Here is a 108,488-nt window from a genome sequence, read left to right as displayed (position 1 = left end):
CACGAATTGCTTGATTCAGTTGTTAAAGAGCGGTTGGTTAAGATCTTTCGTCTCAACCGAGGCGCGCATTCTACAGCAGCCTCTGTTGCTGTCAAGCGGTTATTTTCCGAAGTTTTCAAAGTTTCCTCTGCAACTTCAACCACTTGCGCTTCCGATCTCTCGTTAGCGGGAGGCGAATTCTACAGCGTTACTCGCTGCTGTCAACACCTCTTTTACACCGCTTTCGACCGAGAAGATCGAATCGTTAAAAGAGTCAAACAACCCTACTCTTTCAACTCCTTCTGGGCTTCGATGACCTGAAGCAACTCACTGCCGAAAACTGCGTAACTCTTTGTTTACCAAGGAGTTTTCCGTTTCGACTGCGCCGGAAGTGGGGCGAATTATAGACTTCCAGAATCTGCCGTCAACCCCTGATTTCAGATTTATTCGGATTTGAGCGTAATACGCGCAAATGCCTTCTTCCCCGCCTGGCAAATATGGGTCGCACCCAGTACGTATATAAAGGTGCGGTCGACAACCTCACCATCAATACGCACACCACCCGAACCCAGAAGATCCCGCGCAACAGCCGAGTTCTTCACCAACCCGGCTTTATTGAGGACGGCAGCGATCGGCATATCTTCGGCAGCAGTCAATTCGATCTCTGGAAGATCATCCGGCAACTCGCCTTCCTTCATACGGTTACCCGCTGCACGATGAGCATTGGCCGCAGCCTCTTCACCATGGAAACGTGCAACGATCTCTTCAGCCAGCTTGATCTTGATGTCGCGAGGGTTTGCACCTGCCTCAACATCAGCACGGAATGCATTGATTTCATCCATGGAACGGAAGCTGAGCAGTTCGAAGTAACGCCACATCAGCACATCCGGAATGGAAACCAGCTTGCCGTACATGACACCCGGCGCTTCCTGAATACCGACGTAGTTGCCCAAGGACTTGGACATCTTCTTCACACCATCCAGACCTTCGAGCAACGGCATTGTCAGAATGCACTGAGCCTCCTGACCATAACTACGCTGAAGCTCACGCCCCATCAGCAGATTGAACTTCTGATCGGTACCGCCCAGCTCGACATCCGCGCGCAAAGCGACCGAGTCATACCCTTGAACCAGCGGATAGAGGAACTCGTGAATAGCGATTGGCTGATTGGTCGTGTAGCGCTTATCGAAATCGTCGCGCTCGAGCATGCGAGCTACGGTGTACTGAGAGGTCAGGCGAATGAAGTCGGCCGGCCCCATCTGATCCATCCAGGTGGAGTTGAAAGCCACCTCGGTCTTGGCCGGATCAAGAATCTTGAAGACTTGAGTCTTGTAGGTCTCGGCATTCTCGAGAACCTGTTCACGGGTGAGCGGAGGACGCGTAGCGCTCTTGCCGCTCGGATCGCCGATCATCCCGGTGAAGTCACCTATAAGGAAGATGACCTGATGCCCTAGCTCCTGGAACTGGCGCAGCTTATTAATAAGCACGGTGTGACCCAGGTGCAAATCCGGCGCGGTCGGATCGAAGCCTGCCTTAATACGTAGCGGCTGGCCACGCTTGAGCTTTTCGATCAGCTCGGACTCGACCAACAGTTCTTCCGCACCACGTTTGATCAGCGCTAGCTGCTCTTCAACCGACTTCATAACAGACCCGCAAGGCTCGAATTCAAAGGGAACCAACCATACAAGATCGCGCGTCAAATACAAGTTTTGCCCGGCGCACGGACGCCAATCCACGGACAGAACGTTCGCGGACTTGCTTCAGAGATGATTTGGTTATATTTTATACAGTTATTTCATCTTCATCATGTCATTCATCTTTTCCAATTCATCTTTTTCAAAGTCAAAAATTACCTATGACCAAAGAATCGTCTAAAGCGCCGCCGCTTTACCCGAAGACCCACCTGCTCGCAGCAAGCGGCATCGCCGCCCTTCTGAGCCTGGCGCTTCTGGTATTCCCTTCCAGTGATGTTGAAGCCAAAAAGACGACATTGAGTCTTGAACTGGAAAGCCCTGCAGAACAACTGACACAAGATCAAGACGCTGCTGAAGCCGTCCAAGCCACAAATGAACCAGCCGCGTCCCCTTTCGCGCAGATCGAAAACAGCGCCGAGGAGACTCAGGAAACCGCCGAGACAGCATCTGCCCCCGCGCCCGCGCCTGTTGCACCTGCCGAACAAAAGAAGGCTCCAAACCACAGGGAAGTGATCGTCGCCAAAGGTGACACGCTCTCCACTCTGTTTGAGAAAGTCGGCCTTCCTGCCACTTCAGTGCATGAAGTGCTGGCCAGCGACAAGCAAGCCAAGCAGTTCAGCCAACTCAAACATGGCCAGAAACTCGAATTCGAATTGAGCCCCGATGGCCAGCTGACCAACCTGCGCAGTAAGGTCAACGACCTCGAAAGCATCTCCCTGACCAAGAACGACAAGGGTTATGCATTCAATCGCATTACCGCCAAACCCACCGTGCGCTCCGCCTACGCTCATGGCGTGATCAATAGCTCGCTCTCGCAGTCCGCTGCACGTGCCGGCTTGTCCCACAGCTTGACCATGGACATGGCCAGCGTGTTTGGCTACGACGTCGACTTCGCCCAGGATATTCGCCAGGGTGACGAGTTCGACGTGATCTACGAGCAGAAAGTCGTCAACGGCAAGGCTGTCGGCAATGGGCCGATCCTTTCCGCGCGCTTTACCAACCGCGGCAAAACCTATACCGCCGTGCGTTACACCAACAAACAAGGCAACAGCAGCTACTACACCGCTGATGGCAACAGCATGCGCAAGGCGTTCATCCGCACCCCGGTAGACTTCGCCCGCATCAGCTCCAAGTTTTCCATGGGTCGCAAGCACCCGATCCTGAACAAGATCCGCGCCCACAAAGGCGTCGACTATGCAGCGCCGCGTGGCACGCCGATCAAGGCTGCCGGTGACGGCAAAGTATTACTGGCCGGTCGCCGTGGCGGTTACGGCAACACTGTGATCATCCAGCACGGCAACACCTACCGTACGCTGTATGGCCACATGCAAGGCTTCGCCAAGGGCGTCAAAACTGGCGGTAGCGTCAAGCAAGGTCAGGTGATCGGTTATATCGGCACAACCGGCCTCTCCACCGGCCCGCACCTGCATTATGAGTTCCAGGTCAATGGCGTACACGTCGACCCACTGGGCCAGAAAGTGGCGATGGCCGATCCGATCTCCAAAGGCGAGCGCGCACGCTTCCTCGCGCAGAGCCAGCCATTGATGGCGCGAATGGACCAAGAAAAATCCACCATGCTGGCTTCGAAGCGCTAACCCATGGCGCTCTATATAGGCGTGATGTCCGGGACCAGCCTCGATGGCCTGGACATTGCGCTGATCGAGCTAGCCCCGGCGATCAAACTGATCGCCACGCATTACATCCCCATGCCCGAATCCCTGCGCGCCGAGCTGCTTGGCTTGTGCGCCAGCGGCCCGGACGAGATTGCCCGCTCGGCTATCGCTCAACAGAGCTGGGTGAAACTTGCGGCACAGGGTATTCACACGCTTCTTGCTCAACAAAACCTGAAACCCGCGGACATTCGTGCGATCGGCAGCCACGGCCAGACCATTCGCCACGAACCGGCGCGCGGGTTCACGGTACAGATCGGCAACCCCGCCCTGCTCACTGAGCTGACCGGTATCACCGTGGTCGGCGACTTCCGCAGTCGCGATGTTGCTGCTGGCGGTCAGGGAGCACCACTGGTACCAGCCTTTCACGAAGCCTTGTTTGAAGAGCGGGCCGGTAACCGAGCCGTGCTGAACGTCGGCGGCTTCAGCAATCTCAGCCTGATCGAGCCCGGTAAACCTGTAGCCGGTTTCGACTGTGGCCCGGGGAATGTTCTGCTGGATGCGTGGATACACCAGCAACGCGGCGACAACTTTGATCGTGACGGCCAATGGGCTGCCAGCGGCAAAGTCGAACCCTTGCTGTTGAAAGATCTGCTCAGCGATCCATTCTTTGCGACCAAGGGCCCCAAGAGCACCGGCCGAGAAGTGTTCAATCTTCCGTGGCTGACTCAACACCTGTCACAGTTGCCAACCTTCGCCACCGAAGACGTGCAGGCAACGCTGCTTGAGCTGACCGCACTGACCATCATCGAGTCCCTGCAAAGCGCCCAATCGGACACCCAGGAATTGCTGGTCTGCGGCGGCGGCGCGCACAACGCCACGCTGATGAACCGTTTGGCCGGTTTGCTACCGAACGCGAAAGTCAGCAGCACCGCAGCTTACGATGTAGATCCGGACTGGGTCGAAGCCATGGCCTTCGCGTGGCTGGCCCATTGCTGCCTGGAAGGCATCGCGGCCAATCGCCCGAGCGTCACCGGCGCCCGCGGCTTGCGCGTTCTCGGCGCCATCTACCCCGCCTGATTGTCCATGCCGAATTACGGACAGCAAAACGCCGCAAGGCTCTGAAGCCGCGCGGCGTTTAGTGAAGCGGTAAAGCGCGATCAGATCGAGAACGAAGAGCCGCAGCCACACGTGGTGCTGGCGTTCGGGTTCTTGATGACGAAGCGCGAACCTTCCAGACCTTCCTGATAATCCACCTCGGCACCTGCCAGGTACTGGAAGCTCATCGGGTCTACGACCAGACTCACACCTTCGCGCTCGACGATGGTGTCGTCATCGGCCACTTCTTCATCGAAGGTGAAGCCGTACTGAAAACCTGAACAACCGCCGCCCGTAACGAATACGCGCAGCTTCAAGCGATCATTCCCCTCTTCATCGACCAGGCTCTTCACCTTGTGCGCGGCACCGTGGGTGAATTGCAAAGCCGTGGGGGTGAAGGATTCGACGCTCATGCTGACTATCTCCCGGCGTTACGCCGCCATAATGCGTGATGACGCGCATTATCCGCTTCTCCTAGAAAAGCGGTCAACTATTGTTACGGTATATCAATAAACCCGATTACCGGTCTGGAATGCAAAAAGGCCCGTCAGACGGGCCTTTTTTCTGAACGGGCTAACGCTTTACGGCAGCATGCCCGCGTGGGACAGGCCCAGGCGCTCATCCAGCCCGAACAGGATGTTCAGGTTCTGCACCGCCTGACCCGACGCACCCTTGACCAGGTTGTCGATCACCGACAACACCACCACAAGGTCACCATCCTGAGGACGATGCACGGCAATACGGCAAACATTGGCACCGCGCACACTGCGGGTTTCCGGATGGCTGCCAGCCGGCATGACATCGACGAACGGTTCATCGGCATAGCGCTTTTCAAACAGCGCCTGCAGATCCACCGAACGATCCACGACGGTCGCGTAGAGCGTCGAGTGAATGCCGCGAATCATTGGCGTCAGGTGCGGAACGAAGGTCAGCCCAACGTCCTTGCCCGCTGCGCGACGCAGACCCTGGCGGATTTCCGGCAAGTGACGATGACCTTTGACGGCGTACGCCTTCATGCTTTCCGACGTCTCGGAGTACAGCGAACCTACAGAAGCGCCACGACCGGCACCGCTGACGCCAGATTTGCAGTCAGCGATCAAACGCGAAGTATCCGCCAGACCCGCTTCGAGCAATGGCAGGAAACCCAATTGCGTCGCGGTCGGATAGCAACCCGGCACGGCGATCAGGCGAGCCTGTTTGATCTGCTCGCGATTGACTTCCGGCAAGCCGTAGACCGCCTCTTCCAGCAATTCCGGTGCGCCGTGAGGCTGGCCGTACCACTTGGCCCACTCATCGGCGTCTTGCAGGCGGAAGTCCGCCGACAGGTCGATGACTTTGGTCCCGGCCGCCAACAACTCGCCGGCCAGGGCATGAGCAACACCGTGCGGCGTGGCGAAAAACACCACATCGCAGGCGCCAAGCGTCTTGATATCCGGAACGCTGAAAGCCAGTCCGTCGTAATGGCCGCGCAGGTTCGGGTACATATCAGCCACGGCCAGACCGGCCTCGGATCGGGAAGTGATCACTACCACTTCAGCTTGCGGATGCTGTGCCAACAGACGCAGCAGTTCGACACCGGTGTAACCCGTGCCGCCGACGATACCGACCTTGACCATAAACCTGCCCTCAACGAACCCACTGGAAAGCCGTCGATAATAGGGCCCGTATCGTCCTGCGACAACCGCCAAGGTGACGTGCGGAGCGTCAAGCCTCTACTATTCGGGCTACCGTGAACCTGGGAATAACTAAAAATGCTTTATCTGTGGCTCAAAGCGCTTCACATCGTCAGCATGGTCTGCTGGTTTGCCGGCCTTTTTTACTTGCCGCGACTGTTCGTCTATCACGCTCAAAGCGAAGACACCGTCAGCAAAGAACGTTTCAGCATCATGGAGCGCAAGTTGTACCGGGGCATCATGGGCCCGGCGATGATCGCCACCCTGATCTTCGGTATTGCACTGATCTACCTCAACCCCAGCATTTTCAGTCAAGGCGCGTGGATACACGCCAAGTTGACCCTGGTCGTCATTCTGATCGGCTACCACCATATGTGCGGCGCCCAGGTGAAACGTTTTGCCCGTGGCGAAAACACCCGCAGCCATGTCTTTTATCGCTGGTTCAATGAGGTGCCGGTTCTGATATTGCTGGCTATCGTAATTCTGGTCGTCGTTCGGCCGTTCTAACTCCAATAAGCTCAACTCACCGGGGTACTTCCAATGTCGCTGCCCGCTTTGCTCGAACAACGTTTGCGTCTACCTGTGGTGGCAGCGCCGATGTTCCTGATTTCCAATCCTCAGTTGGTACTCGCCTGCTGCCGCAATGGTGTGGTGGGTAGCTTCCCCGCGCTGAACCAGCGCGAGAGCAGCGGTTTCAAGGCCTGGCTGGAAGAGATCGAAGCAGGCCTGGCGACACTGGAGAACCCGGCGCCTTACGCGGTGAACCTGATCGTCCACAACAGCAACCCGCGGTTGCAAGCGGACCTTGCGATCTGCATCGAGCACAAAGTGCCGATCGTGATCACCAGCCTCGGCGCCGTGAAAGAACTGGTCGACGCAGTCCACAGCTATGGCGGCCTGGTGTTCCATGACGTGACGACTCGTCGGCATGCCGAGAAAGCCGCCGAGGCGGGTGTGGACGGTTTGATCGCCGTGGCCGCGGGCGCCGGTGGACACGCCGGTACCTGGAGCCCGTTCTCGTTGATTGCCGAGATCCGCCAGTTCTTCGACAAAACCTTGCTGCTGGCCGGCTGCCTGAACCATGGTCATGAGATTCTCGCCGCGCAATTGCTCGGTGCTGATTTGGCCTACTTCGGTACGCGATTTATCGGCACCACTGAAAGTCATGCGCCTGACGCCTACAAAGAAATGTTGCTGACTTCCAGAGCGGCGGACATCGTCCATACTCCAGCGGTGTCGGGCGTACCTGCGAGTTTCATGCGCCAAAGCCTGGAGGCTGCCGGTTTCGACATGGCGGCGCTGCAGGGCAAAGGTGAAGTGAACTTCGGCTCCAAACTCAAGCCGTTGAGCGATGAAGCCAAAGCCTGGAAAACCGTGTGGTCCGCAGGCCAGGGTGTCGGGGAAATCGATGACCTGCCGAGTGTCGATCAGTTGATCGCTCGCCTCGATGCCGAATACCGCAAAGCGCTGGAACTGGCGGCAGAGCTACCCAAGCGCTGGCCGCGCTGACAGGAAAACTTGGCCAGTCCTTCTCGGGCTGGCCTTACACTCAAGGCCTGTAACACTCCCTATTCAAGCACTCGCGACAAGGATGCCTCGCAATGAGCGACAACCGTTTCAAGATCGTATTCGACGGCGCTCTGCGACCAGGTGTCGACATCACCACCGCCAAGCTCAATCTCGCCGCCCTGTATAAAAGCGATGTAGCTGGCGTCGAACGACTGTTCAGCGGTCAGACGGTTACGCTCAAGCGCGACCTGTCACAAGCAGACGCGCAGACCTACCTTCAGGCGCTGATAAAAACCGGCATCGATGCCCGAATCGAGTCCGAGCCATCGATCGAGTTGAGCCGGTCTGATGTTCACCAGCATGTTCCCCCGAGCGCCCCGCTAACATCTGACCCGCAGTCACCGTACGCAACGCCGCGCGCTGCTGTCGGCGAAGCGTTACCGGAATTCGCCCCGCTCAAGGCGTTCAGTTTCGAGGGCCGGATCGGCCGCTTGCGTTTTCTGGCCTGGACGATGTCCCTGACGCTGGTGACGCTTGCCGTTGGCTCAGTGCTTGCCGTTTTCGGCTTGGCGCTTATCAGTACGGACTCGACCGCAGGCCTGATTCTCGGCGGCCTACTGGTTTTTATCCTCGTGGTAGCACTCGCGTTCGTCAGTATCCAGTTCAGCGTCCAGCGTCTGCACGACATCGGTTGGTCCGGCTGGCTCTGGCTGCTGAACCTTGTGCCATTCGTGGGCAGTTTCTTCCCGTTCGTCATCATGGTGGTGCCGGGCAACACCGTAGCCAATCAGTATGGTGCGCCACCTCCGCCCAACAGCACAGCGGTCAAGGTGTTGTCTTCACTGTGGATAGTGTTTATCGCCATCGTCGTGATCAGTGCGCTGGCCGGAGGCATCACAGCAATCCAGGAAGAGTACGAAAGCGCTGCCGAAACCAGCTATGAAAGTGGCTCCGTGACCACCGAGGAAGTCGAAGTAGAGCCAGCCGCCGAGGCTGAGGAGGCGCCAAATTCAGCTGACGATGCAGCCGAAGAAGCCCTGCCCCCTGTAGACTCTGCGAAAGAATGAACAGCGCTCCCCGCCCGTGACACCTGCGTCGCCGGCGCGGAGCTGTTGCGATGGAGAACTGCATGACCCGTTACGCTCTGATCACTGGCGCCTCCAGCGGCATCGGCCTGGCCATGGCCGAAGCGCTGGCCCGGCGCGGCCGCAGCCTGATTCTGGTGGCCCGACAACGTGATCAGCTGGAAAGTATTGCGATTGAACTGACTCAACGTTTTGGCGTGGAAGTGTTGTTCCGTGCCTGTGATCTGGGCGAGCCGTTGCGGCTGTCCGGATTTCTGCTGGAACTGGAAGAAGGTGACCGGCAGATCGATCTGCTGGTCAACTGCGCCGGCATCGGCACCTGCGGCCCTTTCCTGGCTCAGGACTGGATGACCGAGCAAGACCTGATCGAAGTGAACATCCTCGCCCTCACCCGTCTGTGCCACGCTATCGGCAACAGCATGGCGTTGCAGGGTGGCGGGCAAATTTTGAATGTCGCCTCGGTGGCGGCATTCCATCCCGGTCCGTGGATGAGCACGTACTACGCCAGCAAGGCTTATGTGCTGCACTTTTCCGAGGGCCTGCGTGTCGAGTTGAAGAAATGCGCGGTCAAGGTATCGGTGCTCTGCCCCGGCCCTACCCGCACCGCGTTTATGCGCACCGCTCAATTGGCCACCGACAAACTGCTCGACAGCAAAATGCTGATGAGCCCGGAGGAAGTCGCGCTCTATACCGTGCGGGCGCTGGAGAAAAATCGCGCCATTATCATTCCCGGCCGACGCAACCGCTGGCGCGCCTTCTTGCCGCGGCTCGGTTCGCGCTGGCTGACACGGACAATCGCAGGCATGGTCAACAAGGCCTGCTGCCCGCGCTGATCACCCTTCAAGGTAAAAGGCTGTGCTCAGGCACAACCCATGGTTACACTCGGGCCAGCCCAAACAACGGAGAAAACAGCTGTGGATACTCTGTTCACCAAGATCATCAACCGGGAAATCCCGGCGAAAATCATTTACGAGGACGACCAGGTTCTGGCCTTCCACGACATCGCCCCACAGGCACCGGTACATTTTCTGGTGATCCCGAAAAAAGCGGTGCGCACACTTAATGACCTGACCGAAGACGACAAGGCACTGGCCGGGCATATCCTGTTCACCGCCCAGCGTCTGGCTCTAGAACTGGGCTGTGACGAAGGTTTCCGGGTGGTCATGAACTGCAATCCATTGGGTGGGCAGACCGTTTATCACATTCACATGCATGTACTGGGTCAGCGCCAAATGCATTGGCCGCCGGGCTGATAGCAGTAAAACCTGTGGGGGGCGGGCAACCCTGCTCCCACAAGTACCTGCGTCGCAATGACCCAACGCAAACCTTCCCCGGTCGATTGGGTTAAACTGGCCGCCGAGATTCTTCCCGGAGGTCAGCATGACTACCCAACGTCACTACTCGCCGATTGACCGCCTTCTGCTGCAAGCCGATGCTGCGATGCGTACTTTGCTGCCCTTCAGTGGCCAGCCGTACCGTCCTTCGCCCGCTATCGTGCAGCCGGATGCGCAAATGAGCGATGAAGACACCCGGCACGTCGCCGGTCTGATGCGCATCAACCATACCGGTGAAGTCTGCGCCCAGGCGCTGTACCAGGGGCAGGCCCTCACGGCCAAGCTGCCGCAAGTGCGCGCCGCCATGGAACATGCTGCCGAAGAAGAAATCGATCATCTGGTCTGGTGCGAACAACGCATAAAACAGTTAGGCAGCCACACCAGCATTCTCAATCCGCTGTTCTACGGCATGTCGTTCGGGATTGGCGCGGTGGCCGGGTTGATCAGCGACAAAGTCAGCCTGGGTTTCGTTGCTGCCACTGAGCATCAGGTGTGCAAACACCTGAATGAACACCTTGAGCAGCTGCCTGCCGAGGACGAGAAGTCCCGGGCGATTCTTGAGCAGATGCGCATAGATGAAGAGCACCACGCCGAAAGCGCGCTGGAGGCTGGCGGCTTCCGCTTCCCGGCACCGGTGAAGTTCGGTATGAGTCTGATGGCTAAAGTGATGACCAAGAGTACTTACCGGATCTGACCTGTGGGGGCGAGCCTGCTCACGAAGGCAACACCTCGGCCTACAGACAGAACGCATTAAAAAAGGCGATTACTGCAAAGTAATCGCCTTTTTTGTGCTCGAAAATCTTAGCTGGGCATGTTGCTCAGAGGGCAGCTAGCTCGGTTGAATTGATCTCGTGATCGATTCAACCGAGCTCGATGATCTCGTAGTCGTGGGTAATCTCCACACCTGCTGCGCCGAGCATGATCGAAGCCGAGCAGTACTTCTCGGCGGACAGTTCGATGGCGCGTTTGACCTGGGCTTCTTTCAAGCCCCGGCCCTTGACCACGAAGTGCATGTGGATCTTGGTGAAAACCTTCGGGTCTTCCGTCGCGCGCTCGGCTTCGAGAAAAGCCTCGCAGCTTTCGACCACCTGACGGGACTTCTTGAGGATGCTGACCACATCGAAATTGCTGCAACCGCCAACACCCAGCAGGAGCATTTCCATCGGCCGGACACCCAGGTTGCGACCGCCGGACTCAGGCGGACCGTCCATGACCACAACATGGCCGCTGCCGGATTCGCCGAGGAACATGGCTTCGCCAGCCCATTGGATGCGTGCCTTCATCGCCAAGACTCCACTGTCTAAAAAAGGGTCGCCAGCTTAGCACAAGGCCCCGGAATGACAGCGCTTCGCCTTCCTAGGACATATCCATCTGCGGCGTAGGTAAATTCTCGAATATTGCAGGAAGTGTCTGTTAAGCTGGCGCCAATTCGATGGCGCATAGCCAGCCTGATGGCGAACAAAAGCGGCGACCAAAAAATCGTCAGATCGCGCTTCGAACTTCCGCCAGATCCTACAAAAAAATCACACACACCGTGCAGTCTTTTCGGGATACAACCATGGTTGCTATTGCCCCCCCCCCCAAAATCAAAAACCTCGACAAGCTGTTGATGCATTGCCAGCGCCGTCGCTATCTGGCCAAGAGCAACATCATTTGTGCCGGCGACCGCTCGGACACGCTGTTCTTCATCATCAAAGGTTCGGTCACCATCCTGATCGAGGATGACGACGGCCGTGAAATGATCATTGCCTACCTGAACTCCGGGGATTTTTTCGGCGAGTTGGGCCTGTTTGAACAAGCCGGCCTGGAACAGGAACGCAGCGCCTGGGTACGCGCAAAGATCGAATGTGAAGTCGCGGAAATCAGTTATGCGAAATTCCGCGAATTATCCCAGCAGGATCCAGACATTCTTTACGTGCTTAGCGGACAAATCGCACAGCGCCTGCGCAACACCACCCGCAAGGTCGGTGACCTGGCGTTTTTCGACGTGACCGGTCGCGTTGCCCGCTGCCTGCTGGAACTGTGCAAGCAGCCAGACGCCATGACTCATCCCGATGGCATGCAGATCAAAGTGACCCGCCAGGAAATCGGGCGGATTGTCGGTTGTTCACGTGAGATGGTCGGTCGAGTGCTCAAGGACCTGGAAGAACGCAACCTTGTGGACGTCAAAGGCAAGACCATGGTGGTGTTCGGCACGCGCTAAGCGTTGAACATCTGCGCCAGCATTTGCCGGTAGAGTGCATCAAGACGAGCCAGCGCATCTGGCACTGTGAACTTCTCATGCAGGGCGATGTGGCTCTCGGCACGAACCCGCTGCGCCAGGCCACAGGCTTCATTGAAGCGATTAACCGCCGCAACCATCGACTCACGCTCGTTATCCAGCAACAACGCCCCGTGCACCAAGCCTACCGGACGCGATCCACCCTTGCTCTGGCGCCAGCGCTGCGCCGTACCGACCATCTTGCGGCCGTCGAGGTTGACGTTGAAACGACCGTCGCAGAACGCACCGTCAATTTCGCCCAACGATGAAACGCCGCCCAGCTCATCAAGCAACTGACAAATCGGGTCGCAGAGTCGGCGGTAGGCGGTTTCGATGCGGTTTTGATCACCTTCGCTTCGGGGTGGTGCGTAGACCAGCGCGATGTTGATCGTTGATGCCGATTGCGGCACGGGTTCACCGCCGGTTTCGCGCAACAGCACTGGCCAATCGGCCGCAGCCGATACCTCGCACGCGGCCTCGAACCCAGGCAGACGATTCAACCGCCGCGGCATGACTAGCGCCCGATCGCTGGGCTGCCAGAACAGCAGACCAAACTCCGAATCACCGGTGCACACATGGGCGAGCAGATCCTGTTCAGCGAGCAGGCCGGCTTCGACGGTCAGAGCGATAGGTTGAGTCATGGACTATTCCGTAAGACATGAAGTCTTTGGGGGATTTGATGGCCTCTTCGCGAGCAAGCCCACTCCCACAGGGGGATCGGCTTGCTTGCGAAGAAGTGTTCAGTCCAGGGTCGAGCCGCTGACGGGAGTTCCACGCTCTGGAAAGAACAGACGCTGCAGTTCAGTGCCCGGGCTTTCGGCGCGCATGAACGCCTCGCCGACCAGGAACGCATACACATCGCTGATTTCCATCAGCTCCACATCGGCGCGATTGAGGATGCCACTCTCGGTAATCACCAAACGATCACGGGGGATGCGCGGCAATAGATCAAGCGTGGTTTCCAGACTGACGTCGAAAGTGTGCAGGTTGCGGTTATTGACGCCCACCAGCGGGGTGTCGAGGGTTTTCAAGGCCCGCTCCAACTCATCGCCGTCGTGAACCTCCACCAGCACATCGAGGCCGACACTTTTGGCCACGGCCGCCAGCTCGGCCATTTTCACGTCATCCAGTGCGGAGACGATCAACAGCACGCAATCGGCGCCCAGCGCACGGGCTTCGACGATCTGGTACGGATCAATCATGAAATCCTTACGGATCACTGGCAAACCGCACGCCGCACGAGCCTGTTGCAGATACGCATCAGCGCCCTGGAAATAATCGATATCGGTAAGCACCGACAGGCAAGTGGCGCCGCCCTTCTCGTAGCTCTTGGCGATGTCGGCAGGAACGAAGTTCTCGCGAATCACGCCTTTGCTCGGTGAAGCTTTCTTGATTTCCGCAATGACTGCAGGTTGTTTCTTCTTGGCCTGCTCGATCAATGCCTTGGCAAAACCACGGGGTGCATCGGCCGCCTTGGCCAGACTTTCCAGCTCGGCGAAGCTCACACGAGCGCGGCGCTCGGCGACTTCTTCGACTTTGCGGGCCAGAATGTTTTCCAGAACCGTCGGTACACTCATCCCTCATTCTCCACTTTGAATACCGCGGTAAAAGCACCCAACTCCTCAAGTTTTTCCCGAGCGAGGCCGGTGTGCAGCGCGTCGTGCGCCAGGGCGACGCCCTCTTTCAAACTGCTTGCCAGGTCGGCGGCGTACAACGCGGCGCCCGCATTGAGCATGATCATTTCCGCAGCCTTCTGACCGTTCTCGGTCTTGCGTTTGCCCAAGGCATCACGAATCAACTCAAGGGAAGCCACCGGACCGTCCACTGCCAAGCCGTGCAAACTTTGGCTTTTCATGCCCAGATCTTCTGGCTCGACCCAATACTCGGTGATCTGGTCGTTTTTCAATTCCGCGACAAAGGTGGGTGCCGCCAGACTGAATTCGTCCAGGCCATCCTTCGAGTGCACCACCAGCACGTGCTTGCTGCCCAGACGTTGCAAAACTTCGGCCAATGGCCGGCACAACGCCTGGCTGAACACGCCGACTACTTGATGCTTTACGCCGGCCGGATTCGTAAGCGGGCCGAGCATGTTGAACAGCGTACGCAGGCCAAGATCCTTGCGCGGGCCGGCGGCATACTTCATGGCACTGTGGTGGGTCTGGGCAAACATGAAACCGATGCCGACGTTGTCGATACAACGCGCTACTTGTACCGGCGTCAGGTTCAGGTAGATACCGGCCGCCTCCAGCAGATCGGCACTGCCGCTTTTGCCCGAGACCGCACGGTTACCGTGCTTGGCCACGGTGCAACCGGCCGCAGCAACCACGAACGAGGAAGCGGTCGATACGTTGAAAATATTGGCACCGTCACCGCCGGTACCGACCACATCGACAACGCCGTCGAGGGTCTTGAGTTCGACCTTGTCCGCCAGCTCGCGCATGACCGACACGGCGCCGACGATCTCGTCGATGCTTTCGCTCTTCATGCGCATGGCCATCATGAACGCGCCGATCTGTGCGTCCGTGCATTGCCCGGTCATGATTTCGCGCATCACATCGCGCATCTCATCGGTGCTGAGGTCGAGGTGATCGACGATACGGCTCAGGGCTGTCTTGATATTCATGAAAAGTCCTTAACGCGTGCCGCCGGTTTGTTTGAGGAAGTTGGCGAACAGTTCGTGGCCCTGTTCGGTGAGGATCGACTCAGGGTGAAACTGGACGCCCTCGATGTTCAGTGTCTTGTGGCGCAGGCCCATGATCTCGTCGACCGAACCGTCTTCAAGCTGGGTCCAGGCGGTCAGCTCCAGACAGTCGGGCAGAGTTTCGCGCTTGACGATCAATGAGTGATAGCGAGTAACCGTGAGCGGATGATTCAGGCCTTCGAAAACGCCTTTGTCCTCGTGGAAAACCGGGCTGGTCTTGCCGTGCATGACCTGACGGGCACGCACCACGTCACCGCCAAAGGCCTGGCCGATGGACTGATGGCCGAGGCAGACACCCAGAATCGGCAGTTTTCCACCGAAGTGCTTGATCACGTCAATCGAGACGCCAGCTTCATTCGGGGTGCAAGGACCGGGGGAAACGACGATCCGCTCAGGGTTGAGGGCTTCGATTTCGGCAATGGTGAGTTCATCGTTGCGCACAACTTTAACCTCGGAGCCAAGCTCGCCAAGGTACTGCACAACGTTGTAGGTAAAAGAGTCGTAGTTATCGATCATCAGCAACATGGCGTTATGAACCTCTTGAATTCACTGACTTTAATACAGCCTTCGAATGAGTTACCCGCAGCGTCCTGCGCTTTGTCAGTCGCCGGGATCGCGCAGCAAAGCGGTGTGTCTTACGGGTAAAGAAGGCAAAGCGGTAAAGATCCGGCCGGGCCGGCAGAAGGATTCAGGCGCGCCAACGCCAACGGGCGTGTGCCTTGATGACTTGATCCAGAAGTTTGCTGACGATCAACACGGGGAAGGTCTCATTTATACGTCTCGGCACAGTAACTTAGCTGGGCAGAGCGTGCAATATGGGGCGATCGAAGCGCTTGAAACAATTGACGGGTTCGCGCCGAATGGCAACAGGCTCTATAGTTTTTGGCACTGTCGTTTTGCTCACTAAAAAAATAACAAACGGATTTGCTCATGCTCAGACAGACATTGACTGTACCGCTTGCCGGTTGCTTGCTCGCCATGGCCTGCAGCCAGGCGATCGCGGCGCCCAACCCTTACTCGAACTTCATCGTCTTCGGTGACAGCCTCAACGATGCCGGGCAGTTTACCGACACGGGCGGCCCCGCCGGGGCCACCCTGCGCTTCACTAACCGGACCGGTCCGATCTATCTGGATGGCAGTGGCGAAGCCTATTCCGCCAACTCGACGCAACTGCTGGGTGGACGGCTCGGGTTTTCGCCGGACCAGACGGCCGCTTCAACCTCGGCGGCGCGTGCGAATCAGGGCCTGCCGGACGGGAACAACTGGGCTGTCGGCGGTTACCGCACAGACCAGATCCTCACCTCGATCACCACCGCATCTGCCACGGGTGAACGTACGCGTGCGGGCTATCTGCCGACGAACAACTTCAGCGCCGATCCGAATGCGTTGTATTACATCTCCGGGGGCGGGAACGATTTTCTTCAGGGACGTGTACAAAGCGGCGCTCAGGCGAATGCCGCTGCGGATCGACTGGCCAACAGCGTCCAGGTTCTGCAAACCGCCGGCGCCAGGTACATCATGGTCTGGTTGCTGCCCGACCTGGGGTTGACGCCCGCCATCAATGGCACGCCCCAGCAGACACCCACCTCACTACTGAGTTCTGCCTTCAACCGCCAACTGGTCACCCGTCTCGCGGGCATCGATGCCGAAATCATCCCGTTGAACATTCCGTTGCTGTTGCAGGAAACCTTCGCCGATCCGGCTCGATTCGGTTTTGCTACAGGCCAGAACCTGACGGCAACCTGTTTCAGCGGTAACAGTTGCACCGAAAACCCTACGTATGGCATCAACAGTGCCACCCCGGCCCCCAGCAAACTGATTTATTACGATGGGGTTCATCCGACCGAAGCCGCGCAAAAACTGATTTCCGATTACGCCTATTCCTTACTGGCTGCGCCTTGGGAGCTGACGTTGTTACCGGAAATGGCCCACGCTACCTTGCGTGCGCACCAGGATGAACTGCGCAGCCAATGGCAATCGGACTGGGAGAACTGGCAAGCGGTCGGCCAATGGCGCGCGATTGTCGCCGGTGGCGGACAGCATCTGGATGTCGATAGCCAAAGCAGCGGAGCCAGCGCCGACGGCGACGGTTACAACTTGAACATCGGCGGCAGCTATCGTCTCAATGACGCGTGGCGCGTCGGTGTGGCAGCGGGTTTCTATCGTCAGAACCTGGAAGCAGGCAGCAACGATTCGGACTACAAACTCAACAGCTACCTGGCCACTGCCTTCGCCCAGTTCCAGCAAAACCGTTGGTGGGCCGATGCCGCGTTGACCGGCGGCAAGCTGGATTACGACAACCTCAAACGCAAATTCGACCTGGGCGCCGGCGAAGGTGCGGAGAAAGGCGATACCGATGGCTATCTCTGGGCCTTCAGCACACGGGTTGGCTACGACATTGCACAACCGGGTAGCGAGTGGCACCTGTCACCGTTCGTCAGCGCCGATTACGCGAAAGTGGAAGTCGACGGTTACTCGGAAAACGACAACCGTTCCACGGCACTGACGTTTGATGACCAGAAGCGCGATTCAAAACGTTTGGGCATCGGCTTGCAGGGCAAATACCAGATCACTCCACAGACTCAAGTGTTCGGCGAATACGCGTATGAGCGTGAATACGAGGATGACACTCAGAAAGTAAACATCGCGCTCAACAGCCTGCCGTCCCTGGACTTCAAGCTGGACGGCTATACACCGCAAAGCCACTTGAATCGCGTGAGCCTGGGAGTCAGCCACAAGTTGACGGCCGATCTGGCGCTGCGTGGCGGGTACATGTTCCGCAAAGATGATGACTTTACCCAGCAAGGTGTGATGGTCGGGGTTGCGCTGGACTTCTGATCCGGCAAACAGCAGGCACAAAAAACGCGACGCCCTCACAGGCGCCGCGTTTTTTTATGCTGGTGAAATCTTTGTGGGAGCGAGCCTGCTCGCGAAAGCGGTGGGTCAGACAACATCAATGTTGGCTGTGCTGGCCTCTTCGCGAGCAGGCTCGCTCCCACAGGTTTTGCGTGAGCTCAGGCGTCCGGGGTTTGTTCGGCCAGAGCCACCGCACGGAACATCGCGCGGCGCTTGTTCAGGGTTTCTTCCCATTCCAGCGCCGGCACCGAGTCGGCAACAATGCCGCCACCGGCCTGCACATGCAGCTCGCCGTTCTTGATTACCGCGGTGCGGATCGCGATCGCGGTGTCCATGTTGCCGTTCCAGGCGAAGTAGCCGACGGCGCCGCCGTAGACACCACGCTTGACCGGTTCCAGTTCGTCGATGATTTCCATCGCGCGAATCTTCGGGGCGCCAGACAAGGTGCCCGCCGGCAGAATCGCCCGCAGTGCGTCCATCGCCGTCAGCCCGGCCTTCAGTTGACCGGTGACGTTGGACACGATGTGCATCACGTTGGAATAACGCTCGATCACCATTTTTTCAGTGAGTTTCACCGAACCGATTTCCGAGACCCGACCGGTGTCGTTACGACCCAGGTCGATCAGCATCAAGTGCTCGGCAATTTCCTTGTCGTCGGACAGCAGGTCTTTTTCCAGCGCCAGGTCGGCCTCTTCGTTGGCCCCGCGTGGGCGAGTGCCGGCGATCGGGCGCACGGTGATCAGGTTGTCTTCGACCCGCACCAGCACTTCCGGCGAACTGCCGACGACGTGGAAGTCACCGAAGTTGAAGAAGTACATGTAAGGCGTCGGGTTGAAGCAGCGCAGCGCCCGGTACAGATCGATCGGCGCAGCCTTGAAGTCGATCGACATGCGCTGGGACGGCACGACCTGCATGCAGTCACCGGCCAGGATGTATTCCTTGATGGTGTCGACGGCTTTTTCGTAATCGTTCTGGGTGAAACTGGAGCGGAATACCGGATCAGCCGATTGCTGCTTGCTGAAATCCAGGCCACGACGCGGGGTGATTGGCTGGCGGAGTTTTTCCAGCAGCGCTTCCAGCCGTGCCTGACCTTGCTCGAAGGCGTCTGCCTGCGACGGGTCGGCCAGAACAATCGCGTGCATCTTGCCGGCGAGGTTGTCGAACACCACCACCGCGTCGGAAACCATCAGCAGAATGTCCGGCACGCCCAACGGATCCGGGTTCGGGCACTTGCCCAGACGCTTCTCCACATACCGCACGCAGTCATAACCGAAGTAACCCACCAGCCCGCCATTGAAGCGCGGCAAGCCGGGGATGGTCGGCACGTTGTAGCGGGCTTTGAATGCTTCAACGAACGCCAGTGGGTCTTCGGCTTCGAGGCTTTCGATCTCGATGCCGTCGTGGGTCACGCTGACGTGATGGTCGTGAACCCGCAGCACGGTGCGGCACGGCAGGCCGATGATCGAGTAACGACCCCACTTCTCCCCGCCCTGCACCGATTCCAGCAGGTAGGTATTAGGTTCGTCAGCCAGTTTGAGGTAGATCGACAACGGTGTGTCGAAGTCGGCCAGGGTTTCGCAGGCGAGCGGGATACGGTTGTAGCCGGCAGCGGCCAAACGCAGGAATTCTTCGCGGATCATGGGGTAGCCTCGTGGCTTGAGGTGCTAACAGTCAGGTATGCAAACGCGCCGGTAGGCCGGCCAGGAACAAGTCAGGCGCGCCAACGCCAGCGGGCCAGGGCCTTGATGACTTTCATCCAGAGTTTGCGAGTGACCACCACGATGGCGTTTCCAGAAGGGGGTTGAGCAACGTCGGGCAACGTTATCTCAGCGGCCGGATCCAGGCAACCGCGAATTAGCATGCGCAGATCGTCGATCACCAGTGCCGGTGACTCTTCGGCAATCGGCCGGCCGTGATTGTAGCCGTAACTGAGCGCCACGCATTTAACGCCCGCCGCTTTCGCCGCCAGCACATCGCTGCGCGAATCGCCGATGAACAAGGATTGCGACGCCGGGATGTTGGTCATTTTCATCACGAAAAACAGCGCGGCCGGGTCGGGTTTTTTCTGTGGCAGGGTGTCGCCACCGATGATCAAGCGGAAATAACGACCGATCTTCATCTGATCCAGCAGCGGCGCAACGAAGCGTTCCGGCTTGTTGGTGATCAGCGCCATCTCGACACCCTGTTTGTGCAGCCATTTCAAGGTATCGCGTACGCCGGGGTAGACCACCGTCAGCTCATGGCTTTGGGCGTAGGCCTCCATGAAAATTTCCAGCGCACCTTCGGCCTCAGCGTCATCTACCGCCGAATGGTCGATGCCACCGGCCAACGCGCGACGAACCAACACCGGAGCGCCGTTGCCCACCCACTCACGCACCGATTCGATGCCGGCAGGTTTTCGCCCGAGTTTGAGCAGCATGTTATCCACAGCCGCTGCGAGGTCGGGGACCGAATCGACCAGAGTGCCATCCAGATCGAACATCACCAGCCGCGGCAGACGCCCCGGGAACAGCTGCTCAAAGCCACTCATGGGCGAGCCAGTGCCAGTTCGGAACGCATCTTTTCAATCACCTCTTGGTAATTCGGTGCATTGAAGATCGCCGAGCCGGCGACGAAGGTGTCGGCGCCAGCAGCGGCGATTTCACGAATGTTGTTCACGTTCACGCCGCCGTCGATTTCCAGGCGGATATCGCGGCCGGAAGCATCGATCAGCGCCCGCGCTTCACGCAGCTTGTCGAGGGTGCCGGGAATGAACTTCTGCCCGCCGAAGCCCGGGTTGACGCTCATCAACAGGATCATGTCGACCTTGTCCATGACGTACTTGAGCACGTCCAGCGGAGTCGCCGGGTTGAACACCAGACCCGACTTGCAGCCACCTTCGCGGATCAGTTGCAGGGAACGGTCGACGTGCTGCGTGGCTTCCGGGTGGAAGGTGATGTACGTCGCGCCAGCCTCGATGAAGTCGCCGACGATGCGGTCCACCGGGCTGACCATCAAGTGTGCGTCGATCGGCGCGGTCACGCCGTACTTGCGCAGGGCCGCGCACACCATCGGGCCGATGGTCAGGTTCGGCACGTAATGGTTATCCATGACATCGAAGTGCACGAAGTCGGCGCCAGCGGCCAGGACGTTGTCCACTTCTTCACCCAGGCGGGCGAAGTCGGCGGAGAGAATCGACGGAGCAATTACGAAGGGCTGCATGACGCACCTTTTTTGAGCAGAATCACGATGGCGCGCATTGTATACCGCATGCTTTGGCGCGCGCACTGTGACCGCGATGATCAGTACGCCGCTCGGTAAATCTTCTCGATATCGACGGCACTCAGTTTGCGCGGATTGTTGCGCATCAGGCGCTCAATCCCCGCGGCTTCCACGGCCATGGCCGGGATAGCATCTTCGGGAACACCAAAACTGCGCAGCCCCGGCGGGATTTCTACCGCTGCGCAAAGCGCGGTCATCGCCTCCACGGCTTTGTCGGCCGCTTCATTGGTGCTCAGATGAACGGTCTTCACCCCCATGGCTTCGGCAATATCCTGCATTCTCTCGACGCAAGCCATTTTGTTCCAGGTCATGACGTACGGCAGCAGCAAGGCATTACTGACCCCATGGGCAATGTTGAAACGGCCGCCCAGCGGATACGCCAGCGCATGCACCGCACCGACCCCGGCATTACCGAAGGCCATGCCGGCCATCAGGCTGGCGGTGGCCATGTCTTCGCGGGCCTGGAGGTTGGAGGGATTGGCGTAGGCCTTGGGCAACGCTTTGGCGATGAGTTTGATGGCGCCGATGGCCAATGCGTCGGTGATCGGCGAGGCATTCACCGACAGGTAGGATTCGATGGCGTGCACCAGTGCATCAACGCCACTGGCAGCGGTGACGCTGCGTGGGCAGGTCAGGGTCATTTGCGGACTGACGAGCGCCACGTCCGGTAATAGATAGTCGCTGACGATGCCTTTTTTTAGCTGCGCAACCTTATCGGAGAGAATCGCCACATTGGTGACTTCCGAGCCGGTACCGGCGGTGGTCGGGATGGCGATCAGTGGCGGGCCTTTGCGCGGCACCTGGTCAATGCCGAACAGATCCTCCAGCGCCCCGTGATAGCCGGCGTAGGCCGCGACACTTTTGGCGATGTCAATGGCACTGCCGCCGCCCAGGCCGATCAGTCCGTCGTGTCCGCCCTCGCGGTAGACCCGCATGCAGTCTTCGACGATGGCGATCTCCGGGTCTGGCAGCACGCGGTCGAAAATTTCGTAAGTTCGGTCGCCCAACTGCGCCAGCGCCAGCTCGACCGTGCCGGACTTGACCAGTGCGGCATCGGTGACGATCAGCGGGTTGTCGATGTCCAGGCGTGTCAGTTCAGCCGCCAGTTGCTCGATGGCATCTGCGCCGGTGATCAGTTTGTGAGCGATTTTGAAAGAGGAAAGACTCATGTGCGCAGCCTCTTATAGATAGGGGAGCTGGGCACAATAGTAGCTGGGGATTGGGGTTTGTCTGCTATTCAGGGCGTGAATGACCATACCCGTAGCCTACCGATCGTTCCCACTCTGCGTGGGAACGATCATTGCGGGTGGGTCAGACCTGGGCGGTACGCAGTTTCTCGCTGCGCCCACGCAGCCATTCCAGGGTCAGCAGCAGGATCACCGAGAAGGCAATCAGCAACGTCGCCGCCGCAGCGATGGTCGGGCTGAGGTTTTCGCGGATGCCGCTGAACATCTGCCGTGGCAGGGTCGCTTGTTCAGGGCCGGCGAGGAACAGCGTCACCACCACTTCATCGAACGAAGTCGCGAAGGCAAACAGCGCACCGGAAATCACCCCCGGCGCAATCAGCGGCAACGTCACCCGACGAAACGCCGTCAGCGGCGAAGCACCCAGGCTCGCAGCGGCACGCACCAGATTTTGGTTAAACCCCTGCAACGTCGCCGACACCGTGATGATCACAAATGGCACGCCCAACACCGCATGCACCACGATCAGCGAGAAGAAGCTGTTACCCAGCCCTAGTGGCGCGAAGAACAGGTAACTCGCCACCCCGATAATCACCACTGGCACTACCATCGGCGAAATCACCAACGCCATCACCAGCGGTTTGCCCGGAAAGTCGCCACGGGTCAGGCCGATCGCCGCCAGCGTACCGAAGATCATCGCCAACACAGTCGCCGCCGGAGCGACGATGATGCTGTTTTTCAATGCCCGCATCCATTCCGCCGAGGCGAAAAAGTCCTGATACCACTGCAGCGAAAAGCCTTGTAGCGGGTACACCAGGAAACTCCCGGAGTTGAACGACAGCGGAATGATCACCAGCACCGGCAGAATCAGGAACAACAGAATCAAGCCGCAGAGTATCCGCAAGCTGTAGAACCACGCCCGCTCGATGGGCGACATATAAGGACTCAGCATTTCGTTCCCCTTAGCTCAGGCGCAGGCGACTGGCGCCCACCAGCCAGTTGTAAATCAGATAAAGCACCACGGTCGCCAACAGCAGCAGCCCACCGAGTGCGGTCGCCATGCCCCAGTTGATACTGGTGTTGGTGTAGAAGGCGACGAAATAGCTGACCATCTGATCGTTCGGGCTGCCCAGCAAGGCCGGGGTGATGTAGTAGCCAATCGCGAGGATGAACACCAACAGGCAACCGGCGCCGACACCGGCATAGGTCTGCGGGAAGTACACCCGCCAAAAACTGGCGAACGGGTGGCAGCCGAGGGAAATCGCGGCGCGCATGTAGGTGGGTGAAATGCCTTTCATCACGCTGTAGATCGGCAGGATCATGAACGGCAGCAGGATGTGCACCATGGAGATGTAAACCCCGGTGCGGTTGAACACCAGCTCCAGCGGCTTATCGATGATGCCCATCGCCATCAGACCACTGTTGATCAGTCCGCCCGATTGCAGCAGCACGATCCACGCGGCGACGCGCACCAAAATCGACGTCCAGAACGGCAGCAGCACCAGAATCATCAGCAGGTTGCTTTGACGCGACGGCAAATTCGCCAACAGGTAGGCCAACGGATAAGCCAGCAGCAGGCAGATCGCGGTGATGACCAGCCCCATCCAGAAAGTCCGGGCGAAGATGTCGAGGTAGATCGCCTGATCCGGGGTAGCCGGCGCCACCTCGCCGAGGTCATCGATGCGGTGATCGACGGCTGCCAGCAGGTAGTACGGGGTAATGTTGCTGGTGTTGCGGCGCACGGCTTGCCAATAGGCCGGATCACCCCAACGCTCGTCGAGGCCTTCCAACGCTTCTTTATAAGAGGCCGGTTCGGTGGCGAACGGCAAGGCGCGGGCGGTTTTGGTCAGCAGGCTGCGGTAGCCGGCCAACTCCATGTTCAAGCGTTTGGACAGGTCGCCCAAGGTCTGATTCTTGCGGGCTTCAGCGAGGTCTTCGCTGGCCGCCTTGTAAACCGGTTCAGCGGGTAGACCGCGGCCATCCCAACTGGCGATGGCCACCACGGTGCGCGGCATGCCGCCGACCACTTCCGGGTTACCAACGCTTTTGTAGAGCAGCGCCACAATCGGCACCAGGAACACCAGCAGCAAAAACAGCACCAGCGGCGCGATCAGGGCCTGGGCCTTCCAGCGGTTGATCCGCTCGGCATGCTTGAGCCGCTGCTTCAAGGTGGGGTCGGTGCCCGCGTTCAGGGGAACGGCGATAGCCATGGCGTACTCCGGAAATCTTTGATCGTTACAGAGGCATACAAACAACCTGTGGGAGCGAGCTTGCTCGCGATGGGGGCATTACATTCAACATCAATGTTGACTGCCCCACTGCTATCGCGAGCAAGCTCGCTCCCACAAGGATTGCGGTGTTCAAACCACCGGGGATTGTTTACTTCGCAGCCCAGGAATTGAAGCGCTGCTCCAGTTGCTCGCCGTTGTCAGCCCAGAAGCTGACGTCGATCTGCACCTGGTTGGCGATGTTTTCCGGGGTGGTCGGCATGTCTTTCAGGACATCCTTGTTCAACAACGGTACGGCCTGGATGTTGGCCGGGCCGTAGGCGATGTTTTCCGAATAGATCTTCTGCTGCGGCGGCTGTACCGAGAACGCGATGAATTTCTTCGCCGCTTCGGCACGCGTCTTGTCCAGACCTTTTGGAATGGCCCATGCGTCGAAGTCGTAGATACCACCGTTCCAGACCACTTTCAGGTTGCTTTCTTTCTGCACGGCAGCGATCCGGCCGTTGTAGGCCGAGCTCATGACCACGTCACCGGAAGCAAGGTATTGCGGCGGTTGTGCGCCGGCTTCCCACCACTGGATGCTGGGTTTCAGCTCATCGAGTTTCTTGAACGCGCGATCCTGACCGTCTTTGCCGGCCAGTACTTTGTAGACGTCTTTCGGCGCAACGCCGTCGGCCATCAGAGCGAATTCCAGGGTGTACTTGGCGCCTTTACGCAGGCCGCGTTTGCCCGGGAATTTCTTGGTATCCCAGAAATCCACCCAGCTGGTCGGTGCGCTTTTCAGCTTGTCGGCGTTGTAGGCCAACACGGTCGACCACACGAAGAAGCCCACGCCGCAGGGCTGGATAGCGCCTTTGACGTAGTCTTCGGATTTGCCGAACAGTGCAGGATCCAGTTGCTCGAACATGTCTTCGTCGCAACCGCGAGACAGTTCTGGCGATTCAACTTCTACCAGGTCCCAGGACACGCTCTTGGTGTCGACCATGGCTTTGACCTTGGCCATTTCACCGTTGTACTCGCCCGCCACGATCTTGCCGTTGCCTGCCGCTTCCCACGGTGCGTAGAAGGCTTTGACTTGCGCTGCCTTGTTCGCCCCGCCAAAGGACACCACGGTCAGGTCCGGGCCCGCCGCCATCGCGTGTGCCGCGCCGATCATGCCCATGACCAAAGCGGTGAATTTCAGGGATCTCAACATTTATTGTTCTCTCCACGTGCAGGGTTGGTGTAGCAGGGGGCGATCAGTTCGCCTCTAGAAGTGGGTCGAGCGCGCGAACGTGTTCGACCTGCCAGCCAAGCGGTACCACGTCGCCGACTGCCAGCGCGGGATCGAGCTCGGCAATCGGTTGTTTCACGAAGAAGTCGGTCTTGCCGCAGACTTCCAGGCGAACCCGGACGTGGTCGCCCAGATAGATGAATTCCGCCACCCTCCCTGAGAAGCGGTTGACACAGGATTCGCTCGAGCCGTTGAGGCTGACGCGTTCCGGGCGAATCGACAGCGTGACGGGTTCGCCGGTCTTGCCGACGTTGACGGCCAGGGCTTCAACCTTCTCACCGCGACCGAGCTCCACCACACAGCGGTCGCCGGTATGGCTGTGCAAGCGGCCGTTGAGGCGGTTGTTCTCACCAATGAAGTTAGCGACGAAGGTATTTTTTGGCTCTTCATAGAGACTGCGTGGCGCGGCGATCTGCTGGATTTCACCCTGGTGGAACACCGCCACACGGTCGGACATGGTCAGGGCTTCACCCTGGTCGTGAGTCACGTAGACCACGGTCACGCCAAGTCGCTGGTGCAGATGCTTGATCTCCATCTGCATGTGCTCGCGCAGTTGCTTGTCGAGTGCGCCGAGGGGTTCGTCCATCAGCACCAGTTGCGGCTCGAACACCAACGCCCGGGCCAGAGCCACGCGCTGTTGCTGACCGCCGGAGAGTTGCGCCGGGTAGCGCTGGGCGAACGCATCGAGCTGGACCATGCTCAGGACCTTTTTGACCTTGTCGCTGACATCGCTCTTGTTCAAGCCGCGCACGGTCAGCGGGAACGCCAGGTTCTCGGCAACGGTCATGTGCGGGAACAGCGCGTAGTTCTGGAACACCATGCCGATGTCACGCTTGTGTGGCGGCACGTTGTTGATGGAACGCCCGGCAAGCTGGATTTCGCCTGCGGTCGGCGTTTCGAAACCGGCGAGCATCATAAGGCTGGTGGTCTTGCCGGAGCCAGACGGCCCGAGCAAGGTTAGGAATTCGCCTTTGCGAATCTCCAGGTTCAGGTCTTTGACGATCAGGTACTCGCCGTCGTAGCTTTTTTGCACTCCACGAAAGCTGACCAGAATATCGCTGGCCCCTGCGCTTGAATCGACCTGGCTCATACCCACACCTTTGTTGTGATGACTGCTGTGGACTAAGCCTAGTGGACGCTGCTGACCACGCAAATCGGGGCGCAGGAGAGAATGGCCTCAGCGGGATGGAAGGTTGGGGGTAGGGATTGCCCTACAAGGATGGCGGGATTGGATAGAAGCGGCGGCGAATTTGAAGCTGCAAGCCGCAAGAATGGGCAAAAGCGGCTTTGCAGGATGTCGTAAATGGGCATGCGACCACTATCCCTGTGGGAGCGAGCCTGCTCGCGATTGCGGTCTGACATTCAACATTAATGTCGACTGATAGTCCGCTATCGCGAGCAGGCTCGCTCCCACAGGGGACAGCGGTGTTCTTAGAGAAGTTTGTGCTCCATCGCGTACTTCACCAGTTCCGCCAGGGAGGTGATGTTGAGTTTCTGCATCAGCCGCGCCTTGTGGGTGCTGATGGTTTTGCTGCTCAAGGCCAGTTGCTGGGCGATGTCGTTGACGTTGGCGCCCTGAGCCAGGCGTTCGAACACCGAGAACTCACGCTCCGAGAGCAATGAATGCAGCGGCCGCGAATCGGTCAGGCCGACCTCAAAGACCATGCGGTCAGCCAGGTCCGGGTCGATGTAACGCCCGCCGGCCGCGACTTTGCGGATCGCCGTCAGCAGCAGCGCCGGATCGCTGTCCTTGGTCGCGTAGCCGGCGGCGCCGACCTTCAACGCGCGGGCGGCCATTTGCGCTTCGTCGTGCATCGACAACACCAGGATCGCCGGCGGATTGTTCAGCGCGCGAATCCGCGGAATCGCTTCCAGACCATTGACTCCAGGCATGGAGATGTCCAGCAAGACCACTTCGCAGGGAACATGACGCAAGGTCTCGAGCAACTGCTCGCCATTGCTCGCCTCCCCTACTACCAGCAAGTCCTTGGCGAGGCCGATCAGTTGCTTGATACCTTCGCGGACGATGGTGTGGTCTTCGGCTACCAGTACACGGATCACGTTCTTCTCCAGATTCAGGATCATTCGCGAGCAGGCTCGCTCCCACATTTGATCGGCGACGTACACAAGCCCCCTGTGGGAGCGAGCCTGCTCGCGAAGGCGTCAAACCAACCACCACAAATGTTTCAGGCTGTATCCACCGGCACACTCACAATCAGGGTCGTACCCTCCCCCAGATCACTCTCAAGCGACAACTGCCCGCCCATGATCAGCACCCGCTCACGCATGCCGACCACCCCAAAGGATGTCGCCCTGCCGGTGGCGGGGACAAATCCTACGCCATCATCGCTGACGGTCAGACACAACTTGTCGCCCTCAAGGGCCAGTGTCAGTTCGACAGTATGCGCCTGGGCATGGCGCATGACATTGGTCAGCGCTTCCTGAAGGATCCGGAACAGGCCAATGGCCTTGGCATCGCTGAGCGCCGGCAAATTATCCGGCACCTGCACCAGACACGGAATTTGTGTACGCGCCTCGAAGCGCCGGGCCTGCCATTCGATGGCTGAGGCGATCCCGGCATCGAGAATCGGTGGCCGCAAAGCAGTGGCCACATCGCGTACCAATTGGAACAGCTGAGCGATCAAGCGCTTCATGCTGTTCAGTCGCTCGTTCAGACCGGGGTCGAGCTGGGCGTAGGCCAGTTCGCACATGGACGTTTCGAGCTTCAACACGGTCAACATCTGACCCAGCTCGTCGTGAACTTCCCGGGCGATGCGAGCCTTTTCCTCTTCCCGCACGCTCTCCAGGTGCGCGGACAACTCACGCAGTTGCTCCCGGGAGCTGGCGAGTTCCAGTTCGATGCGTTTGCTCTCGCTGATGTCCCAGACGATCCCGTCCCAGACATACGCGCCATCTTCGAGTCGACGGGTAATGGCCTTGATCTCGGCCCAGCGTTGCTCACCCTGACGAGTCAGGATTCGCCCTTGCCACGACCAGTCACTGTCGGTGTCCAGCGCATGGTCTTGAGTCTGGTGATAACTGGCCTTGTCGTCCGGGTGCACCAGGCTGCGCAAGCCTTTATCACGATGGGCCAGGGTGGCTGGCGAGTAGCCCGACAGGCTCTCGCTGCCTTCACTGATGTAGGCAAAATCGATCTGCCCTGTCACCGGTGCTCGCTCCAGTCGAAAGACCAATCCGGGAACGTTGGCGGCAATCCCTTGCAAACGTGCTTCGCTTTCCTGCAACGCGGCGAGGGCACGGCGGCGCTCGGTGACGTCATTGAGGTACACCACCAGATATTCGCCATCGCGAAACCGCAAGAAGCTCAGCGAAACATCCGCTGGCAGGATGCTGCCATCCGCCCGCACACAATTGGTTTCGAAACTTTGCGGCCCCTCTTCGCTGGCGCGGGCACGTTTCCACAGGTTCAACCAGCGGTCCATGTGCAAGTCAGGTTCGAAATCAATCAACGGCCTGTCGATGATCCCGCCCGCCGGATAGCCCAGCATGGTTTCCGCCGCGCGGTTGGCGTAGCGCACGTGGCTGTCCCAGTTGACCCAGAGAATGCCGACGGTGCTCTGATCGATGGAAAACTGCGTCAGCCGCAAAGCCTCTTCGCTGGCGGCACGCAAGGCAATGTCTTCGCGCGCCGCCAGCAGCCGATGCTCCAGACTGTGCTGTTGCCGGCGCTGCCAGAACACGATGGCCATGCTGCTGAGCGTCAACACCAGCAACAGCAGGCAGAGGTTTTGCCAGAAACCCGGAGACTCGGTCAGTCGCGGGTACTTGGGTTGCAGCCATTGATTGTGCAGTTGTTCCAGGTCTTTCGCCGGGATCGCCCGCAGCGCGCTTTCAACGATACCGGCCAGCTCCGGCCAGTCCCGCCGCGTGGCCACTCGCAGCAATTGCGGCAGGCCGATGTCACCCACCACTGCCAGCCCGGCGAACTCCGGCTCGGCAGACAGGCGTCCCAGTTGCGCTTCGTCGACGACGGCATAACTGGCTTGCTGACTCAGCAACAGTTGCAGTGCCTGACGCTCGATCGGTACGCCTTGAAGGTTCAGGTGAGGGTAATTGCTGCGCAGGTAATCGGCGGTAGCACCGGGCATGCGCACGGCGACGCGGGTCTGGCGGTCGAGTTTTTCCAGCTCCACCACGCCGGCGCCTTTCTGGTCGCTGACCACCAGTTGCGGGACCCGCATGTACGGATCGGAAAACTGCCAGAGGCGCAGCCCTCCCGGTGTTTGCGTCAGCCCCGGAGCAATGTCGATTTCGCCCTCGCGCGCCGCGGCCTCCAATTGCGCCAGATCGGGAAAGTTACGCCAGCTCAGCTCGACCTTGAGCGCCTTGGCCAGCCATTTCATCAACTCGACGTTAACCCCGGACAGACGCTGCAAACGCCGATCGTATTGGGCATAAGGCGCTTGCAATACCAGCCCGACGCGCAATTCGTCGTGCTGCGAGAGCCATTGTTGCTGGCCCGCGGACAACGACACGACGTGCACCGGTGGCGCGGGCGCCGCCCATCCCATCAAGGGAAACCACAAACAGCCGATAACCCACAGGCAGTGAAAACGCATCATCGAAATCTCACACACTGACAAATACTGACCAACCCATTAGGCTGCCGGAATAACTTCTGGCCTGGAATATCCGATGCCCCCTGTCTACCGCCTGGCACTGCCAGCATTGTGCCTGTCGCTGATCCTGCCTTGCGCCTTTTCCGTCGAGGCGGCCGATCCGGAACCTGCTGCGCAAACACCCGCAGAAGAAAAACCGGCGGAGCGTCAGCCGCTGCTTGAGCGTAGTCAGGAAGAAGCGGCGGCACTTGTGCGAAAAATCCCTGCTCAAGAACAGCAACAACTGCAAGCGGGCCCCGATACCTTTCTGGCCTTGTGGAAACCGGCGAATACCGCCGAACCCAAAGGCGCGGTGATTATCATCCCGGGCGCCGGCGAAACAGTTGACTGGCCGCAAGTAATCGGTCCATTGCGACATAAATTGCCCGACGCCGAGTGGAGCAGCCTGAGTATCACCTTGCCCGACCTGCAAAGCGATGCCATTGCGCCACGTATTGCAGAAGTCGCCCCAACGCCCAAAGCCCCTGACGCAGGCAGTAAAGACTCGACCACGGCAGCACCCATCGAGCAAGCGGCGGGCGGTGAAGCGGATGTGGCGGACAAGGCGATCGCCGAAACCACCGAGGAACAGGACAAAGCCGATGCCGAGCGCATCTTCGCCCGCATTGACTCTGCCATCGCCTATGCCGAACAGCAAAGCGCTCGCAGCATCGTGGTATTGGGTCATGGCACCGGTGCTTACTGGGCGGCGCGATACCTGAGCGAGAGGCAGCCATCGCAAGTAGAGAAATTCGTGATGGTCGCCGCGCAAACGCCCGTCAAGGCAAAACCCGAGCTGGTCGAATTGACGCCAACCTTGAAACTGCCTACTGCCGACATCTTCTATATGGATAAGCCGCAGGATCGCAATTTGGCGCTGGAGCGCTTGCAGGCCAGCAAGCGATTGAAAACTTCGGGGTTCAGCCAGGTGTCGCTCAAGGCGTTGCCTGGTAATACCAAAGCAGAGCAGGAACAGCTGTTTCGCCGGGTGCGTGGGTGGTTGAGTCCTCAGCCAGCGACAGACTGAACAACCGCGTTGCCCGCGATGGCGGCATCACAAACAACACCAACCTTCCCTGCTACCGAAAATCCCGCCGCTGACGAATCAACGTGTAGGCATTGTGCAGTTCGCGAGTCTTGTCGGTGGCCTCACGCACCTGCAACGCTGATGCACCACTGCCGGCAATCTTGTCTGGGTGATGGCGGCTGAGCAGACGCCGATAGGCACGTTTGATCTGCGCAGGCTCGCTGGTGGCGGACACGCCCAACAGTCGCAGGGCGTCCTGATAAGTCACAGTGCTGGTGACCAGTGGCCGTTTCTGCGGCGAGTAGTCGCTTGCCAACGCCTGTACTTGATGGGGCGTCCACCCCAGCCATTTGCCCCATTGGGCAATCAGCTCAAGTTCACTGCCGCCGGCACGACCATCAGCCCAGACCATCCGCCAACAGGCGCGCAAGACGCCTTCTGCCGCATGCGGTTGAGCACTCAAGCGGCGCAGATACCCGCGCAACCGGTCGTGTCCCGACTTGCCCCGATTGAACGCGGCAATCGCCCGGCGCTGCGCCGACTCGCTCATTTCCAGCGAACGCATTTCCTGACGAGCCTGCTGAATGTGGCCATCCAACACCCGCCCGTCGCACTTGGCCAGCCGTCCCAACAACACAAACAGCAACTCATCGTTGCGTAACACCGGGCGACCACCCAGCTTTTCTCGCAAGTGCCCCCAACTTCGCAGGTTCAAACGCCGATCCAGCGCCTGCCCCAACAAGGCGCCGAGCATGGCCCCCGGAATGCTGGCTATGGCAAAGCCCGCTCCGGCTCCAATCAGAGTCCCTGGCCACAGCATGTCAGCGTCTCGCTTCTATCAAAGTTTCAACTTCAGCCAGACGTTCATGAGTGCCGACATCCACCCAGTGTCCATTCAGGTGTTCGCCGGTTACTTGTCCATCGGCCATGGCTTTGCGCAGCAGCGGTGCAAGCTTGAAGGCGCCGGCCGAGCACCCGTCGAACAGCTGCGGATGCAGGACGGCGATGCCGCTATAGGTCAGGGTTGAGGTGTCCGGCAGACCGTCGCGCACGTGTCCGTCGACCAGACTGAAATCCCCGGTCGGGTGATGGGCCGGGTTGTCCGCCAACACCAGGTGAGCGAGCCCGACGATAGGCTGATGCAGAACGCTGAAGTCGTAGTCGGTCCAGATGTCACCGTTGACCACCACAAAAGCCTCATCACCCAACAGCGGCAATGCGCGGAAAATCCCGCCGCCGGTTTCCAGCGGCTCACCTTCCGGCGAGTACTGAATACGTACGCCGTATTGCGAGCCGTCGCCCAGGTAATTTTCGATCTGCTGGCCGAGCCAAGCGTGATTGATCACAACCTCGGTAAACCCGGCAATCGCCAAGGCCTTCAAGTGATACTCGATCAACGGCACACCGCCAGCGCGAACCAGTGGTTTTGGCGTGGTCAGGGTCAACGGGCGCATGCGCTCGCCTTTGCCTGCCGCCAGAATCATCGCCTTCATGCATTTGCTCCAGCGCGCAGACTGGCCAGCAACACATCCAGTTCAGCCAGTTCAGGACGACGGGCGATCACGGCGTCTATATAAGCAAAGAAACGAGGCACATCACCCAGGTACCGCGGCTTCCCATCGCGGTGGCAGATGCGGGCGAAAATGCCGATCACTTTCAGGTGACGCTGCACGCCCATCAGGTCGCTGGCACGCAGGAAATCCTCGAAGTCGGGTTGAACCGGGATCCCGAGATCGCCTGCCTGTTGCCAGTAATCTTCCAGCCAGCTGTGCACTCGTTCTTCGGGCCAACTGAGGAACGCGTCCTTGAACAGGCAGGTCACGTCGTAGGTCACGGGGCCATAGACCGCATCCTGGAAGTCCAACACGCCGGGATTTGGTTCGCTGAGCATCAGGTTGCGCGGCATGTAGTCGCGATGCACCAGGACTTTCGGCTGCTCCAAGGCACTGTCGATCAACAGGTCAGTGACGTTCTGCCAAAGTATTTGCTGAGCGGAATCGAATTCGATGCCCAACTCGCGCTTCACGTACCACTCGGGGAACAATTCCAGCTCGCGCCGTAGCAAGGCCACGTCATAACTTGGCAACGGTGCAACCATCGGCAATTGCTGAAAAGCCAGCAGTGCCTGCAGGGCATCCTTGAACAAATCGTCGGCATTTTCGCTGTCAATCACGTCCAGATAAGTCTTGTTGCCCAGGTCATTGAGCAAAAGAAATCCGCGTTCGAGATCTTCGGCGTAAATTTCCGGTACGTTAATTCCGGATTTCGCCAGTAAAAAAGCAATATCCACGAAGGGTTTACAGTTTTCCTGGGGCGGTGGCGCGTCCATTACGACGAAACTTCTGCCCTCGCCTTCCCAGCGGAAATAGCGTCGAAAACTCGCATCACTACTGGCCGCGGTCAACGTGGCCGGGGGTACGACGCCCCAGCCTTGTTCTGCAAAGAGGATAGCCAACTGCTGATCGAGCCAAACTTTCAGGTGTTGCAAACGTACATCTTGGTCAGGCATTGCAAGGGTCTCCGACGGCGCTAGCCGTCAAGCGGGTCATGCTTTATTATCCAGCATCTTTTTCAGACCATCGAGAGGCGTGCGGCCCACACCGCGGGCAGATGGCACGCAGGAAGCCCGGACTAATAAGATGGCATTGAAATCCCCCGCGTTTCGTAAAAAATTTCCGTTGTTGGTAACCGGCAGTCTGCTGGCCCTGCAACCTCTAGCCACTTCGTTCGTGGTCGCCGCGGAACAGTATGACTGCTCAGTCTCTGCTTCGGGTGCCTGGGACTGTGCGCCAAAAGCGCCTGCGGCGGCATTGCCACCGCGCCCCACCCATGACGGCAGCGCAGTCACCGCCAATGGCGAGCCTGCAGCCGAGACCGGCGCCAGCGAAGACACCGGTGCCAAGCCTGTTCTCGTTACCGAGTCCAAGGGCCGCGGCCTGAAGTCGCGTAGTGCAGACTACAGCCACCTCGACTGGGTTCCACGTGAGAACCTCACGGCAGCGCAATTGGCCGAAACCGGTCCTTACTGCGCTGGTTCCTATATCGAACCGATTCGTCCTGGCATGAATGACAAGACGAATAAAAGTGACGCCCCGACCTATCTCGGCGCCAAGGCCTCCCGCTATAAGCAGGATGAGCAGATCGCTACTCTGGCCGGTGACGTGGTCATGCGTCAGGGCAGCATGCAGATCGAAGCCGACGAAGCGAACCTCTACCAGGCCGAGAGCCGTGGCGAACTAAGCGGCAACGTGCGTGTTCGGGACAACGGCGCACTGATCGTGGGCGATCACGCCGATGTGCAGCTCGACACCGGTGAAGCCAAGGTCGACAACGCCGAATACGTGATGCACAAATCCCGTATCCGCGGTAACGCGCTGTACGCCAAACGTGCCGAGAACGCGATCATCCGCCTCAAGGATGGTACGTACACCACGTGCGAACCGAACAGCAATGCCTGGCAGCTCAAGGGCAACAACATCACCTTGAACCCGGCCACCGGTTTCGGTACCGCGACCAACGTGACGCTGCGGGTCAAGGACATTCCGGTTCTGTACACGCCGTACATTTACTTCCCGATCGACGACCGTCGCCAGTCCGGCTTCCTGCCGCCGACTATCGGCACCGGCACCGATACCGGCTTCCTGCTGGTCACACCGTATTACTTCAACCTGGCACCCAACTACGACGCCACGTTGTACCCGCGCTACATGAGCAAGCGTGGCATGTTGGTGGAAGGCGAGTTTCGCTACCTGACCCCGTCCAGTGAAGGTCAGTTCGGCGCTGCGTATCTCAATGACGAAGACACTGATCGCAGCAAGCAGACCGATTACCAGAAAAACCGCTACATGTATAACTGGCAGCACAAGGGTGGTCTGGATTCGCGGGTCCTCACGCAAGTCGACTACACCAAGATCAGCGATCCTTATTACTTCCAGGATCTGCAAACTGATCAGATTGGGGTGAAAAGCGAAGATTATGTGAACCAGCAGGGGTCTGTTACCTATCGCGGCGACAGTTACACCGCTCGCCTCAATGCCCAGGCGTATCAGCTGGCGACCGTATCGAACATCACTCCGTATAACCGTTTGCCGCAGATCACCTTCAACGGTGCACTGCCGTATCACCCGAACGGGCTGGATTTCTCGTACGAAACTGAAATCGTGCGATTTGACCGTGATCTTGAAACCGGCACCTTCACCGATGAAGACGGCGAAGTTTCCCCGCGTCTGGACACGAACGTCGCCGGCCTGGCGCGCGCCACTGGCGATCGTCTCAACCTCAAGCCAGCTGTCAGCCTGCCGCTGAACTGGACGTATGGCTTCCTGAAGCCATCGCTCAAGTACCAGTACACGCAGTATCAGCTGGATCTGGACGGTACCGGGAAAAACCAGGTTGCCGCGCAAAACGCGGAACAAGACAAACTCAACGGCACCTTTGGCACCAATCAGAATCGTGGCGTCCCGATTGCCAGCATCGACAGTGGCCTGTACTTCGATCGCGACACCCAATGGTTCGGCAAGAACTATCGCCAGACCCTTGAACCGCGCCTGTTCTACCTCTATGTCCCAGAGGAGGACCAGGAAGACATTCCAGTCTTCGACACCAGCGAATACACCTTCAACTATGCGTCGTTGTTCCGCGACAACCGCTTCTCCGGCGCCGACCGCGTCGGCGACGAGAACAAACTGTCGCTGGGCGTCACCAACCGCTGGATCGAAGACAATGGCTTCGAACGTCAACGCATCAGCGTCGGCCAAGCCTTGTACTTCAAGGATCGTGAAGTCCAGTTGCCGGGCATCGATGCAAAAACCCGCGACGATGCGCAGGCTAATGTCTCCCCGTATGCGCTGGAATATGAATACCGCTGGAACCGTGATTGGCGCACCACGGCCGATTACAACTGGGACCCGGACAGCCGCAGCCCTCGCTCAGGCAGCGCGATGTTCCATTACCAGCCTGAAGACAACCCGAACAAGGTCATCAACGCCGGCTATCGCTATCGCAACGATCAGGTCCGTTACGACCAGAACACCGGTAAATGGTCGGTGGGCGGTGGTGACTACGGCACCCCGGGCCAACCTGGCTACGTGAAGGACTACTACAAGATTCAGCAGCACGATTTCTCGGTGATCTGGCCGATCGTGCCGCAATGGAACGCTATCAGCCGCTGGCAGTATGACTACAACCGTAACCGTACCCTGGAAGCTTTCGGTGGTTTCGAGTACGACAACTGCTGCTGGAAACTGCGCCTGATCAACCGTTACTGGGTTTCGTATGACGAGTTCAGTCAGAACGCCCCGGAAAACGAAAAAGGCGACCACGGCATCTTCCTACAAATTGTTCTGAAGGGACTCGGCGGCCTCACCGGCGCCAAAGTAGAGAGCTTCCTCGACAAAGGCATCCAAGGTTATCGTGAACGTGAAGACCAAGCTTTCTGATTGTCTGCGCCCGCTGATGCTGGGCGCGCTGTTCCTGGGTACCGCGGCCAACGCCGCGGTACAGTCCATCGATAAAGTGGTGGCCATTGTCGACAACGACGTGGTCATGCAGAGCCAACTGGACCAACGTGTTCATGAAGTTCAGCAAACCATCGCCAAACGCGGTGCTGCCGCGCCGCCGCCCGGGGTGCTGGATCAGCAGGTGCTTGAGCGTCTGATCGTCGAAAACCTGCAACTGCAGATCGGCGAACGTTCCGGCATCCGCATTACCGATGAAGAACTGAACCAGGCTGTCGGCACCATTGCCCAGCGCAACAACATGACTGTGGATCAATTCCGCGCCGCCCTGACACGCGACGGTCTGTCTTATGACGACGCTCGTGACCAGATTCGCCGCGAGATGATCATCAGCCGTGTACGTCAGCGTCGGGTGGCCGAACGCATCCAGGTTTCCGAGCAGGAAGTGAAGAACTTCCTCGCATCCGACCTCGGCAAAATGCAGTTGTCCGAAGAGTTTCGCCTGGCCAACATCCTGATTCCTACGCCGGAAAGCGCCAACTCCGACGCCATTCAGAATGCCGCCAAGCAAGCCGACGCGGTTTACCAGCAGCTCAAGCAAGGCGCTGACTTCGGTCAGTTGGCTATCGCCAAATCCGCCAGCGAAACCGCACTGGAAGGCGGCGACATGGGCTGGCGTAAAGCCGCTCAATTGCCACCTCCGTTCGATCGCATGCTAAGCACTATGACTGTTGGCGACATTACCCAGCCAATGCGCACGCCGGGGGGCTTCATCATCCTGAAGATTCTCGACAAGCGTGGCGGTGAAACCCAGGTGCGCGACGAAGTGCACGTGCGTCACATCCTGGTCAAACCGAGCCCGATCCGCGACGAAGCAAAGACCAAGGCTCTGGCTGAGTCGCTCTACACCCGTATCGAAGCGGGCGAAGATTTCGGCGAACTGGCGAAAAGCTACTCGGAAGATCCGGGTTCTGCCCTCAACGGCGGCGACCTGAACTGGATCGACCCGAACGCGCTGGTCCCTGAATTCCGCGAAGTGATGGCCAAGACCCCGCAAGGTCAGCTGTCCAAGCCGTTCCAGACCCAATACGGCTGGCACGTCCTGGAAGTCATTGGCCGTCGCGCTACCGACAGCACCGCCCAGGCTCGTGAACAGCAAGCGATGACCGTATTGCGTAACCGCAAATACGACGAAGAGCTGCAATCCTGGCTGCGTCAGATCCGTGACGAAGCGTATGTAGAGATCAAACTCCCTGGTGCAGACCAGGCAGTGCAGTGAAACCCAAACGTTTCGCGCTGACACCCGGCGAACCGGCCGGCATAGGTCCTGACCTGTGCCTGCTGCTAGCCTCGCAGCCCCAGCCACACCCCCTGATTGCCATCACCAGCCGCGAGCTGCTCCTTGAGCGGGCCGCGCAGCTGGGCGTGGTTGTCGATTTGCTGGCGGTCACACCGGATAACTGGCCGGATGTACCCGCGCCAGCCAACAGCCTGTACGTCTGGGATACGCCGCTGAACGCCAAGGTCACCGCCGGGCAACTGGACAAGGCCAATGCGGCTTTCGTGCTGGAAACCCTGACCCGTGCCGGCCAAGGCTGCCTCGACGGGCATTTTGCCGGCATGATTACCGCGCCCGTGCACAAGGGTGTAATCAACGAATCCGGTATCGCCTTTTCCGGGCACACGGAGTTTCTCGCCGACCTGACCCATACCGCGCAAGTGGTGATGATGCTCGCGACGCGCGGTTTGCGCGTGGCGCTGGTCACTACTCACCTGCCCCTTCGCGAGATTGCCGATGCGATCACGCCGGAACGGCTGGAACGGGTTACGCGAATCCTGCACACCGATCTGCAAGAAAAATTCGGCATTGCCCAGCCACGCATCCTGGTATGCGGGCTCAACCCCCATGCCGGTGAAGGCGGACACCTGGGCCATGAAGAAATCGACATCATCGAACCTACATTAGAGCGCCTGCGCGGCGAGGGCATGGACCTTCGCGGTCCCCTGCCCGCCGACACTCTGTTTACCCCCAAATATCTGGAGCACTGCGACGCGGTGCTGGCGATGTACCACGACCAGGGTCTGCCCGTGCTGAAGTACAAAGGCTTCGGCGCGGCAGTCAATGTGACCCTCGGCTTGCCTATCATCCGCACGTCGGTCGACCACGGCACCGCCCTGGACCTGGCCGGCAGCGGCAAAATCGACACCGGCAGCCTGCAAGTCGCCCTGGAAACCGCCTACCAGATGGCCGAGACCCGTTTATGACCGAGCATTATCAACACCGGGCGCGCAAGCGTTTCGGCCAAAACTTCCTCCACGATGCCGGCGTTATCGACCGCATCCTGCGCTCCATCCATGCCAAGGCCGAAGATCGCCTGCTGGAAATCGGGCCGGGCCAGGGCGCCCTGACCCAGGGCCTGCTTAACAGCGGAGCCCAGCTCGACGTTGTGGAGCTGGACAAGGACCTGATCCCGATCCTCAACCAGCAGTTCGCCGGCAAGAGCAACTTCAGCCTGCATCAGGGCGATGCGTTGAAGTTCGACTTCACCAGCCTGAACGCAACACCGGGTAGCCTTCGAGTCGTAGGCAACCTGCCGTATAACATCTCTACACCGCTGATTTTTCACCTGCTGCATAACGCCAGCCTGATCCGCGACATGCACTTCATGCTGCAAAAGGAAGTGGTCGAACGCATGGCGGCAGGCCCTGGCGGCGGCGACTGGGGTCGCTTGTCGATCATGGTTCAGTATCACTGCCGGGTTGAACATTTGTTCAACGTTGGTCCGGGCGCGTTCAATCCGCCGCCGAAGGTCGATTCGGCCATCGTGCGCCTGGTACCCCACGCGGTACTTCCGCATCCAGCCAAAGATCACAAAGTGCTGGAGCGCGTCGTTCGCGAAGCGTTCAACCAGCGCCGCAAAACCCTGCGTAACACCCTGAAGCTGCTGCTGAGCAACGCCGAAATCGAAGCCGCTGGCGTCGATGGCAGCCTGCGTCCCGAGCAACTCGATCTGGCCGCCTTCGTGCGCCTGGCCGACAAGCTCAGCGAACAAGTCCTACAGAAGCCTGCGGACATCTGACTGTCCTTAAGCGTTATCGGGTAGGACGCCAGACGCGATGTCTGGTTTACTACCCGATACTTGGCCTAGACTGAAATCCATCAGCTACGCCCCGCGTCCCGCTTCGTTTTTAAGGCCTCTTGCATGTCCGATCCTCGTTATCAGGTCGACGTCAGCGTCGTCACCCGCTATCTGGCAGAACAATCGCAACCCGAGCAAAACCGCTTTGCTTTCGCCTACACCATCACCGTGCACAACAATGGCGAGTTACCGGCCAAGCTGTTGTCGCGGCACTGGGTGATCACCGATGGTGACGGGCATGTCGAAGAGGTTCGCGGTGCTGGCGTTGTTGGCCAGCAACCGTTGATCAAGGTGGGCGAGAGCCACACCTACAGCAGCGGTACGGTCATGACCTCCAAGGTCGGTACGATGCAGGGCACCTATGAGATGGTCGCCGACGACGGCAAGCACTTCGACGCCATCATCGCTCCATTCCGTCTGGCGGTGCCCGGAGCCCTGCACTGATGGCGACGTATGCTGTCGGCGACTTGCAAGGCTGCCTTGAAGCCCTGCAGTGCCTGCTCAAAAAAGTCGCCTTCGACCCGGCAAAGGATCGTCTGTGGCTGGTGGGCGATCTGGTCAACCGCGGCCCGCAGTCTCTGGAAACCTTGCGCTTCCTCTATAGCATTCGCGAATCGCTGGTGTGCGTGCTCGGCAATCATGACCTGCACTTGCTGGCCGCCGGGCAAAACATCGAACGCCTGAAGAAGGCTGACACCCTGCGCGAGATTCTGGGAGCGCCCGATTGCGCGCAATTGCTGGAATGGATGCGCCAGCAAAAGCTCATGCACTACGACGAACAGCGCGACACTGCCCTGGTCCATGCGGGCATACCGCCCCAGTGGTCGCTGCGCAAGGCCTTGAAATGTGCCGCCGAAGTCGAGACTGCGCTGCGCGACGACAACCTGTTCCCCGCCTACCTCGATGGCATGTACGGCAACGATCCGGCGAAATGGGACAACGCCCTCACAGGTGTGACACGCCTGCGGGTAATCACCAACTATTTCACCCGCATGCGTTTCTGCACCGCCGAGGGCAAGCTGGACCTCAAGAGCAAGGAAGGTCTCGACTCTGCGCCACTGGGCTACAAACCCTGGTTCCAGCACAAGGAGCGCAAGACCAAAGGCCTGAAGATCATCTTTGGCCACTGGGCCGCGCTGGAAGGCAACGTCCAGGAACCAGGCATTTCGGCCCTCGACACCGGCTGCGTCTGGGGCGGCGCCCTGACGCTGATGAATGTCGACACCGGTGAGCGCCTGTCCTGCAAATGCGACGAGCATGGCCATGCTGCCGTACCACCAGTCGCCCCACGAATTTCCGAACAATCGTCAGCCAGCGCCCCGCGCTAGACTGCGCTTTCAGCCGAGCCACAGGAGCCCGCCATGAGCGAATTCAAACGTATCCCCCCGGAACAGGCCCAAGCCCTGCGCGAACAAGGCGCGGTGGTGGTCGATGTCCGCGATCCGGCAACTTTTGCTGCACTGCACATCGCCGGATCGAAGCATCTGGACAACGTTTCCATCTCGGATTTCATCCGTGCCGCCGATCTTGATGCACCGATTGTGGTGGTCTGCTATCACGGTAATTCCAGCCAGAGCGCGGCGGCGTACCTGATCAGCCAGGGCTTCTCCGACGTCTACAGCATGGATGGCGGTTTCGAGTTGTGGCGTACGACTTATCCTTCGGAAACGGCGCAAGGCAGTTCCGAATAATTTTTTTGTAACGCGCAAGCCCCGGCCCCCGCGGGCTCGCGCGGTGGCAGACGAACGGTCTGCCACAACTAATTACGTATCTCGCCTTTACCTCCCGAATAAGCAACTATCCTTAAGCGCAGGCCATCCAAAACAGGGGAGAGCCGGTACACCGGCGTGCGGGTCATCGGGAGTAGCTTTCGGGGTCGTCAGCTTCGAAAGAGTTCTGGGGGGTAAACAGCGACTGCATATTCGGTCGCTGCCAGCATCGACTGAATGATCCGGCGTCGGCTCCACGTATCGAGCGAGGTGACGTCATGAGTATCTTTAGCCACTTCCAACAACGCTTCGAGTCCACACGCCAGGAAGAACTCTCGCTGCAAGAGTATCTTGAACTGTGCAAAAGCGACCGCAGCGCCTACGCCTCCGCCGCCGAGCGTCTGTTACTGGCCATCGGCGAGCCGGAGCTCCTCGACACCTCGGCCAACTCGAGGCTGTCGCGAATCTTTTCCAACAAGGTAATCCGCCGCTATCCGGCCTTTGAAGACTTCCACGGGATGGAAGAATGCATTGACCAGATCGTGTCCTATTTCCGTCATGCCGCTCAGGGTCTGGAAGAGAAGAAGCAGATTCTCTATCTGCTCGGCCCAGTGGGTGGCGGTAAATCGTCCCTGGCCGAGAAGCTCAAGCAGCTGATCGAAAAAGTGCCCTTCTACGCGATCAAGGGCTCGCCGGTGTTCGAATCACCTCTGGGTCTGTTCAACGCCACCGAAGATGGCGCGATCCTCGAGGAAGACTTCGGCATTCCACGGCGCTACCTCAACACCATCATGTCGCCATGGGCGACCAAGCGCCTGGCCGAATTCGGCGGCGACATCAGTCAGTTCCGCGTGGTGAAACTCTATCCGTCGATCCTCAACCAGATCGCCGTGGCCAAGACCGAACCGGGAGATGAAAACAACCAGGACATCTCGGCACTGGTGGGCAAGGTCGATATCCGCAAACTCGAAGAATACCCGCAGAACGACGCCGACGCTTACAGCTACTCGGGCGCACTGTGCCGGGCCAACCAGGGCCTGATGGAATTCGTCGAAATGTTCAAGGCGCCGATCAAGGTGCTGCACCCATTGCTGACCGCCACCCAGGAAGGCAACTACAACAGTACCGAAGGTCTGGGGGCGATTCCGTTCACCGGGATCCTGCTGGCCCACTCCAACGAATCGGAATGGCACACCTTCCGCAACAACAAGAACAACGAAGCCTTCATCGACCGGATCTACATCGTCAAAGTGCCGTACTGCCTGCGGGTCAGTGACGAAGTGAAGATCTACGACAAGCTCTTGTTCAACAGTTCGCTGGCCAAGGCTCACTGCGCGCCTGACACCCTGAAGATGCTCGCCCAGTTCACCGTACTGTCGCGCCTCAAGGAGCCGGAAAACTCGAACATCTACTCCAAGATGCGCGTGTATGACGGTGAAAACCTCAAGGACACCGATCCGAAGGCCAAGTCGATCCAGGAATACCGCGACAACGCCGGTGTCGACGAAGGCATGAACGGCCTGTCGACCCGCTTCGCGTTCAAGATTCTGTCGAAGGTGTTCAACTTCGATCCGCACGAAATCGCCGCCAACCCGGTGCATTTGCTCTACGTGCTGGAACAGCAGATCGAACAGGAGCAATTCCAGGCCGAGACCCGCGAGCGTTATCTGCGCTTCCTCAAGGAATACCTGGCACCGCGTTATATCGAATTCATCGGCAAGGAGATCCAGACCGCTTACCTCGAGTCTTACAGCGAGTACGGCCAGAACATCTTCGATCGCTATGTGCTGTACGCCGACTTCTGGATTCAGGACCAGGAATACCGCGACCCGGAAACCGGAGAAATCCTCAACCGCGTAGCGCTGAACGAAGAACTGGAGAAAATCGAAAAACCGGCTGGCATCAGCAATCCGAAGGATTTCCGCAACGAAATCGTCAATTTCGTACTGCGCGCCCGAGCCAACAACAACGGCAAAAACCCGACCTGGCTCAGCTACGAAAAACTGCGGGTGGTCATCGAGAAGAAAATGTTCTCCAACACCGAGGACCTGCTGCCGGTCATCAGCTTCAACGCCAAAGCCAGCAAAGAGGATCAGCAGAAGCACAACGACTTCGTCACACGGATGGTCGAGCGGGGCTACACCGACAAACAGGTACGACTGCTGTCCGAGTGGTACCTGCGGGTCAGAAAATCACAATAACCCGCTGCCGGTCAGACCGGTTGTCGTCAGCCAGAGGCCTGTGTACGCATTTTCTGTTACACAGACCTCTGGAAGGTGTTCGAAAGTCGGTAGCGAGGTTCAGGCAGCGTCCAAAAGCGCTTGGGGGAGCGTGAATATCCCTTGGCACCGGTCCGATGTTGCATAACCGCTCGCCCCTTTCAGGACAGCTTCTAAGGAGCAGTCATGAGCTATGTGATCGACCGACGTCTCAATGGCAAGAACAAGAGCACGGTGAACCGTCAGCGGTTTCTGCGGCGTTACCGTGATCACATCAAAAAGGCTGTCGAAGAGGCGGTCAGCCGGCGCTCCATTACCGATATGGAACACGGCGAACAGATCAGCATCCCCGGCCGCGACATCGACGAGCCGGTGCTTCACCACGGTCGCGGTGGCAAGCAGACCGTCGTGCACCCGGGCAACAAGGAATTCACCAGCGGCGAGCACATTGCCCGCCCGCCCGGAGGTGGCGGCGGCAGAGGCCCCGGCAAGGCCGGCAACTCGGGCGAAGGGATGGACGAATTTGTCTTCCAGATTACCCAGGAGGAATTCCTCGAATTCATGTTCGAGGACCTTGAGCTACCGAACCTGGTCAAGCGTAACCTGACCGGTACCGACACCTTCAAGACCGTTCGTGCAGGGATCAGCAACGAGGGCAACCCGTCGCGGATCAACATTATCCGCACCCTGCGCTCGGCCCATGCACGGCGAATCGCCTTATCCGGCAGCAGCCGGGCAAAATTACGCGAAGCCAAGGATGAACTGCTGCGACTCAAGCGGGATGAACCGGACAACTTCGGCGATATTCAGGAAATCGAAGCAGAAATCGAAAAACTCAGCGCGCGCATTCATCGCGTGCCTTTCCTCGATACCTTCGACCTCAAGTACAACCTGCTCATCAAGCAACCCAACCCCAGCTCCAAGGCGGTGATGTTCTGCCTGATGGACGTATCCGGCTCCATGACCCAGGCGACCAAGGATATCGCCAAGCGGTTCTTCATCCTGCTGTACCTGTTTCTCAAGCGTAACTACGACAAGATCGACGTCGTGTTCATCCGCCACCACACCAGTGCCCGGGAAGTGGATGAAGAAGAGTTTTTCTACTCCCGCGAAACCGGCGGCACCATCGTTTCCAGCGCCTTGAAACTGATGCAGGAGATCATGGCCGAACGTTATCCGAGCAACGAGTGGAATATCTATGCCGCCCAGGCCTCCGACGGCGATAACTGGAACGACGACTCGCCGATTTGCCGCGACATCCTGATCAACCAGATCATGCCGTTCGTGCAGTACTACACTTACGTTGAGATCACCCCCCGCGAACATCAGGCCCTGTGGTTCGAGTACGAACGCATTGCCGAAGCCTTCTCAGACACTTTTGCCCAGCAACAATTGGTCTCGGCCGGCGATATCTATCCGGTCTTCCGTGAACTCTTCCAGCGCAGGTTAGTGACATGACCGCCAAAGAGCAGAAGCGCCAACCCATTTCCACCGGCTCCGAATGGACATTCGAGCTGATCCAGGCCTACGACAAAGAAATCAGTCGTCTGGCGGCCCGTTATGCCCTGGATACCTACCCCAACCAGATTGAAGTGATCACCGCCGAGCAGATGATGGACGCCTACGCCTCCGTCGGCATGCCGCTGGGTTATAACCATTGGTCCTACGGCAAACACTTCCTCAGCACCGAGAAGTCCTACAGCCGTGGGCAGATGGGGCTGGCCTACGAGATCGTGATCAACTCTGATCCGTGCATCGCCTATCTGATGGAAGAAAACACCATCTGCATGCAGGCATTGGTCGTTGCCCATGCCTGCTACGGGCATAACAGCTTTTTCAAAGGCAACTACCTGTTCCGTACCTGGACTGACGCCAGTTCGATCATCGATTACCTGGTGTTCGCCAAGCAGTACATCATGCAGTGCGAAGAGCGCCACGGTATCGATGCGGTGGAGGACCTGCTGGATTCCTGTCACGCCCTGATGAACTATGGGGTCGATCGCTACAAACGTCCGTATCCGATCTCCGCCGAAGAAGAACGTCGCCGGCAAAAGGACCGGGAAGAGCATTTGCAGAAACAGATCAACGACCTGTGGCGGACCATTCCAAAGGGTGCGGACAAGTACAGCGACAAGGACAACGCGCGCTTCCCCGCCGAACCTCAGGAAAATATCCTCTACTTCATCGAAAAACACGCACCACTGCTTGAGCCATGGCAGCGGGAAATCGTGCGGATCGTGCGCAAGATAGCCCAGTATTTCTACCCACAACGCCAGACTCAGGTGATGAACGAGGGTTGGGCCACGTTCTGGCATTACACCCTGATGAACGACCTGTATGACGAAGGACTCGTCACCGATGGCTTCATGATGGAATTTCTGACATCCCACACCAGCGTGGTCTATCAACCCGGCTTTGACAGCCCCTACTACAATGGCATCAACCCCTACACCCTGGGTTTTGCCATGTACCGGGACATCCGCCGCATGTGTGAACACCCTACCGAAGAGGACTATCGCTGGTTCCCCGAGATTGCCGGCACCGACTGGCTGTCGAGCATCAAGTTCGCCATGAGCAGCTTCAAGGATGAAAGCTTCATCCTGCAGTACCTCTCACCCCAGGTGATCCGTGACCTGAAGCTGTTCAGCATTCTCGATGACGACCAGAAGGACGACTTGCTGGTGCCGGCCATTCATGACGAAGGTGGCTACCGCATCATCCGTGAAACGTTGGCGGCGCAGTACAACCTGGGCAATCGCGAACCCAACATACAGATCTACAGCATTGACCGGCGCGGCGACCGCTCCCTGACCTTGCGTCACCAGCAACACGACCGCAAACCGCTGGGAGAATCCACCGAGGAAGTGCTCAAGCACCTGCACCGTCTCTGGGGCTTCGACATTCACCTGGAAACCCTGCAAGGCGACCAAGTGATGAAAACCCACCATGTTCCGCCCAGAAGCGAGCATGCTGAAGGCGATTACGGCCGACTGGACCTTGCCGTCATCCATCTTTGATTCTGTTTCTGCCTCCGTTAGTTCGACGCAAAGGTTATTCTGTCGAGCTAATGGAGGTTTTTTATGCGGATTTATAAAGTTGGCGGTGCGGTACGCGATCGCCTGCTGGGCAAGCCTGTCACCGATATCGATTGGGTCGTGGTCGGCGCCACCACCGAAGAAATGCTCGCCAAGGGCTTTCGCCCGGTGGGCGCCGATTTCCCGGTATTTCTTCACCCCAAAAGCGGTGAGGAATACGCCCTCGCCAGGACCGAACGCAAAAGCGGACGCGGTTACGGCGGTTTTACCTTTCACGCCAGTCCCGAAGTTACCCTCGAAGAAGACTTGATCCGTCGCGACCTGACGATCAATGCCATGGCTGAAGACGATCAGCAGCATCTGACTGATCCGTACGATGGTCAACGCGATCTCGAAGCACGTGTTCTTCGCCACGTTTCTCCGGCGTTTGCCGAAGATCCTCTCCGTGTTTTGCGTGTTGCCCGCTTCGCCGCGCGCTATGCGGAACTGGGTTTCACCGTCGCGGACGAAACCCTGGAGCTGATGCGCCAACTCAGCGAATCAGGCGAACTGGAGGCCTTGACCGCGGAACGCAGCTGGAAAGAAATCTCCCGCGCACTGATGGAAAATAAACCACAAGTGTTCATTGAGGTGTTGCGCAAGTGTGGCGCGCTCAAGGTGTTGATGCCAGAAGTCGACGCGTTGTTCGGCGTACCGCAACCCGAAGCTCACCATCCGGAAATCGACACTGGCGTGCACACTCTGAGCGTGTTGGAGCAAGCGGCGCTGAACAAACAACCGCTGACCGTGCGCTGGGCCTGCCTGCTGCATGACTTGGGCAAAGGATTGACGCCCGAGGAGGAATGGCCGCGGCACATTGCTCACGAGCACAAGGGTTTGAAGCTGATCAAAGCGGTCAACGAACGCTTCAAGGCGCCGAAAGATTGTCAGGAACTGGCGCTGTTGGTGGGCCAATATCACACCCACGGCCATCGCGCCCTGGAGCTGAAGGCGTCGACTTTGCTGGAGTTGTTGCAGAGTTTTGATATCTACCGCCGACCGCAGCGGTTCGAAGAATTTATCGCGGCGTGCGAGATGGACGCGCGCGGGCGCAAAGGTCTGGAGCAGCGAAGTTATCCACAGGCGGATTATTTGCGCGGTGCAGCGACTGCGGCTCGGAGCGTGGCGGTTCAGCCATTGCTGGAGAAGGGGTTCAAGGGGCCGGAGCTGGGCGAGGCAATCAAGCGCGAACGACTAAAGGCGTTGAAAGCCTACAAAGAAGCGGCGTCAGCCTGAAAAGCATCGCGGACAAGCCCGCTCCCACAGGTACGGCGTCGACCTTGTGGGAGCGGGCTTGCCCGCGAAGGCGTCATCCGCATCACAACAGTTTTGAAGGGGTCAGCTGCTCACCGCGCCACTCAAACGCCACCGGCGCCAACACCTGATCGATCTGTGCTTCGCTCCACAACGTCGCAAAGCTTTTGCCTACGCCCGGATGCACCCTGTCCGGCGCAATCAACGACAACGGCCACAGCACGAAGGCATTTTTCAGAATTTCGGCGCGAGGGAGGATCAATCCATCGAAATTGCCGACCAGATCGCCGAACAGCAAAACGTCGATATCCAGCGGCAAACCCTTGCGGTCCGGCGCATAACGGCCGTTGTCTGCTTCGATGAATTTCAACCGGCGGTCCAGCTCCATCAGCGACAGGTCGGTGTAAGCCGAAATCACGAAGTTGAAGAACGGTCCGCTCTTGATCCCCACCGGCTGGCTTTCGAACACCGCAGAGCAGCGCATATCCACCAGAAAGCCCGCCAAGGCTTCCAGCGCGGCCTGCAAATGGGATTCACGCTCGATATTGCTGCCGAGCCCGAGATACACCTGAGTCAGCGACATCCGCGCTCGATCTCCACGCCCACACCGCCAGTGGCGGCCGGGACAGCACCCGGCTTGGTCAGCTTGAGGCGCACCCAGGTGATTTGGAATTCGCTCATCAGCACTTCAACCAGACGCTCGGCAAAGGTCTCGACCAGCTGGAACTGCGCCTGCTCGGCAAAAGCCTGGATACGCGACGAAACGCTCGCGTAATCGAGTGCCAGTGTCAGGTCATCACCAGCGGCGGCCGGGCGATTATCCCAGGCGAAACTCAGGTCAAGACGCAAGCACTGTCGGATGCCTCGTTCCCAGTCGTAGGCACCAATCACGGTGTCGACTTCCAGGCCCTCGATAAACACTCTGTCCAAGCACTTTTCTCCGCTGCACGACAAGGGCGCAATGCGCCGTTAGAATCAGGGCGTCCTCGCCCGGAATAGTTAGCATGTTTTGGTTATTGGCGACTCTCGCCTACCTGCTCGGCTCTCTGTCCTTCGCCATTTTGCTCAGCCGCCTGACGGGTACCCCCGATCCGCGAATGAGTGGCTCGGGCAATGCCGGCGCTACCAACATGTTGCGCCTGGCTGGCAAGAAACTCGCCGTCCTGACCTTATTCGGTGACCTTTGCAAAGGCCTGCTGCCAGTACTGATCGCAGGTTTCGCGGGCCTTTCGCTGCAAGAACAGGCCTGGATCGGCGTCTGCGCCGTCATCGGTCATCTGTTCCCGTTGTACTTTCGCTTCCGCGGCGGCAAGGGTGTCGCCACCGCTGCCGGAATGTTGCTGGGCCTCTACCCGCCAGCCTTACTGCTGGCGGTATGCGCCTGGCTTCTGACGTTCTACCTGACCCGTACCAGCTCACTGGCGGCCTTGATCGCAACGCCTCTGACCCTGCCGCTGCTTGCATGGCAGGAACCGGCGGCACTGCTGCCCATGAGCGCACTCACGGGCCTGATCGTCTGGCGCCATCGTGGCAATCTACGCGACCTGTTTGCCGGGCGCGAACGGCATTTTTAAATACCGCGCATGAGCTCCGCTCATCACAACCCCGACAATTGCTCCATTGGCCAGCGCGCCTGCACGCTGATTGCCAGGCTTTCGTGCTGCCCGGCCTGCAAGCGCTGGCAGCCAGCAAACGCAATCATCGCGCCATTGTCGGTGCAGAACTCGGGACGGGCATAAAACACATCGCCCTTCATGTCGCCGAGCATTTTCTCCAGTGACGTGCGCAGTGCCTTGTTGGCGCTGACGCCCCCAGCGATTACCAGACGCTTCATACCAGCCTGTTTCAGGGCACGCTTGCACTTGATGGTCAAAGTCTCCACCACGGCCTGCTGGAACGCCAGTGAGATGTCGCAACGGGCTTGATCGCTGTCGTCCCCGGCTTTGACACTCTGCTGCCAGGTGTTCAAAGCGAAGGTTTTCAAGCCGCTGAAGCTGAAAGCCAGGCCCGGGCGGTCGCACATCGGACGCGGGAAGAGGAAACGTCCTGCAACCCCTTGCTCCGCCAGCCGAGCGATTTCCGGACCACCCGGATAATTGAGGCCCATCATCTTGGCGGTCTTGTCGAAAGCTTCGCCCGCGGCGTCGTCCAGGGTCTCGCCCAAGAGTGTGTATTGGCCGATTCCATCGACCTGAACGAGCTGCGTATGACCGCCCGACACCAACAAAGCGACGAACGGAAATTCCGGCGGTTGCGACTCCAGCATGGGGGCTAGCAAGTGACCTTCCATGTGGTGCACACCCAGGGCGGGAATGCCCCAGGCAAAGGCCAGCGCCTGAGCGCAGGAAGCGCCTACCAGCAAAGCCCCGACCAGGCCAGGACCCGCGGTGTAGGCAATGGCGTCGATCTCGGTCGGCACGCAGTCGGCCTCGGCCAACACCTGACGAATCAAGGGCAGCATGCGTTTGACGTGATCGCGCGAGGCCAGCTCCGGCACTACGCCGCCATAGGCGCGATGCAGGTCTATCTGGCTGAACAGCGCGTCGGCCAGCAGGCCGCGTTCACTGTCGTAAAGTGCGACACCGGTTTCGTCGCAGGAGGTTTCTAATCCCAGTACTAGCATGGGTTTGCGCCTTGTTTAGGCTGAATTCGAAGGCGCGCATAATAGTCGCCATGGGATGCCCCGACTAGCGGTTTTCGATCAGAGGCTTTGCATTCCGGGCGATGAGGGGTTAACATCCGCAACCCTTAAAAACCGACGTCTTCAAGTGCTCTTTTGCCACGAGGATGTTGACCCCGGTAATGAATGAAGGTAGCTCTGGATGCCAGCCGTCAAAGTAAAAGAGAACGAACCCTTCGACGTAGCTCTGCGTCGTTTCAAGCGCTCCTGCGAAAAAGCCGGTGTACTGGCTGAAGTTCGTAGCCGCGAATTCTACGAGAAGCCTACTTCTGAGCGTAAGCGTAAAGCAGCAGCCGCTGTTAAGCGTCACGCCAAGAAAGTTCAGCGCGAACAGCGCCGCGCCGTTCGTCTGTACTAATACACAGACGTTCGTAGCAAGCTTCTGCCAAGCCCGGCCCTCAGCCGGGCTAATGGCATTTGCGGACATCGCTTGATGCTTCACCGTCGAAGCCGCAGACGCGACCGAGACAAACTTGCTTCACAGCGTCAGACCTGGCTCTTTTGCCAGCGGTGCACGTCTTTTCTGACGAGCCTTCCAAGGCTACTGACGAGCACACCCACTGATTCCTCTCACGACGATCAGCCCAAGGCACCTTCTTGCGTGCCAGCTTATGAGCTATCCGAGACCATCGACTGGTCGCAGCGGATTTCAGCGCAATACTTTCAATTAGTCGAATACTGATTGGTACTAACGTCAGTGGATTTTCGGCAGATACACTTCCCGACAGCGATTACGCAGACGACACCGGTCGAGCCGCACATTTTGCGCGCCTCAAACAACGACCCGCGTTCGGCCGCCCTTCGTTTTAGGTCCATTTCAGCGCAGACGACGAGAACGCCATGGCCGGGCTAATTCCCCAGAGCTTCATTGACGACCTTCTGAACCGCACCGACATCGTCGATGTGGTCAGCTCGCGCCTGCAAATGAAAAAGGCTGGCAAGAACTACACCGCCTGCTGCCCGTTTCACAAAGAGAAAACCCCCTCCTTCAGTGTCAGTCCCGACAAGCAGTTCTATTACTGCTTCGGCTGTGGCGCTGGCGGTAACGCCCTCGGCTTCATGATGGACCACGACAACCTGGACTTCATCCAGGCTGTCGAAGAACTGGCCAAAGCCGCCGGCATGGAAATCCCCCGCGAGGAAAGCGGACGGCCGCACAAACCCCGGCAGCCGACCGATTCGCCGCTGTACCCGCTGCTCACCGCCGCCGCCGACTTTTACCGCCAGGCACTGAAAAGCCATCCATCGCGCAAAGCCGCCGTGGATTACTTGAAAGGTCGCGGCCTGACAGGCGAAATCGCCCGGGACTTCGGCCTCGGCTTTGCTCCACCCGGCTGGGACAATCTGTTCAAGCACTTGAGCAGCGACACCCTGCAACAAAAAGCCATGGTCGATGCCGGCCTGCTGATCGAAAACGCCGAAACCGGCAAACGCTATGATCGTTTTCGCGACCGAGTGATGTTCCCGATCCGCGACAGTCGCGGGCGCATCATCGCTTTCGGCGGCCGGGTACTGGGCGACGACAAACCGAAATACCTGAACTCACCGGAAACCCCGGTATTCCATAAAGGCCAGGAACTCTACGGCCTTTATGAAGCGCGCAAGAACAACCGCAACCTCGACGAAATCATCGTCGTCGAAGGCTACATGGACGTCATCGCCCTCGCCCAGCAAGGCCTGCGCAACGCCGTCGCCACGCTAGGAACGGCCACCAGCGAAGAGCACTTGAAGCGACTGTTTCGCGTCGTGCCCAACGTGCTGTTCTGCTTCGATGGCGATCAGGCTGGCCGTAACGCCGCGTGGCGAGCATTGGAGGCCACCCTGCCCTGCCTGCAAGACGGGCGTCGGGCGCGCTTCCTGTTCCTGCCCGAGGGCGAAGATCCGGATACGCTGGTCCGCTCCGAAGGCACCGATGCTTTCCGCGCGCGAATCAACCAGCACGCCCAACCTTTGGCGGATTACTTCTTTCAACAGCTGACCGAAGAATCGGACCCACGCTCGCTCGAAGGCAAGGCCCACATGGCCACCCTCGCCGCGCCGTTGATCGATAAAGTCCCTGGCGCGAACCTGCGCATCCTGATGCGTCAGCGCCTGACCGAAATTACCGGGCTTAGCGGCGAAGCCGTGAGCCAGCTGGCGCAAAGCGCTCCCCAGGAAGCGCCACCGGCGTATAACCCCAGTATCGATTACGACGCCATGCCGGATTACAGCGACTACCATCAGCCGCAGGCACAAGAGATGTACGTGCCGCAGCAGGAATGGACGCCGAAGAAACCCGGCGCCGGCGGCAAGAAGTGGGACAAAAAGCCCTGGGACAAGAACGGCAAACGCGGCGGGGATCGCGATCAACAGAGCGCCCCGCGCACACCGATTGCAGTGGAAGCCCCAACTTTAATCGCGCTTCGCACTCTCATTCATCATCCCGAGCTGGCCGGCAAGGTAGAAACCGCCAATCACTTCGCCAATGAGAGCAACACTTATGCGCAACTGCTGGTTGCCCTTGTCGAGGCCGTGCAAAAAAATCCTAAGCTAAACTCAATTCAGTTGATGGCCCGCTGGCACGGTACTGAACAGGGACGCCTTCTCAAAGCATTAGCGGAAAAGGAATGGCTGATTAAAGGCGACAACCTTGAACAACAGTTTTTAGACACCATTAATAGGTTATCAGCAGGTCAACACACGGATAGCCTGGAAGCACTTATCAGAAAAGCACGGCAGCCAGGACTGACCGCGGAGGAAGCAATTCAGATAGCAAATCAGATGCGCGACCTATTAAAACGCAATATGGCTGTATCAAACCCGACCTCAACTGGCGCGTGAGGTCATAGCTCAGGTATAATCCTCGGCTTGTTTTTTGCCCGCCAAGACCTTCAGTGGATAGGGTGTTATGTCCGGAAAAGCGCAACAGCAGTCTCGTATCAAAGAGTTGATCACACTTGGTCGTGAGCAGGGTTACCTGACTTACGCGGAGGTCAACGACCACCTGCCGGAGGATATTTCAGATCCGGAACAGGTGGAAGACATCATCCGCATGATCAATGACATGGGGATCAACGTATTCGAGGTTGCGCCAGATAAGGATTCCCTTATGCTGGCCGACGCCGATACCGACGAAGCCGCGGCCGAAGAGGCAGCAGCAGCGTTGGCAGCGGTCGAGACCGACATTGGTCGCACCACCGACCCAGTGCGCATGTACATGCGTGAAATGGGTACGGTAGAGCTCCTCACACGTGAAGGCGAAATCGAAATCGCCAAACGTATTGAAGAGGGCATCCGCGAAGTGATGGGCGCAATTGCGCACTTCCCTGGCACGGTTGACCATATTCTCTCCGAGTACACTCGCGTCACCACCGAAGGTGGCCGCCTGTCCGACGTCCTGAGCGGTTATATCGACCCGGACGACGGCATTGCGCCGCCTGCTGCAGAAGCGCCACCGCCGACTGATCCGAAAGCCGTGAAAGCGGACGACGATACTGACGACGATGAAGCCGAAGCCAGCACCGATGACGAAGACGAAGTCGAAAGCGGTCCGGATCCGGTCATCGCAGCACAGCGTTTTGGCGCTGTCTCCGATCAGATGGAAGTCACCCGCAAGGCGCTGAAAAAGCACGGTCGTGGCAACAAGCTGGCAATTGCCGAGCTGGTGCTGCTGGCTGAGCTGTTCATGCCGATCAAACTGGTTCCGAAGCAATTCGAAGGCCTGGTCGAGCGTGTTCGCAGTGCCCTGGATCGTCTGCGTCAGCAAGAGCGCGCGATCATGCAACTGTGCGTTCGTGATGCTCGTATGCCGCGTGCCGACTTCCTGCGCCAGTTCCCGGGCAACGAAGTCGACGAAAGCTGGACCGATGCACTGGCCAAAGGCAAAAGCAAATACGCTGAAGCCATTGGTCGCCTGCAACCGGACATCATTCGTTGCCAGCAGAAGCTGACCGCGCTGCAAACCGAAACCGGTTTGACGATCGCCGAGATCAAGGACATCAACCGTCGCATGTCGATCGGTGAGGCCAAGGCCCGCCGCGCGAAGAAAGAGATGGTAGAAGCGAACTTGCGTCTGGTGATCTCCATCGCCAAGAAGTACACCAACCGTGGCCTGCAATTCCTTGATCTGATCCAGGAAGGCAACATTGGCTTGATGAAAGCGGTGGATAAGTTCGAATACCGCCGCGGCTACAAATTCTCGACTTATGCCACCTGGTGGATCCGTCAGGCGATCACTCGCTCGATCGCCGACCAGGCCCGCACCATCCGTATTCCGGTGCACATGATCGAGACGATCAACAAGCTCAACCGTATTTCCCGGCAGATGTTGCAGGAAATGGGTCGCGAACCGACCCCGGAAGAGCTGGGCGAACGCATGGAAATGCCTGAGGACAAGATCCGCAAGGTATTGAAGATCGCTAAAGAGCCGATCTCCATGGAAACCCCGATCGGTGATGACGAAGACTCCCACCTGGGTGACTTCATCGAAGACTCGACCATGCAGTCGCCAATCGATGTCGCCACCGTTGAGAGCCTTAAAGAAGCGACTCGCGAAGTTCTGTCCGGCCTCACTGCCCGTGAAGCCAAGGTTCTGCGCATGCGCTTCGGTATCGATATGAATACCGACCACACCCTCGAGGAGGTTGGTAAACAGTTCGACGTGACCCGTGAACGGATTCGTCAGATCGAAGCCAAGGCGCTGCGCAAGCTGCGCCACCCGACGAGAAGCGAGCATTTGCGCTCCTTCCTCGACGAGTGATCACAGAACCCCCGGCCCAGGCCGGGGGTTTTGCTTTCTACAGATAAAATCCCCCGCACTTCCCCCCCGCCGAATTGCCCGTCTACACTCGAAACATTCCCCCGAGCCATAACGAGACCGTTATGCCCAGAATGCCGACCGTGCTTTTTTTGCTGTCGCTACTGACCTGGACCGCAACGGCTGGCGCGCTGACTCTCACCGACGAAGAACGTAGCTGGCTGACGGCTCACCCGGACTTGCGCCTGGGTGTCGATGCGTCATGGCCACCCTTTGAGTTTCGTGACGATCAGGGCCGCTATCAGGGCCTTGCGGCGGACTATATCGACCTGATCCGCCAACGCCTGGCCATTAAGCTCACGCCTATCGAGCCGGTCAGCTGGACGGTTGTCCTGGAGCAGGTCAAACAAGGCAAGCTGGATCTGTTGCCGGGTATCATGTCGACCCCCGAACGCCAGGCTTACCTGTCATTCACCCGTCCCTACCTGGACTTTCCGATTGTCATCCTGGCCCATGTCGGCGGCCGCCAGCCGCGCAAACTCGAAGACCTGTACGGGCTGAAAATCGCCGTGGTGGAGAACTACGCCCCCCACGAACTGCTGCGCACTCAACATCCCGACCTGAATCTGGTGGCAATGCCCAACGTCAGCTCGGCATTGCAGGCGCTGGCGACCGATGAAGTGGATGCCGTGGTGGGTGATCTTGCCTCCAGTGTCTGGAGCCTGCGCCAACTCAAGCTCGACGGCCTCTATGTCAGCGGCGAGACACCCTATCGCTATCAACTGGCCATGGGTGTGCCCCGGGACAACAAAATCCTGGTAGGCATTCTCGACAAAGTCCTGGCGGACATGACTCCGGATGAAATCAACACCATTCAGGAGCACTGGGTCGGCAACGTCCTCGATCATCGGACTTTCTGGTCCGATCTGCTGGTTTACGGCCTGCCGGGTTTGCTGGTGCTGATCATCGTGCTGGCGGTCGTGATCCGGATCAACCGCCGACTGAGTTCGGAAATCGCTCGCCGGGTCGATCTGGAACAGGAGCTGCGCAGCAGCGAATACCACTACCGCGGGCTGGTGGAGAGTCTTTCGGCCATCGCCTGGGAAGCGCGGATCACCGATTTCACCTACAGCTATGTGTCGCCACATGCCGAAGACCTGCTCGGCTATCCGTTGTCCCATTGGCTGATTCCGGGCTTCTGGCGCAATATCATTCACCCCGCCGACCTGACCCGCGCCCAAACCTTTTGCGATCACGAAGTACTGGCCGGGCGCGATCACAGTCTCGATTACCGAGTGATCACCGCCGACGGCCGCTGCATTTGGGTGCGCGATATCGTCAGCCTGATCGAACACGGCCATGAGCCGGTGATGCGCGGGCTGATGATCGACATCAGTGACGCCAAGCGCACCGAAGAAGCCTTGCGCCTGTCGGAACAGAAATTCGCCTCGGTGTTCCAGCAATGCCCAGACATTCTGGTCATCGCACGACTCTCCGACGGCTGCCTGCTGGAGGTCAACGAAGCGTTCGAAGAACAGATCGGCCTCAAGGCCGAGGACGTCATCGGCCAGACCGCCACCGACCTGAACATCTGGGGCATAGCCGGCGTTGGGCCGGGCTTGTTGCAGCGGTTGCAGGCCGGCAGCATCCGCAACCTGGAGATGCCCTTTCGCCGTAACAATGGCCAGGTATTTACCGGCCTGATCTCCGCAGAACCGTTCGATCTCGATACGACCCCGGCACTGGTAGTGGTCGTGCGGGACATCAGCCAACTCAAGGAAACCCAACAGCAACTGCAAACCTCCGAAGAGAAATTCGCCAAGGCCTTCCATGCCTCCCCCGACGGCTTGCTGCTGTCCCGGCAAAGCGACGGTTTGCTGCTGGAGGTCAACGAAGGCTTCAGCCGCATTACCGGCTTCAACAGCGCGATGTCTGTGGATCGCTCGGCCCTGGAGCTGGGGATCTGGGTCAATCTCAACGAACGCAAACAGATGCTCGACCTGCTGCACCGGGACGGTTTCGTCCGCGACTTCAGTTGCCATATCCGCCGCAGCGATGGGCAGATCCGACTCTGCGAGGTGTCCAGCCGTCCGCTGCCGATTGGCGATGAAGATTGCATGTTGACGATCGCCCGGGACATTACCGAGCGGCACTTGATGCAGGAAAAACTGCAGCAGGCTGCCACCGTGTTCGAGAGTACCGCCGAGGGCGTGTTGATCACCGACATTCAACAACACATCAGCGCGGTCAACCGCGCGTTTACCGAAATCACCGGCTACAGCGAGAGCGAAGCACTGGGGCATACCCCTCGCCTGCTCGCCTCGGGCCTGCACGACAGCGCGTTCTATGCCGCGATGTGGCATCAGTTGACCGCCGAAGGTCACTGGCAAGGCGAGATTTCCAACCGACGCAAAAATGGCGAGCTCTACCCGAGCTGGCTGACCATCAGCGCGGTCCGCAACCGCGACAGGTTCATCACCCACTTTGTCGCCGTGTTTGCGGACATTTCCAGTCTCAAGCACGCCCAGGCCAAACTCGACTACCAGGCGCACCACGATCCGCTCACCGGCCTGCCGAACCGCACACTGTTCGAGAGCCGACTGCTCACCGCGCTCAACAACCAGCAGGAAAACGGTGGTCAGGGCGCAGTATTGTTCCTCGACCTGGACCGTTTCAAACACATCAACGATAGCCTCGGTCACCCGGTCGGCGACCTGCTGCTCAAGGGCATTGCCGTGCGTCTCAAGGAGCAACTGCGTGATATCGATACCGTGGCGCGCCTGGGTGGCGACGAATTCATCATCCTCCTGCCCGGCCTGCAACAAGCCAGCGACGCCGACAACATCGCGACCAAGCTGCTCAATTGCTTCGCAGCGCCGTTCCAGGCCGGCGTGCACGAGTTTTTCATCAGCGCCAGCATCGGCACCAGCCTTTATCCCAAGGACGGCTGTGACGTCGCCACACTGGTCAAGAACGCCGACGCGGCGATGTACCGCTCCAAGGCCAAGGGCCGCAATCGGGTCGAAAGCTATACCCGCGACCTCACCGCTCAGGCCAGCGAACGAGTGGCGCTTGAGCACGAACTGCGCCGCGCCATCGAGCGCAACGAGCTGCACCTCTACTACCAACCGAAGATCAGCCTCGATGACCATCGCCTGGTCGGCGCCGAAGCCCTCATTCGCTGGCGCCACCCGACCTTTGGCGATGTGCCACCGGAACACTTCATCCCGCTGGCCGAAGAAAACGGCATGATCCTGCAAATCGGTGACTGGGTACTCGAAACCGCCTGCCGGCAGATGTACGAATGGAACCAGGTCTACGAATGCCTCGGCCCGCTGTCGGTCAACCTCGCGGGCGCCCAACTGCGTCAGCCGAACCTGCTGGGCCGGATTGAACAACTGCTCAAAGACAACCGGCTCAGACCCGATTTCTTGCAACTGGAAATTACCGAAAACTTCATCATGAGCCAGGCAGAAGAAGCGCTCGCGGTACTGCATCAACTCAAACACCTGGGCGTACAACTGGCGATCGACGACTTCGGCACCGGCTACTCATCGCTGAGTTACCTCAAACGTCTGCCGCTGGACATTCTCAAGATCGACCAGTCTTTCGTCCGCGGCCTGCCGGATGATCCCCACGACGCGGCCATCGTTCGCGCGATCATTGCGCTCGGTCGCAGCATGCAATTCACCATCATTGCCGAGGGCGTCGAAACCCTCGCGCAACAACAATTCCTCGCTGCGGAAGGCTGTGAGCAGATCCAGGGCTACATCGTCAGCCTGCCCCTTCCCCCCAACGAATTTGCCGCGACGTTTCTTCGTACAGCCGTATTGGATTTTTCGGATAGCACAGCCGAGAAACCGTCGCTATAATCCGCGACCTACTGAGGGCCTATAGCTCAGTTGGTTAGAGCAGAGGACTCATAATCCTTTGGTCCACGGTTCAAGTCCGTGTGGGCCCACCAAACAAGAAAGCCGCGCAAATGCGCGGCTTTTGCGTATCTGACGTTTAATCTTGTTTGCTTGCAGTGTCGCAATATCGGATGACGCCCTAAGACCTTGTAGGCAAACTCCGAAACTTGCGCTTGGGCACTTTGCTGCCTGTTGGGCTTTTCTTCGACGGGATACTCTCCGGACGTCGCTGACCATTCAGCGATCGGGCTTGGAAACCCGTCGAACCGTAGCGCAACAGCACCCCATCACGACTGCAGACGTTTTATACGACTGCGAAACCTGTGTTATGGCGGCTGTGCGTGGGACGTCTTCGGGCGTGCCGGTTCCTTGGTTCCCGGTTTTCCAACCTGCGTACAGCCGTCACCCATTCGCTTGGAAACGAATGTGCCGGCTCCTTGAACCCAGGAGATTGAGCACGACCAAAACAAACCCGTCCGAACCTTCAGAACTGAAAACCATCGGCTTCACGCCGTTGATTTATTGCTCGAATCAAGCGCTGTTCAACGTCCGCGCGGGCGTCCCGATCAGCGATGCGCTGGCCCAGGCTTCCGATCTGCTGTTCCTCGCCAAAGCGCTCGCCGTGGATGCCGCCTACACAAAAGACACCGACCGCCACGCCTGGGCCGCGCACTATCTGACGGCAATGAGCAATGCGGTGATTGACGATGTGGTGAAGGTGCTGACACGAACTCCTGTTCAGACAAAACGGAAAGCCAACCAGCCGAACAACACATAACCACACCCGAGTTGAAGATTCCCAAAAAGGGACTTATCGCTCCCTTTTTGGGACCTGTCGAGCATGCAACGGTCAGTCGTTATTTTCTGTGCTGACCAGTATCACTGCAGTTGTCAGTCCGAACACTTAACGCCGGAATGGCCTGCACTGATCGCAGCTGTTCAAGCATTTCCCCCGTCAGCACCACCTCATACGTATCCGCCGCCCTACCCCATTGCTCCACGATGACCATGCCGTCTACCAGCGCTCCTGCCAATTCGGTAATCGTATCGGCCAATGCCTCCACGATTGTTTGAGTCCGCAACCACACGCGATCAGTAATTTCTTTGAGCTCAGCCGCTATGCGCTCAGACGACGCTGGATCCGTATCGGGGTAGGCGAGATTGCGCAGCAAATGCCGTATCTCCCTTATTTTTGCGTAGTCCTGTTCCGAACCGAGCTCTCCTTTGAGGATGGCTGCTGCTTTGGACTTATCGACGCGTTTCCTGGACGAATGTTTTGAAGGTAAGGTCTGCGCCATAGCGCCAGCAAAGAGGACCATCATCCTTTCTTCCAAATGCTCCTTCATCGCACCTATCGACGAAATGGATCGCGCCAAGGTAATGGAAGCCCCACCGTGATGCCTTAAGTCCATGGTCACTGTCAGGGTCACGCCGCCCGTAGCAAACCCCAAGGCCCGGGCCATTACGTAGTGCCCCATTTCGTGATGTGCAATCTGCAATGCATGGTCCCGTACAACGGGCGGCATCTTCTTCGTCATGTCCATTGCCTCGCTTCCCTCGATTGCGCATTCGACTACGAGTGACTGTTGCTGTCCATCTTGTCATCCCGCCGATGGCGTAGCGCTCAGCCAAAAAAGCCGCGCAATTGCGCGGCTTTTTCGTACCTGCGATTCAGCCTTTACTTAGGCAAGGCGTACGCAATCACGTAGTCCCCACGATCCGTCGACTGACGCGCACCGCCGACAGTCAGCAGGATGTACTGCTTGCCGGTCTTGGGCGAAACATAGGTCATTGGCCCGGACTGGCTGCCGACAGGCAAACGAGCCTTCCAGATCTCATTGCCGTTGCCGGTATCGAAAGCACGCAGGTAGAAATCCTGAGTGCCCGCGAAGAACAACAGGCCCGATTGTGTAGCCAGAGAGGCGCCGAGAGTCGGCATGCCGATCGGGATCGGCAGGTGCATGCGGATGCCCAGCGGCCCGGTGTCCTGCACGGTGCCGACGGGAACCTGCCACATCAGTTTGTGGGTCTTCAGATCGATGGCGGACATCGTGCCGAACGGCGGTTTCTGGCACGGAATGCCAGCCGCCGAGAGGAAGCGTTCGCGCATGGCACCGAACGGCGTGCCTTCTTGCGGCACGACGCCCATTTCGATACCGCTGGCTCCGGCGCCGATCTTGTCGCGCGGGATCATGTAGTTGGCCAGGCCCAGGCGCATGTCGTTGACGAACATATAGTGGGTGTTCGGATCTACCGAGACGCTGCCCCAGTTCATACCGCCCAGGGAGCCCGGGAATTGCAAGGCACGGTCCATGCCCGGCGGGGTGTAGACGCCTTCGTGGCGCATGCCTTTGAACTGGATGCGGCACATCAACTGGTCGAACGGCGTGGCACCCCACATGTCGGACTCGGTCAGGGTCTTATTGCCGATTGATGGCATGTCCACCGAGAACGGCTGGGTCGGCGAGTAGCGTTCGCCGGGCACATTCCCCTGCGGCACGGGACGCTCTTCGACGCGGGCGATCGGCACACCGGTTTCGCGGTTGAGCAGGAAGATCTCGCCCTGTTTGGTGACTTGCGCCAGGGCCGGCTGCATGCCGCCCTTGTCGTCCGGCACGTCGTACAGCAGCGGTTGTGCAGGCAGATCGAAGTCCCACAGATCGTGGTGAGTGGTCTGGAAGTGCCAGCGCACCTGGCCAGTCTTCACGTCGATGGCGACGATGGACGAGTTCCACTTGTCATCGAATTCGGTTCGCTGTCCGCCGAAGAAGTCCGGTGTGGCGTTGCCGGTTGGCAGGTACACCAGACCGAGTTTGGCGTCGTAGGACATGGCCGACCAGACGTTCGGTGTGCCACGGGTATAGGTCTCACCGGCCGGCGGACGTTTGGTGGTGTTCGGGTTTCCCGGATCCCACGCCCAGACCAGTTCACCGCTGCGCACGTCAAAGGCACGGACTACGCCTGGCGGCTCGCCGGTGGAATAGTTATCGGCGACGCGGCCGCCGACGATTACTACGTCTCCTGCGACCAGCGGGGTTGAAGTCTGCTGGTAATAACCGGGCTTCACTTCGCCCATGTCAGTTGTCAGGTCGACTGTCCCTTTGTTGCCAAACTCTTCACATGGCTTGCCGGTGTCGGCATTGATGGCGATCAGACGCGCATCGCCGGTCGGCAGAAACAGACGTTTCGTACAGGCAGTGGGCTGATTATCCGTGGGAGCCAGGGATTCGGAATAACCCAAACCCCGGCAGCGTTGCCAGTTTGGTGCAGTGCCTTGCGGGTCGAACTTCCAGCGTTGGACTCCGGTGTCGGCGTCCAGGGCAAAGACTTTTCCATACGCGGTGCAGGTGTAGACCGTGTCGCCGATTTGCAGCGGAGTGTTCTGGTCTTCAGCGCCGGCGCCTGTGCTTTCAGGAATGTCACTGGTGCGGAAAGTCCACGCCACCTGCAACTTGTCGATGTTGCCTTTGTTGATCTGATCCAGCGCGGCAAAGCGGTTGCCAGCGGTGGTATTGCCCCAATGGGCCCAGTCTTTCTGCTCGGTGCCCGGTGCGACCGGTGTTACCGCAGGTTCAGTGCTGGCCTTGACCACATGGGTCGGCACGAACATGTAGGCGAGGGTTGCGACGACACCGATGCCCAGAATGCCGGCCAGACCGTAAGCGCCACGGCCCGCAGTCGCGCCCGAAGCACGCACCAGGGTCGGATAGATCAGCGCGACAACCAGACCGATCACCGCGAATGTCAGCACGCGCGAGACCAGCGGCCAGTATTCCAAACCGGTGCCCCACACCGCCCAGATCGCGGTCAGGATCAACGCCAAACCATATAGCCACGCGCCCAGCGGTTTACAGCGGGCGATCATCAGCCCGCAGACCAACATCGCCAGGCCCATCAGCAGGAAATACCAGCTACCGCCGAGTGAGATCAGATAGCCGCCGCCACCCGCCAGGCCAAGCCCGATCAAAGCAATCAGGACACCCAGTCCCAACAGCAACCATTTACTGCCGCCGGCAGCCCCAGAATTATTCATGTCGAAATTTTCCCCATTTGTGACAAGCGCGGAATAATGTACCACCTAGTTACTTATGGCAAATTGTCGCAGGTAGAAATGGCATGAACGGTACTAAGACTAGATCAAACATCCACTGCGCGGGATGTGCCTGTAACATGCGTACCCATTGATTTGTGCCGCTGGAGACACCCTTGCCTGACACTCGCCCGCCCGTTCTTGACGAAATCGACCGCCAATTGATCGCGGCCCTGCAGATCAATGCCCGCGAGAGCGTAGCCACGCTTGCTCGGCAATTGGGCATCGCTCGCACTACCGTCACTTCGCGGCTGGCGCGCCTGGAAAAAGCAAAGGTCATCACCGGTTACGGCGTGCGTTTGGGTCAACGCGTGGTGGATGGTGGATTGCAGGCGTACGTCGGGATTACCGTGCAGCCGCGCTCGGGCAAGGAAGTGCTGCGTCGGCTGAGCGCGATGGCTCAGGTGCAGCAACTGTGTGCGGTGAGTGGCGAATTTGATTACGTGGCGTGGTTGCGTACTGATTCGCCGGAGCAGCTGGATCAGTTGCTTGATCAGATTGGCAGTGTCGACGGGGTGGAGAAGACAACGACGTCGATCATCTTGAGTAGCAAGATTGATCGGGGGCAGCCGGTTTGAGTTTTTGCCGATAGCTCTTTGGTGTCTGGGAGGGCCTCATCGCGAGCAAGCCCGCTCCCACATTGACGGTGTGCAGGAATCTATCGTCATTCTGATCAAACAATTAGCAAAACGACGACACTTTGCGTCTTATTAACGTGTTCTACGCTCTCTAGAATGGCTGCCATCTTTTCCTATACTCAGATGCGCATTCCGCGTCGGGTCGCCAGCAAGGTCAGCCATGAACAAGAACAATCGCCATCCTGCAGACGGTAAAAAACCAGTCACCATTTTCGGCCCGGATTTTCCTTTCGCCTTCGACGACTGGATCGAGCACCCAGTTGGCCTGGGCAGTATTCCTGAGCACAACCACGGTGCCGAAGTCGCGATTGTCGGCGCCGGCATCGCAGGTTTAGTAGCTGCGTACGAGTTGATGAAACTGGGCCTCAAGCCTGTCGTCTACGAAGCCTCGAAAATGGGCGGTCGCCTGCGCTCCCAAGCATTCAACGGTGCTGAAGGCATCATCGCCGAGCTCGGCGGCATGCGTTTCCCGGTGTCATCCACTGCGTTCTATCACTACGTCGACAAGCTCGGCCTGGAAACCAAACCTTTCCCGAACCCGCTGACCCCCGCTTCGGGCAGCACGGTGATCGACCTGGAAGGCAAAACCCATTACGCACAGAAACTGGCGGATCTTCCTGCACTGTTCCAGGAAGTAGCCGACGCCTGGGCGGATGCACTGGAGGCCGGCTCGCAGTTCTCCGATATTCAGCAAGCCATCCGCGACCGCGATGTGCCACGCCTCAAAGAGCTATGGAACACCCTCGTTCCGCTGTGGGACGACCGCACGTTCTATGACTTCGTTGCCACTTCCAAAGCCTTCGCCAAACTCTCGTTCCATCACCGCGAAGTGTTTGGCCAGGTTGGTTTCGGCACCGGCGGCTGGGACTCGGATTTCCCGAATTCGATGCTGGAAATCTTCCGCGTAGTCATGACCAACTGCGACGATCACCAGCATTTGGTGGTCGGCGGCGTTGAACAAGTGCCGCTGGGCATTTGGCGTCACGTGCCGGAACGCTGCGTGCACTGGCCTGAGGGCACCAGCCTCAGTTCACTGCACAGCGGCGCGCCACGCTCCGGCGTGAAGAAAATCGCCCACGCAGCGAACGGCCGATTTACGGTCACCGACAACTACGGCGACACCCGCGAATACGCAGCGGTGCTGACCACCTGCCAGAGCTGGCTGCTGACCACCCAGATCGAATGCGATGAAACGCTGTTCTCGCAGAAGATGTGGATGGCCCTGGACCGCACCCGCTACATGCAATCGTCAAAAACCTTCGTGATGGTCGACCGCCCGTTCTGGAAGGACAAGGATCCGGAAACCGGCCGCGACCTGATGAGCATGACCCTCACTGATCGCCTGACCCGTGGCACGTACCTGTTCGACAACGGCGACGACAAGCCCGGCGTGATTTGCCTGTCCTACTCGTGGATGAGCGACGCGTTGAAAATGCTTCCGCATCCGGTGGAAAAACGCGTGAAGCTGGCGCTGGATTCGTTGAAAAAGATCTATCCGAAAGTCGACATCGCCGCACGGATCATTGGCGATCCGATCACCGTGTCCTGGGAGGCCGATCCGCACTTCCTCGGTGCGTTCAAAGGCGCCCTGCCCGGCCACTATCGCTACAACCAGCGCATGTACGCGCACTTCATGCAGGCTGACATGCCGGCCGAGCAGCGCGGCATCTTCATCGCCGGTGATGATGTTTCGTGGACGCCTGCGTGGGTCGAAGGCGCGGTGCAGACCTCGCTTAACGCGGTGTGGGGCATCATGAAACACTTCGGCGGTGAAACTCACGCCGAGAACCCGGGTCCAGGAGATGTGTTTAACGAGATCGGCCCGATCGCCCTGCCCGAGTAAGAGGAATCCCGAATGCGCGTAGCCCTTTACCAATGTCCACCGCTGCCCCTGGATGTCGCAGGTAATCTGCAACGTCTGCATCAATTGGCGCTGGAGGCCAAGGGCGCGGATTTGCTGGTGCTGCCGGAGATGTTTTTGACCGGTTACAACATCGGCGCCGATGCGGTCAGTGTGCTGGCGGAAGTGCACAACGGTGAGTCGGCGCAACAGATCGCGCGCATTGCCAAGACGGCCGGGATCGCCATTTTGTATGGCTACCCCGAGCGCGCCGAGGACGGGCAGATCTACAACGCCGTGCAGTTGATCGATGCCAATGGCGAACGCCTGTGCAACTACCGCAAGACTCACCTGTTCGGCGAACTTGATCACTCGATGTTCAGCGCCGGGCCAGATGAGTTTCCGCTGGTTGAACTCAATGGCTGGAAGCTCGGTTTCCTGATCTGCTACGACCTGGAGTTCCCGGAAAACGCGCGACGCCTGGCTCTGGCGGGCGCCGAGCTGATCCTGGTGCCAACGGCGAACATGATTCCTTATGACTTCATTGCCGACGTCACCGTCCGTGCGCGAGCCTTCGAAAACCAGTGTTATGTGGCCTACGCCAACTACTGCGGCAACGAAGGCGAGATCCAGTATTGCGGCCAGAGCAGTATTGCCGCACCGGATGGCAGCCGGATTGCTCAGGCCGGCCTCGATGAAGCATTGATTGTCGGTGAGCTGGATCGCCAGTTGATGGTCGACTCCCGTGCCGCCAATCGCTACCTCCTCGATCGCCGGCCCGAGCTGTACGGTGAGCTGAACAAGCGCTGATCACCCGTTATCCGCTAGCATTAGCGCTTCTCTGTTCTGGAAGTGCTCATGCCTGCGCTGAATCACCCTCGCCCTCACACTGAAACCCTGGCCAACGGCCTGCGGGTGACGCTGCGTCATGCGCCCGAGTTGAAGCGCTGCGCGGCTGCGTTGCGGGTCTCCGCTGGCAGCCATGATGTGCCGCTGGCCTGGCCCGGACTGGCGCATTTCCTGGAGCATTTGCTGTTTCTCGGCACGAAGCGCTTTCCTGCGGCACAAGGGCTGATGGCCTACGTCCAGGGTCATGGCGGGCAGGTGAATGCGCGAACCAGTGAACGCACCACGGACTATTTTTTCGAACTACCGCCTCAGGCTTTTAGCGGTGGGCTGGAGCGTCTGTCAGACATGCTCGCCCATCCGCGTATGAATCCGGACGATCAGCGGCGGGAACGGGAAGTGTTGCACGCAGAATTTGTTGCATGGTCCCGTGATGCGGCCGCCCAGCAGCAATTCGCGCTGTTCGATGGGATTTCGGCGGCTCACCCGTTGCGCGCGTTTCATGCCGGCAACCGCTACAGCCTGCCGGTGCCGCAACCAGAGTTTCAGCAAGCGTTGCAGGATTTCTATCAGCGGTTTTATCAGACTGGGCAGATGTCTTTGAGCCTGGCCGGGCCGCAGAGTCTCGATGAATTGAGGGTCATGGCCCTGAGCTTTGAAACCGAGATTCCTGTAGGAGAAAAAACCCGGCAACAAGCGCCTCCACCTCTGATGGATTCTTCGGGCAACAGTTATCAACAGGCCGGTGAGCATCGACTGGATGTGCTGTTTGCCTTCGAAGCGCTGCCCGATTCATCTCCCGAAGCGCTGGCGTTCCTTTGCCATTGGCTGAACGCCACAAAACCCGGTGGGCTGCAGTCTGAATTGCGAGAGCAGAGGTTGGCTGACAACCTGAAAGCTGTGCCGCTTTATCAGTTCGCCGGACAAGCCTTGTTGCACATCGAGTTCACACTGCCGGCCAACGCGACGCAATCGAAGATCCGCAAGCAGCTACTGGATTGGTTGGGGTTCTTTACCTCTCGGCAAGACTGGGCTGGATTGCGCGACGAATACACCGCCCTGCTCCAGCGCCAACAACAAGTCAGCGGTGCCTTGCAATTGGCGCGACTGGATAGCGAACAGCGTGAAAACAGGTTATCCGACTCCGGCGTTACTGCCCTGAAGGACATCCTGAAACAAATCGGCGCTGTGGATAACTTCAGCGGCCCATGGCAACTACCGACACCCAATCCGTTTTTACGTACAGAACCTCCGGTCACCCATGCCGGACTGATTCGTGGCCAAACCAGCAAACACCGAGGCCTGCGAACGTTTGCCCAGGACCGTTCGCGCAACCGTCGAGAAAGTTCTGCGATGCAGTTCAGTCAGGCATTGCCGGATAACACTGATGAAGGCGCGATTTATCTGCGCTGGCGACTGGACTCGGCACCTCGTAGCAACCTTCAGGCAAGCCTGGAAAACCGTCTGCAACCATTGCGTGAAGATGCTCGTCAGGCGGGAGTCGATTTTTCCTTCAGTGCATCAGGAAATGAATGGCTGTTGAAGTTGACGGGACTACAGGAAGCGATGCCGATCGTCCTCGAACATGCGCTGAAAGAACTGACAAAACCTGTCGCCGGTTTCTCACAGGAAGTCCCGGCGCTGATGCCGATTCGACAGCTGCTCAAAGCGCTGCCCGATTATTGCCTCGAGCGCACAGCCGACTCGGACGACTTGACGCAACTTTGGTCGAGCGCACGCTGGGATGGTCTGGCGACCGGGCTGTCCGCCCAGACACAAGCGGCGATGGGCTTGGCACTGAGTCGAGTGCCTGGCACGGCGGACAATCAGCCACCATCGCCCTCCTCGATCAACTCACAGCATCTGTGGAGCACTATCGATACCGGCTCCAGCGAACACGCGTTGTTGCTATTTTGTCCGACGGCAACCCAGGACATCTCCGACGAAGCTGCCTGGCGCTTGCTTGCTCACGTTTGCCAAACGCCGTTCTACCAGCGCCTGCGGGTAGAACTGCAACTTGGCTATGCGGTGTTCAGCGCCCTGCGGCAAATTCATGGGCAGACCGGGCTGCTGTTCGGCGTGCAATCACCGAGCGTCGCGCCTCTGGATCTGCTGGAACACATCGAACATTTCCTGAACGGATTGCCGGTGATGATCGACGGCATTGATGACGCGACCTTCATTGGCCAACGCCAGGCACTGGCCGATCAATTCGACAGCGCGGCGCTCCCCAATGCGCAGGCCGCCGAACTACTCTGGCAGGGCAAACTGGCCGGCCACTCGTCGGATTATCTGACGCAACTGCCTCGGGCGACGCTGATGGTCGACCATCAGGCCCTGTTGGCTGCTGCCCGGCGCCTGATCAACGCCGAAGGCGGCTGGCGCTGTCTGGCCAGCGGGCCTTGCCCGAACTCGCCTTGGCAAGCGACAAAATGATCATTACCGGTGCTGCAATTAGCTTTCTCAAAGATTCACGGCCAATCACCCTGAAATTTTGAGTAACATAGCCACCTAACTATCTGAACATCTCCGACTGGAGGTGGACTATATGTATAGATCTCAACTGTCCCATCACCTGAAGGAGCGCTCCTATGTCCTGGTCCAAACCTGCTTACACCGACCTGCGTATCGGCTTTGAAGTCACCATGTACTTCGCAAGCCGCTAAGTTTGTCGCGTGGTTCAGCGCCTCGGTCTGCCGAGGCGTTTTTATTTTCAGTATTCAAATGATGGAGCGGCCATGTTTGTCCAGATTCTAGGTTCCGCCGCCGGCGGCGGTTTCCCCCAGTGGAACTGCAACTGCGTGAACTGCGCAGGTTTTCGCAACGGCAGCCTGCGGGCCCAGGCGCGTACCCAGTCGTCCATCGCGATTTCCGATGACGGCGTCAATTGGGTGCTGTGCAACACCTCACCGGACATTCGCGCCCAGCTCCAGAGTTTTACCCCGATGCAACCGGGCCGCGCCCTGCGCGACACCGGTATCAGCGCGATCATCCTGATGGACAGCCAGATCGACCACACCACCGGCCTGCTCAGCCTGCGCGAAGGTTGCCCACATCAGGTCTGGTGCACCGACATGGTCCACGAAGACCTGAGCACCGGTTTCCCGTTGTTCACCATGCTGACCCACTGGAACGGCGGGCTGACCTGGAACCGCATCGAACTCGACCGCAGTTTCACCATCCCGGCCTGCCCGGGCCTGCGCTTCACGCCATTGCCCCTGCGCAGCGCCGCACCGCCTTACTCGCCACACCGTTTCGACCCGCATCCGGGCGACAACATTGGCCTGATCGTCGAAGACCTGAACACTGGCGGCAAACTGTTCTACGCACCGGGCCTGGGCAAGGTTGACGCGCCGCTGCTCAAGATCATGGCCGGCAGCGATTGCCTGCTGGTGGACGGCACGATGTGGGATGACGACGAAATGCAGCGTCGTGGCGTCGGGACCCGCACCGGTCGGGAAATGGGCCACCTGGCGCAGAACGGCCCCGGCGGCATGCTGGAAGTGCTGGAACAACTGCCCAAACAGCGCAAAGTACTTATCCACATCAACAACACCAACCCGATTCTCGATGAGGATTCGCCGGAGCGTGCGGAACTGGCGCGGCGCAATGTTGAAGTGGCGTATGACGGCATGAGTATTGCGCTGTAAGAAGCCCAGACCGCTGCGCGGTCTATCGCGAGCAAGCTCGCTCCCACAGGGATTTGTGGTAACCCCATCCAATGTGGGAGCTTGCTCGCGATGAGGCCAGACCAGACACCAAGAATCCACCGGTTGTTACCCGGAGAACCGAAATGACTGACACCGCAATGTCCCCCGCCGAATTCGAAGCCGCCCTGCGCGCCAAGGGCGCCTACTATCACATCTATCACCCCTATCACGTGGCGATGTACGAAGGCCGGGCAACACGCGAGCAGATCCAGGGCTGGGTCGCCAACCGGTTCTACTATCAGGTGAACATTCCCCTGAAAGACGCCGCAATCCTCGCCAACTGCCCGGACCGCGAGATACGTCGTGAGTGGATCCAGCGTTTGCTGGACCACGACGGCGCCCCTGGCGAAGACGGCGGCATCGAAGCCTGGCTGCGTCTGGGTCAAGCCGTCGGCCTCGATCCGGATCAGCTGCGTTCCCAGGAATTGGTCCTGCCCGGCGTACGTTTCGCCGTGGACGCCTACGTCAACTTCGCCCGCCGCGCCAGTTGGCAGGAAGCCGCCAGCAGCTCGCTGACCGAGCTGTTCGCGCCGCAAATCCACCAGTCGCGCCTCGACAGCTGGCCGCAGCACTACCCGTGGATCGATCCGGCCGGCTACGAGTATTTCCGTACACGTCTGGGCCAAGCGCGCCGCGACGTGGAACACGGCTTGGCGATCACTTTGCAGCACTACACGACGCGGGTCGGCCAGGAGCGCATGCTGGAAATTCTCCAGTTCAAACTGGACATTCTTTGGAGCATGCTCGATGCCATGAGCATGGCCTATGAACTGAATCGCCCGCCGTATCACAGCGTGACCGAGCAACGGGTCTGGCATAAAGGAATTACCTTATGAGTTTCGATCGCAGCAAGACCCCAACTTGGCGCCAGGGCTACCGCTACCAGTACGAACCGGCGCAAAAAGGTCATGTGTTGCTCTACCCGGAAGGCATGATCAAACTCAACGAAAGCGCTGCGCTGATCGGCGGTCTGATCGACGGTGAGCGTGATGTCGCGACGATCATTGCCGAACTGGACGCGCAGTTCCCCGGCGTGCCCGAGCTCGGTGAAGACATCGAGCAATTCATGGAGGTCGCCCGTGCTCAGCACTGGATCGAACTTGCCTGATTCCGCAGCAGTCAAGTTGCCGTCAAAACCCGAAATCGGCTTGCCGCTGTGGCTGCTGGCCGAGCTGACCTATCGCTGCCCGCTGCAATGCCCGTACTGTTCCAATCCGCTGGATTTCGCTGAACAAGGCAAAGAGCTGAGCACCGAGCAGTGGATCAAGGTGTTCCGCGAAGCGCGGGAGATGGGCGCGGCGCAGTTGGGCTTTTCCGGCGGTGAACCGCTGGTGCGCCAAGACCTTGCCGAGCTGATCGCCGAGGCGCGCAAGTTGGGTTTCTATACCAATCTGATCACCTCTGGCATCGGCCTGACCGAGCAAAAAATCAGCGACTTCAAGAAGGCCGGCCTGGACCACATTCAGATCAGCTTTCAGGCCAGCGACGAGCAGGTGAACAACCTGCTGGCCGGCTCGAAAAAGGCCTTCGCGCAGAAGCTGGAAATGGCCCGCGCAGTGAAGGCCCACGGCTACCCGATGGTGCTGAATTTCGTGACCCATCGGCACAACATCGACAAGATCGACCGGATCATCGAGCTGTGCATTGCCCTTGAGGCGGACTTCGTCGAACTCGCCACTTGCCAGTTTTACGGCTGGGCGCAGCTCAATCGGGTTGGTCTGTTGCCGACCAAGGAACAACTGGTCCGCGCCGAGCGGATCACCAACGAATACCGAGCCAAACTGGAAGCCGAAGGGCATCCGTGCAAACTGATTTTCGTCACGCCTGACTATTACGAAGAACGCCCGAAAGCCTGTATGAACGGCTGGGGCAGTATTTTTCTGACCGTCACGCCGGACGGAACCGCCCTGCCCTGTCACGGTGCCCGACAGATGCCGGTGCAATTTCCCAACGTGCGCGACCACAGCATGCAGCACATCTGGTATGACTCGTTCGGCTTCAACCGCTTTCGCGGTTACGACTGGATGCCCGAGCCGTGCCGTTCCTGCGACGAGAAAGAAAAGGACTTCGGCGGCTGCCGCTGCCAAGCGTTCATGCTCACGGGTGACGCGAGCAACGCCGACCCGGTGTGCAGCAAGTCGGAACATCACGGCGTGATCCTCAAGGCCCGCGAAGAAGCCGAGCACGCGACCCAGACCATCGAACAACTGGCCTTTCGCAATGAACGAAATTCACGACTCATCGCTAAAAGCTGAACCCCTCAGCGCTGCCAAGGCTGTTGCGGCCGGCATCGATTTCGCCGAGTTACAGGTCGGCCGACATGGCCTGTTCTGGAACGAGTACCGCCCCGAAGACGCCGCCTGCCGAATCTGGCATTGGCGCGAAGGGCAGGCTGTTTGTCTGACACCGCCGGGTTTCAGTGCGCGTAGTCGGGTGTACGAATATGGCGGCGGTGCGTTTTGTCCGACTGATGACGGGGTGGTTTTCGTCAACGAGGCAGACCAGCAGCTTTACAGCCAATCGTTGCAAGGCGAAACGCCTGAGGTGCTGACTTCAGGTGAATGCCGTTACGGCGATCTGCAGTTTGCCAACGGGCAGGTGCTTGCGGTCGAAGAAAACCGCAACCGGCACCGTCTGGTTGCTATCGATCTTGCTGACGGTGCGCGCCATTCGTTGGCCGAAGGGGCGGACTTTTACGCTGCGCCGACACTGAGCCCGGATACCCATCGCCTGGCTTGGATCGAATGGAGCCGCCCCGACCAGCCATGGACCGCGACCCGCCTGATGGTTGCCGAACGCCAGAGCGAGGGTGGTTTTGGTCCGCCGCGTTGTGTGGCTGGCAACGTGTCAGAAGAATCGCTGCAACAACCCAGATTCGATGAAGGCGGCCGTCTGTATTGTCTGACGGATCGTGGCGGTTACTGGCAGCCCTGGGCTGAGTCGACGGAGGGTCTGAAGCCGTTGCCCAGTGCCGCAGCCGATCACGGGCCCGCGCCCTGGCAGTTGGGTGGCAGCACCTGGTTACCGCTGAGCGAGGACACTTATCTGGCCAGCTGGACCGAAGGCGGTTTTGGTCGCCTGGGTCTTTGCGGTGGCGCCAGTGAAGACTTCACCGGCGACTACAGCCGATTCCGCCACCTCGCCCTGGATGAGCAGTTCATTTATTGCATCGCGGCGTCGCCTGTCAGTTCGTCGGCGGTCATTGCCATCGACCGCCAAACCCGGCAGGTCAAGGTGTTGGCTGGCGGTGTCGCGCCGTTGCCGGCCGAACAGATCAGCGTTCCACAAACCCTGCGCTACCCGAGCGGTTCAGGTGAGGCTCACGGTTTCTTCTACCCGGCGATGACCGGGAACGCGAAACCGCCGCTGGTGGTGTTCATCCACGGCGGCCCGACCTCGGCTTGCTACCCGATGCTCGATCCGCGCATCCAGTACTGGGCACAACGCGGCTTCGCCGTGGCTGACCTCAACTACCGGGGCAGCAGCGGCTACGGTCGCGCCTATCGACAGGCGCTGCATTTGAGTTGGGGCGAGGTTGATGTGGAAGACGCTTGTGCCGTGGTCGCCTATCTCTGCGAACGGGGGTTGATCGATGGCGACAAAGCGTTTATTCGCGGCGGCAGTGCGGGCGGTTACACCACGCTTTGCGCATTGGCTTTCCACAAGGTATTTCGCGCGGGTGCCAGCCTGTATGGCGTGAGCGACCCCGTCGCATTGGGCCGCTCAACTCACAAGTTCGAAGGCGATTATCTGGATTGGCTGATCGGCGACCCGGTGCAGGATGCCGAGCGCTATGCCGCACGAACGCCGCTGCTGCATGCGGGCAACATCAGCGTGCCGGTGATTTTCTTTCAAGGCGAACTGGACGCCGTGGTCGTGCCGCAACAGACCCGCGACATGGTCACGGCGCTGCAGGACAACGGCATTCTGGTCGAAGCGCATTACTACGCGGACGAGCGTCACGGCTTTCGCAAGGCCGGCAATCAGGCCCATGCACTGGAGCAGGAGTGGTTGTTTTATCGGCGGGTGATGGAATTAGTGGACTGAAGTCCGCGCTCATCGCAGGATTTGTGGCGCCTCATTCGCGACAGGCTCGCTCCCACAGGGATTTCTGTACACCACAGATCTATTGTGGGAGTGAGCCTGCTCGCGAAAGCAATCTAACTGGCTCTGCGAAACTCAGCGCTTGGCGATGATGTACACCGCATGCACGATCCCTGGAATGTAACCGCACAACGTCAGCAGAATATTCAGCCAGAAAGCCCCGGCGAATCCGACTTGCAGAAACACACCCAGTGGCGGCAACAGAATGGCGATGATGATTCGAATAAAGTCCATGGGACAGCTCCTGGTTGGGGTTGGCTCGTGTGAACCATACAACTAATCGACCAATACCGTTCGTCAGGGTTCAGTAACGTCATCCGAACGTCGAACCTCCACGGTGAATTGAGCCGACAAAAAAACGCCCCACACCAAAAGAATCAGGCATGGGGCGACGCGTTATACCGCGAGACGGTTCGGGAATTCGTGTAGGGCGGGTCTGATCAGACGGCAATCCCTTTGCGGCACTGCAGTTGCGCAGTACGCACACGAGAAAAGGCGCGGGCCAGACGCAGGAGCATTTCGTCGATGTTGGCCTTGCTGACGGTGAGAGCGGGCGTAAAGCGCAGGCAATCGGGTTGTGGAGTATTGATCAACAATCCTTCGTACAACGCAGCTTTGACCACAGCGTCAGCAGAATCGTCGGACAGGGTGAGGCCCCAGAGCAGCCCTTGCCCGCGCAATTCACCGTGACCATAGCGATGGGACAAACGCTCCAGGCCCTCGCGCAGGTGCTGACCGGTCTCTCTCACATGATCGAGAAAGCCCTTGTCCTGGACGGTATCGAGCACGGCAAGTCCGGATGCTGTCATCAGTGCATTGCCATGATGGGTACCCATCAGTTCGCCAACGTCGAAACAGCAAGCCCTGCCTCGCGCCAGCAAAGCCGCCAATGGCACGCCACCGCCCAACCCTTTGCCGAGGATGACGATATCTGCCCGCACGCCGTAGGACTGTTCAGCGAGCAAGGTGCCGCAACGACCGACACCGGTTTGCACTTCGTCGAAGATCAGCAGAATGCCAAGGTCACGACACAGGCGCTCGACACCTTTGAGGTAATGCTCGGTGGCCGCAATCACCCCGGCTTCGCTCTGGATCGGTTCAAGCATGATTGCCACGGTCTGAGCATCCACTGCCGCATGCAACGCGGGAAGATCATTGAACGGAACGTGACTGAAGCCCGGAAGCTGCGGCTCGAAACGATTAGTCAGATTCGAACTGCCCGAGGCTGAAATCGTCCCCAGACTACGGCCATGGCAACCCTGACGGGCAACGATGATTCGTGAAGCACCACCGCGATGCCGCTGGCCCCATTTGCGCGCCAGTTTGATCGCTGCTTCACAGGCTTCGCTGCCGCTGTTGAGCAGGTACGCCTGATCACTGCCGGTGCTGGCGCAGAGGCGCTCGGCGAGGTTGAGCATGCCGCGGTTATGCAGACCGAAACCGGGGTTGATCAGCGCCTGAGCCTGCGCCGCGATGGCGTTGACCAGTACCGAAGGGCTGTGACCGAGGCTGTTGGCCCCGACACCCTGTGAGAAATCCAGGTAGGCGCGGTCATCGCTGTCCCATAACCAGGAGCCTTGGCCGCGCACAAAAATCTGTTTCGGCCGCTCGACACTGGGCATCAGGCACTCGCTGGAAAGGTTGTCGTCTTTGGACGGCTGGAAGGTGTCCGCGACCAAGTCATCAAGGGTCGGTGGATTGCGACGCAAGTTGAACAAATTCATTTGATCAAACCTCGTGTGAGGTTTTTTGCCTTACCTATGTAAACACCATCGAAGTAAACGGTATTCATCGTGCTCTGTGGCCCTGTAAGCCTTGTGAATGCGGTTAGACTAGGCTCAGGCAAGGCGTTGAGCCATTTCGATTTCCCAGTATTTTCGATAAGTGTTACTTATGGATTTCAAGCAACTGCGTTATTTCGTCGCGGTCTATGAAGAAGGCCATGTGGGCCGGGCCGCCGAGCGACTTTCGATCTCCCAGCCTGCGCTGTCCCAGCAGATCCGCCACCTTGAACAAAACCTCGAGGTGAGCCTGTTCGAACGCAGCAGCAAACGCCTGCTGCCGACCCTGGCCGCCCACACGTTGTACAACCATGCCCTGCCCTTGCTCGACGGCCTGCAACGGGCGCGCGAAGCCTTGGGCAATTTCAAGGGTCAGGCGCTGCGCACGTTGGCCATTGGTGTATTGCAGACCGTGCACACCAGCCTGGTGCCGCAGATGCTCGAACGGGTACGCAAGGCGCAGCCGCATCTGGTGGTGCAGATCTATGAACTGACGGGACTGGAAATCGAGCGGCGCTTGCTCAATGGCGCTCTGGACATCGGCATCAGCTACCTGCCACCCCGTCAGCCGGGATTGCACGGCGTGATGCTGTACGAAGATGAACTGACCCTGGTCATCCCGGCGGATCATCCCTTGCGCGAATTCAAGAAAGTCTCCATGCGTCAGGCTGCCGAGTTGCCTATGTTGCTGCTGGGTGAAGAATTTCAGGTGCGACAAATCTGGCAGGCACAATTGGCAAGCCTGGGCCGACGCCCACAGGTGCAAGCTGAGCTGAATAATATGGCGGGGATTCTCGACAGCCTGCCGCACACGCGACTGGCGACGGTGCTGCCCGGGCGATCGCAACAGGCACACGGCAACAAGGAACTGTTATGGAAACCACTGAGCGAGCCACGGGTGCCGCTCAAAGTCGGTTTGGTGTGTCGGGATGTGCAGCGGCAACAGGCCTCGCTGGCGTTGTTGCGTACCTTATTGGAAGAAGTCATGAACAGGCCGGATGAGCGCTTGAATAGCCCGGCGACACTGGATGGGATGAGCTGAACACTTTTCTGCGGACAAAAGAAAACCCCGCCGAAGCGGGGCTTTGCAGACTGTTTCCCTGACATCCATTTCACTCCGCCGTCCTGGCAGAATCCTACGTGTCCGTATTGTTGCTTTGCGCTTTCCTGCGCGACGTCCATGTGAAGTAGATTAGCTGTGGATCCAATCTTCGCATAGGGGGAAAACAGCAGTACGTCATGTAAGAGAATGCTTACATGACGTTACGTTGTCAGAACTGCCCTGCGTCCAGCAGGAACAGCGACTCGCTACCGGCCTTCACCGACGCACTCAACGAGTGAATGCGCGGCAGCAGGCGGGCGAAATAGAACCGCGCCGTGCCCAGCTTGCTCGCGTAGAAATCATCCTGCGCTTCCTTGCCGAAGGCGGCCTTGGCCATCAGCGCCCACATGTAGGCGTAAGCCACGTAACCGAATACTTGCAGATACTCGACCGACGCCGCGCCGATTTCATTCGGGTTGTTTTTCGCGCGATCCAGCAACCACGCGGTCAGCTCATCAAGAGTCGTCACCGCGTCGTTCAGCGGTTTGGTGAACTCCGTCAGGTCAGCACTGGCGGTCGCGGTGAAATGGCGGATCTCGTCAGCGAACAATTGGTAGAACGCGCCACCGGTGCCGACGATCTTGCGTCCTACAAGGTCCAGCGCCTGAATGCCGTTGGTGCCTTCGTAAATCTGGGTAATACGCACGTCGCGCACCAGTTGCTCCTGGCCCCACTCGCGGATGTAACCGTGGCCGCCGAACACCTGCTGGCCGTGAACCGTGGTTTCCAGACCCAGATCGGTCAGGAACGCCTTCGCCACTGGAGTCAGCAAGGCCACCAGGTCTTCCGCACGTTTGCGGGTGGTCGCGTCTTCGCTGAACTTGGCGGTATCCAGTTGCATGGCCACGTAAGTCGAGAAGGCCCGGCCGCCTTCGTTCGAGGCTTTCATGGTCAGCAGCATGCGCCGCACGTCCGGGTGAACGATGATCGGGTCAGCGACCTTATCCTTGTTCTGCGCGCCGGTCGGCGAACGGCTTTGCAGACGGTCGCGGGCGTATTCGACGGCGTTCTGGTAAGAGCGCTCGCCGGTGGCCAGGCCTTGGATACCAACGCCCAGACGCTCGTAGTTCATCATGGTGAACATCGCCGCCAAACCCTTGTTCGGCTCGCCGACCAGATAACCCACGGCCTCGTCAAAGTTCATCACGCAGGTCGCAGACGCTTGAATGCCCATCTTATGTTCGATCGAACCGCAGCTCAAAGGGTTACGCGCGCCCAGGCTGCCATCGGCATTGACCATGAACTTCGGCACCAGGAACAGCGAAATGCCTTTCGGCCCCGCCGGTGCATCCGGCAGTTTGGCCAGCACCAGGTGGATGATGTTCTCGGTCAGGTCGTGTTCACCGCCGGTGATGAAGATCTTGGTGCCGCTGACTTTGTAGGAACCGTCGGCCTGAGGCTCAGCCTTGGTGCGGATGATCCCCAGGTCGGTACCGGCGTGCGGTTCGGTCAGGCACATCGAACCGGCCCAGACACCGGCGTACATGTTTGGCAGGTACGCGGCTTTCAGTTCGTCGCTGGCGTGGGCATTGATCGACAGGCAGGCGCCGGCGGTCAACATCGGGTACAGACCGAAGGACAGGCTGGCGGAGTTGACCATTTCTTCGACCTGCGCCGAAACGGCTTTGGGCATGCCCATGCCACCGTAGGTCGGATCGCCACCGACACCGACCCAGCCGCCTTCAGCGTAAGTCTGGTAAGCCTGTGGGAAACCGGCCGGCGTGGTGACGACACCGTCCGCCCAGTGGCAACCTTCTTCGTCAGCCGCACGGCTCAGGGGCGCGATGCTTTTGCTGGTGACCTTGCCGGCCTCTTCAAGAATGGCTTCGACCGTTTCAGCATCGACAGTCTCGGCCAGCGCAGGCAGTTCGGCCCAGAGTTTGGCGACCTCGAAAACTTCATTGAGGACGAAGCGCATATCGCGCAGGGGCGCTTTGTAGTCAGCCATGGCAAACCTCGCAAGATCTAAACAGGTGATTCGTACGAATGGTTTTTTCGTTGGGTCCGAGTGTAACCCAACAACTTTTGCGACACATAGGGTCAGCCTGTGACTGCTTTGTAATTCTTAGTCATCGACTATTCAGTCATAAAAAAACCCGCAAATACGCGGGCTCCTTTGTCACTGGTTTAACAGACTAAAGCGCAAATAACTCCGCTGGCAGCTTCATCAGGCAATCACTTCCGGCCTCTATCGCCACCCGATGAGCGGCAGTGCGTGGCAGCAAACGCTTGAAGTAGAACTCGCTGGTTGCCAGTTTTCCCCGGCAATAATCGGCATCACCGCTGCCCGCGTCGAGTTGCGCCTGGGCCACCAGCGCCATGCGCAGCCACAGATAGCCGAGGATGATGTAACCGCTGTACATCAAGTAATCCACCGACGCAGCACCGACTTCGTCGGGATTTTTCATCGCGGCCACGCCGACTTTGGCGGTCAACTCGCCCCACTGCTGATTCAGCCCATTGAGTTGCGCCACATAGCTGGCCAGTTGTGGATGCTCGGCATTCGCCACGCAGAATTTGTGGACAATCCTGGTGAAGCCACGCAGCAATCTGCCTTGACTGCCAAGCACTTTGCGCCCGAGCAAATCCAGCGCCTGAATGCCATTGGTGCCTTCGTAGATCGGTGCAATCCGGCAGTCACGAACCAGTTGTTCCATACCCCATTCTCGGATGAAACCGTGACCACCAAACACCTGCATGCCGTGGTTGGTCACTTCCAGCCCGGTGTCGGTCATGAAGGCCTTGCAGATCGGCGTCAGGAATGCCAACAGGTCTTCGGCATCCTGCCGCGCCGTTTCATCCGGGCTCAGATGGGCAACATCCAGCAACTGTGCGGTGAAGTACGTCAGCGCCCGATTGCCTTCGTTGAAGGCCTTCATGGTCAGCAACATCCGGCGCACATCGGGATGAACGATGATCGGGTCGGCGGCTTTTTCCGGTGCTTTCGGGCCGGTCAGCGAGCGCATTTGCAGACGGTCGTTGGCGTACTTGATCGCGCCCTGGAAGCTCGCCTCGCCCAAACACAGGCCCTGCATCCCGGTGCCGAGACGAGCGTGGTTCATCATGGTGAACATGCAGTTCAGGCCTTTGTTCGGCTCACCGATCAAAAATCCCTTGGCACTATCAAAGTTCAGCACGCAGGTAGCCGAGGCCTTGATGCCCATTTTGTGTTCGATCGAGCCGCAGGAAACGCCGTTGCGCTCGCCGGCTTCACCCTCGGCATCGGGTAGGAATTTGGGAACGATGAACAGGGAAATGCCCTTGGTGCCTGCGGGAGCATCCGGCAGTTTCGCCAACACCAAATGAATGATGTTGTCGCTCATGTCGTGTTCGCCGGCCGAGATGAAGATCTTGCTGCCGCAAATCGCGTAGCTGCCGTCGGCTGAAGGGACGGCGCGGGTTTTGATGATGCCCAGGTCAGTGCCGCAATGCGCCTCGGTCAGGCACATGGTGCCGGTCCATTGGCCAGCCGTCAGCTTGCTCAGGTAGGTGTTCTTCTGATCTTCGGTGCCATGGGCGTGGATGGCCGACATCGCCCCGTGAGTCAGGCCGGGGTACATGCCCCACGAGGTATTACTCGATCCGACCATTTCACTGATGACCAGGCCCAGTGAACTTGGCAAACCCTGGCCCCCATACGCCGGATCAGCTGCCAGACCGTGCCAGCCACCCTCCACGTACTGTGCGAAGGCTTGCTTGAAGCCTGTAGGCGTTGTCACCACGCCGTTGTCGAAATGGCAGCCTTCTTCGTCGCCGCTGCGATTCAACGGTGCCAGAACGTTCTCACAGAACTTCGCGCCTTCTTCGAGGATCGCATTGACCATGTCCGGGCTGGCGTCAGTGACGCCCAGCGTGGCGTAGTTGGTGTGGAAGTCGAAGACGTGGTCGATCAGAAAGCGCATGTCGCGCAGGGGAGCTTTGTATTCGGGCATGGTCGTTTCTCCGTCAGCAGATCGTTCAAACCTACTGCCGCTCACCCGCCCTCACAATCACAGTCCAGACGCTGAATGCGCCATCATCACTCAACCCGCAGCGGCGTCCATGCGCACCGCGCCACGACGGTTCTGACCGAACGCGATCACGCAGTTTCGCCCGGCCCCCTTGGCGCTATAGAGTGCCTCGTCGGCGGACTTGAGCACTTTTTCAGGGGTGCGCTGATCAAGTCGTTCGGCGACGCCAATGCTGACGGTCACCGACACACTTGAGGCGCTTGAGCTCGCGCGACGCTGTTGCCCCTGTTGATCGTCCTGGGGACGACTGTCCTGATTGCGCAGGTGAATGTTGTAGGTGGCAATGGACTCGCGGATGACTTCCAGGTGCGGCATGCATTCTTCGAGGGTCTTGCCCGCGAACACCAGAGCAAATTCCTCCCCCCCATAGCGATACGCCTTACCGCCTCCGCCGATTTTCGACAGTTTGCTGGCGACCAGTCGCAGCACCTGGTCACCCACATCATGGCCGTGGGTGTCGTTGAATTTCTTGAAGTGGTCGACGTCACTCATGGCCAGCACGTAATTGCGCCCCAGCCGCTGCATGCGCTCGTTCAAGGCGCGGCGGCCCGGCAGGCCGGTCAGCTCGTCGCGGAACGCCATTTGATAGGCTTCGTGGGCAACTGCGGCAGCGATCATCAACATCACCTGGCTGCACATGATGTTGAGGGTGAACGGCAGGATGAAGGTTTTCGGCAACATCCAGAACAACCCGAGCAAGCCCACCAACTGTGCGGCGTGCAAGGGTCGTGGGTTGCGCCAGTATTGCCAGCTCAGCAACACAAAAGCGGCGATGAACACCGGATAGGACAACTGAATGAGGCTCATCCAGGCGCCATGCAAAGCAGGCCAACGAATCTCCGACAGCCACATCAACAGCGCCTGTGGGTAACTTTGTTCCAGCCCCAGTGCCACGCTGCCAAAAGCCAATAACACGGCAAAACGCGCCACCATGTCCTGAAACAGATGGGTGCGTTCCTGCCAGGCGGCGAACACGCCAAACAATAGCGGCAGCAACAGACAACACAAATGAAAGACCACGGCGGCGTCCTCGCGGACCTTGCCGTTGTCGCGGTAGTAGTCAGTCTGGGTGTCGAGCAGAAAGTAGGCGATGTACACCGTGACCATCAGAAACAGCTCACGCTGACGTCGGTAAACCGCGCAGTAAGCACCGCCGAGCAACAGCACCAAGGTGGGCAGCACGTTGAACAGCGATGTGAAGAAGACGTTCAGATCCTTGACGTAGGCAGCCGCAAGCCCCGCAACCAGAAGTAGAAGTGACGGCAGGAAATGACTGAAACGTACTGCGGAAGAACGAGACAAGGGTAAAGCTCCGACCCGGCAAACAAGGATGGCATTGTGCCTTCTCTTCGGGCGACATGTCACATCGCCACCCTCTTTAACGGCAGCAACGGCATTCTTCTTAGCGTTTTAGTCAGGAATATTTAGGCATTGATATCGCGCACAAAAAAGCCGCTGCTCCCGAGGAAGCAGCGGCTTTATGAAGTGACGGCGTTGGGCTTAGTAACCCAGTGCGAAGTCTTCTTCTTTCATGTCCATAAGGTTGTTGGCGCCCGACAGCATGGTGACAACGTGAGTGCGGGTACGCGGCAGGATGCGCTGGAAGTAGAAACGCGCAGTCTGCAGCTTGGCGGTGTAGAACGCCTCTTCGGAAGTACCGGCAGCCAGTTTTTCTGCAGCCAGACGCGCCATGTCAGCCCAGAAGTAGGCCAGGCATGCATAACCGGAGTACATCAGGTAGTCCACCGACGCCGCGCCGACTTCTTCGCGGTCTTTCATGGCTGCCATACCGACCTTCATGGTCAGCTCGCCCCACTCTTTGTTCAGCGCAGCCAATGGCTCGACGAACTCTTTGACCGCTTCGTTGCCTTCGTTGGTCTGGCAGAACTTGTGGACGATCTTGGTGAAGCCTTTGAGCGCCTCGCCTTGAGTCATCAGCACTTTACGGCCCAGCAGGTCGAGTGCCTGGATGCCGGTGGTGCCTTCGTACAGCATCGAAATGCGGCTGTCGCGAACGTTCTGCTCCATGCCCCATTCGGCGATAAAACCGTGGCCGCCGTAGATTTGCACGCCGTGGTTGGCGGATTCAAAACCGACTTCCGTCATGAAGGCCTTGGCGATCGGCGTCATGAAAGCCAGCAGTGCGTCTGCTTTTTTCTTCTCTTCTTCATCCACGCCGTATTTGACGATGTCGACTTGCTTGGCGGTGAAGTAAACCATCGCACGGTTGCCTTCGGCGAACGCCTTCATGGTCAACAGCATGCGACGTACGTCAGGGTGAACGATGATCGGGTCAGCGGCTTTCTCCGGCGCTTTCGGGCCCGTCAGGGAGCGCATCTGCAAGCGATCGCGAGCGTATTTCAGGCCGCCCTGGAAGCCGATCTCGGCGTGAGCCAGACCTTGCAGCGCAGTGCCCAGACGCGCGGTGTTCATAAAGGTGAACATGCAGTTCAGGCCTTTGTTCGCCGGGCCGATCAGGAAACCGGTGGCCGCGTCGAAGTTCATCACGCAGGTGGCGTTACCGTGGATGCCCATTTTGTGTTCCAGGGAACCGCAGGTCACCGCGTTGCGCTCGCCGATCGAACCATCCGCGTTCGGCATGAACTTCGGCACGATGAACAGCGAGATACCTTTGGTGCCGGCCGGGGCATCCGGCAGACGTGCCAGCACGATGTGGACGATGTTGTCGGCCATGTCGTGTTCACCGGCCGAGATGAAGATCTTGGTGCCGGAGACTTTGTAGGAACCGTCAGCCTGAGGCTCGGCCTTGGTGCGCAACATGCCCAGGTCGGTGCCGCAGTGCGGTTCGGTCAGGCACATGGTGCCGGTCCACTCGCCGGAAACCAGCTTGGTCAGGTAGGCGTCTTGCTGCTCAGGCGTACCGTGCTCGGAGATCGTGTTCATCGCGCCATGGGACAGGCCCGGGTACATGCCCCACGACCAGTTGGCTTCGCCAATCATTTCGCTGACCGCCAGACCCAGAGACTCCGGCAAGCCCTGGCCGCCGTGCTCTACGTCGTGGGCCAGGCTTGGCCAGCCGCCTTCGACGAATTGCTTGTAGGCTTCTTTGAAGCCCGTCGGGGTTTTAACGCCGGACTCGCTCCAGGTGCAGCCTTCGGTGTCACCCACGCGGTTCAGCGGGGCCAGCACCTGCTCACAAAACTTGGCGCCTTCTTCGAGAATGGCGTCAACCATATCCGGAGTTGCGTCTGCGCAAGCCGGAAGGCTCTGATAGTGCGCTTCGTAGCCGAGCAGTTCGTCACGAACGAAGCGAATATCACGCAAGGGGGCCTTGTAGTCAGGCATAGCAATAAACCTCTGCTGATGTAACCGGGAATGAACGACCGCGTTGATTTGTTGTGACGGTCAAACAGTTGTTTGAAACATACGTTTACGCCCAAATCTTGTCAAGCGCCGATCTTTTGCCGTTCGTCATCACGCGTAGGGATCGCCAGACATTGAGCAACGCAACACCGTTGACAGAGCAACACGCGGTGCAGGAAAGATTAGTTGAGGGAGAAGGACTTACGCAGAAAAACGCCGCGAATAGTCGCGGCGTAGAAAGAGCGGATTCAGCGAGGGATCAAGCGAAGGTATCAATCAGCGTGCCGAGCACTTCATCGGAAGCCTTGGCGACTTTGGCGCCAAGCTCAACCTGAAACTTGCCTTGGGACATCTCGACCATATTGCTGGCCAGGCCCGACTGCTGACTGCGGTCGACCGAACGCAGACGATCGACCTGAACCTCGGAAGACTGGCTGGTCACCGAACGTTCGATCGTCGTGTTGGCGATCTGGCCAGAGGCCTGATCGACACGGTTCTGCCCTGTCTGAATAGTGCTCAGACCGGCATAGAAAGCGGTGTTTCCTGAGATTTCCATGGGAGAACTCGTCCTTGCGAAGGATCAACAGCGGCCATTGAAGCAGACCTGCTGACAAAAGGCCCGACAAAAACCCTAATGGCAGAGTGCCTTCTCATAGTCAAAACCCAAAAACCCACAGCCGGACAACTTCAGTCCAGCAGATCCAGTTGCAGATGCTCGGCCACCGCTTCGGCCGTCATCAACTTGAGTTTCGGCACCCGTCCAAGGCACGGCGCAGGAATCCGTTCGGCCAGCGTCGCGAGGTTCTCTTCCAGACGCGAAGTTTTCGGGTCGATGATATTGGCCACCCACCCCGCCAGCTGCAATCCGTCCTGAGCAATGGCCTCGGCCGTCAGCAACGCATGATTGATGCAACCCAAGCGCACGCCGACCACCAGAATCACCGGCAGATCCAACGCCATCGCGAGGTCAGACAGATTGTCCTGATCCGCCAATGGCACGCGCCAGCCACCAGCACCTTCAATCAAGGTGAAGTCCGCCTGCATATCGAGAATCTGCTGCATCGGCGCCAGCAAGGATTGCACGGTCAGTGCCACGCCGGCCTCCCGCGCGGCCAGGTGCGGAGCGATCGCCGGCTCAAACGCCACAGGATTGACCTGTGCATAAGTCAAAGGCACCGAGCACTCCGCCATCAGCGCCAGCGCATCGGCATTGCGCAAGCCCTTGGGCGTGACATCGCAACCGGAGGCCACCGGTTTGCCCGCCGCTGTGCTCAAGCCCGCTGATCGTGCAGCATGCAGCAAACCTGCGGCCACGGTGGTCTTGCCGACATCAGTGTCAGTACCGGTGATGAAATAGGCTGCGCTCATAAGGGTTTCTCCAAAACGGCGTAGACCACTTGATAAGTCGCCGGCAAGCCCTGTGCCTGACGAAACTGCTCATAAGCCTCGATCAAGCCGAGGATCCGTGCCCTGCCGGTCAAACCACCCGGCCGACCGGGGTTCAGGTTGTGCGCACCCAGCGCCTTGAGTTCATGAGTCAGGCTGCGTACATCCGGGTAATGCAGCACATGAGGACGGTTTTCCAGGCTCGCGACCTTCAAGCCGCTGCCGGCGCAAAGCTGTTGATAAGTCCCGAACTCGCGGAAGCGGTTGACGTGCACCATGCCATCCACTTGACGCCAGCTGTCACGCAGCTCAAATAACGTGCCCACGCACAGACTAGCAAACGCGAAAACACCACCCGGTTTCAGCACCCGATGCGTCTCGCTGAGCACCGAGGCGAAGTCCGAACACCACTGCACCGCCAGGCTGGAGAAGATCAGGTCGCAGGTCGAATCCTGCAAGGGCAACCGCTCGGCATCGCCCGCGATGAAATGCGTTGCACCACCCAACGGCCGGGCGTGATTGAGCATGCCTTCAGCGATGTCGAGCGCCACGCCGTGACCGGCAGGAAAACGCTCACCCAACACACGACTGAAATGCCCGGTACCGCAGCCCAGATCCAGCCAGCGACCTGGCACAAAATCACCCGGAAAACGGCTCAATAACTGGCTGCCAACATCACGCTGCAATTCGGCCACGCTGTCGTAGCTCGCCGCCGCGCGGGAAAAGGACGCCGCCACCTGGCGTTTATCGGGCAAAACGCCGGGCAGGTTGGGAAGGGATAGATCAGTCATCACCAGACTCATGCAAAAAGGCCTGGATCGCCCCCGCCACACCGTGAGGGTCTTCCAGAAGAAACGCGTGACTGGCCCGTTCAATCAGGCCGATTTCGACATCCGGCAGCAACGCCAACAAGTCCCCCGCCGCTTCAGCCGGGACCAGCCCGTCGAGGCCGGCGAACAGGTGCAATTGCGGACCGCGGAATGCTTGCAACGCTTGGCGGGTGTCCAGTTGTGCGAGGACTTCCAGGCCGCTCATCAACGCCGGGGCAGAGGAATGCGGCGCACCACCGAGCAACAGTCGCGACAACCCGCGCGGGTCTTCGGAGCCCTGAGCGCAAAGCAGCGCGAACCGCTTCAACGTCATGCGTGGATCAGCCTTGCAGCCGGCCATAAATGCGTCGAATGTTTCGCCGGGCATCGCGCTCGGCCATTGCTCATGGGCGACAAAAGAGGGATTGCTCGCCAAGGTCAGCAAGCCGCAACAACGATCACCGCGTCGCGCCGCCAACTCGGACGCGAGCATGCCGCCCAGGGACCAGCCGCCGAGCCAGACATCCTGAGGCACAGTCGAATCGAGCTCATCGAGCCATTCTTCAAGATCGCTCGATTCCAGTTCCGGCAACGGCTCAATCTCGACTCGCAGGTGTTCATCCAACCCCTGCAAGGCTGTCGCCAAAGGCTCCAGCGGCGAAATCCCGAGGCCCCAGCCGGGCAGCAGAATCAAACGATTACGCATGGCTTGGCTCCGGTCCCAGTTGTTGAAAACAATCGGCCAGTCCATTTAACAATAGCTGCACCTGCGCTTCGCTGTGGGCGGCGGTCAGGGTCACACGCAGACGGGCGCTGCCGGCGGGCACGGTGGGTGGGCGAATCGCCGTCACCATCAGGCCCCGTTCGCGCAGCATTTGCGACAGTCGAACCGCACGCCCGGCATCGCCGATCATGATCGGCTGGATCGGCGTAAAGCTGTCCATCAACTCCAGGCCGATCTGCTCGGCCCCGTGGCGGAACTGGCGAATCAACGTTTTCAGATGTTCACGTCGCCAATGCTCGGTACGCAGCAACTCAAGGCTTTTCAGCGTCGCGCAGGCCAGGGCCGGTGGCTGGCTGGTGGTGTAAATGTAGGGACGGGCGAACTGGATCAGGCTCTCGATCAACTCTTCGCTACCGGCCACAAAAGCCCCGGCCGTACCGAACGCCTTGCCGAGGGTGCCGACCAATACCGGTACATCCTCCTGACTCAAACCGAAATGCTCGACGATCCCGCCGCCATTGGCGCCCAGCGGACCAAAACCGTGAGCATCATCGACCATCAACCACGCGCCTTTGGCCTTGGCTTCCCGGGCCAGCGCAGGCAGGTCGGCAATGTCGCCGTCCATGCTGAATACGCCGTCGGTGACGACCAGGGTATTGCCGGTCGCCTTTTCCAGACGCTTGGCCAGACTCGCCGCATCGTTGTGCAGATAGCGATTGAAGCGCGAACCGGACAACAAGCCTGCATCCAGCAAGGACGCATGATTGAGCCGGTCTTCCAGCACCGTATCGCCCTGCCCGACCAACGCGGTGACCGCGCCGAGGTTGGCCATGTAACCGGTGGTGAACAACAGCGCGCGCGGCCGGCCGGTGAAATCGGCCAGGGCCTCTTCCAGCGCATGATGCGGGCGGCTATGGCCGATGACCAAATGCGAGGCCCCGCCGCCGACGCCCCATCGGGTCGCGCCGACGCGCCAGGCTTCGATCACTTGCGGGTGATTGGCCAGGCCCAGGTAGTCGTTGTTACAGAACGCCAGCAACGGCTGACCATCGACCACCACTTCCGGGCCTTGAGGGCTTTCAAGCAATGGGCGTTGGCGGTAGAGATTTTCGGCACGACGGGCAGCAAGGCGTGCGCGGAGATCGAAAGACATGCAGGCCTCGACTATCAAATGACACATGTCCCCTGTGGGAGCGGGCTTGCCCGCGATGGCGTCGGTCCAGTCGACATCAATGTTGAATGTCAGTCCGTCATCGCGGGCAAGCCCGCTCCCACAGGGTTTTGCATTCCTTCAGAAGTATCAGCGAAGGATCAGACGGCGGCGTTATAGAACTGCTCGCTGCTCTTCTGCTCAACCAGCGCTTGTTCGATAGCCGCCTGGTGCACTTCATCAGCGTGTTCTTCGCGCGCTTCCGGCAGGATCCCCAGGCGCGAGAACAGTTGCATGTCCTTGTCGGCCTGCGGGTTGGCGGTGGTCAGCAGTTTGTCGCCGTAGAAAATCGAGTTGGCACCGGCGAAGAACGCCAGGGCCTGCATCTGCTCGTTCATCGCTTCGCGGCCGGCGGACAGGCGCACGTGGGATTGCGGCATCAGGATACGTGCGACAGCCAGCATGCGGATGAAGTCGAACGGGTCGATATCGTCAGCATTTTCCAGCGGCGTACCGGCGACTTTCACCAGCATGTTGATCGGCACCGATTCCGGATGCTCCGGCAGGTTGGCCAGCTGGATCAGCAGGTTGGCGCGGTCATCAAGCGACTCGCCCATGCCGAGAATGCCGCCGGAGCAGATCTTCATCCCCGACTCACGCACGTAGGCCAGCGTTTGCAGGCGCTCGCCGTAGGTGCGGGTGGTGATGATGCTGCCGTAGAACTCCGGCGAGGTGTCGAGGTTGTGGTTGTAGTAATCGAGGCCGGCGTCTGCCAGGGCGACAGTCTGGTCCTGATCCAGGCGACCGAGGGTCATGCAGGTTTCCAGGCCCATGGCTTTCACGCCTTTGACCATTTCCAGCACGTAAGGCATGTCTTTGGCCGACGGATGTTTCCACGCCGCGCCCATGCAGAAACGGGTCGAACCGATAGCCTTGGCGCGAGCGGCCTCTTCGAGGACCTTCTGCACTTCCATCAGCTTTTCTTTTTCCAGGCCGGTGTTGTAGTGACCGGACTGCGGGCAATATTTGCAATCTTCCGGGCAAGCACCGGTTTTGATCGACAGCAGCGTCGACACTTGAACCCGGTTAGCGTCGAAATGCGCGCGGTGCACGGTCTGCGCCTGGAACAACAGGTCGTTGAATGGCTGAACGAAGAGTGCTTTGACTTCGGCCAAAGACCAGTCATGACGCAGGGTGGCAGTGGTGCTGGCGCTCATGGGTGTTTCCTTTGTTTTATGCTTGGCAAGCGGCCGGGGGATGGAATACCCACAGACGCGACACGGATGTTCGGCATATTTAAGGAAGAGTGATGCGCTGTCAACCACGATACGATGGACCGGTTTACATCTGGTTAAAAAACGAACAAATCTGTTTGCTTTGCGGCGAAGCATCCGATGAAAGGACACCGATCTGCACGGCTTGTGAAACCGATCTGCCCTGGCTTGGCGACCATTGCCAGACCTGCGCCCTGCCCTTACCCGCGCCTGGGCTGACGTGCGGCCAATGCTTGAATCAACCGCCGTCCTTTGAACGGGTCGCAGCGCCGTGGACCTACAGCTTTCCGATCGACAGCCTGATCACCCGCTTCAAGCACAACGCGAAATGGCCGTTTGGCCGTCTGCTCGCCGAAATTCTCGCTCAGTTCCTGCAACATCGCTTCGATGAAGACCTCGACCGGCCAGACGCATTGATCCCGGTACCGCTGGCCCCCAAACGCCTGCGCCAACGAGGTTTCAACCAGGCCGCGATGCTCGCTCATTGGCTCAGCGCCAGCCTCGACATTCCGAGCGATGAACGGTTGTTGTCGAGGACTCAGGACACCAGCGCGCAGCAGGACCTGAATGCCGATGAACGCAAAAAGAACCTGCGCCATGCTTTCGCCCTCGCGCCGGAGGCGCCCATCAAGGGTCGTCACCTGGCGCTGGTGGATGACGTGCTGACCACCGGCGCCACCGCCCAGGCCCTGGCTCGCTTGTTAATGAACGCTGGCGCCGCGCGGGTCGACGTCTATTGCCTGGCCCGCACGCCCAAACCCGGAGATGGAGCCTGACTTGACTCCCGAGGCCCAAGCCGCCAACGTCCTCCCCAACGTCACAGCCCAAAGCGTCTTGTCATGTCCTTGCCTACGTTGTTGTCCCAGCACATTGCCCGTCGTCCGCAGCGCATCGCGTTGTTGCAACACATCGCCGAGCAGGGCTCGATCACCCGCGCCGCCAAAAGCGCGGGCCTGAGTTACAAGGCCGCTTGGGATGCCATCGATGAGTTGAACAACCTCGCGCAGAAACCGCTGGTGGAACGCAGCGTCGGCGGCAAGGGCGGTGGCGGCGCCAAACTTTCCAGCGAAGGTGAGCGCGTGTTGCGCCTGTATCAAAAGTTGCAAGCCTTGCAGGCCCAAGTGCTGGAAGCCGCTGAAGATGCCAGCGACCTGGATCTGCTCGGTCGACTGATGCTCAGAACCAGCGCGCGCAATCAATTGCACGGCAAGGTCTCGGCAATCGAAACCCAGGGGCGCAACGACCTGATTCGCCTTGAATTGGCCGAAGGCTTAAGTATCGATGCACAGATTACCCACGACAGCACCCTGCGCCTGGAACTGGAAACCGGCACCGAAGTAGTGGCGCTGATCAAGGCCGGCTGGCTCGACTTGCTGGGCGTTGAGGATGCTGCAACCGCAGGACACAATTGCCTGAAGGGCATTGTCGAGGAAATCCTCGACGCCGAAGACGGGCCCAGCGAAGTGCGCATCGGCCTGCCCAATAGCCAGACACTCTGCGCGCTGGTCGAGCCGCTGCACTTGAAAAACCTCGGTCTCGCGGCCAACAAACCGGTGCTGGTGCAGTTCGCCCCGTCCAACGTTTTGCTCGGCATCCCGCTCTAGCTCCGATTCTCCGCAACCTTTGCAGCTGCCGAAGGCTGCGTTCGGTATCTACAGGGATCGCGGCAAGACAACTGCAACAAAACCTTCATCAACCATCATTAAGGTGACTGCAAAAACCCGCAGGGAGCCTGATGTGAGCCTATTAGAAGACAACCAATCCACCGACCTCGAGAATATGGTCGGCCTCAGCCGTCGTGGCTTCATCAGCGCGGGCGCCCTGTGCGGTGCAGCCATGTTCCTTGGCGGCAACCTGCTGAGTCGCAGCGTGTTGGCCGCCAGTGTCAGCGCCGGCTCCAGCAAACTGTTGGGTTTCGACAGCATTCCCGCCGCCACCAGCGACGCCATCAGCCTGCCGCCCGGCTACAACTCTTCGGTGTTGATCAGCTGGGGCCAACCCCTGCAAAAGAATGGCCCGGCGTTCGACCCAAGTGGCAACGGCACCGCCGAACATCAGGAAGTCCAGTTCGGCGACAACAACGATGGCATGAGCCTGTTCGAGTTTCCCGGTGATGAAAACCGGGCGTTGATGGCGATCAACAACGAATACACCAACTATCGCTACCTCTACCCTCACGGCGGCATGCCGCAATCGGCGGACGAAGTGCACAAGGCGCTGGCCTGTGAAGGCGTGTCGGTGATCGAAGTGCAGCGCAACAAAGGCCAGTGGCAATTTGTTCAGGGCTCGCGCTACAACCGGCGCATTCACGGTAACGCGCCAATCAGCCTGAGTGGCCCGGCCGCCGGTCACGAACTGCTGAAAACCAGTGCCGACCCGCACGGCAAGAATGTCCTCGGCACCTTCCAGAACTGCGCCAACGGCAAGACGCCGTGGGGCACTTATCTGACCTGCGAAGAGAACTTCACCGACTGCTTCGGCAGCAGCAACGCCGAGCAAAAATTCGACGCCGCGCAGAAACGCTATGGCGTGGTGGCGGCCAGCAAAGACATCAACTGGCATCAACACGATCCACGCTTCGACCTGGCGAAGAATCCCAATGAGCTCAACCGTCACGGCTGGGTGGTGGAAATCGACCCGTTCGATCCGCAATCGACACCGGTCAAGCGCACCGCCCTGGGTCGTTTCAAACATGAAAACGCCGCCCTGGCCGAAACCGGCGATGGTCACGCCGTGGTGTACATGGGCGACGATGAGCGCGGCGAATTCATCTACAAATTCGTCAGCCGCGACAAGATTAACCACAAAGAACCCAAAGCCAACCGCGACCTGCTGGACCACGGCACCTTGTACGTGGCGCGCTTCGACGCGGGCGACGGCAACGCCGATCATCCAAAAGGCCAGGGCGTGTGGATCGAGTTGACCCACGGCAAGAACGGCATCGACGCCAGCAGCGGTTTTGTCGATCAGGCCCAAGTGATGATTCACGCGCGCCTCGCCGCCAGCGTGGTGAAAGCCACGCGCATGGACCGTCCGGAATGGATCGTTGTCAGCCCCAAGGATGGCCAGGTCTATTGCACACTGACCAACAACGCCAAGCGCGGCGAAGACGGCCAACCGGTGGGCGGGCCGAACCCGCGTGAGAAGAACGTCTACGGGCAGATCCTGCGCTGGCGCACCGACCGCGACGATCACGGCTCGAAAAGCTTTGCCTGGGACCTGTTTGTGGTGGCCGGCAACCCGGGCGTGCATGCCAATACGCCGAAGGGTGGCTCGTCGAACATCACGCCGCAAAACATGTTCAACAGCCCGGATGGTCTGGGTTTCGACAAGGCTGGGCGGTTGTGGATTCTCACCGATGGCGATTCGAGCAATGCCGGTGATTTTGCGGGCATGGGCAACAACCAGATGCTGTGTGCCGACCCGGTGACCGGGGAGATTCGTCGTTTCATGGTCGGACCGGTGGGCTGTGAGGTCACGGGGATCAGTTTCTCGCCTGACCAGAAGACCTTGTTTGTCGGGATTCAGCATCCGGGGGAGAACGGTGGGTCGACGTTCCCTGAGCATTTGCCTAATGGCAAGCCGCGGTCGTCGGTGATGGTAATTTCCCGGGACGATGGCGGGATCGTCGGCGCCTGATCGGCCGCCATCGCGGGCAAGCCCCCTCCCACAGGTCATGCGCCAATATTGAAATCGCGCCTATCCTGTGGGAGCGGGCTTGCCCGCGATGGCGTCTGCCCAGACAACACACATCTCAAGCCCGCCCCCTAAAACATCCCCGTCTGCGCTACCATGCTTGGCCGGACGCGGCAGCCTGCTGCGCGCAGGAGTCAGCATGGCCCACCCGTTTGCAACCCTCACCCCAGACCTCGTGCTCGATGCCGTCGAAAGCATCGGGTTTCTCAGCGACGCTCGCATTCTGGCGCTCAACAGCTACGAGAACCGTGTCTACCAGGTCGGCATCGAAGACTCCGAACCGCTGATCGCCAAGTTCTACCGTCCGCAGCGCTGGACCAACGAAGCGATTCTCGAAGAGCACCAATTCACCTTCGAACTCGCCGACTGCGACGTGCCGGTGGTGGCGCCGATGGTTCACAACGGTGCAAGCCTGCACGAACACAACGGTTTCCGTTTCACCCTGTTCCCCCGCCGCGGTGGCCGTGCGCCGGAGCCGGGCAATCTCGATCAGCTGTATCGCCTGGGCCAATTGCTCGGTCGCCTGCACGCCGTCGGCGCGACAAAACCGTTCGAGCACCGTGAAGCACTGGGGGTGAAGAACTTCGGTCATGACTCGCTGACGACCTTGCTCGAAGGTAATTTCATCCCTCGCAGCCTGCTGCCAGCTTTCGAGTCCGTCGCCCGCGACCTGCTCAAGCGTGTGGAAGAGGTCTACAACGTTACGCCGCACAAGAACATCCGCATGCACGGCGATTGCCATCCCGGCAACATGATGTGCCGCGATGAGATGTTTCACATCGTCGACCTCGACGACTGCCGCATGGGCCCGGCAGTGCAGGACATCTGGATGATGCTGGCCGGTGATCGTCAGGAATGTCTCGGTCAGCTGTCGGAATTGATGGACGGCTACAGCGAGTTCCACGACTTCGATCCGCGGGAACTGGCGTTGATCGAACCGCTGCGAGCCTTGCGCCTGATGCACTACAGCGCCTGGCTCGCCCGTCGCTGGGACGACCCGGCGTTCCCGCGCAGTTTTCCGTGGTTCGGTACGGAGCGCTATTGGGGGGATCAGGTGTTGGCGTTGCGCGAACAACTGGCGGCACTCAACGAAGAACCCCTAAAACTCTTCTGACTCACCCTGAAACCCTGTGGGAGCGAGCAAGCTCGCTCCCACAGTTGTTCGTGTTCACAATTAACCAACCTATTCAGGTACGACATTCGTCGACAAATCTCCTTACAATCCCCCTCTTTAGTTAGCTGCCTAAGCAAGGATTCTGCATGCAAGCCGCCAACCCGCGTCGCGGGTACATCCTGGGCCTGAGTGCCTACATCATCTGGGGAATTTTCCCGCTCTACTTCAAAGCCATCGCCAGCGTGCCCGCCGTGGAAATCATCATCCATCGGGTGCTCTGGTCCGCGCTGTTTGGTGCGTTGCTGCTGATGGTCTGGAAACATCCTGGCTGGTGGCGTGAACTGCGTGACAATCCGAAACGGCTTGCGATCCTGGCCCTGAGCGGCACGCTGATCGCCGCCAACTGGCTGACCTACGTCTGGTCGGTAAACAACGGGCGCATGCTTGAGGCGAGTCTCGGTTACTACATCAACCCGCTGGTGAACGTGCTGCTGGGCATGTTGATCCTCGGTGAGCGGTTGCGGCGCATGCAATGGCTGGCCGTTGGCTTGGCGGCGGCCGGCGTCGCGCAGCAGGTTTGGCAAGTCGGCAGCCTGCCGTGGGTGTCGTTGGTGCTGGCGCTGACCTTCGGCTTCTACGGTTTGATCCGCAAACAGGCGCCGGTCAAGGCGTTGCCGGGCCTGGTGGTGGAAACCTGGATGCTGGTACCGATTGCGGTCGCCTGGTTGCTGTTCAATCCAGGCGCAAGCAGCGCACAAGCCGAGTTCTGGACGACATCCGAAGCCTGGTGGCTGGTGGCCGCCGGGCCAATCACGCTGGTGCCGCTGGTGTGTTTCAACGCCGCAGCACGGCATTTGCCCTACACCACGCTCGGATTCCTCCAGTACCTGGCGCCCACGCTGGTGCTGTTGCAAGCCGTTCTGCTGTTTGACGAACACTTGTCGTCCAGCACGCTGGTAGCGTTCATTTTTATCTGGGCAGGCCTGGCGGTTTATAGCATCGATGCCTGGATCAGTCTGCGCCGTCGCAGTTGATCAAAAAACATACAAACCTCCGCAGACCACGTCTTCCGTGGCCTGCATCGATCCTTCCCAAGGTTATCCACAGCGTGATCCCCGCCGTTTGTGCGCAACTTGTTGAAACTGCTGGTTTTTTGATCAGTTCCTGAAGAACCCCGGCCGACGTGGCCTGGCGGGCTGTCTCTACAGGTTATCCACAGGCAGGTGCACGTATAACCTGGATAACCTTTCAGGGTTCACTGCGCAGCACCAATTCCACCATCAAATCGTCCGCCAGGGTTTCCAGGCGCGATTGCAGCACATCCAAGGACAACGTCAGCGGCACCGCGAGAATGGCTTCGGCGTGGAACAACGGCTCGCTACTCATGGGTGCCGGACGTACTTCGGTCACCAGACTCTCCAGGTTCACTCCCTGCTCACTGAGCAGACGCGTGATGTCGCGGACGATTCCCGGTCGGTCATTGCCCACCAATTCCATCGCAATCGGTTTCCAGGTGCAGGATTGCTCAATGCCGCTCTCGGCGATCAGCACGCGAATGCCATGTGCGGACAACGCCTTTAGGGCATCCACCAGTTCATCGTAGGCCTCGGCCGGCACGCCCACGCGAAGAATCCCGGCGAACTGGCCGGCCATGCGCGACATGCGGCTCTCCAGCCAGTTGCCGCCGTGCTCGGCTATGCATTGGGCAATGCGCTCGACCTGCCCAGGCTTGTCCGGAGCGAATACAGTAAGTACGAGGTGGTCCATGGCGCAGCCCTCTTTTGTTATAGAAAAAGAAGTATAGGCAAAGGTGGTTGCTGCGCTGAATCGGCTGACGCCTTCGCGAGCAGGCTCGCTCCCACAGGTTCTGCGCTGTACCTGTGGGAGCGAGCCTGCTCGCGAATGAAGGCACCGCCGATCCACTTGGGAAAAACAAATCGTGTACAAGTTTTGATATTTAACTGGAACAATCCAATAGTTTTTTGAGAACATCTCGCTCCCCGACGTGACTGCAATGCGTCACGGGGTCGCAGAACGACGTAATTAGTCTAATTTTCACAACCGCAATTCATCATGTAGTATGCCGCAGCGCGCACTACATAACGTTGGATCGATGTCTGCCACAGGCGCAGCCACAACCCTGAAAGCCCCGTCAGCAAGGCCCCAAGCCGTTGATTGGACCGAACCCAGCCGCCCGCAATGGCATGTACTGGCAGACGGGTTTGTGGTTTAAATGGCCAGAGGCTTCATTGTCAAAATTGAAGAGCTGAAAAGCGAAATAGCTGAGCAGAGTGAGGCAAGCAATGACTGAACACGTTCAAGTCGGTGGCCTGCAGGTCGCCAAAGTCCTGTTCGACTTCGTGAACAACGAAGCCATTCCCGGTACCGGCCTCACCGCCGATAAGTTCTGGGCCGATGCCGACAAGGTCATTCATGACCTGGCGCCGAAGAACAAAGCCCTACTCGCCAAACGCGATGATTTCCAGGCACGTATTGATGCCTGGCACCAGACTCGTGCGGGTCAAGCGCACGATGCTGTGGCCTACAAAGCCTTCTTGCAAGACATCGGTTATCTGCTGCCAGAAGCGGCTGATTTCCAGGCAACGACGCAAAACGTCGATGACGAAATCGCCCGCATGGCCGGTCCACAGCTCGTGGTTCCGGTGATGAACGCCCGCTTCGCGCTCAATGCCTCGAACTCCCGCTGGGGTTCGCTGTATGACGCGCTCTACGGCACCGATGCCATCAGCGAGGCTGACGGCGCGGAAAAAGGCAAAGGCTATAACAAGGTTCGCGGTGACAAGGTGATTGCCTTCGCCCGCGCCTTCCTCGACGAAGCCGCGCCATTGGCTGCCGGCTCCCATGTCGATTCCACCGCTTACAAAATCGTCGACGGCAAACTGGCGGTCGCCCTTAAAGGTGGCAGCAACAGCGGCCTGCGCAACGATGCCCAGCTGATCGGGTTCCACGGCGATGCATCGGCACCGACCGCGATCCTGCTGAAAAACAACGGCCTGCATTTCGAAATCCAGGTCGATGCCAGCACCCCGGTCGGCCAGACCGACGCGGCCGGCGTCAAAGACATCCTGATGGAAGCCGCGCTGACCACGATCATGGACTGCGAAGACTCCGTCGCCGCCGTCGATGCCGATGACAAAGTGGTGATCTACCGCAACTGGCTCGGCCTGATGAAGGGCGATCTGTCGGAAGAAGTCTCCAAGGGCGGTCAGACTTTTACCCGCACCATGAACGCCGACCGCACTTATACCGGTGTCGATGGTAAAGAACTGAGCCTGCACGGCCGTTCGCTGTTGTTCGTGCGCAACGTCGGTCACCTGATGACCATCGACGCGATCCTCGACAAAGACGGCAACGAAGTGCCGGAAGGCATTCTCGACGGTCTGTTGACCAGCCTCGCGGCGATCCACAGCCTCAACGGCAACAACTCGCGCAAGAACAGCCGCACCGGCTCGGTCTATATCGTGAAGCCGAAGATGCACGGCCCTGAAGAAGCCGCGTTCACCAACGAGCTGTTCGGTCGCGTTGAAGAGGTGCTGGGCTTGCCGCGCAACACCCTCAAAGTCGGGATCATGGACGAGGAGCGCCGTACCACGGTCAACCTCAAGGCCTGCATCAAGGCTGCCAGCGAGCGCGTGGTGTTCATCAATACCGGTTTCCTCGACCGCACGGGCGACGAAATCCACACTTCCATGGAAGCCGGCCCGATGGTGCGCAAGGCCGACATGAAAGCTGAAAAGTGGATTGGCGCCTACGAAAACTGGAACGTCGATATCGGTTTGAGCACCGGTCTGCAAGGCCGCGCCCAGATCGGTAAAGGCATGTGGGCCATGCCCGACCTGATGGCGGCGATGCTCGAACAGAAAATCGCCCACCCGATGGCCGGCGCGAACACGGCGTGGGTTCCATCGCCCACCGCCGCCGCGCTGCACGCGCTGCACTACCACAAGGTCGATGTGTTCGCCCGTCAGGCCGAACTGGCCAAACGTGCGCGCGCTTCGGTTGACGACATCCTGACCATCCCGTTGGCCGTCAATCCCGACTGGACCCCAGAGCAGATCAAGAATGAACTGGACAACAACGCCCAAGGCATTCTCGGTTACGTGGTGCGCTGGATCGATCAGGGCGTGGGTTGCTCGAAAGTGCCGGACATCAGCGACATCGGCCTGATGGAAGACCGTGCGACGCTGCGGATTTCCAGCCAGCACATCGCCAACTGGCTGCGTCATGGCATCGTCACCGAAGAGCAGGTCATGGAAAGCCTCAAGCGCATGGCGCCTGTGGTTGACCGTCAGAACGCCAATGACCCGTTGTATCGCCCGCTGGCACCGAACTTCGACAGCAACATCGCCTTCCAGGCGGCGGTCGAACTGGTGGTTGAAGGCACCCAACAGCCGAACGGCTATACCGAGCCGGTGCTGCACCGTCGCCGTCGCGAGTTCAAGGCTGCCAATGGCCTGTAACTAAGCGCCGACGCCGGACAAAAAAAGCCCTGATCGAAAGATCAGGGCTTTTTGGTTTGAGGTTGATCGTTCCCACGCTCTGCGTGGGAACGATCAACCTAAACATCCATTCCCAACTCGTGCTTGACCAGCGCCAACAGCTTGTCGGTATCGACAGGTTTGAGCAGGAAGTCGACCACGCTCAAGTGCATCGCAGCGATCGCGTCTTGTACATCGGCGTCACCGGAAACGATGATGATCGGCATAGCCGCTCGCACCGATTCACGAACCTGACGAATCAGGTCCAGACCATCGACATTTCCCATCCGCAGATCGGTAATCACCAGGCCAATCGATGGTTTCTCGTCCAGCATCTTGAGTGCGGTTTCACCACTGGCAGCCGTCATGCAGCGAATACCACCCAGAGCAAGAATCTCCGACAGCAACTCCCGTGCGTCTTTATCGTCGTCGACGATCAGTACCCGTTGCGGCGGTAGATCGGGTTCCAGCATGACGGCGCTCAGCGCCTCGCGCTCGGCGTCACTCAAAATATCGTGGTCGGACATGGCGCTTTCTCTACATTTCATACAATCGTCTGGCTCATTCGTCAGACATCGCCAGTAGGACCTTCAATGTGCACTTCGTCGGAAAGTTCTCCTATAGCCAATGTAGGAGGTTTTTCTGATAGTTGCGTCAGACATTTCCTAACTTCCGACACCTGCATTGCCTACCTAGACTTACGTCCAATGGGCACCCTGCGCGCAGGGGCCGACCATGGCTGAGTCATCCGACAACAACAATTCAAAAAAAGACTGCGGTAATGGTTATGAGTAAAGAGGATGCCTTCACACAGGCAGGGAAAACCGCGGTGTTGCAGAACATCCAGGGCACTTTGCAGTTCCTTCAGCGCTTCCCGCCCTTCAATCAGATGGAACACGCCCACCTGGCGTATTTGGTCGAACAATGTCAGCTGCGTTTTTATGCGCCCGGCGAGGGCATCATCAAACCCGCCGACGGCCCGGTTGAGCATTTCTACATCGTCAAACAAGGCCGGGTCGTGGGTGAGCGTCCGCACACCGCCAAGGGCGGCACCGAAACCACCTTCGAAATCGCCGCCGGCGAGTGTTTTCCCCTCGCCGCGCTGCTGGGAGAACGTGCGACTCGCACCGAGCATCTGGCCGCCGAAGACACCTTTTGCCTACAGCTGAATAAGCTGGCGTTCATCAAACTGTTCGCGCTTTCCAACGCGTTTCGCGACTTTGCCCTACGCGGCGTAAGCAGCCTGCTGGATCAGGTCAACCAGCAAGTCCAGCAAAAAGCCGTGGAAACCCTCGGAACTCAATATTCGCTCAATACCCGTCTGGGTGAATTGGCCATGCGCCATCCGGTGACCTGCAGTCCTGCCATGCCGTTGCGCGAAGCCGTGACCCTGATGCACGAGCAGCAAGTCGGCAGCATTGTGGTGGTCGACGAACATAAAGCGCCGCTGGGGATTTTCACTCTGCGCGACCTGCGCCACGTGGTGGCCGACGGCACTAACGATTTCAACGAAGCTATCGAGCGCCACATGACCCGGGCGCCGTTTTACCTGTCGCCGGACCACAGCGCCTTCGATGCGGCGATTGCGATGACCGAGCGGCATATCGCCCACGTCTGCCTGGTCAAGGACCATCGCCTGTGCGGCGTGGTCTCGGAACGCGACCTGTTTTCCCTGCAACGGGTCGACCTGGTGCACCTGGCGCGGACCATCCGCAGCGCCCAGCGCGTTGAAAACCTGGTGGCGATGCGCGGCGAGATCGGCCAACTGGTCGAACGCATGCTGGCCCACGGCGCGTCTTCGACCCAGATCACGCACATCATCACCCTGCTCAACGATCACACGGTGTGCCGGGTGATCGAGCTGACCCTCGCCGAGAAAGGCGACCCCGGCGTACCGTTCAGTTGGCTGTGTTTCGGCAGCGAAGGCCGCCGCGAACAGACGCTGCACACCGATCAGGACAACGGCATTCTGTTCGAAGCCCGGGATGCCGCCCACGCGGCCGAGATTCGCGGCAAGTTGTTGCCCATCGCCCAGCAGATCAATCAGAGCCTGGCGCTCTGCGGCTTTACCTTGTGCAAGGGCAATATCATGGCCGGCAACCCCGAGCTGTGTTTGTCCCGGGCCGAATGGGCGCGACGTTTTGCGGCGTTTATCCGCGAGGCCACGCCGGAGAACTTGCTGGGTTCGACCATCTATTTCGACTTGCGCGTGGTCTGGGGTGACGAGCAAGGCTGCGAGCAGCTGCGTCAGGGGATTCTCGATCAGGTGAATGACAACCGGTTGTTCCAGCGAATGATGGCCGAGAATGCCCTGCGCAACCGACCGCCCGTGGGACGTTTCCGTGAGTTCGTACTGGCTCGCAAGAATGGCGAGAAAGCCACTCTGGACTTGAAAGTCCAAGGGCTGACGCCGTTTGTCGACGCTGCTCGCCTGCTGGCGCTCGCCCACGGCATCGAAGCGAACAACACCCTGGAGCGCTTCCGACAGCTAGTGGACAACGAAGTGATCGAACGTCTGGACGGTGCGGCCTACGAAGAGGCGTATCACTTCATCCAGCAAACCCGCATGCAGCAACATCAGCTACAGACTCGGGAGAATTTGCCCTACTCCAATCGGGTCGATCCGGACAGCCTCAATCACCTTGATCGTCGAATCCTGCGTGAATCCCTGCGCCAGGCTCAACGCTTGCAAAGCAGCCTGGCCCTGCGGTATCAGCTATGAGCCTGTTCTCATGGCTGCGCCCGGCAGGTCCGGCTGTACCCGACGAACTGCAGCAACGTCTGGAACGCTTGCCGACGGCCCTCGCGCTGAGCGAATGCAGCCTGCGTGAACAACGCTGGGTGGTGCTCGACCTGGAAACCACCGGGCTGAACCTGAACAAGGATCGCGTATTGTCCATCGGCGCGGTGGTGATCGAGGACGGTGCGATCGACTTCAGTCAGCAGTTCGAACGCACCTTGCAGTGCAGCGAACTCAAACTCGGCCCCAGCGTCCTGATTCATGGCCTGGGTCCCAGCGCGATTGCCGCTGGCAGCGACCCGGCGCAAGCCTTGCTCGAATTCATGGAGTTCGTCGGTGGCAGTCCGGTGTTGGCGTTTCATGCGCCGTTCGACCAGCACATGCTCGGGCGCGCCTTGAAGGATCATCTGGGCTACAAATTGCAGCATGTGTTTCTGGATGTGGCGGATATCGCGCCGTTGCTTTGCCCTCAGGCGCACATTCGCGAAGCCGGCCTGGATGAGTGGATTGACTGGTTCAAGCTCGAAGTGTTCGAGCGTCACAATGCCAGTGCCGATGCGCTAGCCACCGCAGAGTTGGCGCTGATCCTGTTCAGTCGCGCGCGGCAGCAGCAAATTCACAGTCCGGCGAATCTGCAACAGCGCCTGAATCAGTGGAAACGACGCCAGCACACACATTCCTTCTGAATCTGCGGCGCTTGTTCGGACGCCTTCGCGGCGATCCGACGAGCCCGCTCCCACAGGTTTTTTCGAGAACGACTCAGAACCTGTGGGAGCGTGGCTTGCCCGCGATGAACGATAACGCGGTCCAATTGAATACACGCCAATAAATCCACCTGACCAGTGGCCAATTGCTTACCTCTCCCGCCTCTGCCACAATCGCGAACAATTCTCGTTAGTTAACACTTCCCAATCGGTGATGCTGCGTGTCGTCAGTCCAAAGCCCTCAGAGTGAGCTCGTCGGTGCGTTATATCGCGACCATCGCGGTTGGCTATTGGCTTGGCTTCGACGCAATGTGGCCTGCCCGCAACGGGCCGAAGACCTGAGCCAGGACACCTTCGTGCGGCTACTGGGCCGTGATGAACTGAAGGAACCTCGCGAACCGCGGGCGTTTCTGGTGGCGATCGCCAAGGGCCTGCTGTTCGACTACTTCCGCCGCGCCGCGCTGGAGCAGGCTTACCTCACCGAGCTGATGCTGATCCCCGAGGGCGAACAACCGTCGGTGGAAGAACAGCAAATGATCCTCGAAGACCTTAAAGCCATCGACCGCCTGCTCGGCAAGCTCTCGAGCAAGGCCCGGGCAGCATTTCTCTATAACCGTCTCGACGGCCTCACCCATGCGGAAATCGCCGAGCGTCTGGGTGTGTCGGTGCCGCGGGTTCGTCAATACCTGGCCCAAGGCATTCGTCAGTGTTACATCGCGCTGTACGGTGAGCCGGTATGAACCCGGTCAGTTCCAAACCAGTGTCAGCGCAAGTGCTGGATGCCGCGATTGCCTGGCAATTGTCCCTGGATTCCGGCAACCCGGTGGAGCGCGAAGAGTTCGCCAAATGGCACGCCGCTCATGAAGAACATGCCCGTGCCTGGCGTCAGTTGGGCATGCTCGACCAGCGATTCAGCGTCGCCAGCGGACCGGCCCGCACAGCCTTGTTGCAATCGCGCGAAAGCATTCGCCGGCGCGTGCGCAAATTGGGCAGCGGCGTCGCCAGCATTGTCGCGGTGATCGGGTTGGCGCTGTTTGCTGGTGATCGCTATCTGCCGGTCGACTATTGGCTGGCCGATCAACGCACCGCCACCGGCGAGCAACGCACGTTGCGCCTGAGCGACGGCACGCTGGTCAACCTCAATACCCACAGTGCCGTGGACGTGCGTTTCGATGAAAAGCAGCGGCTGATCGTCCTTCAGGAAGGGGAAATCCTCGTCGAAACCGGCCACGGCGATGCCCGGCCGTTTATCGTCGAAACCCGCGAAGGCAGCATGCGCGCACTGGGCACGCGGTTCCTGGTCAAGCGTGAAGAAGAAGGCACGCGCCTGAGCGTGTTGAAGTCAGCGGTGGCCGCTCACCCGCAATCGAGCCCTGAAGAACAGATTCTGCGCGAAGGCCAGCAAGTGTTGATGCGCAGCAATGGTCTGGGGCCGATCATCGCGCTCAACCTCGGCGCAGATGCCTGGACCCGAGGCATGCTGGTGGTGGACGACACGCGGCTGGAAGACTTGGTCCATGAACTTGGTCGCTATCGCCGCGGGTATTTGGGTGTTGCACCCGAGGTCGCCGACCTGCGAATCACCGGCAGCTTCCCGCTGCATGACACCGACAAGGCGTTGAGCGCGCTGCTGCCGACCCTGCCGGTACAGATTGAACAGCACACGTCTTGGTGGGTGACGGTGGCGGCGAAGACTGAGGCTAAATGATCGTTCCCACGCTCTCGTGGGAACGATCTTGAACAACACCCAACTTGTTTACTGAATCGAAATTATTTTCAATCAGCCCTATCACTTTTGAATTCTCGTTCGGCACCTAGGTAATTGAGAAGTATTCCCTTTCAGGAGCCGCTGTATGTCCCGCTCGCTAGACACCTTGTTGCGCCCCAGTTTGCTGGCGGTCGCCATTGCCCTTTGCGCCCCCCTGGCCAGCAGCCAGCTGGTTGCCGCTGAACAGGCGTCCAGCGTTCGCGCCTACAACCTGCCGGCCGCGCCACTGGCCAGCACCCTCAATCAGATCGCCAGCCAGGCGGGCCTCGCGTTGTCGTTGAATCCATCGCTGGCTGCGGGTAAAACCTCGGCTCCGGTCAAAGGCCAATTCGACGGCGCCGGCGCCCTGCGTGAAGCCTTGCTCGGCACCGGTCTGCAACTGGAACAGAGCAGCACTGGCACCTTCAGCCTGGTGGCCGTGCCCGAGGGTGTGATGGCCCTGCCGGAAACCAGTGTGATCGGACAGCAAGCGTATGAAAGTGCCTGGGGCCCGGCTGCGGGTTATGTTGCGACCCGCACTGCTGCAGGAACCAAAACCGATACTGCCATCGTCGAAGTACCGCGCTCGATGACGGTAATCACCCGTGAGCAACTGGACGAGCGCCAAGTGCTCAACCTCAATGACGCTCTGCGCTACACCGCTGGCGTACAGAGCAGCGGTTATGGTTCCGACTCCCGCGCCGACTGGCTGCGGGTGCGCGGCTTCGACCCGACCCAGTTCCTCGACGGCCTGCCGCTGCCGAAAGGTTCGTTCTCCAACCCGAAAGTCGAGCCGTGGAACCTCGAGCGCATCACCGTGCTGCGCGGCCCGGCCTCCTCGGTTTATGGCCAGACCCCACCGGGCGGCATGCTCGACATGGTCAGCCGTCGCCCGCAGGCTGAAAGCGCCAATCAGGTCGAATTCCAGGCCGGCAGCAACGAACACAAGCAGATCAACTTCGACAGCACCGGCAAGATCGATGACGAAGGCAAATTCCTGTACCGCGTCAGTGGCGTGGCGCGCGACAGTAATGCACCGGTCGACCATATCCCGGACAAGCGCTACAACATCGCGCCGAGCCTGACCTGGAACATCAACGAAGACACCAGCCTGACGTTCATTTCCCAATACACGCGTGACGATACCGGGATCACCGGTCAGTTTCTGCCGTTGCAGGGCACCAAACTGGCAGGCAGCAAGATTTCCCACCACAAGAACCTTGGCGAGCCGGATTGGGACTTTTACGATCGCACCTACTACGCGCTGGGTTATGCCTTCGAACATCGCCTGAACGATATCTGGCAGTTCCGCCAGAACCTGCGCTACACCAAAAGCGACCTGGCATTTCAGGCGGTGAACGTCGGCACCTTCAACACTGTCGACGCTGATGGCAACGTCAATCGCGAGTCCGGCATCGTCAATGAAGACATCAGCCAATTCGCCGTCGACAACAATTTCCAGGCGGACTTCCAGACAGGGGCCATTGACCATACGCTGCTGCTGGGACTCGATCACCAGCGTTCGAACACCAATTATGAATGGCTGTACGGCGGCTCTTATACCTACGGCGCCGACGGCAGTATCACCGGCAGCAACGTGCCTGCGATCAACATTCATCGTCCGGTGTACGGCCAGGACATGTCCAACGTCAGCTATTTTGCGTTGCAGGATTTCAGCCAGAAGACCTACCAGACCGGCCTTTACATTCAAGACCAGATGGCACTCGACAACTGGCGCCTGACGCTGGGTGGTCGTGAAGACTGGGTCCATACAGGCACCACTTTTCACAACAGTGGCGATGCCACCAGCACCCAGCGCGACAAGGCTTTCACCGGCAACGTCGGGCTGAGCTATGTGTTCGACAACGGCGTGACACCTTACATTTCCTACACCGAATCATTCCAGCCAACCTCCGGTGCTGCGGTTGCTGCCACGCAGTCGTTCAAGCCAACCGAAGGTCGTCAGTATGAAGTGGGTGTGAAATTCCAGCCCGTGGGCAGCAACACCCTGCTGACCGCTGCGGTGTACGACCTGCGCCAGCAAAACGTAAAAGTCACGGAAGGCAGCTTCACGCGTTCGGTCGGCGAATTGCAGGTTCGCGGTCTGGAACTGGAAGCCACTACCGAAGTGACGGATAACCTCAAGCTGGTCGGTTCCTATACCTATACCGATACCGAAATCCGCAAAGGCCTGCCCACTGAAGTCGGCAACCGCATGGCATTGATCCCGCGCAATCAGGCCACCCTGTGGGGAGACTACACATGGCATGCAGGGCTGCTCGACGGTTTTGGCGTGGGTGCCGGTGTGCGATATGTCGGCGATACCTACGGCAACACCGCTAACACCGAAGTCGCCCACGTCGGTTCCTACACTGTTTACGACGCGGCGATGCATTACGATTTGGGTCGCATGAACAGCAGCATGAAGGGTGTGACAGTTGCCGTCGAAGCCAAGAACCTGTTCAACAAAGACTACTTGTCCAACTGCGACGGTTACTGGTGCTACTACGGGGACGAGCGCAATGTCGTTGCCAGCGTGAATTACAAATTCTAAGACGTTAGAAAACTGTCACCGAAGGGCCGCCTGAACTGCGGCCCTTTTGCCTTTGGAAACCCGTGATGAAAAGCAAAACAATTCGCAGCTGGTCCTTCGTCCACACTTGGACCAGTCTGATCTGCACGGTCTTTCTGCTGATGCTGGCGCTGACCGGCTTGCCGTTGATCTTCCACCACGAAATCGACCACCTGCTGGGCGATGCCGCTGAGTTGAAGGCAATGCCGGCGAACACCCCGCTGCTGAATTTGCAGCAATTGGTGCAGGCGGCTGAAAAGCACCGTCCCGGCGAAGTCATGCAGTATTTCGGCTTCGACGAAGACGAGCCCAACGCCGCGATCGCGATCATGGCAGCCACTGCCGGCACCGAGCCGAATTCGTCTCACACCTTCATGCTCGACGCCCGCACCGGTGAAGCGCTGGAGATGCCGTCGGCCAACGGCGGCTTCATGATGATCATGCTGCGCCTGCACGTGGACATGTTTGCCGGCCTGCCGGGCAAGTTGCTGCTGGCGTTCATGGGGCTGATGTTTGTCGTGGCCATAATTTCCGGGACGGTGCTGTACCTGCCATTCATGCGGCGCGTGAAATTCGCCACCGTGCGTCAGGACAAATCCACCCGCCTGCGCTGGCTCGACTTGCATAACCTGATCGGCGTGGTGACCCTGACCTGGGCGCTGGTGGTCGGCGTGACCGGCGTCATCAGTGCCTGCGCCGACCTGTTGATTGCCGCCTGGCGCAACGACAGCCTGAGCGCGATGGTCGCGCCATACCGTGACGCTCCACCGCTGACACAACTGGCGCCAGCGACCCGTTTGCTCGATATCGCCAAGGAAGTCGCACCGGGCATGCAGCCGGATTTCATCGCTTTCCCCGGCACACGATTCTCCAGCGAACACCATTACGCGGTGTTCATGAAAGGCAGCACTCACCTGACATCGCACCTGCTGACACCGGTACTGATCGACGCCAGCACCCTGCAAGTGACCGCCGTGGCCGAACGGCCGTGGTACATGGACGCCATGGGCATGTCACAACCGCTGCACTTCGGTGACTACGGCGGCATGCCAATGAAAA

Annotated in this window: 91 protein-coding genes, 1 tRNA gene and 1 pseudogene (1 of these 93 only partly in view); 53 read left to right on the top strand and 40 right to left on the bottom strand. The window is 59.1% G+C overall.

The genetic code is table 11. The features are described 5' to 3' along the window. Positions 1-300: pseudogene (locus tag FQ185_RS30335) on the top strand (hypothetical protein); the annotation flags it as partial. 122 nt (positions 301-422) lie between these two features. On the opposite strand, the gene tyrS reads toward FQ185_RS30335, so the two are convergent. Continuing rightward, positions 423-1,622 carry a tyrosine--tRNA ligase gene (tyrS, locus tag FQ185_RS05200; protein WP_149416567.1) on the bottom strand — a complete coding sequence of 400 codons (1,200 nt, stop codon included), beginning with the start codon at positions 1,620-1,622 and terminating at the stop codon, positions 423-425. Between the two features lie 212 nt (positions 1,623-1,834). Here tyrS and FQ185_RS05190 point away from each other — a divergent pair, with 212 nt between their 5' ends. After that, complete coding sequence (locus FQ185_RS05190) at positions 1,835-3,268, top strand: peptidoglycan DD-metalloendopeptidase family protein (protein ID WP_149416562.1); 1,434 nt, start codon at positions 1,835-1,837, stop codon at positions 3,266-3,268. 3 nt (positions 3,269-3,271) lie between these two features. Next, complete coding sequence (locus FQ185_RS05185) at positions 3,272-4,363, top strand: anhydro-N-acetylmuramic acid kinase (RefSeq protein WP_149416561.1); 1,092 nt, start codon at positions 3,272-3,274, stop codon at positions 4,361-4,363. 80 nt (positions 4,364-4,443) lie between these two features. Here FQ185_RS05185 and erpA read toward each other — a convergent pair whose 3' ends face one another. Both erpA and argC read right to left on the bottom strand, forming a co-directional pair. Then, positions 4,444-4,794 carry an iron-sulfur cluster insertion protein ErpA gene (gene erpA / locus FQ185_RS05180; RefSeq protein ID WP_007947969.1) on the bottom strand — a complete coding sequence of 117 codons (351 nt, stop codon included), beginning with the start codon at positions 4,792-4,794 and terminating at the stop codon, positions 4,444-4,446. A gap of 168 nt (positions 4,795-4,962) precedes the next feature. Then, the gene (argC, locus tag FQ185_RS05175; protein ID WP_149416560.1) at positions 4,963-5,997 is read right to left on the bottom strand and encodes an N-acetyl-gamma-glutamyl-phosphate reductase; all 1,035 of its coding nucleotides are present in this window, start codon (positions 5,995-5,997) and stop codon (positions 4,963-4,965) included. Positions 5,998-6,132: 135 nt separating this feature from the next. Between argC and hemJ the strand changes: the two genes are divergently transcribed. From hemJ to coq7, 6 genes are all read left to right on the top strand, one after another. Then, positions 6,133-6,561, top strand: a complete 429-nt coding sequence (hemJ, locus tag FQ185_RS05170) for a protoporphyrinogen oxidase HemJ (protein WP_054044111.1) — start codon at positions 6,133-6,135, stop codon at positions 6,559-6,561. 33 nt (positions 6,562-6,594) lie between these two features. Next, on the top strand, positions 6,595-7,563 hold the full coding sequence (locus FQ185_RS05165; RefSeq protein ID WP_149416559.1) for a nitronate monooxygenase family protein: 969 nt from the start codon (positions 6,595-6,597) through the stop codon (positions 7,561-7,563). 92 nt (positions 7,564-7,655) lie between these two features. Beyond that, on the top strand, positions 7,656-8,630 hold the full coding sequence (locus FQ185_RS05160; RefSeq protein ID WP_149416558.1) for a DUF805 domain-containing protein: 975 nt from the start codon (positions 7,656-7,658) through the stop codon (positions 8,628-8,630). Between the two features lie 62 nt (positions 8,631-8,692). After that, the gene (locus FQ185_RS05155) at positions 8,693-9,481 is read left to right on the top strand and encodes an SDR family oxidoreductase (protein ID WP_149416557.1); all 789 of its coding nucleotides are present in this window, start codon (positions 8,693-8,695) and stop codon (positions 9,479-9,481) included. A gap of 81 nt (positions 9,482-9,562) precedes the next feature. Beyond that, a complete protein-coding gene (locus FQ185_RS05150; protein ID WP_149416556.1) occupies positions 9,563-9,901 on the top strand; it encodes a histidine triad nucleotide-binding protein in 339 nt (112 codons plus the stop codon). 127 nt (positions 9,902-10,028) lie between these two features. Beyond that, complete coding sequence (gene coq7, locus FQ185_RS05145) at positions 10,029-10,676, top strand: 2-polyprenyl-3-methyl-6-methoxy-1,4-benzoquinone monooxygenase (protein WP_008147238.1); 648 nt, start codon at positions 10,029-10,031, stop codon at positions 10,674-10,676. Between the two features lie 166 nt (positions 10,677-10,842). On the opposite strand, the gene FQ185_RS05140 is transcribed toward coq7, so the two are convergent. Then, entirely contained in the window at positions 10,843-11,265 is a 423-nt protein-coding gene (locus tag FQ185_RS05140) for an OsmC family protein (protein ID WP_149416555.1), read from the bottom strand. A gap of 275 nt (positions 11,266-11,540) precedes the next feature. Between FQ185_RS05140 and crp the strand changes: the two genes are divergently transcribed. Then, complete coding sequence (crp, locus tag FQ185_RS05135) at positions 11,541-12,185, top strand: cAMP-activated global transcriptional regulator CRP (protein WP_149416554.1); 645 nt, start codon at positions 11,541-11,543, stop codon at positions 12,183-12,185. Here the strand turns inward: crp and FQ185_RS05130 are convergent. From FQ185_RS05130 to FQ185_RS05115, 4 genes are all read right to left on the bottom strand, one after another. Continuing rightward, positions 12,182-12,883 carry a lipoate--protein ligase family protein gene (locus tag FQ185_RS05130; RefSeq protein WP_149416553.1) on the bottom strand — a complete coding sequence of 234 codons (702 nt, stop codon included), beginning with the start codon at positions 12,881-12,883 and terminating at the stop codon, positions 12,182-12,184. The two genes, crp and FQ185_RS05130, sit on opposite strands and share 4 nt — an antisense overlap. Before the next feature lie 99 nt (positions 12,884-12,982). Further along, the gene (gene trpC / locus FQ185_RS05125) at positions 12,983-13,819 is read right to left on the bottom strand and encodes an indole-3-glycerol phosphate synthase TrpC (protein ID WP_149416552.1); all 837 of its coding nucleotides are present in this window, start codon (positions 13,817-13,819) and stop codon (positions 12,983-12,985) included. Next, a complete protein-coding gene (gene trpD / locus FQ185_RS05120; RefSeq protein ID WP_149416551.1) occupies positions 13,816-14,865 on the bottom strand; it encodes an anthranilate phosphoribosyltransferase in 1,050 nt (349 codons plus the stop codon). Before trpD ends, trpC begins: the two co-directional genes overlap by 4 nt. 9 nt (positions 14,866-14,874) lie before the next feature. Further along, positions 14,875-15,468 carry an aminodeoxychorismate/anthranilate synthase component II gene (locus tag FQ185_RS05115; protein WP_149416550.1) on the bottom strand — a complete coding sequence of 198 codons (594 nt, stop codon included), beginning with the start codon at positions 15,466-15,468 and terminating at the stop codon, positions 14,875-14,877. Positions 15,469-15,873: 405 nt separating this feature from the next. On the opposite strand from FQ185_RS05115, the gene estP reads away from it, so the two are divergent. Then, positions 15,874-17,781, top strand: coding sequence for an esterase EstP (gene estP, locus FQ185_RS05110; protein WP_149416549.1), 1,908 nt, complete (start codon positions 15,874-15,876; stop codon positions 17,779-17,781). Between the two features lie 176 nt (positions 17,782-17,957). Here the strand turns inward: estP and trpE are convergent, their stop codons facing one another. The 10 genes from trpE to FQ185_RS05060 form a co-directional block, all read right to left on the bottom strand. Then, positions 17,958-19,439, bottom strand: a complete 1,482-nt coding sequence (gene trpE / locus FQ185_RS05105) for an anthranilate synthase component I (protein WP_149416548.1) — start codon at positions 19,437-19,439, stop codon at positions 17,958-17,960. A gap of 71 nt (positions 19,440-19,510) precedes the next feature. Further along, positions 19,511-20,329 carry a phosphoglycolate phosphatase gene (locus tag FQ185_RS05100; RefSeq protein WP_149416547.1) on the bottom strand — a complete coding sequence of 273 codons (819 nt, stop codon included), beginning with the start codon at positions 20,327-20,329 and terminating at the stop codon, positions 19,511-19,513. Beyond that, complete coding sequence (rpe, locus tag FQ185_RS05095) at positions 20,326-21,000, bottom strand: ribulose-phosphate 3-epimerase (RefSeq protein ID WP_008035979.1); 675 nt, start codon at positions 20,998-21,000, stop codon at positions 20,326-20,328. Before rpe ends, FQ185_RS05100 begins: the two co-directional genes overlap by 4 nt. Before the next feature lie 80 nt (positions 21,001-21,080). Next, positions 21,081-22,229 carry an iron-containing alcohol dehydrogenase gene (locus FQ185_RS05090; protein WP_149416546.1) on the bottom strand — a complete coding sequence of 383 codons (1,149 nt, stop codon included), beginning with the start codon at positions 22,227-22,229 and terminating at the stop codon, positions 21,081-21,083. A 142-nt stretch (positions 22,230-22,371) separates the two neighbouring features. Further along, positions 22,372-23,196: an ABC transporter permease gene (locus tag FQ185_RS05085; protein WP_149416545.1), complete on the bottom strand. Its 825-nt coding sequence runs from the start codon at positions 23,194-23,196 to the stop codon at positions 22,372-22,374. A gap of 10 nt (positions 23,197-23,206) precedes the next feature. Then, positions 23,207-24,454: an ABC transporter permease gene (locus tag FQ185_RS05080; RefSeq protein WP_149416544.1), complete on the bottom strand. Its 1,248-nt coding sequence runs from the start codon at positions 24,452-24,454 to the stop codon at positions 23,207-23,209. A 169-nt stretch (positions 24,455-24,623) separates the two neighbouring features. After that, on the bottom strand, positions 24,624-25,667 hold the full coding sequence (locus FQ185_RS05075; protein WP_149416543.1) for an ABC transporter substrate-binding protein: 1,044 nt from the start codon (positions 25,665-25,667) through the stop codon (positions 24,624-24,626). A 43-nt stretch (positions 25,668-25,710) separates the two neighbouring features. Next, entirely contained in the window at positions 25,711-26,835 is a 1,125-nt protein-coding gene (locus tag FQ185_RS05070) for an ABC transporter ATP-binding protein (RefSeq protein ID WP_149416542.1), read from the bottom strand. A 341-nt stretch (positions 26,836-27,176) separates the two neighbouring features. Then, positions 27,177-27,830 carry a response regulator transcription factor gene (locus FQ185_RS05065; protein ID WP_178082239.1) on the bottom strand — a complete coding sequence of 218 codons (654 nt, stop codon included), beginning with the start codon at positions 27,828-27,830 and terminating at the stop codon, positions 27,177-27,179. Between the two features lie 101 nt (positions 27,831-27,931). Further along, the gene (locus FQ185_RS05060) at positions 27,932-30,328 is read right to left on the bottom strand and encodes a PAS domain S-box protein (protein ID WP_149416541.1); all 2,397 of its coding nucleotides are present in this window, start codon (positions 30,326-30,328) and stop codon (positions 27,932-27,934) included. A gap of 73 nt (positions 30,329-30,401) precedes the next feature. On the opposite strand from FQ185_RS05060, the gene FQ185_RS05055 reads away from it, so the two are divergent. Then, the gene (locus tag FQ185_RS05055) at positions 30,402-31,391 is read left to right on the top strand and encodes an alpha/beta hydrolase family protein (RefSeq protein ID WP_149416540.1); all 990 of its coding nucleotides are present in this window, start codon (positions 30,402-30,404) and stop codon (positions 31,389-31,391) included. A 52-nt stretch (positions 31,392-31,443) separates the two neighbouring features. Here FQ185_RS05055 and FQ185_RS05050 read toward each other — a convergent pair whose 3' ends face one another. Genes FQ185_RS05050 through FQ185_RS05040 form a run of 3 tightly spaced genes read right to left on the bottom strand, consistent with a single transcriptional unit; the run spans position 31,444 to position 33,900 of the window. Next, complete coding sequence (locus FQ185_RS05050) at positions 31,444-32,211, bottom strand: TerB family tellurite resistance protein (protein ID WP_149416539.1); 768 nt, start codon at positions 32,209-32,211, stop codon at positions 31,444-31,446. A 1-nt stretch (position 32,212) separates the two neighbouring features. Beyond that, positions 32,213-32,884, bottom strand: a complete 672-nt coding sequence (gene murU, locus FQ185_RS05045) for an N-acetylmuramate alpha-1-phosphate uridylyltransferase MurU (RefSeq protein ID WP_149416538.1) — start codon at positions 32,882-32,884, stop codon at positions 32,213-32,215. After that, positions 32,881-33,900, bottom strand: a complete 1,020-nt coding sequence (locus FQ185_RS05040) for an aminoglycoside phosphotransferase family protein (RefSeq protein WP_149416537.1) — start codon at positions 33,898-33,900, stop codon at positions 32,881-32,883. The genes murU and FQ185_RS05040 overlap by 4 nt, the downstream gene beginning before the upstream one ends. A gap of 130 nt (positions 33,901-34,030) precedes the next feature. On the opposite strand from FQ185_RS05040, the gene FQ185_RS05035 reads away from it, so the two are divergent. From FQ185_RS05035 to FQ185_RS04985, 11 genes are all read left to right on the top strand, one after another. Further along, complete coding sequence (locus FQ185_RS05035) at positions 34,031-36,829, top strand: LPS-assembly protein LptD (RefSeq protein ID WP_149416536.1); 2,799 nt, start codon at positions 34,031-34,033, stop codon at positions 36,827-36,829. Next, entirely contained in the window at positions 36,804-38,126 is a 1,323-nt protein-coding gene (gene surA / locus FQ185_RS05030; protein ID WP_178113489.1) for a peptidylprolyl isomerase SurA, read from the top strand. Before FQ185_RS05035 ends, surA begins: the two co-directional genes overlap by 26 nt. Then, on the top strand, positions 38,123-39,112 hold the full coding sequence (gene pdxA, locus FQ185_RS05025) for a 4-hydroxythreonine-4-phosphate dehydrogenase PdxA (protein ID WP_149416534.1): 990 nt from the start codon (positions 38,123-38,125) through the stop codon (positions 39,110-39,112). The genes surA and pdxA overlap by 4 nt, the downstream gene beginning before the upstream one ends. After that, entirely contained in the window at positions 39,109-39,927 is an 819-nt protein-coding gene (gene rsmA / locus FQ185_RS05020) for a 16S rRNA (adenine(1518)-N(6)/adenine(1519)-N(6))-dimethyltransferase RsmA (RefSeq protein ID WP_149416533.1), read from the top strand. Before pdxA ends, rsmA begins: the two co-directional genes overlap by 4 nt. Positions 39,928-40,050: 123 nt before the next feature. Next, on the top strand, positions 40,051-40,431 hold the full coding sequence (apaG, locus tag FQ185_RS05015) for a Co2+/Mg2+ efflux protein ApaG (RefSeq protein WP_149416532.1): 381 nt from the start codon (positions 40,051-40,053) through the stop codon (positions 40,429-40,431). After that, positions 40,431-41,315: a symmetrical bis(5'-nucleosyl)-tetraphosphatase gene (locus tag FQ185_RS05010; protein ID WP_149416531.1), complete on the top strand. Its 885-nt coding sequence runs from the start codon at positions 40,431-40,433 to the stop codon at positions 41,313-41,315. The genes apaG and FQ185_RS05010 overlap by 1 nt, the downstream gene beginning before the upstream one ends. A gap of 33 nt (positions 41,316-41,348) precedes the next feature. After that, positions 41,349-41,678: a thiosulfate sulfurtransferase GlpE gene (gene glpE / locus FQ185_RS05005; RefSeq protein WP_149416530.1), complete on the top strand. Its 330-nt coding sequence runs from the start codon at positions 41,349-41,351 to the stop codon at positions 41,676-41,678. 296 nt (positions 41,679-41,974) lie between these two features. Beyond that, the gene (locus tag FQ185_RS05000) at positions 41,975-43,897 is read left to right on the top strand and encodes a PrkA family serine protein kinase (protein WP_008147199.1); all 1,923 of its coding nucleotides are present in this window, start codon (positions 41,975-41,977) and stop codon (positions 43,895-43,897) included. Positions 43,898-44,101: 204 nt separating this feature from the next. Further along, positions 44,102-45,373 carry a YeaH/YhbH family protein gene (locus FQ185_RS04995; protein ID WP_149416529.1) on the top strand — a complete coding sequence of 424 codons (1,272 nt, stop codon included), beginning with the start codon at positions 44,102-44,104 and terminating at the stop codon, positions 45,371-45,373. Further along, positions 45,370-46,932: a SpoVR family protein gene (locus FQ185_RS04990; RefSeq protein ID WP_149416528.1), complete on the top strand. Its 1,563-nt coding sequence runs from the start codon at positions 45,370-45,372 to the stop codon at positions 46,930-46,932. Before FQ185_RS04995 ends, FQ185_RS04990 begins: the two co-directional genes overlap by 4 nt. A gap of 63 nt (positions 46,933-46,995) precedes the next feature. Continuing rightward, positions 46,996-48,225, top strand: a complete 1,230-nt coding sequence (locus FQ185_RS04985) for a multifunctional CCA addition/repair protein (RefSeq protein WP_149416527.1) — start codon at positions 46,996-46,998, stop codon at positions 48,223-48,225. Between the two features lie 82 nt (positions 48,226-48,307). Here FQ185_RS04985 and folK read toward each other — a convergent pair whose 3' ends face one another. Further along, entirely contained in the window at positions 48,308-48,826 is a 519-nt protein-coding gene (gene folK, locus FQ185_RS04980) for a 2-amino-4-hydroxy-6-hydroxymethyldihydropteridine diphosphokinase (RefSeq protein ID WP_149416526.1), read from the bottom strand. Further along, on the bottom strand, positions 48,817-49,173 hold the full coding sequence (folB, locus tag FQ185_RS04975; RefSeq protein ID WP_149416525.1) for a dihydroneopterin aldolase: 357 nt from the start codon (positions 49,171-49,173) through the stop codon (positions 48,817-48,819). Before folB ends, folK begins: the two co-directional genes overlap by 10 nt. Positions 49,174-49,247: 74 nt before the next feature. Between folB and plsY the strand changes: the two genes are divergently transcribed. Further along, on the top strand, positions 49,248-49,817 hold the full coding sequence (gene plsY / locus FQ185_RS04970) for a glycerol-3-phosphate 1-O-acyltransferase PlsY (protein WP_149416524.1): 570 nt from the start codon (positions 49,248-49,250) through the stop codon (positions 49,815-49,817). Positions 49,818-49,840: 23 nt separating this feature from the next. Here plsY and tsaD read toward each other — a convergent pair whose 3' ends face one another. Beyond that, entirely contained in the window at positions 49,841-50,866 is a 1,026-nt protein-coding gene (gene tsaD, locus FQ185_RS04965; protein WP_149416523.1) for a tRNA (adenosine(37)-N6)-threonylcarbamoyltransferase complex transferase subunit TsaD, read from the bottom strand. A gap of 199 nt (positions 50,867-51,065) precedes the next feature. Between tsaD and rpsU the strand changes: the two genes are divergently transcribed. From rpsU to FQ185_RS04935, 6 genes are all read left to right on the top strand, one after another. Beyond that, positions 51,066-51,281, top strand: coding sequence for a 30S ribosomal protein S21 (gene rpsU, locus FQ185_RS04960; protein ID WP_002551877.1), 216 nt, complete (start codon positions 51,066-51,068; stop codon positions 51,279-51,281). Between the two features lie 482 nt (positions 51,282-51,763). Further along, complete coding sequence (gene dnaG, locus FQ185_RS04955) at positions 51,764-53,743, top strand: DNA primase (RefSeq protein ID WP_149416522.1); 1,980 nt, start codon at positions 51,764-51,766, stop codon at positions 53,741-53,743. A 67-nt stretch (positions 53,744-53,810) separates the two neighbouring features. Beyond that, entirely contained in the window at positions 53,811-55,661 is a 1,851-nt protein-coding gene (gene rpoD / locus FQ185_RS04950; protein ID WP_149416521.1) for an RNA polymerase sigma factor RpoD, read from the top strand. 122 nt (positions 55,662-55,783) lie between these two features. Then, positions 55,784-59,530, top strand: coding sequence for a bifunctional diguanylate cyclase/phosphodiesterase (locus FQ185_RS04945; RefSeq protein ID WP_149416520.1), 3,747 nt, complete (start codon positions 55,784-55,786; stop codon positions 59,528-59,530). Between the two features lie 15 nt (positions 59,531-59,545). Continuing rightward, positions 59,546-59,622, top strand: a tRNA-Ile gene (locus FQ185_RS04940). Positions 59,623-60,020: 398 nt separating this feature from the next. Continuing rightward, a complete protein-coding gene (locus tag FQ185_RS04935) occupies positions 60,021-60,347 on the top strand; it encodes a DUF3077 domain-containing protein (protein WP_256730363.1) in 327 nt (108 codons plus the stop codon). A gap of 79 nt (positions 60,348-60,426) precedes the next feature. On the opposite strand, the gene FQ185_RS04930 is transcribed toward FQ185_RS04935, so the two are convergent. Beyond that, the gene (locus FQ185_RS04930) at positions 60,427-61,107 is read right to left on the bottom strand and encodes a peptidase M41 (RefSeq protein WP_149416566.1); all 681 of its coding nucleotides are present in this window, start codon (positions 61,105-61,107) and stop codon (positions 60,427-60,429) included. Between the two features lie 140 nt (positions 61,108-61,247). Beyond that, on the bottom strand, positions 61,248-63,602 hold the full coding sequence (locus FQ185_RS04925; protein WP_149416518.1) for a glucose/quinate/shikimate family membrane-bound PQQ-dependent dehydrogenase: 2,355 nt from the start codon (positions 63,600-63,602) through the stop codon (positions 61,248-61,250). Between the two features lie 173 nt (positions 63,603-63,775). Here FQ185_RS04925 and FQ185_RS04920 point away from each other — a divergent pair, with 173 nt between their 5' ends. From FQ185_RS04920 to FQ185_RS04875, 10 genes are all read left to right on the top strand, one after another. Next, on the top strand, positions 63,776-64,237 hold the full coding sequence (locus tag FQ185_RS04920; RefSeq protein ID WP_149416517.1) for an Lrp/AsnC family transcriptional regulator: 462 nt from the start codon (positions 63,776-63,778) through the stop codon (positions 64,235-64,237). Positions 64,238-64,457: 220 nt separating this feature from the next. Continuing rightward, positions 64,458-66,140 carry an NAD(P)/FAD-dependent oxidoreductase gene (locus tag FQ185_RS04915; protein WP_149416516.1) on the top strand — a complete coding sequence of 561 codons (1,683 nt, stop codon included), beginning with the start codon at positions 64,458-64,460 and terminating at the stop codon, positions 66,138-66,140. Positions 66,141-66,152: 12 nt separating this feature from the next. Further along, positions 66,153-66,947, top strand: a complete 795-nt coding sequence (locus FQ185_RS04910) for a carbon-nitrogen hydrolase family protein (RefSeq protein WP_149416515.1) — start codon at positions 66,153-66,155, stop codon at positions 66,945-66,947. 48 nt (positions 66,948-66,995) lie between these two features. After that, entirely contained in the window at positions 66,996-69,419 is a 2,424-nt protein-coding gene (gene pqqF, locus FQ185_RS04905; RefSeq protein ID WP_149416514.1) for a pyrroloquinoline quinone biosynthesis protein PqqF, read from the top strand. Positions 69,420-69,574: 155 nt separating this feature from the next. Then, positions 69,575-69,649, top strand: coding sequence for a pyrroloquinoline quinone precursor peptide PqqA (gene pqqA / locus FQ185_RS04900; protein WP_009045898.1), 75 nt, complete (start codon positions 69,575-69,577; stop codon positions 69,647-69,649). A 72-nt stretch (positions 69,650-69,721) separates the two neighbouring features. Next, entirely contained in the window at positions 69,722-70,633 is a 912-nt protein-coding gene (gene pqqB / locus FQ185_RS04895; protein WP_149416513.1) for a pyrroloquinoline quinone biosynthesis protein PqqB, read from the top strand. A gap of 143 nt (positions 70,634-70,776) precedes the next feature. Beyond that, the gene (pqqC, locus tag FQ185_RS04890) at positions 70,777-71,529 is read left to right on the top strand and encodes a pyrroloquinoline-quinone synthase PqqC (RefSeq protein WP_149416512.1); all 753 of its coding nucleotides are present in this window, start codon (positions 70,777-70,779) and stop codon (positions 71,527-71,529) included. Next, positions 71,526-71,801 (top strand): pyrroloquinoline quinone biosynthesis peptide chaperone PqqD, encoded by a 276-nt coding sequence (pqqD, locus tag FQ185_RS04885; RefSeq protein ID WP_149416511.1) that lies wholly within the window; start codon positions 71,526-71,528, stop codon positions 71,799-71,801. Before pqqC ends, pqqD begins: the two co-directional genes overlap by 4 nt. A 16-nt stretch (positions 71,802-71,817) precedes the next feature. Continuing rightward, on the top strand, positions 71,818-72,948 hold the full coding sequence (gene pqqE, locus FQ185_RS04880; protein ID WP_178113494.1) for a pyrroloquinoline quinone biosynthesis protein PqqE: 1,131 nt from the start codon (positions 71,818-71,820) through the stop codon (positions 72,946-72,948). Beyond that, complete coding sequence (locus FQ185_RS04875; protein WP_149416509.1) at positions 72,914-74,740, top strand: S9 family peptidase; 1,827 nt, start codon at positions 72,914-72,916, stop codon at positions 74,738-74,740. The genes pqqE and FQ185_RS04875 overlap by 35 nt, the downstream gene beginning before the upstream one ends. 132 nt (positions 74,741-74,872) lie before the next feature. Here the strand turns inward: FQ185_RS04875 and FQ185_RS04870 are convergent, their stop codons facing one another. Both FQ185_RS04870 and FQ185_RS04865 read right to left on the bottom strand, forming a co-directional pair. Further along, a complete protein-coding gene (locus FQ185_RS04870) occupies positions 74,873-75,031 on the bottom strand; it encodes a YqaE/Pmp3 family membrane protein (protein WP_007904205.1) in 159 nt (52 codons plus the stop codon). 206 nt (positions 75,032-75,237) lie between these two features. Then, positions 75,238-76,521: an aspartate aminotransferase family protein gene (locus FQ185_RS04865; protein WP_149416508.1), complete on the bottom strand. Its 1,284-nt coding sequence runs from the start codon at positions 76,519-76,521 to the stop codon at positions 75,238-75,240. 169 nt (positions 76,522-76,690) lie between these two features. Here FQ185_RS04865 and FQ185_RS04860 point away from each other — a divergent pair, with 169 nt between their 5' ends. Further along, the gene (locus FQ185_RS04860; protein WP_149416507.1) at positions 76,691-77,620 is read left to right on the top strand and encodes a LysR family transcriptional regulator; all 930 of its coding nucleotides are present in this window, start codon (positions 76,691-76,693) and stop codon (positions 77,618-77,620) included. Between the two features lie 229 nt (positions 77,621-77,849). On the opposite strand, the gene FQ185_RS04855 is transcribed toward FQ185_RS04860, so the two are convergent. The 10 genes from FQ185_RS04855 to bioB form a co-directional block, all read right to left on the bottom strand. Further along, positions 77,850-79,628, bottom strand: coding sequence for an acyl-CoA dehydrogenase C-terminal domain-containing protein (locus tag FQ185_RS04855; protein ID WP_149416506.1), 1,779 nt, complete (start codon positions 79,626-79,628; stop codon positions 77,850-77,852). 187 nt (positions 79,629-79,815) lie between these two features. Then, complete coding sequence (locus tag FQ185_RS04850) at positions 79,816-81,612, bottom strand: acyl-CoA dehydrogenase C-terminal domain-containing protein (RefSeq protein WP_149416505.1); 1,797 nt, start codon at positions 81,610-81,612, stop codon at positions 79,816-79,818. Between the two features lie 90 nt (positions 81,613-81,702). Then, complete coding sequence (locus FQ185_RS04845) at positions 81,703-82,992, bottom strand: GGDEF domain-containing protein (protein ID WP_149416504.1); 1,290 nt, start codon at positions 82,990-82,992, stop codon at positions 81,703-81,705. Positions 82,993-83,190: 198 nt separating this feature from the next. After that, complete coding sequence (locus FQ185_RS04840; RefSeq protein ID WP_149416503.1) at positions 83,191-84,996, bottom strand: phenylacyl-CoA dehydrogenase; 1,806 nt, start codon at positions 84,994-84,996, stop codon at positions 83,191-83,193. A gap of 277 nt (positions 84,997-85,273) precedes the next feature. Then, positions 85,274-85,570 (bottom strand): pyrroloquinoline quinone biosynthesis protein PqqE, encoded by a 297-nt coding sequence (locus FQ185_RS04835; RefSeq protein ID WP_149416502.1) that lies wholly within the window; start codon positions 85,568-85,570, stop codon positions 85,274-85,276. A gap of 131 nt (positions 85,571-85,701) precedes the next feature. Continuing rightward, positions 85,702-86,382 carry a dethiobiotin synthase gene (gene bioD / locus FQ185_RS04830; RefSeq protein WP_149416501.1) on the bottom strand — a complete coding sequence of 227 codons (681 nt, stop codon included), beginning with the start codon at positions 86,380-86,382 and terminating at the stop codon, positions 85,702-85,704. Continuing rightward, positions 86,379-87,191: a malonyl-ACP O-methyltransferase BioC gene (gene bioC, locus FQ185_RS04825; protein ID WP_149416500.1), complete on the bottom strand. Its 813-nt coding sequence runs from the start codon at positions 87,189-87,191 to the stop codon at positions 86,379-86,381. The genes bioD and bioC overlap by 4 nt, the downstream gene beginning before the upstream one ends. Then, entirely contained in the window at positions 87,184-87,915 is a 732-nt protein-coding gene (locus tag FQ185_RS04820) for an alpha/beta fold hydrolase (protein ID WP_149416499.1), read from the bottom strand. Before FQ185_RS04820 ends, bioC begins: the two co-directional genes overlap by 8 nt. Then, positions 87,908-89,086 (bottom strand): 8-amino-7-oxononanoate synthase, encoded by a 1,179-nt coding sequence (bioF, locus tag FQ185_RS04815; protein ID WP_149416498.1) that lies wholly within the window; start codon positions 89,084-89,086, stop codon positions 87,908-87,910. Before bioF ends, FQ185_RS04820 begins: the two co-directional genes overlap by 8 nt. Before the next feature lie 158 nt (positions 89,087-89,244). Further along, positions 89,245-90,300: a biotin synthase BioB gene (gene bioB, locus FQ185_RS04805; protein ID WP_149416497.1), complete on the bottom strand. Its 1,056-nt coding sequence runs from the start codon at positions 90,298-90,300 to the stop codon at positions 89,245-89,247. Between the two features lie 92 nt (positions 90,301-90,392). Between bioB and FQ185_RS04800 the strand changes: the two genes are divergently transcribed. From FQ185_RS04800 to rarD, 5 genes are all read left to right on the top strand, one after another. Beyond that, a complete protein-coding gene (locus tag FQ185_RS04800; RefSeq protein ID WP_149416496.1) occupies positions 90,393-91,133 on the top strand; it encodes a ComF family protein in 741 nt (246 codons plus the stop codon). Between the two features lie 63 nt (positions 91,134-91,196). Continuing rightward, complete coding sequence (locus FQ185_RS04795; protein ID WP_149416495.1) at positions 91,197-91,961, top strand: TOBE domain-containing protein; 765 nt, start codon at positions 91,197-91,199, stop codon at positions 91,959-91,961. A 133-nt stretch (positions 91,962-92,094) separates the two neighbouring features. Next, positions 92,095-93,996, top strand: coding sequence for a PhoX family phosphatase (locus FQ185_RS04790; protein WP_149416494.1), 1,902 nt, complete (start codon positions 92,095-92,097; stop codon positions 93,994-93,996). Positions 93,997-94,192: 196 nt separating this feature from the next. Further along, entirely contained in the window at positions 94,193-95,167 is a 975-nt protein-coding gene (locus FQ185_RS04785) for a serine/threonine protein kinase (protein WP_149416493.1), read from the top strand. A 146-nt stretch (positions 95,168-95,313) separates the two neighbouring features. Beyond that, positions 95,314-96,201 carry an EamA family transporter RarD gene (rarD, locus tag FQ185_RS04780; protein ID WP_149416492.1) on the top strand — a complete coding sequence of 296 codons (888 nt, stop codon included), beginning with the start codon at positions 95,314-95,316 and terminating at the stop codon, positions 96,199-96,201. A gap of 214 nt (positions 96,202-96,415) precedes the next feature. Here rarD and FQ185_RS04775 read toward each other — a convergent pair whose 3' ends face one another. Next, complete coding sequence (locus FQ185_RS04775; protein ID WP_149416491.1) at positions 96,416-96,934, bottom strand: glycine cleavage system protein R; 519 nt, start codon at positions 96,932-96,934, stop codon at positions 96,416-96,418. Positions 96,935-97,470: 536 nt separating this feature from the next. Between FQ185_RS04775 and FQ185_RS04770 the strand changes: the two genes are divergently transcribed. Then, a complete protein-coding gene (locus FQ185_RS04770) occupies positions 97,471-99,648 on the top strand; it encodes a malate synthase G (protein ID WP_149416490.1) in 2,178 nt (725 codons plus the stop codon). Between the two features lie 98 nt (positions 99,649-99,746). Here FQ185_RS04770 and FQ185_RS04765 read toward each other — a convergent pair whose 3' ends face one another. Beyond that, entirely contained in the window at positions 99,747-100,193 is a 447-nt protein-coding gene (locus tag FQ185_RS04765) for a response regulator (RefSeq protein WP_149416489.1), read from the bottom strand. Positions 100,194-100,447: 254 nt separating this feature from the next. Between FQ185_RS04765 and FQ185_RS04760 the strand changes: the two genes are divergently transcribed. The 6 genes from FQ185_RS04760 to FQ185_RS04735 all read left to right on the top strand — a co-directional run. Beyond that, a complete protein-coding gene (locus tag FQ185_RS04760) occupies positions 100,448-102,388 on the top strand; it encodes a putative nucleotidyltransferase substrate binding domain-containing protein (protein WP_149416488.1) in 1,941 nt (646 codons plus the stop codon). Continuing rightward, positions 102,385-103,092, top strand: a complete 708-nt coding sequence (locus FQ185_RS04755) for a PolC-type DNA polymerase III (RefSeq protein WP_149416487.1) — start codon at positions 102,385-102,387, stop codon at positions 103,090-103,092. The genes FQ185_RS04760 and FQ185_RS04755 overlap by 4 nt, the downstream gene beginning before the upstream one ends. 239 nt (positions 103,093-103,331) lie before the next feature. Then, positions 103,332-103,850, top strand: coding sequence for an RNA polymerase sigma factor (locus FQ185_RS04750; protein WP_149416486.1), 519 nt, complete (start codon positions 103,332-103,334; stop codon positions 103,848-103,850). Further along, a complete protein-coding gene (locus tag FQ185_RS04745) occupies positions 103,847-104,818 on the top strand; it encodes a FecR domain-containing protein (protein ID WP_149416485.1) in 972 nt (323 codons plus the stop codon). The genes FQ185_RS04750 and FQ185_RS04745 overlap by 4 nt, the downstream gene beginning before the upstream one ends. Before the next feature lie 145 nt (positions 104,819-104,963). After that, complete coding sequence (locus tag FQ185_RS04740) at positions 104,964-107,411, top strand: TonB-dependent siderophore receptor (RefSeq protein WP_149416484.1); 2,448 nt, start codon at positions 104,964-104,966, stop codon at positions 107,409-107,411. Between the two features lie 65 nt (positions 107,412-107,476). Further along, a protein-coding gene (locus tag FQ185_RS04735) for a PepSY domain-containing protein (RefSeq protein WP_149416483.1) crosses the window boundary here: on the top strand, positions 107,477-108,488 show its 5' portion. Its footprint extends 119 nt past the window's final position; only the first 1,012 of its 1,131 coding nucleotides appear in the window; the start codon lies at positions 107,477-107,479; the stop codon falls past the right edge of the window.

This window comes from Pseudomonas sp. ANT_H12B, from assembly GCF_008369325.1.
Lineage (GTDB): Bacteria > Pseudomonadota > Gammaproteobacteria > Pseudomonadales > Pseudomonadaceae > Aquipseudomonas.
The sequence above is the reverse complement of the archived record's forward strand: the minus strand, read 5'-3'. Positions and strand labels throughout refer to the sequence as shown.

Bases quoted from the DNA above. Each gene is read 5' to 3' on its own strand.
- folK (WP_149416526.1), bottom strand. From the start codon at position 48,826: ATGTCGCTGACTCAGGTGTATCTCGGGCTCGGCAGCAATATCGAGCGT.
- FQ185_RS05100 (WP_149416547.1), bottom strand. From the start codon at position 20,329: ATGAGTGGCTTTGAGCAGCTGTTCCCGGGGCGTCTGCCGCGGCTGGTG.
- FQ185_RS04925 (WP_149416518.1), bottom strand. From the start codon at position 63,602: ATGAATAATTCTGGGGCTGCCGGCGGCAGTAAATGGTTGCTGTTGGGA.
- FQ185_RS04930 (WP_149416566.1), bottom strand. From the start codon at position 61,107: ATGACGAAGAAGATGCCGCCCGTTGTACGGGACCATGCATTGCAGATT.
- FQ185_RS05130 (WP_149416553.1), bottom strand. From the start codon at position 12,883: ATGACTCAACCTATCGCTCTGACCGTCGAAGCCGGCCTGCTCGCTGAA.
- plsY (WP_149416524.1), top strand. From the start codon at position 49,248: ATGTTTTGGTTATTGGCGACTCTCGCCTACCTGCTCGGCTCTCTGTCC.
- apaG (WP_149416532.1), top strand. From the start codon at position 40,051: ATGTCCGATCCTCGTTATCAGGTCGACGTCAGCGTCGTCACCCGCTAT.
- FQ185_RS04910 (WP_149416515.1), top strand. From the start codon at position 66,153: ATGCGCGTAGCCCTTTACCAATGTCCACCGCTGCCCCTGGATGTCGCA.
- tsaD (WP_149416523.1), bottom strand. From the start codon at position 50,866: ATGCTAGTACTGGGATTAGAAACCTCCTGCGACGAAACCGGTGTCGCA.
- FQ185_RS04855 (WP_149416506.1), bottom strand. From the start codon at position 79,628: ATGGCTGACTACAAAGCGCCCCTGCGCGATATGCGCTTCGTCCTCAAT.
- murU (WP_149416538.1), bottom strand. From the start codon at position 32,884: ATGAAGGCGATGATTCTGGCGGCAGGCAAAGGCGAGCGCATGCGCCCG.
- argC (WP_149416560.1), bottom strand. From the start codon at position 5,997: ATGGTCAAGGTCGGTATCGTCGGCGGCACGGGTTACACCGGTGTCGAA.
- FQ185_RS04945 (WP_149416520.1), top strand. From the start codon at position 55,784: ATGCCCAGAATGCCGACCGTGCTTTTTTTGCTGTCGCTACTGACCTGG.
- FQ185_RS04800 (WP_149416496.1), top strand. From the start codon at position 90,393: ATGCGCTGTCAACCACGATACGATGGACCGGTTTACATCTGGTTAAAA.
- FQ185_RS05190 (WP_149416562.1), top strand. From the start codon at position 1,835: ATGACCAAAGAATCGTCTAAAGCGCCGCCGCTTTACCCGAAGACCCAC.
- FQ185_RS05070 (WP_149416542.1), bottom strand. From the start codon at position 26,835: ATGAGCCAGGTCGATTCAAGCGCAGGGGCCAGCGATATTCTGGTCAGC.
- FQ185_RS04915 (WP_149416516.1), top strand. From the start codon at position 64,458: ATGAACAAGAACAATCGCCATCCTGCAGACGGTAAAAAACCAGTCACC.
- FQ185_RS05155 (WP_149416557.1), top strand. From the start codon at position 8,693: ATGACCCGTTACGCTCTGATCACTGGCGCCTCCAGCGGCATCGGCCTG.
- FQ185_RS04740 (WP_149416484.1), top strand. From the start codon at position 104,964: ATGTCCCGCTCGCTAGACACCTTGTTGCGCCCCAGTTTGCTGGCGGTC.
- FQ185_RS05075 (WP_149416543.1), bottom strand. From the start codon at position 25,667: ATGTTGAGATCCCTGAAATTCACCGCTTTGGTCATGGGCATGATCGGC.
- hemJ (WP_054044111.1), top strand. From the start codon at position 6,133: ATGCTTTATCTGTGGCTCAAAGCGCTTCACATCGTCAGCATGGTCTGC.
- FQ185_RS05140 (WP_149416555.1), bottom strand. From the start codon at position 11,265: ATGAAGGCACGCATCCAATGGGCTGGCGAAGCCATGTTCCTCGGCGAA.
- FQ185_RS04840 (WP_149416503.1), bottom strand. From the start codon at position 84,996: ATGCCTGACTACAAGGCCCCCTTGCGTGATATTCGCTTCGTTCGTGAC.
- FQ185_RS04835 (WP_149416502.1), bottom strand. From the start codon at position 85,570: ATGGAAATCTCAGGAAACACCGCTTTCTATGCCGGTCTGAGCACTATT.
- FQ185_RS05115 (WP_149416550.1), bottom strand. From the start codon at position 15,468: ATGTTGCTGATGATCGATAACTACGACTCTTTTACCTACAACGTTGTG.
- dnaG (WP_149416522.1), top strand. From the start codon at position 51,764: ATGGCCGGGCTAATTCCCCAGAGCTTCATTGACGACCTTCTGAACCGC.
- FQ185_RS04765 (WP_149416489.1), bottom strand. From the start codon at position 100,193: ATGTCCGACCACGATATTTTGAGTGACGCCGAGCGCGAGGCGCTGAGC.
- bioD (WP_149416501.1), bottom strand. From the start codon at position 86,382: ATGAGCGCAGCCTATTTCATCACCGGTACTGACACTGATGTCGGCAAG.
- FQ185_RS04785 (WP_149416493.1), top strand. From the start codon at position 94,193: ATGGCCCACCCGTTTGCAACCCTCACCCCAGACCTCGTGCTCGATGCC.
- FQ185_RS04755 (WP_149416487.1), top strand. From the start codon at position 102,385: ATGAGCCTGTTCTCATGGCTGCGCCCGGCAGGTCCGGCTGTACCCGAC.
- pqqB (WP_149416513.1), top strand. From the start codon at position 69,722: ATGTTTGTCCAGATTCTAGGTTCCGCCGCCGGCGGCGGTTTCCCCCAG.
- bioC (WP_149416500.1), bottom strand. From the start codon at position 87,191: ATGACTGATCTATCCCTTCCCAACCTGCCCGGCGTTTTGCCCGATAAA.
- rpsU (WP_002551877.1), top strand. From the start codon at position 51,066: ATGCCAGCCGTCAAAGTAAAAGAGAACGAACCCTTCGACGTAGCTCTG.
- rpoD (WP_149416521.1), top strand. From the start codon at position 53,811: ATGTCCGGAAAAGCGCAACAGCAGTCTCGTATCAAAGAGTTGATCACA.
- FQ185_RS04875 (WP_149416509.1), top strand. From the start codon at position 72,914: ATGAACGAAATTCACGACTCATCGCTAAAAGCTGAACCCCTCAGCGCT.
- estP (WP_149416549.1), top strand. From the start codon at position 15,874: ATGCTCAGACAGACATTGACTGTACCGCTTGCCGGTTGCTTGCTCGCC.
- rpe (WP_008035979.1), bottom strand. From the start codon at position 21,000: ATGCAGCCCTTCGTAATTGCTCCGTCGATTCTCTCCGCCGACTTCGCC.
- trpC (WP_149416552.1), bottom strand. From the start codon at position 13,819: ATGAGTGTACCGACGGTTCTGGAAAACATTCTGGCCCGCAAAGTCGAA.
- FQ185_RS05050 (WP_149416539.1), bottom strand. From the start codon at position 32,211: ATGCTGTGGCCAGGGACTCTGATTGGAGCCGGAGCGGGCTTTGCCATA.
- FQ185_RS04860 (WP_149416507.1), top strand. From the start codon at position 76,691: ATGGATTTCAAGCAACTGCGTTATTTCGTCGCGGTCTATGAAGAAGGC.
- trpE (WP_149416548.1), bottom strand. From the start codon at position 19,439: ATGATCCGCGAAGAATTCCTGCGTTTGGCCGCTGCCGGCTACAACCGT.
- FQ185_RS05010 (WP_149416531.1), top strand. From the start codon at position 40,431: ATGGCGACGTATGCTGTCGGCGACTTGCAAGGCTGCCTTGAAGCCCTG.
- FQ185_RS04745 (WP_149416485.1), top strand. From the start codon at position 103,847: ATGAACCCGGTCAGTTCCAAACCAGTGTCAGCGCAAGTGCTGGATGCC.
- FQ185_RS04760 (WP_149416488.1), top strand. From the start codon at position 100,448: ATGGTTATGAGTAAAGAGGATGCCTTCACACAGGCAGGGAAAACCGCG.
- coq7 (WP_008147238.1), top strand. From the start codon at position 10,029: ATGACTACCCAACGTCACTACTCGCCGATTGACCGCCTTCTGCTGCAA.
- FQ185_RS05040 (WP_149416537.1), bottom strand. From the start codon at position 33,900: ATGCCTGACCAAGATGTACGTTTGCAACACCTGAAAGTTTGGCTCGAT.
- FQ185_RS04775 (WP_149416491.1), bottom strand. From the start codon at position 96,934: ATGGACCACCTCGTACTTACTGTATTCGCTCCGGACAAGCCTGGGCAG.
- trpD (WP_149416551.1), bottom strand. From the start codon at position 14,865: ATGAATATCAAGACAGCCCTGAGCCGTATCGTCGATCACCTCGACCTC.
- FQ185_RS05055 (WP_149416540.1), top strand. From the start codon at position 30,402: ATGCCCCCTGTCTACCGCCTGGCACTGCCAGCATTGTGCCTGTCGCTG.
- FQ185_RS04870 (WP_007904205.1), bottom strand. From the start codon at position 75,031: ATGGACTTTATTCGAATCATCATCGCCATTCTGTTGCCGCCACTGGGT.
- FQ185_RS05000 (WP_008147199.1), top strand. From the start codon at position 41,975: ATGAGTATCTTTAGCCACTTCCAACAACGCTTCGAGTCCACACGCCAG.
- bioF (WP_149416498.1), bottom strand. From the start codon at position 89,086: ATGTCTTTCGATCTCCGCGCACGCCTTGCTGCCCGTCGTGCCGAAAAT.
- FQ185_RS05165 (WP_149416559.1), top strand. From the start codon at position 6,595: ATGTCGCTGCCCGCTTTGCTCGAACAACGTTTGCGTCTACCTGTGGTG.
- FQ185_RS04995 (WP_149416529.1), top strand. From the start codon at position 44,102: ATGAGCTATGTGATCGACCGACGTCTCAATGGCAAGAACAAGAGCACG.
- FQ185_RS04795 (WP_149416495.1), top strand. From the start codon at position 91,197: ATGTCCTTGCCTACGTTGTTGTCCCAGCACATTGCCCGTCGTCCGCAG.
- FQ185_RS04865 (WP_149416508.1), bottom strand. From the start codon at position 76,521: ATGAATTTGTTCAACTTGCGTCGCAATCCACCGACCCTTGATGACTTG.
- FQ185_RS04820 (WP_149416499.1), bottom strand. From the start codon at position 87,915: ATGCGTAATCGTTTGATTCTGCTGCCCGGCTGGGGCCTCGGGATTTCG.
- FQ185_RS05035 (WP_149416536.1), top strand. From the start codon at position 34,031: ATGGCATTGAAATCCCCCGCGTTTCGTAAAAAATTTCCGTTGTTGGTA.
- FQ185_RS04850 (WP_149416505.1), bottom strand. From the start codon at position 81,612: ATGCCCGAATACAAAGCTCCCCTGCGCGACATGCGCTTTCTGATCGAC.
- rarD (WP_149416492.1), top strand. From the start codon at position 95,314: ATGCAAGCCGCCAACCCGCGTCGCGGGTACATCCTGGGCCTGAGTGCC.
- bioB (WP_149416497.1), bottom strand. From the start codon at position 90,300: ATGAGCGCCAGCACCACTGCCACCCTGCGTCATGACTGGTCTTTGGCC.
- pqqC (WP_149416512.1), top strand. From the start codon at position 70,777: ATGACTGACACCGCAATGTCCCCCGCCGAATTCGAAGCCGCCCTGCGC.
- FQ185_RS04770 (WP_149416490.1), top strand. From the start codon at position 97,471: ATGACTGAACACGTTCAAGTCGGTGGCCTGCAGGTCGCCAAAGTCCTG.
- FQ185_RS05185 (WP_149416561.1), top strand. From the start codon at position 3,272: ATGGCGCTCTATATAGGCGTGATGTCCGGGACCAGCCTCGATGGCCTG.
- FQ185_RS05160 (WP_149416558.1), top strand. From the start codon at position 7,656: ATGAGCGACAACCGTTTCAAGATCGTATTCGACGGCGCTCTGCGACCA.
- glpE (WP_149416530.1), top strand. From the start codon at position 41,349: ATGAGCGAATTCAAACGTATCCCCCCGGAACAGGCCCAAGCCCTGCGC.
- crp (WP_149416554.1), top strand. From the start codon at position 11,541: ATGGTTGCTATTGCCCCCCCCCCCAAAATCAAAAACCTCGACAAGCTG.
- rsmA (WP_149416533.1), top strand. From the start codon at position 39,109: ATGACCGAGCATTATCAACACCGGGCGCGCAAGCGTTTCGGCCAAAAC.
- FQ185_RS05080 (WP_149416544.1), bottom strand. From the start codon at position 24,454: ATGGCTATCGCCGTTCCCCTGAACGCGGGCACCGACCCCACCTTGAAG.
- FQ185_RS05090 (WP_149416546.1), bottom strand. From the start codon at position 22,229: ATGAGTCTTTCCTCTTTCAAAATCGCTCACAAACTGATCACCGGCGCA.
- FQ185_RS04985 (WP_149416527.1), top strand. From the start codon at position 46,996: ATGCGGATTTATAAAGTTGGCGGTGCGGTACGCGATCGCCTGCTGGGC.
- pqqD (WP_149416511.1), top strand. From the start codon at position 71,526: ATGAGTTTCGATCGCAGCAAGACCCCAACTTGGCGCCAGGGCTACCGC.
- pqqF (WP_149416514.1), top strand. From the start codon at position 66,996: ATGCCTGCGCTGAATCACCCTCGCCCTCACACTGAAACCCTGGCCAAC.
- FQ185_RS04990 (WP_149416528.1), top strand. From the start codon at position 45,370: ATGACCGCCAAAGAGCAGAAGCGCCAACCCATTTCCACCGGCTCCGAA.
- tyrS (WP_149416567.1), bottom strand. From the start codon at position 1,622: ATGAAGTCGGTTGAAGAGCAGCTAGCGCTGATCAAACGTGGTGCGGAA.
- FQ185_RS05085 (WP_149416545.1), bottom strand. From the start codon at position 23,196: ATGCTGAGTCCTTATATGTCGCCCATCGAGCGGGCGTGGTTCTACAGC.
- FQ185_RS05060 (WP_149416541.1), bottom strand. From the start codon at position 30,328: ATGATGCGTTTTCACTGCCTGTGGGTTATCGGCTGTTTGTGGTTTCCC.
- FQ185_RS05065 (WP_178082239.1), bottom strand. From the start codon at position 27,830: ATGATCCTGAATCTGGAGAAGAACGTGATCCGTGTACTGGTAGCCGAA.
- erpA (WP_007947969.1), bottom strand. From the start codon at position 4,794: ATGAGCGTCGAATCCTTCACCCCCACGGCTTTGCAATTCACCCACGGT.